This is a genomic window from Aeromonas tecta, from assembly GCF_000820185.1.
GTDB classification, from domain to species: Bacteria; Pseudomonadota; Gammaproteobacteria; order Enterobacterales; family Aeromonadaceae; genus Aeromonas; species Aeromonas tecta.
In genome coordinates this window covers 323-115,258 of sequence record NZ_CDCA01000022.1, presented here as the reverse complement: position 1 = coordinate 115,258, position 114,936 = coordinate 323, and the positions used below count along the sequence as shown (strand labels likewise).

Here is a 114,936-nt window from a genome sequence, read left to right as displayed (position 1 = left end):
GCGTGAACAGGATGATGCACAGTGGCCACAGATAGTTGATGAGGTTCGCCTCCAGCACGGGGGCGTGGCGAAAGCTCATAAACAGCAGCAGGTGGTAGAGCAGCAGGGCCGTGATGGTCACCAGCCAGGTGACGGGGCGGGCTCGCCACTGTCGCCAGAACGGCAGGGCGCCGGCGCCGCAGAAGAACAGCACCAGCCCCACCAGCACCAGCGGCGAGACGCTGGTGATGCGGGAGGTGAGCGCCGCCAGCGAGGCCCACAGCAAGATGGTCAGCAGCGCAAAACCGGTGGATTTGTCCCACCAGGAAACAGCAGACATCCAACACTCCTTTGCAGATGAATGAAAAAGAGGGCCAGTCTAGCAGACTGGCCCTTGGGCGGAAGTGGCTACCGACTTCCTATCGTCATGGTCAAGTTCGGCGAGACGAGCAGTGGCTCAGCGAGCGGCGGCGTCCGCCAGCTTGGACGAGTTCTGGATCACCTCACCCGCTTTCTCTACATCCCGGCCCATGCCGTGGATGGTGTTGCAACCCAGCAGCCAGAGACAGGCGCACAGCACCAGCAGGTTTCGACGCTTGTTCATAGATCCTCCTTGTGGCGCCTTGGCCAGTTTTCACATCTAGGGAGTTAGCCTGAGCAGGCGTCCCTCGCCTGAATCAGTCAGCAGGTAGAGGGCGCCGTCAGGCCCCTCTTTGACGGTGCGGATCCGCTCCCCCAAGTCGGTGAGCAGTCGCTCCTGCGACACTATCTTGTCCCCCTCGAGCTTGAGGCGCATCAGGGCCTGACCACGCAGGGCGCCGACCAACAGATCTCCCTGCCACCCCTTGAATAATTCACCCTGATAGAAGGTCATGCCGGAGGGGGCGATGGAGGGCACCCAGATCCAGAGCGGCGCCGTCATGCCGGGGGCACTCTGGCCCGTGCCAATCTTGCCGCCGCCATACTCCTCGCCGAAGGTGACCTTGGGCCAGCCGTAGTTGCGGCCAGGCAGGATGAGGTTCACCTCGTCGCCGCCCTGGGGGCCGTGTTCGTGGGTCCAGAATTGCTGACTGCCCGGGCGCAGGGCGGCCCCCTGCATGTTGCGATGACCCAGGCTCCAGATCTCGGGCAGGGCGCCCGCCCTCTTGACGAAGGGGTTGTCGGTGGGCACCCTGCCATCCCTGTGCAGGCGCACCGTCTTGCCGAGGTGGTTGTCGAGTGTCTGGGCCCGCTCCCGCTCGGTGTAGCGATCGCCGAGGGTGATGAAGAGGTAGTCATCCATCAACACCAGACGAGAGCCGAAGTGGGCGCCGCCAGCCACCTTGGGCTGCTGGCGAAACAGCAGTTGCCAGTCGACAAGCGCGTCTTTTTGCAATCGAGCGCGGGCCACTGCGGTGCCGGCACCCCCGTCACCGGGCTCGCTGTAGCTGAGATAGAGCCAGCCCGCCTCATCGAGGGCGAGATCCAGCAAGCCACCCTGGCCCGCATTCGCGATGGGAGGCAGGCCGGAGATCGGATGGCGCGCCCCTTGCGCATCGATGCGCAGCAGGCGGCCGGGGCGCTCGCTCACCAGCAGCTCGCCCCCCGGCAGGAAGGCCAGTCCCCAGGGATGGGCGAGATCGGTGGCGACCGGCGTAATGGTCAGTGCCCTGACCGGGGCTACCAGGCAGATCAGCAGCAAGGCAAGCAGTGGAACGCGTTGTGGAAACAAAGGGATACCTCCTCTCAAGATCCGATCCTGGCGCGGTCAAACTCATCATGGCTGAAGTGTAGAGGGAAACGGGATGAGGTCTTAAACGACAAAGCCCCTGCGCAGGCAGGGGCTTGTCAGATACGGCCTAGAACAGCTCGGGGATGAAGCGGAACGGGTGGTCGGTAGGTTTGACCTTGCCTATCTTGCGTTTGGGCAGCTTGACCGGCTCGACCGGCAGCTCCTCGTAGGGGATGTGGGCCAGCAGGTGGGAGATGATATTGAGCCGCACCTTCTTCTTGTCTTCCGAGTGGGCCACGAACCAGGGGGCCCAGGTGGTATCGGTTGCGGCGAACATGGCATCCCTGGCCTGGGTGTACTCATCCCAGCGATTGAAGGACTTGATGTCCATCGGCGACAGCTTCCAGATCTTGCGGCCGTCGTCGATCCTGTCCCGCAAGCGGCGCTCCTGCTCCTCCGGTGTCACCTCCAGCCAGTACTTCAGCAAGATGATGCCGGCATCGACCATGGACCACTCCATCTGCGGGGTGCTGGCCAGAAACTTGTCGCTCGCCTCCGGGGTGCAAAAGCCCATGATCCGCTCCACCCCGGCCCTGTTGTACCAGCTGCGATCGAAGATGACGATCTCGCCGGCGGCAGGCAGCAGGGGCACATAGCGCTGCATATAGAGCTGGCTCTTCTCCCGCTCGGTGGGAGCGGGCAGGGCCATGACCCTGAACACCCGAGGGCTGACCCGCTCTGTGATGGCCTTGATGACCCCCCCTTTGCCAGCGCCGTCACGGCCCTCGAACACGATGCAGACCTTGAGCCCCTTGTGCACCACCCATTGCTGCAACTTCACCAGCTCCACGTGCAGGCGGCGCAACTCCTTCTCGTACTCCTTGGTGCCAAGGGGTTTGACCTCTTGCACCGGCGCTGCTTGTTCAGCCTTGCTCTTCTTCTTGTTACCCATGATGTCCTTCTCTTGATGCGAGCCCATGAAGCATGGCCGTCGTCATCGACGACTCACTCCAAGAGTGTAACCAACTGATGGGCAGGTTACAGGCGGGGATCCCTGAGGTGAGATCGGGATCCAGAAAACACAATAATCCTCAATTGAGTTCGAGTTGGTGCTGCGGTGAAAGGCCCGGCCCATGGGAAAGAGGCGAGAGGGTGATGGTCTCCCTGAACCTGAGGGATTCATTGACCAGGAGCTACCGCCTTCATTCACCTGGGAATCATCTAGAACAGCCTCGTCAAAAGCGTTTCCTGATGGCAGAGAAACGGCATCAATTGAAAATCATCTTGCCTTAAAAATATACGAGGGTGCTGTTTGAGGCTTCTTATCTGATGCCAATGCAATCCAGCGTCATAAAGGGTGTCATGTCTCGCTCACAGGATGGCCGGTTGGAACATTGTCAATCTGGCTGAACCATTAATTCGATATTAATTTTATCCATTCAGCCTTAATTCAATTAAGGATGGGTTCAGTTTTAATATAGTCGTTAATTCAGCGCTAATTCAGGTTTAATGGCTAGGGAACTGTCACTTTAATTACTTAATAGCAAAATGAGTCCTTGAAATGGGAGGTAAATAAAAGATTGTGTGAGCCGCGCAGCAAATAAATTGAAGGCTTATGTCATCACTGACGCCCTTTGCTATAGTCGGTCAGACTTAAGAGGAATGCCTCTCCACCATTTTCGATGAGTAGTGTGTTAATTTTTAAACATCGTGTTCTCTTTGCGCTATGGCATTGGGATGTATAGCCCTCTCTCTCGAGCGGTTGTAAAGCTGTTGTGAATATCAGGCCAGGTGTTTTTTTCGGTAGATATTTATTTTTTTTCGCAATGCCAGACCGTTGAAGAGGGTGTCGAAATAGAAGAGGTATTACTTAAATGGTAAACAAAACATACCGATAGGTGCTTACTGTCCCATGTTGATAAGCACGCAACCATTATTGATGCCACTGTGCTCGGTCGCATCCAGGGTCTGGGTATTTTAAAGGAATCAATTGTATTCATTAAGGTCTCAGCTCGGTCAGCTTAAGATTTATAAGTAACTGTTATTACCTCGCAGCAATAAATTAACTGTTATTGCCAGGCCGCGGCGTACCTATTCATGGGCGATCACCAAGAACCAATGTCGAAGATATTTATATTTATGAACAAAGTGTGAATATGTTGATGGGATAAATATCGCTCGAAAGGCGATCGCCAATTAACAAGGCGCTGAAAAAAATTATTTAACAGAACGAAGGATTGCGTCTGGGATTAACCCTGGGCGACGCCCTGGCACTGCAACGCTAATAAAACGCTACAAAACCCAGCACAAAGATGTGCAGGGATTATCGGTCAGGGAAATGACTTCCTGAGGCATTGATTGTCTTCAGTGTCTCGCAATAAACACGTCATTAAAGGAAGAAAAATGAAAACCAAGTGGCTCCCGATTACTGCCGCCGTTATTGCTGCGCTATCCGCTCCGACCGCATTCGCTGCTGAAGCTGGTGGTTTCGACTATTACGGCTATTTCCGCTCCGGCATGGGCACAGGTGAAGGCGGCTCCATGCAAGATGCCGTGGGTGGCAGCTTCCAGAAGAACAAACTGGGTCGTCTGGGTAACGAATTTGATACCTATGCCGAGGTCGGTTTTGGCAAGGAGCTGAAAAGCGACGACACCAAGTCCGTCTATATCCAGACCATGTTCAATTTCTACGATGGTGATACCAACAGCAAGATGGATGACTCCAACTTCGGTTGGGAAAACATGAACATGCAACTGCGCAACTTCATGGGGATGGGGGAAACCTCCTGGGTCGGGATCCGCCAGTACAACAAAGGCTATGTGATCGACTCGAATGATTTCTTCTACTGGAACCAGACCAACGTCGGTGGTGGTATTGAAGGCATGCAACTGGGTCAGGGAAAGCTCTCTGTGGCGGCGCTGCACCGTGATATCGCCGATTCCTACAATAACAGCGATGGCGAGCGAATTGAGGACATGATCGACTCCAACCAACTGGAGTTGACCTATGACAGCTTGCCCGTCTGGAACGGCGCTACCCTGGCCATGGGCTACAAGTTCTTGAACGCGGATGCGACCGACGAGCAAACCGATGCCGATCTTGGCAACCATGACTACGCCGATGGTCATGCCCTGATGCTGGAGCTGAATCAGTCCCTGCTCGGGACCGGTTGGAACAAGACCACACTCCAGTACTATGTGGACGGCTCCGCCCTGCAAGGGGTCACCTTCGGTTCGGCCGACACCCTGAACGGCACTGTCGAGAGCGGTAACGGCTTCGCCATTCGCAACTACGGCATCATCCCGTTGGCTGCCGACTGGGATCTGAGCCACGCCATCAACTACGCCGAAGCGAACGACATCAAGCAGTGGAATGGCATTGAAGGTGACGCCAGTGCCTTCGCCGTGAGCGCCAAGGTCACCTATCACTGGACCGATATCACCCGCACCTATGTGGAAGCCGGTTACTTCGATGACGAGAAGACCGAGAACGGTGATGTGAGTTCCCGCAGTGGTTCCAAGACCACCATCGCCCAGGCCTTCTCCTTCGGCCGTGGTGAGCCGGAGCTGCGGGTCTTCGCCAGCTACCTCGATAGCGACAACAGCGACTGGGACAGCTCCCACGCCTTCGATAACGGCACCGCGGATGACACCTGGACCGTCGGCCTGCAAGCCAACGTCTGGTGGTAAGGGCGTAGGCAGGATCTTCGGCTGACATCTGTGCTCTGTTCAGCACAGGGCACTAAAAATGGCAGATAAACCGGAATAAAAAAGAAAGGGTTGGCATCATGATGATGCCAACCCTTTGTCTTGTATGGTGTTCCCGACTGGAGTCGAACCAGTGGCCTGTCCCTTAGGAGGGGACCGCTCTATCCAACTGAGCTACGGGAACCTTGTGGCGGGCATTATACAAGAAGCCGCCACCATTTAAACCCTTGATTCCTATTCCAATACGGCCAAGTCACCAATCTGGACGTTAAACGGCGAATATTTGTTCTGGCTGCTGATGATGGCGCCATCCTCGAATACCTGCACCACCTCGAACAGGCCATCGGCCGGGTTGCGCATCATGCGGGACTTGCCATAAGGGTCGACGAAGTCGGCGCTGTGCTGGACCCGGAACTGATCCCCGAGCTTGACGCCGTTGCGCCTTCCTAAGTTGATGTGGGGGCCGCGATCATGCTGACCCACGATGCGGGCGGTGACCGGAGCGCAGCTCAGTTGTGAGGTGATGTCCTGCGCCGCCTCCTGCAACTGGTAGTCCACCTCCTGACCGTAGCTTGACTGCCAGAACTGGCCGCTGTTGCTGCCGATCTGTTCCCGCTTGGAGAAGGTCCAGTTGGCGCGTCCCTGATACTCCTTGCGGCTGAGCAGGCTGCCGTTGATGCCGTCAAACAGATAGAGCTGCATGCGAAAGTTGCGGATGGGATCCCGGTACCAGCTGGTCAGCTGGTTGCCCTGGGGCTCGAGGGAGAGATCGTCGATGCTGCCGAGCACCAGATACTGGCTGTCGGTGCGAAGGCTCAGCGCCTTGATCTCCTCGAGGGCACTGCTGTCCCCTTGCTGCAGGTGGAGCGGGTCGATGCGCAGGTTCTCGTCCAGCCATTGGCGGGCGACTACCCCTTGCGGCGCCTTGGCCAGGGTTTCGAACAGATGGCGGGAGAGATCCGCCGGCATGTCATCGAGGGCGCCGGTGCTGGCCTGATCCGGATAGCGCATCCGTAAGCGGACCAGCGTCAAATCCTTGGCGTAGTGCTGGGTCTGGCAGATCTGGCGCTCGGCCTGAATGTCGGCCTGCAGCGTGATGTACATGCGGCCGTTGCGCACCTCTTCCCGCTTGAGCCGATACTGACGGATATCGCCACCGGAGCGGATCTGGATCTGCTCCGAGCGCAGGCTGCCATTTTCCAGGCGCTGGATGCTGGAGACGGCCGCGCCACTTGCCAGCAGCGCCTGGCGCAGCGCATCCCGGGTCGCCTGCTCGCGGGCATAGGCTTCATCGCCACCCAGGATGGCGGCGCTGCCCTGGGCCTCGATGATCTCGGCCCGGGCCGACAGACTTAGCAGCAGCAGGGTTAACGGCAGCACAACTTTCATAGTAAACACCTTGAATAAGTGGACCTCATCGAGCCAGCACCAGCAGATGGCCTGGGCCGGTGGCAGTCCTGAACACCGGTCGGGTTGTACCCGTGGTGCAAATAAAAGCAAGATCCATGCCTCATTCCCTGTGCCACGCAGAGCGGGCGCGGGATCCGCGCAGGGGATCCGGGATCCTGAGAGGCTTATCACGAGATCCAGGGTGATTCGCACCTCAAGTGTTGGCCGCCGCGACCGATAACAGAGTCAGGTGTAGATACAGGAAAGGTATCCATGAACAGATTTATCACGGCGTTGGCTATCACGCTGGCGCTGACCGGCTGTGGTACTGCCGACCCCATCAACCGGGATCAGGGAGATCCCAGGCAAGCGGCCAAGGGCATGGAGCTCAACTGGCTGGTGGCACGCATGACCGATCAGCTGATGGAGCGTAAGTCCCTCACCACCCTGAGCGAGCCCATTGCGGTCGCCTCTTTCGTCGATCTCGATACCCTCAAAGACACCAACTGGATGGGCCTGCAGATCGAAGAGAGCTTCATCTACGAGCTGAACCGGCGCGGGGAAGTGGTGGTGGACTTCAAGACCACCGGCAGCATCCAGGTGACCCCCAGTGGCGACTTCGTGATGAGCCGCAACTACCGGGATCTCTCCGCCCGTCTGCCTATCTCGCGCATCCTGACCGGCACCTTCAGCCGCAACTCGCAGGGGATCCTGGTCAACGCCCGCATCATCGATCTGCGCACCAAGATGGTGGAGACCACGGCCCAGAGCCTGATCCCGCAACAATACCTGTCCGGCGCCAGCAACTCGTTTGGCCGGGCATCCGTCAACCGGGGTTACCTGATGCGGGGCGGCCAGAGCGCGTCCGGACATCTGGTCAACCTGACCCCCTGACAAGGAGTAATAGATGAAAATCCTACTGGGTTGCCTGATGGCAATGTTATTGACTGCCTGCAGCGGCAATCGGGTCGTTAACTACGATACGGCAACGAAGCCGGACGATTTTCCTGTGCTCAAAGCGGTCGGCTATGCGGTGATCGACATCCAGCCGGGGCCCTCCCAGTCGGAGAAGATGCTGCAAGCTATTCGTGCCTCCAAGATGGATGCCTACCGCGAGCTGGCGGAGCAGCTCAATGGCCAGCAGGTGAGCGGGCGCAGCAGCTACAAGGACCTGACCCAGACCGCCAACACATTGGATGTCTCGGTGGCCGGCATGGTGCGCGGTGCCCGGGTGGTGGCGACCTATCCCCGTGGCAACACCTATGCAACCGAGATGGAGCTCGATACCCGCTCGCTTTATAACCTCAACCAGCTGATGGCGGGCCAGTTCTAGGGGCAGTCGGCACCAGTGTGAACAAGGCGAGCCAGGGGCTCGCCTTTTTGTTGTCCGGGATCCGGATCTGCCGGGTATAGCGGGGGGTTATCGCCCCATCAGGCTGGAAAAAGGGTCGTACCAGCGGCCCCGAGCGTATTAATAAGGTGAATGCTAGGTGCCTGTCGTTCAATTTGATTAAACGTGCTGTCGAGGGGCGGCTGTGGAGGAGGGGCACGGGCGGGTCAGGCAGAGAAAAAAAAGAGGCGAGCAGGTTGCTCGCCTCTTGCGGTCGGGACGGCTTATTTGCCCAGCAGCACCGGCGGCACCGTGGTCGGCTTGACGTCTTCGCTCGGGTAGCAGCCCAGCACCTTGACGTAGCGGGTGATCTTGGTGAGCTCCAGCAGGGCGGCCTGCATCTGCGGGGTCTGCAGATTGGCGGACACATCCAGGTAGAACATCTCCTCCCAGGGGTTGCCCTGCACCGGCCGGGATTCCAGCTTGGTCATGTTGATGTCGTGGCTGCGCAGCACCAGCAAAGCTTCCACCAGGGAGCCGGGGCGCTGGGAGGTGGACATGATGAGGGTGGTCTTGGCCGGGATCTGGGACGCCACGTCGATGGGCTTGCGGGCCACCACGATGAAGCGGCTGTAGTTCTCTTTCTGGTTCGCGAGCTGCTCGGCCAGCACGTCCAGCCCATAGAGCTCGCCGCCGGCGGCGCTGCCGATGGCGGCCGCGTCCGGACTGGCCAGCTCCTTGACCTTCATCATGGCGCTGGAGGACGAATCGCAGATCTCGTGGCGCGCCCCTTCCAGCTTGCTCAGGTAGTGGGAGCACTGCTGGAATACCTGGGGATGGGCGTAGAAGGTCTTGATGCGAGACAGCTCGGTCGGCACCGCGGTCAGGATGCAGTGCTCTATGGGGTAGGTCAGCTCACCGACGATGGAGAGGGTGGTGTGCTGCATCACGTCATACACCTCGTTGATGGAGCCCGAGCTGGTGTTCTCGATGGGCAGCACCCCGAAGGCGGCGCGACCCGATTCCACGGTATCCAGCACCTCGCGGAAGTTCTGGCAGTTCACCTCGATCACCTGATCCTTGTAGCGTGCCAGATACTTGCGGGCCGCCAGGCTCGAGTAAGAACCGCGCGGACCCAGGTAGGCGACGCTGGTCATGGGCTCCTGCTGCTCGGGGTTGAGCAGGCTCTGTAGATAGGCCTGCTGGGAGAGCACCGAGTCTTCGATGATGGTGTGGTAGATGCGGGTGATGTACTGGGCATCCAGGGCGAGGGGGCGCCCCTTCTGAATGAGGGCCACCAGCAGATCCTGCTCGCGCTGGGTGTCGCGAATGGGGCGCGGGTTGGCCTGCTTGGCACGGGCGACCTCGATGCTGAGGGTCTTGCGCTTGGCCAGCAGGGCGAGCAGCTCCTCATCCAACTGGGTAATGTCCTGTCTGATCTCGTCGAGCGTAGCCATTGTGGTTCCCTATCCAAGTATTCTGTGGTGGTGAATGCAAAAAAAAGCCTCCGCTAGGGGAGGCTCGATTCGTCTTTGTTTTCTGTTCATGCGACGACAGGGCCTTCCCTCATGTGGGCCGGATAAACGAGAAAACGAAGAAGAATGATGCGTGCATGGGTGTGTCCTTGAGGTAACGCCATAAGCATTAAGGGATTTAGGCGCTCGATGCAAGTAAAACTTGCCCGTGACCGGTGAAGGGGGCAGGGTATGGAGCAGGCAAGCGGGGCCGCATCAGAGCCGTATTGGCCCCTCCCTATCAGCGCAACAAGCAGTGCAACAAGCGCAATCAATGCAAGCGAGCAGGAGGCGAGAGATGGCGATTATCTTCGATCTGGGACGGGTGGTGGTGAGCTGGGATCCGGTGGCCATAGTGAGTTCCGTGATGGGGCCGGTGGATGCCGAGGTGCTGGCGGAGCGGCTGTTCAACCACCCGGACTGGCTGGAGGTGGACAGGGGAACTCTGTCATTGCACACCATGGCGCGCCAGGCCGAGGCACGCACCGGACTCATCGCGGCGCAAAACCTCGCCATCTTGCAGGCGGTGCCCGCTTCCTTGTTGCCGGATCCCGCCATGGTGACGTTGATCGAGGAACTGCACGGCGCCGGCCATACCCTCTATGCGCTCTCCAACATGGGCCATGCCAGCATCGACTGGCTGGAGCAGCATCAGCCGTTCTGGCGCTTCTTCAGCGGCAAGGTGGTGTCGGCGCGGGTGCGCATGATGAAGCCGGAGCCGGACATCTATCGCTACCTGCTGGTGTCGTTCGATCTCAAGGCCGAAGAATGCCTGTTTATCGATGACAGTCCGGCCAATGTGGCCGCCGCCGAGGCGCTCGGGCTGCGGGGTTTATTGTTTATCGACGCCAAGATGTGCCGCAATTACATGATTGAGCAGAAATTTTTACCAATCTGATGGCGGGCTGAACCGCTCATCCGTGGTGCTATTACTCAGCTAAAATGTATCTCACTTGAATCTAAAAAAAATAAAAAACGGTTTTATCCTTGTTCTTTAAGGGTCTATTCAGCTTTCTAACAACAAAATGGTATCCAATTCATCATCCGGAGTAGTCGTAATGGATGCCAATGTTGTCGTGCTGAATCAAGGATACGATCAGACCTTTCAAGCCAGGGAGCAACGGCTCATCGAGACCCTGGCCGGTTATGGTGAGCTGATCGTTTCCTTCTCCGGCCGGCTGGCATCTTGCTACAGCATGGACCTGTGCCGCGCCAGTGGTATCAAGGTGCGGGCCATCACCCTGGACAACCCGACCCTCAGTCGCCAGGCGGTGTCACGGGCCAAACGCTATTGCCGCCATTACGGCATCGAGCAGAAGGTCGTCAGAACCGACGAGCTCCTCATCTGCAGCTATCCTGGCCGCTCTGGCAAGGTGATCGATCCCATCCGCTATGTCTGCCAACTGACGGCGCTGGAGAGCAACTGGGATCATCAGCCCATACTGTTGCCCGCCTCTGCCGAGGAGCAGCAGTGCTACCTGCAGAGTTTTAACAGCCTGCCGTCCAATACGCTCTGGTGCTTCGCGGATCAGGGCATGACGGACCGGGATTTTCGCTACGGCTTTCACAAGCGGCGGCTCGATCTCTGGGGCAATGGTGGCAATGGCTGCCTGAGCAGCCGCTTCGCCGATCCGGGTTCACTGGATCGCGATAATCTGCGGATGGTGGACATGGCCGAGGAGATGCTGTGCGACATGGGGCTGGACGGGGTACAGGTCTTCTTCCACACCCTGGCGGACCGGGTCACCACCCTGGCGCGGGTGCGGGTGCCCCAGCGTTTGCGGGCGCGCGCCTTTGACATGCAGGCCAGCATCCTCAAGGCGCTCAAGAGCACCAATTTCGATCTGGTGACCCTGGACATGGTGACGGGGGAGGATCCCCAGGCCCTGGTTATCTAGGCGCCCCAGCGGCAGGACGTGAGGCGGGTCATAGGCAAGGGCCGCCCGACTCTTTATACTGACGCCCTTCGCTTCTCTATCGAGCCACTAGCCTATGAAACCCCTGTCCCGCTTGCTGATCGCCCTCTGCCTCTCCCCGCTGCTGGTGCAGGCCGCCCCTCTGACCCAGGTCACCCTGGCGGACGGGCGTCAGGTGCAGCTCAACGATGACTTCACCTGGGAGTATCTGCTGGTCAAGCCGGCGACCCCGGCCGAGGTCGCGACCGGGGCCGTGGTGGCGCCGGTGCTGACCGAGCAGGCGCTGACCAATCCGGACATGCTCTCCCAGGCAACCAAGGATGGCATCAACGTCAAACTCGAACTGGTGGAAGGGGATGATCCCCTGTTGCTGCATTTCAAGCTGAGCAACAGCGGCACGCGCAACGTGGTGCGGGTCAATGGCACCGTCACCCTGTTCAGCGAGCAGGGCGCCCAGCTTGGCAGCCAGGCCGTGCGCTTCTGGGCCGGCGAGAACCGCTTGCCGGAGTCCTATCTGCGCAAGGGGGAGCAGCGTCCCTCCCGCGCCATCGAGCTGGCGCGTCCCGCCGGCCTCAACAGCAAGCCGCTGGTGCGGGTGCAGATAGATGAGGTGGAATTTCGCTAAGGAGTTCGCTCATTTTCTGTTGGAACGCATTTTTATAGCGATATCGACCACCCAATGGGAACTGATGCCGATAAACGGCTGTCAGAGTGTCGACATCAGGCCAGGAAGGTCAGATCTCGGCGCCTGAACCGGGCCGGGACTGGGACGAAAAAGGGGGCCATTGGCTCCCTTTGTCCCTGGATTGTTGCTCCGGTAACCGTCTGCAATATTTGCTTACATCTGCAATGCTTTGGCAACAGCTTGCCGCTCGGCACCATCCCCTTTGCCCGTCACAATGACCCCATACCAGTTAGCGTCCTGCTAGCTCAACAAATGGAGTCAATCACATGCAAAAAGTCGCACTGTCCATCCTGGTTCTGGCCGGTCTCTCTTCCACCTCCGCCTTCGCACAGGATGCCTTCAGCTACGCCAAGGGCGCAGCGACCTGGGCGCACACCAAGTCCGATTACGTCGGTGGCAAGGACAGCAACAACCGTGATTTCGGCGGTCTGAGCCTGGATCTGTCCAAGAGCTTCGGCTCCAACTTCTACGGCCGTCTGGGCACCGAATACACCTCCCGCAACAGCGGCAACGACAGCCTGGGTACCACCAGCCTGGGGATGGGGGTGTTCACTCCCCTCAGCACCGGCCTGAACCTGTACGGTGAAACCGGCCTGATGGGTTACAGCATGGAGCGCGAGTTGGCCAACAACGTGAACAACTCCGGCTGGGACGACATCACCCGCAAGAGCAGCGGCAGCCTGTACGGCGAAGTGGGTCTGCGTTATGACCTCGGCAAGGTTGAGCTCTCCACCGGCTATCGCTACGCCAACATGACCGACGACATGCACGATTTCAAAGTGGGCGGCGCCTACAAGCTGACCCAGAGCCTGGCGCTGACCGCCGATTACACCTATCGCAAGTGGGACCTGCAACAGGGCTCCATCTCCAGCCTGGGTGTGAAATACAGCTTCTAATACTTCCTTCCTGTAGTGTCTTGGTTTTGCCCATGGTTTCGGCCATGGGCTTTCTTGTTTGTCCGCTTTTTTTCGCTCACCCCACCTTGTACAGCTTTACCTATCTTGTACAACTGCTATAACTGAACCAATAGTTATACGTGGAGTGCATCTATGTACAAGATCAAGGTGGGGATCAGTGCCTGTCTGCTCGGTCAGGCGGTCCGTTTCGATGGGGGTCACAAGCGCTCCAGCTTCTGCGAACGAGAGCTGGGTGCCCACTTTGACTATCATGCCGTCTGCCCCGAGATGGCCATTGGCCTGGGGGCGCCGCGGGCCGCCATCCGGCTGGTCAAGCGCCATGGTGAGATCCGCGCTCTGGCGAGCAACGGCAGTTTCGATGTCACCGAGCAACTGATCGCCTTCAGCGAGCAGCAGGCCGGGCGCCTCGATTTTCTCTCCGGTTACATCCTCTGCGCCAAGTCGCCGAGCTGCGGCATGGAGCGGGTGCGCATCTATGGCGCCAATAACGAGGGGAGCGCCAAGGAAGGCGTCGGTCTGTTCGCCCAGGCCCTGATGGCGGCCAACCCCCTGCTGCCGGTGGAAGAAGATGGTCGACTGTGCGATCCGGTGCTGCGGGAAAACTTCGTACTGCGGGTCTTTGCCTACCACGACTGGCAACAGTTGCTCGCCCGTGGCCTCAGTGCCGCCCGGCTCATCGCCTTTCACGCCCGCTACAAGTATCTGGTGCTCTCCCACGCCACCAGCCACTACCGGACCCTCGGCCGCCTGCTGGCGGATCTGGGACAAGGGCAGCTTGAGGAGACGGCGCAGCGCTATATCCAGGGGCTGATGACGGCCCTGACCCTGCGTGCCAACCGGCGCGGCCACACCAATGTGCTGATGCACCTGCAGGGCTACTTCAAGCGGGTGTTGACCCCCTCTCAGAAGCGGGAGCTGACCGAGACTATCGACAAGTACCGCCTCGGCATAGTGCCACTGCTGGTGCCCCTGACCCTGCTTCGCCACTACCTGTGCGAATTTCCCAATCCCTACCTGGCGCAACAGGTCTATCTTAATCCTCATCCGGAAACGCTCAGACTCAGGTATGGCCTGTGAGCTGCGGTGAGGCCGACGCTTCCGATGGCCGCGCAATCCGCGGCCAGCACCTATCGAACGGACTATCCATGCAAGACAAGATTGATGACACCGGGCTCTACCCCATTCGCGACGTCTCTCGCCTGACCGGGGTCAATGCCGTGACCCTGCGCGCCTGGCAGCGCCGCTATGGGCTGGTGCAGCCCGCCCGCACCGACAAGGGCCACCGCCTCTACAGCGAGCAGGACATCCGCCAGATAGGCGAGATCCTGAGCTGGCTCGAGCGCGGGGTCAGCATAGGTCAGGTCAAGGGGCTGCTGAGCGAACCCCAGCCCCAGCTGCCCAGCGACCACTGGCAGCAAACCCTGGAGCAGCTCTGCCAGGCGGTGCTCGCTTTTAATCGGCGCAAGGCCGAGTCCATGCTGCAGGATTTGCTCACCAGCTATCCGTTTGAACTGGTGCGCGGCCGGGTGCTGCAGCCGTTGCTGGATCAACTGCTCGGCCTGTGGCGTGAGCGCCCCGATGGTGAACTGCTGCAGGGGTTCTGGCTGAGTTGGCTGCAGGCCCATTTCGGCCGTCATCTCATCGAGCAAGAGAAGGGGGTCCCCGTCTGTCTGGCGAGCTGGGGTCAGGTCGGCCCGCTCGATCTGCACTGGTACGCCTATGAGTTGATCAACCTGGGCCACGAGGTGCATCTGCTCGGCGCTTGCGATCCCAGGGGGGCGGCCCTGCTGGCCGGGCGGGTGCCCGAGCGCTGGCTGGTGCTCTTGGGGGCGGGTCTGGGCAAGCAGGAGCTGGCCAGCCACTGGCCCGAGGGAACCCGCTTGTTCGGGCCCCTTGGCACCCTCTATGACGATACCTGGCTGGCGCAGCAGGCCTGGTCACCGAGCCTGCCGAGCGGATCTGGCGAGACATCACGTACCGATGCTGCGTCAGCGGATGGGGAGACGCAGGCATGAGGCTGGTCTGGTTTCGAAACGATCTGCGGCTGGCCGATAACCCGGCCCTGCGCCACGCCTGCGCCATGGCTGGCGATAACAGCGGCGGTGAAAAGGAGGAGGTAGCCGCCCTCTTTATCATCAGCCCAGCGCAGTGGCGAGCGCACAAGATGGCCCCCATCCGCCAGCGTTTCTTGCTGGCTCAGGTCGATGAGCTGGGCAAAGCGCTGGCGGCGCTTGGCATTCCCTTGCACCTGCTGCGGGTAGAGCGTTTTGCCGAGGTGCCGGTCGAGATCTGCGCCCTGGCGAGTCGGCTCGGGGTGCGCCAGCTCTACGCCAATCAGGCCATCGAGCTCGACGAGCAGCGCCGGGATCTGGCGGTGAGTCAGGCTTTGCAGGGGCAGGGAGTCCAGAGTCACTGGTTCAACGGCTGCTGCGTGCTGCCGCCGGGGCGGGTGCTGACCGGCTCCAAGGAGATGTTCAAGGTGTTCACCCCCTTCAGCCGCGCCTGGTTGAAGGCGCTGGAGGAGGATGGCTTCGTCATCCATCGCGCCCCGGCGCCGTTGGGAGCTCCCTTGCCCTGGACGCTGTTCGCCGAGACAGGACTGGCCGAGGCCGGGCTGGTCGAGGAGAGGGGGCGAGAGGCCGAGGAGGCAAAGCGTTGGCCAGTGGGGGAGGCAGAGGCACAGCGCCGCTTGCACGCCTTCCTGGAGGAGGCCGTGCTCGACTATGGCCAGACCCGGGACTTCCCGGCTCTGGCCGGCACCTCCGTTATCTCCCCCTATCTGGCGGCGGGGATCATCAGCCCGCGCCAGTGCGTGGCGGCGCTGCAGCAGAAGCTCGGCTACCGGCCCCAGTCCAAGGCGCAACCCGGCTTCGTCTGGCTCAATGAGATCATCTGGCGCGAGTTTTATCGCCACCTGCTGATGCTGGTGCCGAGCCTCTCCATGAACCTGCCGTTCAAGGCCGAGACCAAGTCTCTGCCCTGGGGCTGGGATCCGGCGGCGCTCTCGGCCTGGTGCGAGGGGCGGACCGGCTATCCCATCGTCGATGCGGCCATGCGCTGCCTCAATGCCACCGGCTGGATGCACAACCGGCTGCGGATGATAGTGGCGAGCTTCCTGACCAAGGATCTGCACCTGCACTGGCGGCTCGGGGAGGATTACTTCATGAGCCAGCTGGTGGATGGGGATCTCGCCGCCAACAACGGCGGCTGGCAGTGGGCGGCAGGCACCGGCGCCGATGCGGCCCCTTATTTTCGGGTGTTCAACCCCACTACTCAGGGTCAGCGTTTTGATCCCGATGGCAGCTTTATCCGTATCTGGGTGACAGAGCTCAAGGATGTGCCGACCGCCTTGCTGCATCAGCCTCACGAGTGGCTGGTACAGCAGGGTAGAGGGGATTATCCGGCTCCCATGGTGGATCATGCCGTTGCACGGATAAGAGCCATCGAGATGTTCCGGGAATTGGAGAGAAAGTAGGATGAACGAACCGCTGGCCCATTTCATCGTTCTCTATCTGCAGCTTGACAGGCAACAGTTGCACCGGCTGCCGGAGATCTATGCGGAGCAGGTGATCTTCATCGATCCGGCCCACCGCATAGAGGGGCTGGCGGCGCTCACCCGTTATTTCGCCTCTCTCTATCAGCGGCTGGATTACTGCCGTTTCGAGATAGTGAGCCAGCAAGAGCAGGGCAACGAGGCCTGGCTGAGCTGGGTCATGACCTTCGCCCATCCCAGGGTCGCAGGGGGCCAACCGGTGCGAGTCGAGGGCGCTACCCGGTTGCAATTCGATGCCTGGGGCAAGGTGTGCCTGCACCGGGATTACTTCGATCTCGGCGCCATGCTGTACGAGCAGCTGCCCCTGCTGGGGCGCGTCATCCGCGCCATTCGCGCAAGGTTGGGCGCATGAGCGGGCGCGTGCTCATCACCGGGGCCAGCTCTGGCCTCGGCCGCGAGCTGGCCCTTGGCTACCAGCAGGCGGGCTGGCAGGTGTGGGGCTGCGGCCGTGACGAGGCCCGTCTGGCCGAGCTTGCGGCCGCCGGGGTCAATCCGCTGCGTTTCGATGGCCGCGATGGTGACGCCACCGCCGCAGCGACCGTCGGCTTGCCGCCGCTGGATCTGCTGATCCTCAATGCGGGGGGCTGTGAATACATCAAGTATGCCCACCAGTTCGATGGCGCCCTGTTTGCCCGGATCATCGACACCAACCTGGTGGCTACCGGCCATGCGCTCGCCGCCTTCCTGCCTTTGCTCGGCAAGGGTTCTCGGCTGGCCATAGTCAGCTCGGCGGTGAGCTGGCTGCCACTACCACAGGCAGAGGCTTATGGGGCCTCCAAGGCGGCGCTCGACTATCTGGCGGCCAGCCTGCGCCTCGACTTGAGAGGGGCCGGCATAGGGGTGACCCTGATCCGGCCCGGCTTTATCGATACTCCGCTGACAGCCCGCAACCGCTTCGCCATGCCCTGCCTGCTGCCCGCCGACAGGGCGGCCCGTCTCATCATGAAGGGGCTGACGGCTGGTCGGCAGCAGATCCATTTCCCGTTTCGTTTCATATTGTTATTGCGCCTGCTTGGGGCGCTTCCTGTGGGCCTCTGGCTGCGCCTGGCCCGCCATCTCACTTAGCAAGGATGCCAAGTATGAAGAGAAGGATTGCTATCGTCGGTTCAGGGATCTCCGGCTTGACTGCTGGCTATCTGCTGCATCAGCACCATGAGATCCAGTTGTTTGAAGCCGCTCCCGTGCTGGGAGGGCACACCGCCACCGTCGATATCAGCCAGGATGGCGATACCCATGCCATCGACACAGGGTTCATCGTGTTCAACGACAGAACCTATCCCAACTTCCTGAAACTGCTGGTAAAAATTGGGGTAGCCCGCCAAGCCACCGAGATGAGCTTCTCGGTCAAGAGTGCGGGGCTTGAGTACAACGGCCACTCCCTGACCAGTCTGTTTGCCCAGCGCAGCAACCTGCTGCGCCCCCGTTTTTACCGCTTCATCGCCGAGATCCTGCGCTTCAACCGGCTGGCTCGCCGCTGGTTGGCCACATCCCAGACGAAGGATGCCGAGCCGACCCTGGGCGCCTTCTTGCAACAGGGAGCCTTTAGCGACTACTTCGCCCGCCACTACATTCTGCCCATGGGGGCGGCCATCTGGTCATCGACCCTGGCGGACATGCGCGCCTTTCCCCTAGGCTTCTTTCTTCGCTTCTTCGACCATCATGGTCTGCTCAGCGTCACCAATCGTCCCCAGTGGTATGTGATCCCGGGGGGATCGCGCGAATACATAGCCCCGCTCACCGCCGGCTGGCAGCCGCAGATCCGTCTGGCCTGCCCGGTGCAGGGGATCCGGCGGGTGTCCGATGGCGTACTGCTCCAGAGTCCCCGGGGTGAGGAGCAGTTCGATGAGGTGATCCTCGCCTGCCACAGCGATCAGGCGCTGGCCCTGTTGGCCGATGCCAGTGTGCAGGAGCAGCAGATCCTCGGGGATATCGCCTATCAGGCCAACGAGGTCTGGCTGCACACCGATGTGGCTGCCTTGCCCAAGCGGCGCCAGGCCTGGGCCAGCTGGAACTATCAACTCGATGACGACGAGCAGGCCAGACCCCTGGTGACCTACAGCATGAATATCCTGCAGGGGCTTGAGTCTGGCCGCGAGTTTTGCGTCAGTCTCAACCCTGTCGGCAAGCTGGATGAGCACAAGGTGCTGCGCCGTTTCGTCTACCATCATCCGGTGTTCAACCAGGGGGCGCTGGCGGCGCAGGGGCAGAGGGGGGAGATCTGCGGGCGGCAGCATACCCACTTCTGCGGCGCCTACTGGTACAACGGTTTTCACGAGGATGGGGTGCGCAGCGCCCTGGATGTGGCCCGCCGTTTCGGAGCTGAGCTATGAGCGCCGCCCTCATCAGCGGCCTCTGGCAAGGTGCCGTGCGCCATCGCCGCTTCGCCCCCCGACCCCATGCTTTTTCTTACTCGCTGTTCATGCTGGGGCTGGATCTGGATGAACTGCCCGGCTTGCAACTGGGCCCTTGGCTCGGGGTCGAACGCGCCGGTCTGCTCTCGTTTCGTCGCACCGATTATCTGCGGGGCACGACGGGCTCCCTCAAGCAGGCGGTGTGGGATAAGGTGGCGGCCCTCGGCGGGGAGGCGGGTTCCGATAGGGTGCTGCTGCTCGGCAATGTGCGCTGCCTCGGCTTCTACTTCAGCCCGGTCAACTTCTACTTCTGCTATCAGGGCAGCGAGGCCCGTTATCTACTGGCGGAGGTCTCCAACACCCCCTGGAACGAGCGTCACTACTACCTGCTGGACTTGGCGGCGCTAGTGCCCCATGACAAAGATTTCCACGTCTCGCCCTTCATGGCGCTGGCCATGCGCTATCACTGGCGCATTCGCCCGCCGAGGGAAGAGACCCTTATTCACATCGAGAGCCATCCCCAGAGCGGCGACCCCAAGTTGTTCGACGCCACCCTGGCGCTGGCCCGCTCACCCCTGTCCCGCCAGGGGCTCTGTGCGCTGTTGCTGCGCTGGCCCTGGATGACCCTGCGGGTGCTGCTTGGCATCTATTGGCAGGCGTTGAGGCTGTTTATCAAGCGGATCCCCCTGTTCACTCACCCGGAGACTCACTAATGGAACTGGTGCAATCCACAACCCCGATTTCTTCGTTTGATCGCCTCGCTCGCCAGCTGGTGATCACCTTGCTTGGCCACCTGCAGCACGGCCAGCTGTCATTGCGTGACGGGGAGGCAACCCTGACCTTCGGGATGGCGGACTCGGATCTGCAGGCCGAGGTAAGGGTGCTGGATCCTGCCTTCTACCGGCGCCTGCTATTGGGCGGCAGCATAGCGGCGGGAGAGACCTGGGTAGAGGGGCTCTGGACCAGTCAGGATCCGGTCACCCTGGTGCGGCTGCTGGCCCGCAACATGGCGCTGCTCGACCGACTGGAGCGGCGCTTTGGCTGGCTCAGTCTGCCGCTCAACAAGCTGCGTCACTGGAGCAGCCGCAATACCCTGACCGGCTCGCGGGTCAACATAGCGGCGCACTACGACCTCGGCAACCGGCTCTATCAGGGTTTTCTCGACAGCCACATGCAGTACTCCAGCGCCATCTACCCGACGGCGGATGCCACTTTGGAAGAGGGGCAGCAGGCCAAACTCAGAACCATCTGCGAGCGATTGGCGCTGGGGCCGGATGATCATCTGCTGGAGATCGGCACCGGCTGGGGCGGGCTGGCCATCTACGCCGCCCGTCACTATGGCTGCCGGGTGACCACCACCACCATCTCCCAGGCCCAGCACGACCATGCCCGCGACTGGATTGTGGCGGCGGGGCTAGAGGATCGCATCACCCTGTTGCTGGAGGATTATCGCAAGCTGGAGGGACGCTACGACAAGTTGGTCTCCATCGAGATGATAGAGGCAGTGGGTCATGCTTTTTTGCCGGACTATTTCAGACAGTTGTCTCGCCTACTCAAACCCGGTGGCCGTTTGCTGATCCAGGCCATCACCATCGCCGATCAGCGCCACGCCCAGTATGTGCGCAGCGTGGATTTCATTCAGCGTTACATCTTCCCCGGCGGCTGTCTGCCGAGCGTCTCCCAGCTGGCGGGCTTGCTGGCCCGGGAGACCGACATGCAGCTGGTGAGACTGCATGATCACGGCCATCACTACGCCCGCACCCTGGCCCACTGGTGTGAACGCTTCCTGGCGCTGGCCCCCGAACTGCCGAGGCTGGGCTACAGCCAGGACTTCATCCGGCTGTGGCACTTCTACTTTGCCTATTGCGAGGGGGGATTTTGGGAGCGAGCCATCAGCCTGGTGCAGCTGGAGGCCGCGAAACCTGGCCCGGATGGCTGGCAGGGGGATCTGCCAGTAAGCAGTCACTGACCATGTGGCCCTTGGCCCAGCTGCTGGGGTTCAACCTCTACTGGTGGCTGGCGGTGGCATGGCAGCAATCGGTGCCATTAATATTGTTACTGGGCCTGCATTTGCTCTGCTCGCCGGATGCTCGCGGGGATCTGCGGTTATGGCCGCTGGCCCTGGCCGGTTGCCTGCTCGATGGCCTGCTGTGGCAACTCGGGTTGTTCGAGTTTTCCCATGGCTTTCCCCTTTGGTTGGGGCTGCTGTGGCTTGGATTTGCGATGACCCTGGGCCAGGGATTGCGCTGGTTGCTGCGCTTGCCTCGTTGGCAGCAGGGCGTGCTTGGCATGGTGGGAGGGGCGGCTTCCTATGTGGCGGGGGCCATCATGGGGGCAGTACACTTACCTTGGGGCATCGGGATCAGCGGCCTCGTGCTGGCGCTGATCTGGATGTGGTGGTTACCCCTACTGCTGTGGGTAATGGTCAAGCTGGAGGGTGAACCAAGATGAGCACCTTTTCGACCGATACTCTGCTGTTTTCGAAGTGGACCAGAGAGGATCAGCACACGCCGAGCGAGCATTTCTATCTGGTGGTTTCTTGCCTGCGAGACGGGCAGGGACAGCTGATCGGGGTGGTGATGCAGGACATCAACACCCTGCAGGAACAGGAGATGAACTGCCATGAACTGGAAGATCCCGCACGCTGGCACATGGGCTGGAACTAGTCTGCTGCTCGGGCTGTTGCTCTGGCCTTGGCTCGCCAGCGCACAAGCTCTGCCCTGGCAGCGGCTGCGCACCGTCGGCCAGGGAGAGATGCACTGGCTCTGGTTCAAACTCTACGATGCCACCCTCTATAGCCAGAGTGGCCAGTATCGCCCCGATCATTATCCGCAGGCGCTGATCCTCACCTATGCCAGATCCATTTCCCGCCAGGACTTGCTCACCGCGACCGGGCAGGAGTGGCAACGGCTGCAGGTTAGCAGCCCTGAGCAGCGTCAACGCTGGCTCAGACAACTGGCCAGCTTGTGGCCGGATGTGCAGCCCGGTGATCGGCTCGGTTTCTACGTGGATGCCGCAGGGCAGGGTCATTTCTGGTGGCGAGACAAGCCGCTGGGCACTGTGCCTGACCCTCAGTTCCCGGCCGCGTTTCTGGCCATCTGGCTGGCCGACAACAGCCGCGATCCCGCCCTCACCCGCCGCCTGCGTGGCCAACCCTGATACCGGAGTCCCTCATGCCTCTCTACCGCACATGGCGTATTCTGCTGCTGTGGCCACTGCTGCTGCTGGCAGCTTGTGGCGCCAGCATCGATGACTATAGAGGGCAGGGCCCGAACTTGGATCTCGCCCGTTTCTTCAATGGCAAGCTCATGGCTCACGGCCTGGTGACCGACCGTAGCGGCGAAGTGACCAGTCGCTTTCGAGTCGAGATGCAGGGACGCTGGCAGGGTGGCAAGGGGGAGCTGTTCGAGCAGTTTTATTTCGACGACGGCCGCCGGCAGACCCGCACCTGGTTTTTGAACAAGGGGGCGGATGGGCACTGGCGCGGTACCGCCTCGGATGTGGTGGGGGAGGCGGTGGGCAAGACGGCAGGCTTTGCCCTCAACTGGCGCTATCAACTCGATCTGGCCCTGCCGGACGGGGAGGTAGTGCGGGTCAGTTTCGATGACTGGATGTATCTGCTGGATGAAGATCGCCTGATCAATCGTGCCGAGATCAGCAAGTTCGGTATTCACCTGGGGGAGGTGATCCTCTATATCGAGCGGCTTGAGCGATGAAAGCATGTGCTTTTCCCACTGACGATAGTCATTCACTATCAATTGCCAAGGCAATAACTATTGTCCTTTGAGTCTGTGCGGGGATATTCTAGCCCTGTTCCCAATATTCTTTCCCACCTGGAGGTGAATGATGAAAAGCCCTATTGGTCTTGATACCGTTCAATCACAAGCCCTGGCCGCCGAGCTGAACAAGTTGCTGGCCAGCTACCAGATCCTCTACATGAACGTCCGTGGCTTCCACTGGAATATTCGCGGCAACCAGTTCTTCGAACTGCATCTGAAGTTCGAGGAGATCTACAACGATCTGCTGCTCAAAGTCGATGCCCTGGCCGAGCGTATCCTCACTCTGGATGGCGTCCCCATGCACAGTTTCAGCGACTATCTGAAGGTCTCCGCCATCCCCGAGCAGAAAGGTCTGCACGATGGCCGTGCCTGCGTCGAATCCCTGCTGGAAAGCTTCCGCGAGCTGCTGGTGGCCCAGCGCCGCATCTTGGGGCAAGCCGCCGAGGCCGGTGATGAAGGCACCGCATCCATCCTGTCTGACTATGTCCAGCAGCAGGAAAAACTGGTCTGGATGCTGCGCGCCTACCTGGCGTAACCGCCTCGGCCGTTCCCTCTGTCCCTGAACTGTCTCTTCCTTATCCATCTTGTTGCCGCCCTTTCGGGCGGCTTTTTTGTTTTTGATCTGCATCAATGAATACTTAATTGGTAAATTGAATGCCTATTAAGTTCTGATGGAGGGGAATAGAATCGCCACAAAACAAGCAACTGAAATGTCCAATTAGGAGAGGCATGATGTTTTGTGTGCAATGTGAACAGACAATTCGTACCCCGGCAGGCAATGGCTGCGCCTATGCACAAGGTATGTGCGGCAAGACGGCCGAGACCTCGGATCTGCAGGATGTGCTGATCTATGCGCTGCAGGGGCTCAGCGCCTGGGCGCTGGCCGCCCGCGAGCACGGCATCGTCGATGACGAGATCGACGCCTTCGTGCCCAAGGCCTTCTTCGCCACCCTGACCAACGTCAACTTCGACTCCGCCCGCATCGTTGCCTACGTCAACCAGGCGCTGGCCTATCGCCAGCAACTGGCGGCCACACTGGCTCCCCTGGCGGTGCAGGTGAGCGAGCTGCCCGCCGCGGCCCATTTCGAGCCGGGTGCCGATCTGCTGGAACAGCTGGCCCACGCGCCACAAACCGCGGTCAATCGCGGTAAGAGTGAGGTCAACGAAGACATTATGGGGCTGCGTCTGCTCTGCCTCTACGGCCTCAAGGGCGCCGCCGCCTACATGGAACACGCCCGAGTGTTGGATCAGCAAGACAGCGAGGTCGCCGCCGAGTTCCACCGCATCATGAGCTGGCTCAGCACAGATCCGAGCGATCTGGATCCGCTGTTCAAGTGCGCCATGGAAATTGGCATGCTGAATTTCAAGATCATGGAAATGCTTGATCGCGGCGAGACCAGCGCCTTTGGCCACCCCGAGCCGACCCAGGTCCGGGTCACTCCCATCCCGGGCAAGTGCATCCTGGTCTCCGGCCACGACATGGTGGATCTCAAGCTCATCCTGGAGCAGACCGTTGGCACTGGCATCAACGTCTACACCCACGGCGAGATGCTGCCGGCGATGGCCTATCCCTTCTTCAAACAGTACCCGCACCTGGTGGGCAACTACGGCTCCGCCTGGCAGAACCAGCAGAAGGAGTTTGCGAACTTCCCCGGCGCCGTGGTGATGACCTCCAATTGCATCATTGACCCGAACGTGGGCAACTACTCGGATCGCATCTTTACTCGCTCCATCGTCGGCTGGCCGGGCGTGACCCACCTGGAAGGGGAAGACTTCTCCGCCGTGGTAGCCAAGGCTCAGGCGCTGGAAGGTTTCAAGCACACCGAGCTCGAGCACTTCATCACCATCGGCTTTGCCCGCAATGCCTTGATGCAAGCCGCCCCCGCGGTGATCGACAAGGTCAAGGCCGGCGAGATCAGCCACTTCTTCCTGGTGGGCGGTTGTGATGGCGACAAGGCCGAGCGCGCCTACTTCACCGAGTTTGCCAAGGCCGCCCCCCAAGACAGCCTGCTGCTCACCCTGGGCTGTGGCAAATACAAGTTCAACAAGCTCGATTTTGGCGACATCGGCGGCATTCCCCGTCTGCTGGACGTGGGTCAGTGCAACGACGCCTACTCCGCCATCCAGCTGGCGCTGGCGCTGTCCGAGGCGTTCGAGTGTGGCGTCAACGATCTGCCGCTGACCCTGGTGCTCTCCTGGTTCGAGCAAAAAGCCATCGTGATCCTGCTCACCTTGCTGGCGCTCGGTGTGAAGGACATCCGCACCGGCCCGACCGCCCCCGCCTTCCTGACCCCGGCCCTGCTCAAGGTGCTGGAGGAGCAGTTCGGTCTGAAAGGCACCACCACGGCCGAGGCCGATCTGGCCGAGATCCTGGCGGCCTGATGGATTGTGCAGCCAGTCCGGTCTCAAGGGGCCGGACTGGGCGGCGCAGCCTGACTGCCTGATGTGAAGCAAATGTTGTAAGCCTTTGGCGAGCCGATTGGCTCGCTTTTTTTTCGAACCCGCTGTTGTTGAATGTATAAGAGGAGCCTTGCGATGACCTCCACCTCTCTTACCCTGCGTTGCATCGGCCGCCGCGCCGAGACCCATGATGTGGTGAGCTGGCAGTTTGCCGCCGTCGATGGGGGCTTGCCCGCCGTGTTGGCGGGCCAGTGCATCACCCTGCATACCGAGATAGACGGTCAGCCACTGTGCCGTGCCTATACGCTCTCTTCCAGCCCGCAGGATCCCTGCTGGCAAGTCACCATCAAGGATGTGGGGCTGGTGTCCCATCATCTGCACCAGAGCCTGCAGTTGGGGGACGAGATCCGCGCCGATGGCCCCTTCGGCGAGTTCAACCTGAGTGCGCTGCCGTGCGAGCGGCCACTGCTGCTCAGCGCCGGCTCCGGTATCACCCCCATGTGGGCCATGCTGCGGGACGAGCTCGACAAGCGGCCAGATGCGGACATTCGCTTCATTCACAGCGCCCGCTCGCCGGAGGACGTGATCTTCGCCACCGAGCTGGCCGCCCTGGCCGAGGCTCACGCCGGTGTGCGCCATGCGCTGATCTTGGAGCAAGCCCCCGAGGCCCATCCCTGGGTCGGGCGCCTCAGTGCTGACATGCTCACAGAGTTGGCGCCGGATTTTCTGAGCCGCCATGTCTACCTGTGTGGCCCCACGCCTTATATGGCGGCGGTGAGCGCCATGCTGGCTGCACTCGGCTTGCCCGCCAAACAGTTGCATCAAGAATCGTTCGGCTTGGCCGAGACGGCGCCAGTTGTGGCCACTGGCGACCACTTCTGGCTGACCCTGAAAAAGAGCGGCAAGAAGGTGAAGATCTTGCCGGGGCAGACCCTGCTGGCCGCGCTGGAGGGCGCTGGCGAGACCATGGCGGCCGCTTGCCGGGCCGGGGTGTGCGGCGCCTGCCGTTGTACCACCCAGGGGGAGATCGAGCGCCAGAGTCTGATGACCTTGAGCCCGCAGGATCTCGAGAACGGGGTGGCGCTGGCCTGCTCCTGTACCGCCAGGGGGGACATCAGCCTCGACTATTGATGGCTCCATTAGCAGCCCAACCTTTTCCTGTTCGGGTGGTGCGGGTACACTCTGCCCCAGTTTCAGCAGAACACGGGATTAGACATGACAATATTGGTCACAGGCGGCGCCGGTTATATCGGCTCTCATACTCTGGTCGAGCTGCTCAATGCGGGGCAGCAGCTGGTGGTGCTGGATAATCTTTCCAACGCATCCCCCGAGTCTCTCAAGCGGGTCGAGCGGATCACCGGCAAGGCCGTCACCTTCGTCGAGGGGGATATTCTCGACAGAGCCTGCTTGCAAGCGCTGTTTGCCGAGCACCGGATTGAATCGGTGATCCACTTCGCCGGCCTCAAGGCGGTAGGGGAGTCCAGCCAGATCCCGCTCACCTACTACCAGAACAACGTGACCGGCACCCTGGTGTTGTGCGAGGAGATGGCGAAAGCCGGGGTGTTCCGGCTGGTATTCAGTTCCTCCGCCACCGTCTATGGCGACCCGGCCTCGGTACCGCTGCGGGAGGATTTTCCCACCGGCGCCACCAACCCCTATGGTCGCTCCAAGCTGATGGTGGAAGAGATCCTGCGCGACCTTTCCAAGTCCGACCCACGCTGGGCCATCGTGCTGCTGCGCTACTTCAACCCGGTCGGCGCTCATGAGAGCGGCCTCATCGGCGAGGATCCCAACGGTATCCCCAACAACCTGCTGCCTTACATCAGTCAGGTCGGGGTGGGCAAACTCAAGGAGTTGGGGGTGTTCGGCGATGACTACCCGACGCCGGACGGCACCGGGGTGCGCGATTACATTCATGTGGTGGATCTCGCCATCGGCCATCTCAAGGCGCTGGCCCGCATCAAAAGCGACACCGGCGTGTTCACCTATAACCTCGGCACCGGTCAGGGTTACTCGGTGCTGGAGATGATCCGTGCGTTCGAGGCGGCAAGCGGTCGCCCTATCCCGTATCAAATCAAACCCCGCCGCCCCGGCGACATCGCCGAGTGCTGGGCCGAGCCGACCCTGGCCCGCGACGAGCTGGGCTGGCAGGCGGCGCGAGGGTTGGAGCAGATGATGATCGACACCTGGCGCTGGCAAAGCCAGAACCCGAACGGTTATCAGGCCTAAGCGGGCAGATCACAGATAGTAAAACGCCCCGATAGTTTGCCGGCAGCGTTTCGCCAAGGTTGATCAGACCAGAGGGTGGAAGCCTGAATTCGGTTAAGAGGATTGAGGCCCACATAGCAAAACGCCCCGACATAGCGGGGCGTTTTTTTATGGGCGGCGGGCTGGCTTATTGAATGCTCTTGCCCGCGCGCACGTCCTTGATGATGGCCTGCAGGCTGGCGAGATCGCGCGGGGCGCCGCGCAGGATCTGGTCACCGATGATGAAGGCCGGGGTACCTGAGATGCTCATGGCTTCAGCCAGGGCGCGGTTGGTACCGAGGTTTTTGTCGATGCTGCCATCCTTGATCTTGGCCTCGACCTTGCTCCAGTCTACGCCGGCAGCCTTGGCGACTTCTTTCACCTGGGCTTCGTCGGATAGCGGACCCTGGTGGGCATACAGCTTGTCGTGGAAGGCCTGGTACTTGTCAGGCTGACCGAGCTGCACCGCCAGTGCAGCACGGGCGGCGTAGTAGGAGGTCTCGCTCAGGATCGGGAACTGCTTGTAGATGTAGCGAATGTCCTTGTCTTCCCCGAGCAGCTGCTTGATGAGCGGGTGAGCGCGCTTGCAGTAGCCACAGTTGTAATCGAAGAATTCGACCACGGTCAGGCTGCCCTTGGGATTGCCGATTTCGGGATCCTGATTGGCGTAAAGCTGCTTGGCATGGGCCTCGATCAGCGACTTGTCGTTGGCGGACTGCTGGCTCTCTTGCTTGGCACGCAGGGCATTGGACATCTCGACCAATATTTCCGGATTCTTGACCAGATAGTCGCGCACGATCTGCTCGACATCCGTTTTGGTCAGCTCACTCGCCTGCACCGGCGATGCAAGCAGGGTCGCGCCAGTCAAGGCTGCGATCAGGGCATGTTTGATTCTCATAAGTCCATCTTGCTGGGAATATCGTGGTGGCCACTATAGTGGGTGAGTCTGTTTTCAAGTCAAGTTATCCGGTTGAAAAAGCGCGGCTTATGCCCGGTTCAGGGTTTTTTTGCGTGATTTTGCCGAATAAATCGGCAAACGGTTTGTAGGGGGATTTACAAGCCGGGGAGCGATGGGTAGTATTCGGCGCACTGCTGCGGAGGGGTGGCAGAGCGGCTGAATGCACCGGTCTTGAAAACCGGCGATGGGCGACCATCCGTGGGTTCAAATCCCACCTCCTCCGCCATTCATTTAGAGCCCATCTCATTGATTGAGATGGGCTTTTTCATATCTGCAATTTATGCGGGCAGCCGCGGGCGCTGATGCCGTTCGGTGGGGCATGCTTGCTTTAGCGATGCGCACCCTGGCTGGCCCTCGTGTTTCCTACTCTGCCTTCTCCTTGCCCTGTCTGACGATCTGCTTTGGCGAGAAGCCAAACAGCTTTCGAAACGCCGTGATGAAGTTCGCCGCATGATGGTAACCCGCATGCTCGGCAGCCTCTTGCAGTGACATGCTGCGCTCCTCCAGCCTGACCTTTACCTCCTGCAATTTTCGCTCACGCAAATAGCGCTGCAGACTCATGCCCAGCTCCTTCTTGGCCGCCCGCTGCAGGGTGGAGACACTCATGCCAAGCGTATCTGCGATGTCGGCCAGGGCCATCTCGTCCACCTTTTCATCCATTAGCAGCATCTTCAGGCGGGTCGGCTGTTCGTTGTGGCGCTGGCTGGAGACGAAGGCGATCTGCTGGATGTTGACCATCAGGCTCTCCCAGACGGTGAGGGCGAACGCCTCCCGCATCAGCATCTCGGGGGCATTCTGGCTGCTGGTGAGGTTCAGGGCCTCCGCTATCTGGCCAAGGTGCGGGGGCAGGGTCCAGTCGAAGCGGCTCAGATGATGGCTGAAGATCCGCTCGAATGAACCGCGATGCTTGCCGGCCATCTGCCGCTCGAGCCAGGGCAGGCAGAGGGAGAGGACGATGCTGCGACTGCGAATATTTGCCTTGGCGGCCCCCTGCACCAGGTCGGGCTCGGTATAGAGGATGGCAGTGGCGATGATGGGATCGGACTTGTGGAAGCGACAACCCCGCAGGCGGTGGGTGGCGCCATAGGTCATCAGCGCCTTGCTCTCGAGCGGAATGGCGATGATGAGCTGGGGCGGCAGCTCGCGCTGGGTCGAGAAGTCCGCCTTGTGGACTATGTCCTTGTTATGAAACAGGATGCCGTCCTGGATCATCAGGTTTTCCACCCTGCCGACAAACAGGCCGCGTTTGCGAACCGCCGTATCTCTTACCACTGCGCCACTCATGTTCACTTTGACCATATCGAAGAGTTAAATGACCAGACCGCAAAACTACTGCGGAAACTTGGATGCTATATTAGCCCCCTAAAAATCAAATGAAAATCATTATCATCTATGTTCGGGGGTCACTCTCACTATGGTCGTCTTTAAGGATAAAGCGCCAAGCCCACTGGCTTTGGCCGTCTCTGCCGCTCTGGCGGTTACCGTTGTTTCCCCGGTCTGGGCACAAACAGCGAACATAACGCCGGATGAAACCGTCGTCGTCTATGGCAACCCGCTCTACGGGATGGCGCCGTCGGAGGATACGGGGGGTTACAGCGTCGATGCGGCCACGGTCGGGACCAAGACCCCGGCGGCCCTCAAAGACATTCCCCAGTCGATCACAGTGCTGACCAACGACTACATCGAGGAGCGCAACTTCGTCGCGGTGGACGACTTGGCGAAATACACCCCGGGCCTGCGCACCATGGTCAACGACAGCGGTCGCTCCTCCATCTTCTCCCGCGGTTACGAGTACGACGAGGTGAACCTCAACGGCCTGCCCTCGCCGATGCAGAGCAAGTTCGGCACTCTGCCATCCCTGGCCGCCGTGGATCGGGTGGAGATCATGCGCGGCCCCTCCGGCCTGTTCAACAGCACCAGCGAGTTGGGTGGCGTCATCAACATGGTGCTCAAGCGCCCGACCGACGCCTTCAAGGGCTCGGTCACCGCCCGCTACGGCAGCTGGGACAGGCACTATCTGGAAGCGGATCTGGGTGGGGCGCTCAACGAAGAGGGCTCCCTGCGTGGCCGCGCCGTGGTGGCCAATGCCGACATCAAGAACCAGGTCGATTACAACAACAACGACAACGGTACCTATTACGGCACCCTGGAGTTCGATCTCTCGGATCGCACCCTGCTGTCGGTTTATGCCCTGCACCAGACCAAGGACATACTGCCCACCAACGGGCTGCCGGCCTATAAAGATGGCACCATGCTCGACATCGGCCGCAGCACCTACCTGGGGTCGGATGAAGACTTCTTCGACGCCGACACCACGGACGTGGGCGCCAGCCTCCAACATGCCTTCGCCAACGGCGGGGTCGCGCAGCTCTCGGCCCGCTACATGGATCACGACATGCAGCTGGAGCAGACCTTCACCAACGGCCCGGTGGACGCGGCGGGGAATACCGGGCTGATGTTCAATGGCCAGGCGAACCAGCAGAAAAACATGGCGTTTGATGCCAACTACAGTCAGATGTTTGGTCTGCTGGGACACAAGAGCGAGTTCGTGCTGGGCTCCGACTACAAGCGCTATGAGTCCGACATCCAGACCTACACCAACCGCAACATCGGCAAGATCAACGTCTTCAACTTCGATCCGACCACGGTCGCCAAGCCGACCTACAGCTACACCAAGAATGACCACGAGGAGCAGTCCGAGCTCGGTCTCTACGGCAAGGTGACCTGGCGCCTGCTGGAGCCCCTTGCGGTGATCACCGGTGCTCGCGTCTCCTGGTACGATCTGGACACCGTCAACACCACCCTGAGCTCGGGGGCACAGAGCAGCGAGTCCGGCGAGTTCAACGGCAAGTTCACCCCCTATGCCGGGGCCGTCTATGACCTGACCGACGAGCATGCGCTCTACGCCAGCTACTCCCAGGTGTTCAAGCCGCAGACCAGCCAGGATGAGAGCGGCAACATGCTCAAGCCGCGGGAAGGCAGCCAGTGGGAGACCGGCATCAAGTCCGCCCTGCTGGACGGCCAGCTCAATACCCGGGCGACCGCCTATCTGATGAAGGACAGTAATATCGCCGCCCAGGCCTATGACGATCAGGGTATCGCCATCACCAACACCTACTGGGCGACCGGCAAGGTGGACACCCAGGGGGTGGAGCTGGAGGCGACCGGTTACCTCAGCCAGAACTGGATGGTGATGACGGGTTATACCTTCACCGACATCGAGGAGAAATCCGGCGATCACAACCCGAAATTCGATGCGATCCCGCGTCACTCCCTGTCACTGTGGACCGACTACCATGTGGCGGACTGGGTACAGGGGCTGCACCTAGGGGCGGGGATGACGGCGGTCAGCGACTACTCCTTCAACCAGAAGGGGGTAGAGACCCATCAGGGGGGCTATGCCTTGTTTGATGCGGCGGTGCGCTACGACATCAACGACAAGATGCAGGCGACCCTGAACGTCTACAACATCTTCGATCGCGAGTACTTCTATCGGGTCGGCTCGACCAGCACCTTCAACATGTATGGCGAACCGGCCAACCTGATGGCCGGTTTCACCTACAAGCTGTAACGATCGACGGCAACAGGGCCCGCCGGCCCTGTTGCTGTTTCCCGTGCCATCCATACAAGGCGCCAGCGGCGCATTCCCGCCGCCAGGCTGTGACTCACCCTATGAACAGACTCATCGCGATACTACTCACCATGCTCAGTCTCTCTTCTGCCCAGGCAGACCTGCTCCACTACGCTGAGGGCTTCAGCCATCACTCGGCCCTGCTCAATGAAACCCGGCAATACAGCGTCTATCTGCCGGATGACTATGCACAGAAGCCGAGCCAGCGCTTTCCCGTACTCTATCTCCTGGACGGGGAGAAGTTCCTGCTGGAAGTGGCCGGCATCACCCAGGCGCTGCGGGCCGGGCTCAATCCGGCGATCCCGTCCCTCATCATAGTGGCGGTGCACAATACCGATCGGATGCGGGACTACACCCCGAGCCACACCATGGCGCTGCCCAACGGGGTGCCGGCGGGGGCCGGCTATGCCAAGACCGGGGGCGGCCCTGTCTTCATGCAGTATCTGACGAAAGAGCTGCGCCCCCTCATAGAGGGCCGCTATCGCACCGCCTCACCGGCCCTACTGGTGGGCCACTCCCTCGGGGGCTTGCTGACCCTGGACGCGGTGGCAAGAGACGCAGGCCAGTTTCAGGGCTATCTCTCGGTCGATGCCAGCCTCTGGTTTGACTACCCCCACAACTACCAGCGCATCGAGCGGGCCCTGACCCAGCCTCTCAAGCACGCCTCCTCCCTGTTTATCGCGGTGGCCAACAACCCCTACACCCCGGGCTTCGGGCGCTCCGAGTTTCATCGGGATCACCTGCGCCAGTTTGCCCAGAGCGTGACGGCGGGGCCCGGTCAGAACCTTCATGTCACCCATCGTTACTATGAGGAGGAGGATCACCACAGCGTCTACCACCTGGCGGTCTATCAGGGGCTGCAGTGGCTGTTTCAGGGTTACCGGCTGGACTTGACCCCGGGTGTCTTCAACCGGCAGGAGGTCATAGGGCGCTACGATACCCTGAACCGCCAGCTCGGCAGTGCGCTCAAACCGGAGCGGGAGAATCTGACGGATATCAGGGACAAAGCCACCCGCTGGCCCCAGATGCAGATCGCCCCGGCCGAGGCTGACGCCCTGCTTAAGCACTATTACGGCGACAACAAATAGTACGGCTAGTACATCGGCCAATGGCTCGCTGGCCGATCGCAAACCAGTGGCGGCGCCCGCTTTTCAGATGGGTGCCGCCATTGTCTCTTCGCTCTGTCCCGCTCGGGCAAGACGTTACTCGCATCGACAGGCCCTGGTGACGACTCATCATAGTGCCGACCTCGTGCCGACCTCTGGCCCAGCGACGCCCTCTTTTCCCCTGTCAGGAGAGGCGCTTCCTCTTGGTGAGACGTTATCCGTTTTATTATTCGCCAGATGAATGACCAATAGAAATCCATCCACCAGATGAATAAAGCTGAGCCTCCATGCCGGTGTGTCGGCTCTTGTGGCGCAACCAGCGGCCAACATCAACCGCTGCCGGCCACAGGGTGAGTGTGCTGATGGGTAGGTTTGTGGGTTGCCGTTGTCTGGATCGAGTGGCGCGGCCGAGTGGTTGGCGACTTGCCCGAGAGTGTGCCATTCATGCCGCATGAGCTAGTCAAATATGCTAAGTAAGCCAGATTTTTCATGCTAAAGGCATGGTTTCTGGAGTTTTTATTTACTAAATATATTAATAATTAGGCCTCCGACCCTTTTTATGGGATGGTTAGGTCTGGTTTCGAGTGGTTCCGCCCATTCATTTATAGGGCCCAGGTGACTCGAGTCACTGGGTCTTTTTGTTTTTTGTAGCCAGGCTGTTGCGACATGTTAACGGCTGGTTCAGCGCCCATTGGGGTTGTGGTTGAACAATATGGCTACCGTTTTCAAGCAAGATCGTGACATGGATACAACTGACGCATTAGACCTCATCTCCCAGTTCGATCGGGCCAGCGATGAACGCACCATAGTGGCGTTGTTGCGTAAATTAACGGAGCAAATGGGCTTCGATCATTTTCGTCTGGCCCTTATTTTTCCCAATACCATACAGCGACCGGATGTCACCATCTTCAATGGCTGCCCGCCTGCCTGGGTGGACGCTTACAGCAAGGCAAACTTCTTTGCCATCGATCCAGTGGTGTTGCGGGGCATGGTGCAGAGTACGCCCATCCTGTGGGCGGATCTGATGGGCGAGGGGGCGTGCGACGAGCAGAGCCTGGCGGTCATGACGCTGGCGCAGGAGGCGGGGCTGCGCGATGGCATCACCTTCCCCTGGCATGGTGCAAACGGTCATGTTGGATTGCTGTCCCTGATCACGCGCGAGCCGAGAACAGGATCAGAGTGGCTGGCCGTCGTTCCCTCGCTGACCTGGTTATCCATGCACATCTTCGAAGCCGTGGCGCGGGTCTGCCTGGTGGGATTGTCTCCCCACGATGCCCTGAGCCTGCGTGAGCTGGAGGTGTGCCGCTGGGCGGCAGAGGGCAAGCAGACCAGCGACATCGCCCAGATCCTGGGGATCACCCCGCGCACCGTGACGTTTCATCTGAACAATGTGGTCACCAAGCTGGGGGCGAGCAGCAAGTGCCAGGCCATTTCCTGGGCGCTCAAGCAGGGGGTCGTCAGGTTGAATGTGGAGCTGGCATCGGTGGCCAATGTCGACGAGTTGCAGTGATTTAGTCCATTCGGCGCAACAGATGGCGTGACATGCAATATATTGCACTGGTTGGGCAATGTTCGGTGGTGTAAAAATTTGCAGGGCACAAGCTTTTGCGTTGCCATGCCGACTGATGAACGGTGAGAAACTCTAACACATTGAAATTATTGAATTAAAAAGAGTGGCATGGTCACTGCTAATGGTTCGGTCGAGTGTCATTACCGTTTAACCAATCAGGAGCATACTCATGCCAACTCCATGTTATATCAGCATCGAAGGTAAAACCCAGGGCAACATCACCGCCGGTGCCTTCACCTCCGACTCCGTCGGCAACATCTTCGTGCAGGGCCACGAAGACGAGATGCTGGTACAAGAGTTCCAACACATCGTCACAGTGCCGACCGATCCGCAATCCGGTCAACCCGCTGGTCAGCGTGTCCACAAGCCGTTCAAATTCACCGTCGCGCTGAACAAAGCCGTGCCGCTGATGTACAACTCCCTGGCCTCCGGCGAAATGCTGCCGAAAGTGACCCTGAAGTGGTACCGCACTTCCGTGGAAGGCAAGCAGGAGCATTTCTTCAGCACAGTGCTGACCGATGCCACCATCGTCGACATCGACTGCCAGATGCCCCACTGCCAGGATCCGGCGAAGTCTGACTTCACTCAGCTGATCCAGGTCTCCCTGGCCTATCGCAAGATTGACTGGGAACACACCGTTGCCGGTACCTCAGGTGCCGATGACTGGCGCGCGCCCATCGAGTCATAAGCCTCGGTGTTATCAAGCTATTCCTTGTAGTGCATTTCTGGGCCTGACTGCCACTGTCGGTGACAGCCAGGCTTGTGCAAGCTTTCTCCAACCTGCCTGTTTGGGCCGGTTGGAGCTTTTGTGCTTTGCCATCTGGCCGCGGGCCGGATGGCAAAGCACAACAGAGGCCAGTCGTGATCTGTCCCTCCATGGCATTCGGCTTGGGCAGCGGGCAGGCAGGATAAGGAGCCACTGATGGCAGACAGCACAGGATTACAATTTACCGTCAAGGTGGGGGCCCTGCCCGAGAGCACCTTAGTGGTGGCCGAATTTGCGCTGGAGGAGGCGCTAAACGGCCCCTTCCAGTTGAGGCTGGAACTCGCCAGCGCTCAGCCGGACGTCGACTTTGGCGCCGTGCTGGACCAGCCCTGTGAGCTCTTGGTGTGGTACGAGGGCGATCTGCAGCGGCGGGTGTGCGGAGTGGTGAGCGACGTTGCGCAAGGAGACAGCGGCTTTCGCCGTACCCGTTACCAGCTCCTGGTACAGCCGGCGCTGTGGCGGCTCTCTTTGCGCCAAAATTCGCGTATCTTCCAGGCCCAGAAGCCGGACGAAATCCTCTCCATCCTGTTGCAAGAGCACGGCATCACCGACTATGCCTTCGCGCTCAAAAACGAGCATGCCCAGCGGGAATACTGCGTTCAGTATCGGGAGACGGACTTAGATTTCGTGAACCGCCTAGCCGCCGAAGAGGGGCTGTTCTATTTCCATGAGTTCGAGGCTGGCAAACATCGTATCGTCTTTGCCGATGATGCCGCGGCCCTGACCGCCGGCCCTGAGCTCTTCTTCAACCTCGGTAACCGCTCGCTGGAGCAGGGCCCCTATGTGCGCCAGTTCCACTACCGCGAAGCGGTGCGAACGTCGGATGTGGAGCTCAAAGACTACAGCTTCAAGACCCCGGCCTATGGCCTCTCTCACAAAAAGCTCGGTGCCGAACTCGAACATCAGCGAGATACCTACCAGCACTTCGACTCCCCGGGCCGCTACAAGCTGGACCCGAGTGGCAAGGCCTTTGCCCAGCACCGGCTCGACGCCCTGCGCAATGATGCCGTCACCGGCCAGGGTAAGTCCAACTGTGCGGCCCTGCTGCCGGGCCAATATTTCTCCCTCACCGAACACCCGAACGGCAGCCTCAATGCCGATTGGCAAATCGTGCGCATCAGCCACACTGGCTCGCAGCCCCAGGCGCTGGAAGAGGAGGGGGGCAGCGGCCCCACCGTCTATCACAACGAATTCGGGGTGGTCAAAGCGAGCACCAGTTGGCGCGCGCGCATTGGCAGTCCGGAAGCACCTCACAAGCCCATGGTGGACGGCCCGCAAATCGCCACCGTAGTGGGGCCAGAAGGGGAAGAGATCTACTGCGACGAGCACGGCCGGGTGAAGCTGCAATTTCCCTGGGATCGCTATGGCTCGAGTAACGACCAGAGCTCCTGCTGGGTGCGGGTGAGCCAGGGCTGGGCCGGTGGTCAGTACGGCATGATGACCATCCCGCGTATCGGCCACGAGGTGATCGTGAGCTTCCTCGAAGGTGACCCGGATCAGCCGATCATCACCGGCCGTACCTATCACGCTACCAATCGGCCCCCTTATGAGCTGCCAGCCAACAAGACCCGCACCGTGCTGCGTACCGAAACCCATCAGGGGGAGGGCTTCAACGAGTTGAGCTTCGAAGATCAGGCGGGCAAGGAAGAGATCTATATCCACGGTCAGAAAGACCTGAACCTGCTGATTGAGGACGATGCGGCCTGGCACATCAAGCACGACGAGCACCGGGACATCGACAATGAGCGGGTGACCCGCATCAAGGCCAATGACCACCTCACCGTGAACGGCGAGAAGCGGGATCACATCAAGGGCGACTATTCGCTCACCGTGGATGCCTCCATGCACCAGAAGCTGGGGCAGTCCCTGCTGGTGGAGGCCGGTAGCGAAGTTCACCACAAGGCGGGCATGAAGATAGTGATGGAGGCGGGCTCAGAGCTGACCCTGAAAGTGGGGAGCAGCTTCGTCAAGATAGACCCAAGCGGCGTCACCCTCAGCGGCGGCTCCATCAAGATAAATTCGGGCGGCAGCCCGGGATCAGGCTCCGGCTGGGCGGGGCAAATGCCGCTCCAACCCGGCGAGGTGGAAGTGGTGGCGCCGCCTCCCCCGATGGAGCCTGCGCGTCAAATCGCGACGCTCAAATCGGCTGAGCCGGTTTGCGAGATCTGTGAGCAGCTGGCGGCGCAAGAGGGAACGGGGGGATGATCTCTGCCCAAAATGGCGCCTTCCCCGACATAGAGTTGTCCGAAGGGGAGCAACTCTATCTGATGCTGGACGGTGCCCGTATTGACGGGGTGGAGCGCGTGTTGTTCGAGCAAGTTGAGACCCCGGCCTATCAGCCCCTCTATCTCTATTCCCCTTGGGACAGTCTGCGGGAAGTAAGCCCCTGCCTGGTCTGCGTGACCCCAATTCTGTTGGAATGGTTCATACAAAACCGTGAGTCGTCATGGGGTTACCTGTTATCGTCTCGGCTTCCATTGCTCCCCATGGCTGAGAAACTTCGCTCTCTGATCGAAGCGGAAAGCCCCTATGCCAGCCGGATACTGCTCAAACTGGCGATGCCCGAAACCATGTGGCGTCTGTTCATGGATGATGAGCCCTGGCTGTGGCAGGGTGTGGGTCAGGTATGGATCCCCATGCGGAGAGGAAGTGAGTACCTCTGGTGGCACAAGAAGGCCAAACCCGAGCTGGATAACCCTGTTGGTACAAGATTCAGGCTTTCTGATCCCCAATGGGAGCATTTGGGTGAGGTGAGTTGGCTGCATGTTTTGGATGGGATCCGAGAGCATATGCTCACCTGGTTCCCTGACCGTTGGCAGGAGCAGGCCGAGCCGGATCTCTGGTTGGCCCATTGGGCAGAGCAAGCCTACGGTATGGGGTTTGAAAGTGAGCGAGATCTGCTGTTGTTCTTCAATGTGCTCGGCTATCTCGGTAGTCATTGGTATGACGAAGAGGAACATCCAGGGCTCAAGACACTGATCACCCAGGCGTCGGCACAGACACCGTCACAACGCATTGAACAAGCCGCCGAGCTGGCTGAAACATTGAGTAAGAAGGATCGAGACGCATGAGTTCGCCCAATCAAGCCGCCCAGTGTGCAAGTACGACCAATGGCAAGAGCCCGGCAGGGGTTTGTCCACTTAAAAACAAGAAGATAGCCATAGTGCCGCTACGCTATGCCATCGATGAGCCTTCCTCTCCACCCAAGCCGCAACCTCATCCATTGCCAGCTGGTGCTGGCTTCATTGCCCCTGTCAAATTCAAGTCTCATCACCATACCCTGCGTCAGCTGCGTGATGGCTGGCTCTATGCTTATGACGAAACAACCAAAGGTCTTGATGAGTATGAAGTGAAGGGGGCCGTTTTCATCAGTCAGAGCAAGGGGAGCAAGGGCCATCTGCTCTATCCGGCTACTCATACATTATCCCTCATATATTCTCCTCAGCGTTGGACGGGACGTATCAAGAAAGAGATGGAGAAAAATAGCGGCTTGCGCAGTGCTTGGATGCGACAAGTCAAACTGGGCAGCTTTGCCAGTACCATGAAGGCCCCCCATTGCGGCCTGCCCGATGTTCTCGACAAGGTTGCAGATCTGGGGCTGCCGAACAAGGGGTTTGCCCTATCCTGTACACCCCTTGCCAAACCAGCTGAAGAGGATCAGCAAGGGATCAAACTATTGGCACATAAACCTGCCGGCTCACCTACTGCCTACAAGGCGGGAATACCGGATCTCAAGAGTGCCATGGTGGTGGCGCTTAATGACTATCTTGCTGATCTTGCTGACCTCACCATGACGGTCAATATGTTACTGGGCAAGCGTGTGGATCTGCTGGGTAAGGACAAGCAGAGCAGAGAGGCAAACAGCCATAAATTGATGATGGCTGAGGTAACGCGCAGTCTGGCCCGAGTCCGCCTGGATGAAAAGGACTTGCCCGCTTCTGTCAGGGGCAATGTGGCCAAGACCCAAGCATTTGAAGATGCGCTGGATGACTATCTGGGTGATCGCTATCTTGCCGACACGGAGAGCATGAGCCCGGAGCCTGGGGTTATCAACTTCAACTCCCCCATGGCGAGACAGGCCGATGCGAAGCTGAAAATCCTGCGGGAACAATATGGTTTCAATCCCTCTCAAAAGCAGGTCAATCAATGGAAAGAACGAGCCGCGTTTCAGGATGAAGTTGATTGGAACGGCCTAAATGCCTTTATCAAGCAGTATCAGGTGCCACTCAATGAGCTGGAGCAGGCGTTGACTTTGGCTCATGAGGACCTGTTCAATGGTATGACCCGCCTCAAGGCTGATCCGTTGCCCTTTGGTCTGGACAATAGAACAGACAAGGGACAAGCCTATCTGCAGGTCCTGTTTGCCGAGGCTGGGCAGGCGCTCTCTCTCAGTTGCAGTACTGAAGCTCGGAAGAAAGCTCTGGAAAAACTGCTTGATAAAAAGGTAAGTGACAACTTGCTGGCGCTAGCCCCCTATGGTTTTGATGCCGTGTTGCACAAGGGGTTGAGCGAGCAGACGGTGGACAATACCTTGCTCAGTACCTCGTCTGGCGACATGACGGCGCTGTCTGGTCGAACAGCAGATCTGGAGACATTGTTGGGAGAGGACAGGCTCAAGCAAAAACCTTGGTTCCAGACTGTCGAAGCTGTGATAGACGCAATGAAAGCGGCGGGAAAATCCATAGCCAAGGGGGCTCACGCTCAAATCATGGCAGCCATTTTGCCCCACGCCTGGAAGAACAGCCCGCTAGGTAACCTGAGACTGGTACTGCTGGAGTCACTGCTTGGAGATAAACCGCTAGTGGTTAATCACGACTATCGGATGCTCCACAGCAGCTTCCTACAACGGGTCAGGGCCATTACCAAGGAGATGTCGGCCATCAGCTCACCACCACCCGGACGTAGTACCACGGTGCGGGCCATCAATGGTCAGCTAAAAAACCTGCAACTGCGGCTGGATACTCTGATAGCCAGCGAAATGCCCTTGTTGGTCAAACTGAAAGGCGATCTCTACCAGCAGCAGGCCAGACAATATATCGGCGACTATCTGGCGAACGTGCGCAGCGGAGTGAACCTACGCATCACCGCTATGAATGAAAGAGTTCCCAACTTGGCGACCTTTGGGGGGTTGGTGGCCCTGCTCAACCTCTGGAACCTGACTGTGATCATTGGTGGGGCGGCACAAAATGCCAAGTCGATCGGCCAGTCACGAGCCAATATGCAACTGGGCTCGGCTTTTGCCTGGACGGGTAATGCTATAGCTGCGCTTTACCAAGGGGCTGCGTGGGGAGAACTTAAAAAATTACAGGCGGGAGAAAAACCCCTTACATCCATATCTATTAAAAATGCAAAAATCGGTGAACATGCCGCAGTGGCACAATCGTTCTCTTTGCGAATGTTGGCTTTTTCAAGCCTTGGAATGGTTGCCGCAGGGCTAGAAGCTTGGGATAGCGCCTTGGCAAGTCAGGATCCTTTAATCAGTGAGATAGAAAAGTCGTTATTGGTTGCTAAAACTATTGTGCTGGGAGGGCAGGCTGTAATATTTGGTGCTCAAATATTCATGACTCTTGGAAGCATGGGGGGGGCAAGCGTGACGATTGGTGCGGTGTTGGCCCCTTGGATGGCTGTTAGCCTATTTGTGTTGGGCATTGCCTATTTGTTACTGACAATACTACTTAATATTTTTAAGAGATCAGATCTGGAGAAATGGTTGCTGCAATCTACTTGGGGCAAGCAACCTGCCAACTGGTCTGCAGAAGATGAGTTGGCTCGATTCGAGCTGCTGGTCAATAAACCAGGTGCCAGTTTGAGTGTTGTACGCTCGTCCCCCCAGGGCTGGATGGACACTGGCCTCCCTCAGTGGCAGTTGCAACTTTCTCTGCCGGCTCATTTACGCGATCAAACCATAGGGTTGAACATCATTGGTCAGCCTCTTGCTCGCGCTGGTCAGATGGTGCCGGTACGCTCCAAAGAGGATCTAGCGCGTTATCAGGCAGCTATGCAGCCCAAGACGCTGGAGACACAACGCGGGCGCTGGGATGAGTTGGTTTATACCCTGCCGCTTGGTGTCAGTACTAATACTGCCATCAAGCTGGAGTTGGGTTATCTGAATGGCATGAGACAACGAGAATTCATTTTCAAGGGTAGTAGTAACAGTAGCGGCCTCATCGCATTGGAGACAAGCTCAGGCGAGTTGGGAGCCATGCCTGCACTTATGGTCGGCAAGCAAGGGAACAAATAATGGACAAGGCGAACGAGGTCATAGAGGTGAGCGAGCAAGAGACCACCTTCCATCTGTTACCGCAGGAGGAGCAGCAACGTATTCTCGATTCCAATCAAAAAAGGGTGCGTGAAGCTCCGATACTACATGAATGGAACATTAGGGTAAAAACACCCCATACTTGGTTTATTATATCAATACCAATAGGGATTTTGATCTTTATTGGGGCCTGGTTGGTGTCGGGTGGTAATATGATATCTCTAGGTTGGGGGTTGATTTTTATGGGGGGCGGGCTGTCCCTTTATTTTCGTTATTTAGTAATGGCTGATAAAGATTATCATTACCGCCTTACAACCGAGGGGCTTATCGCTATTTATCAGGATTCCATCCCTGAAATAGCTTATAAAATAGTCCGCGGCTTGGCTTGGTTGGGTGTACTTGTATGTGTTATGGCTGCAGCCGTATTAGGACCACTAGCCTTGGCTGGTGCTGGCGGCATGGCACTTTTTGCAATTTTCTTTACTGATTTCAAAAATGAAAAAAACATAGAATATACTTTATTCAATAAAGATAAAGTTAATGTGATTAAGGTAGTCAGTGATGCTACCTTTGTTCAATTCGAAACAGTACCATTTGGTTACTCTGGGTTTGCAAATTTTTACTGTCATAAAAGCGATTTGAAAAACATATTGTCATCTTTGCTGTCAATATTAAATTGTCGAGAATACAGAGAGTTTAAAACAGTTTTATCATTAAATATGGCCCCTCACAGCTCTCTGGATGTCGGCGTACCAAGAAGGCTAGATTAGCTTATTCAGTAATAATCAAGATGGCGCTGTTTATTGGTAGAATCCTTCATTTTTGGGTTGTTAATGAATAGGTTTAGGGGACGTTGGATTATGGCTTGCTCGACTCGCACCTAATGGAAGCTACAGCTCCCACTACTGGCTCATTTGTGTGGACAGGCCATAAGGTTGAAGGTGAGCCGTGAACCTTTGGCCAAAGCTGGTCAGTTGGTGCCTGTGTATGCCAAAGAAGATATTGAGTACAGCTTGGCAGCCATACTGCCCAAGGTGATGGAACACGTTGTGCGGCCGTGATATGCCCTTGGTACCAGTATCTCTTCCTCTACAACATTCACATTGCCATCCTGTTCTGCATGATGGTGATTCGAAGTTGGCCGGGGAGCAGCCCAATCAGATGCTGCAGGCTTTTCTGGCGGGGATGGAGGCGGGTGGCGAGGCTGATACGGGTGGTAAGTGGCTCGGTGGCGATGGGGTGATAGCTGACGCCGTGGGGGTGCAGCTCGCTCACCGAGCGCGGGATGATGGCGACCCCGAAACCGGCCTGCACCATACCGACGGTGGAGATTACCTGCGGGCTCTGGCTGCCGAGGCGGGGGCTGAAGCCAGCCCGCTGGCAGCGCTGGGTGATGGCGTCGTGCAGTCCGGGCCCGAGCTCTCGGGGGAACAGGATAAAGGGATCCTGCGCCAGCGCCTCGATGGGGATGGCGCCACTGTCGGCCAGCGGATGATGCGGGGGGAGGGCGATCAGCATCTCCTCCTCCTCGATCAGGTGGTGGGCCAGCGCCGAACTACTGCTGCAGGGTAGGCGCAGGATGGCGGCATCCAGATCCTCGCTCACCAGATCGCGCACCAGGTTGGGCATGCTGTTCTCGATGGGGTGCAGGCTGATATCCGGCCAGGCCTGGCGAAAGTCGTGAATGAGTTGCAGCACGCTCGGGTGCAGCACGGTGGAGCCGGCAAAGCCGAGGCGCAGCGAGCCCAGCTGGCCGCGAGCAATGCGCCTGGCCTTCTGCATGGCCTGCTCGGTCTGCGCCAGTATCCCCTTGGCATCCTGATAGAGGCTCAGCCCAGCCTCGGTCAGCTCCACACTGCGGGTCAGCCGGTGAAACAGCGGCGTGCCCACTTCCTGTTCGAATTTGCGGATCTGCTGGCTGAGCGGAGGTTGGGCCATGCCCAGCGCCTCGGCGGCGCGGGTAAAGCTTTGTTTATCTGCCACGGCTACCAGGTAGCGCAGGTAACGGAATTCCATATCTGGTACGTCTCGAAGCTGATGGGTTTGAATATTGGTATCAAACCGTGACATTGGTCACTATTGAATCCTGATTTTTCAACCTAACAGGATTAGAGGTGAAATCCAAATGGAAACTAATTCGTCATGTGACTGCGCCATTGAGATAAGCCAGCAGTTTGCTCGCTGGCAGGCTCGCCAGGGGGGCGGCGAGGTCTACCAGAGCTCCCTGATGAGTGCCCTGCTGGCGGGGGTTTACGAGGGGGAGACCACCATGGCCGACCTGCTGCGCCACGGTGACTTCGGCCTCGGGACCTTCAATCGGCTCGAAGGCGAGCTGATTGCCTTCGATCGCCAGATCCATCAGCTCAAGGCTGACGGCTCGGCCCGCCCGGCCAGGGCCGAGCAGAAGACCCCGTTTGCGGTGATGACCCACTTTCGCCCCTGCCTGCAGCGCCGCTTCGATCACCCCCTGAGCCGCGAGGAGATCCACCTGTGGGTGGATCGGTTGGTGGGCACCGACAATGTCTTCGTCGCCTTTCGGCTCGACGGCCTGTTCGAACAGGCGCAGGTGCGCACCGTTCCCTGTCAGAGCCCCCCCTACAAGCCCATGCTGGAGGCCATCGAAGCCCAGCCGCTGTTCTCGTTCAACCAACGGCGCGGCACCCTGGTGGGCTTTCGTTGCCCGCCCTTCGTGCAGGGGATCAACGTGGCTGGCTATCACGAGCACTTCATCACCGAGGATCGCCGGGGTGGCGGCCACATCCTCGACTACGCCATGGGCCACGGCCAGCTGCAGTTGTCGGTGGTGCAACATCTCAACATCGAGTTGCCTCGCAATCCGGCCTTTCAGCAGGCCGACCTCAATCCCGCCGATCTGGACCGCGCCATCCGCGCCGCCGAAGGCTGAGCCCTTCGCTTAACAAGGAGTGACATCATGGAAAATCAACACTGGGCCTGTGGGGCCGAACTGGTGGTGCGCCATCTGGAGGCGCAGGGGGTCAAGCAGATATTCGGCATTCCCGGGGCCAAGATCGACAGGGTATTCGATGCGCTGGAGGACTCCCCCATCGAAACCATAGTGGTGCGTCACGAAGCTAATGCCGCCTTCATGGCCGCCGCCGTCGGCCGGCTCACCGGCAAAGCCGGGGTGGCGCTGGTGACCTCGGGGCCGGGTTGCGCCAACCTCATCACGGGTCTTGCCACCGCCACCTCGGAAGGGGATGCCATGGTGGCGCTGGGCGGGGCCGTGCGGCGGGCAGATGGCCTCAAGCTGACGCACCAGAGCCTGGATACCGTCAGCCTGTGCCGGCCGGTTACTAAGTTCAGCGCTCAGGTGGGCACCGGCTCCGTTCTCTCCGAGGTGATGGCCAACGCCTTTCGCAGCGCCGAGCTGGGACGGCCCGGAGCGGCCTTTGTCAGCCTGCCGATGGACATCATCAACGAGCCGGCCGATGGCGCCATTCTGGTACCCTACGCCATCCCCGAGCCGGGGGCGGCCGACGAGCGCGGCATCGATCGGGCGCTGAGCCTGCTGGCGCGGGCTCGCAAGCCGGTGGTGCTGCTCGGTCTGCTGGCCAGCCGACCGGAGAACTCCCTCGCGGTGCGCGCTTTCCTCGACAAGAGCCGACTGCCGGTGACGGGCACTTATCAGGCGGCCGGGGTGGTGGATATCCACCATTTCAATGACTTTGCCGGGCGGGTGGGGCTGTTCAATAACCAGCCGGGGGACAAGCTGCTGCAGGATGCGGATTTGGTGGTCTGCATCGGCTACAGCCCCATCGAATACGACCCCGTACTGTGGAACGGCACCGGCGAGCGCCAACTGCTGCACATTGATGCGCTGCCGGCGGAGATCGACAGCAGCTATTGCCCGGCGGTGGAGCTGGTGGGCTCCATCAGCGCCAACCTGGCGCGGCTGACCCGGATGCTGCACCAGCCGCTGGCGCGGGATCCGGCCATTACCGCACTGCTTGGCGAGATCTGCGCCCAGCGCCATCAGCTCGCCGAGCATGCCGGCCGGTTGGGAGGCACTCCCATCCATCCTCTGCGCATCGTCAAGGAGCTGCAGGACATCATAGGGCGGGACATGACACTGTGCGTGGACATGGGCAGCTTCCACATCTGGATTGCCCGCTACCTCTACAGCTTCCGGGCCCGCCAGGTGCTCATCTCCAACGGCCAGCAAACCATGGGGGTGGCGCTGCCCTGGGCCATCGGGGCCGCCATGGTACGACCAGGGGAAAAGATCATCTCTGTGTCCGGCGATGGCAGTTTCATGCAGTCGAGCATGGAGCTGGAGACCGCGGTGCGGCTCAAGTCCAACATAGTGCACATCATCTGGGTCGATAACGGTTACAACATGGTGGCGATGCAGGAGGAGAAAAAGTACTGCCGCAGCTCCGGGGTGAGCTTCGGCCCCATCAACTTCAAGGCCTATGCCGAATCATTCGGGGCTGCCGGGTTTGCCGTCACCTGCGCCGAGGATCTGCGATCCACCCTGCGCGCCGTCATGGAGGTGAGCGGACCGGCGGTGGTGGCCATCCCGGTGGATTACAGCGATAACCACCTGCTGATGGAGCAGCTCAGACCTGAAATGCTGAGTTGAGTCGATTTTGAACCGGCATGCTGCGAGCGGCCCGCCCCAAAGCAGAACGCCCCTTGCCGGGTGTTCTGTCATTACGAGAGGGGAGGGTTGTTCTCTAGGGCGTGAGCGAGGTGGGCATTACCATAGGGCCGACTACCGCCTGGGTGGCCTTATCACCGCGCAGTACCCGTACTATCTCGAGGGCGAACTCGATGGCGCTGCCGGGGCCCTGGCTGGTGATAAGGCGGTGAGCCTCGTCTCTCACCACCCGCTCCGTGCTGAGTTGAGCGGAGGGGAGCTGGGCCTGAAAGCCCGGATGGCAGGTAACGATGGCATTTCCCAGCAGGTGGTGGTGTTGCAACACCACTGCGGGGGCGGCACAGATGGCAGCCCGCCAGCGGCCAAGTAGCGCTTGCTCCTTGAGCAGGTCGATGGCGAGCGGGGTGTCGCGGATCGCCTCGCTGCCGGGCAGGCCGCCCGGCACGACGATGGCTTCGAAGTCACGGCTACCGAGCTCGTCGATATGGCAGTCGGCAACGATCTGCACCCCGCGGGAGGCGCGGATCTGGCGCTGCCCCGCAGGGCAGCAGGAGGCGAGCACCACCTCGATGGCGGCGCGCACCAAGGTGTCGACGATGGCGACGGTCTCGATCTCTTCCGAGCCCGGGGCAACCAATACCAATACGGTCATACTGGACTCCTTAATTGCCCGCGATCTCGCCGGGTCTATTGTTTCTCTTTGATGGCCTGATAGAGGCCCTGATTGACCGGCACCGCGATGCCGTGCTGGGCCGCTTTGGCGAGCAGGAAGCCGGTAATGGCCTCGATCTCTGTCTCGCGCCCCAGTTCCAGATCCTGATACATGGAAGAGTAATTGTCGGCAGTCATTTCCACCACCATCATCACCCTGCGCAGCAGCTCCTCCTGGTTGGTGGTCTGGCCCTCGGCCTGCATCACGTCCGCCACTTCCACGCAGATCTGTTGCAGGGCATCGGCAAAACGGGGGCCGGCCAGCTCGCCATTCTTGAGCTTATACAGCGCCGTCAGCGGATTGATGGCACAGTTGATGGCGAGTTTCTGCCATTGACGGCTCAGGATCTGCTCATCCCAGCCGGCTTGACCGAGGGCAGTGGCGAGTTCCTCTGCCAGGGCGGAGTGAGCCTTGGCGGCCTCGTTGACCGGGCCGAGCCAGGTCTCGCCCTTGCCGGTATGACGAAACACGAAGTGGCCGCTTTGCATGGCGCCGTGGCTGGTGACGCCGGCGATCACCGGGTTGTTCGGGAACATCTGCACCACCTGTTCGGCGATACCCATGCCATTGTGCAGCAGCACTATGGGCACTCCCGCCGCCAAGGTGCCCGCCAGCGGGGTCAGGGCCGAGATGACCTGGCCAGCCTTGGTCATCACCAGCAGCCGTTTGATCTGACCGGGTTGGCTGACGAAGCCGCGCTCGATGGCGATCAGCTGGGTATGGCCTTCCAGCGAGGTGAAATCAATGCCGGGATGCAGGGTCGAGCGGTGTCTGTCACGCAGCAAGACGCGGGTCGATTGGCCGCTCAGGGTCAGCAGGGAGGCAAACACGCCACCCAGGGCGCCACAGCCCAGCAGTGTCCATTGGGGGGAGGAAGGCTGTCGGCTGGTTTTCAGGTTGTTATCGCGTAATCCGCTTGGCATGGAGAGGCTCAATCAGGGTAAGGGTCGCATTCCTAACAACCGCCTACCGGGGATAGTGGAGGTGTCGCGTGGCGGACACTAACGGGTCTCGCCATTCCTGTGCGCAGGGGATTCTAGCAGAGCAACCCCATTGAAATCAGCAAATTTGCCGGTTTTCTGGTAGATTTGCCCCCCTATAAAGCACAACTTGAGGAGCCCGGCTATGCCGTCATTCGATATTGTCTCTGAAGTCAAAATGAACGAGGTGTTGAACGCCGTCGATAACGCCAATCGTGAACTGGCGACCCGTTTCGATTTTCGTGGTGTTGAAGCCAGCTTCGAATTGAACAAAGAAGAAGTCAAGCTGGAGGCCGATGCCGATTTCCAGCTCAAGCAGATGGTCGAGATCCTGCGCGGAGCCCTGCTCAAGCGCAACATCGAAGGCAATTCCATTGACGTGGGTGACAGCGTCCACTCCGGCAAGCGCTTCCATCTGAACGTCAAGTTCAAGCAGGGGATCGAGAAAGAGATCGCCAAGAAGCTGGTGAAGCTGATCAAGGATTCCAAGATCAAGGTGCAGGTTGCCATCCAGGGCGACGAAGTGCGCGTCACCGGCAAGAAGCGTGACGATCTGCAGGAGGCCATGGCGCTGGTGCGCGGGGCCGAGCTGGGTCAGCCGATGCAGTTCCAGAACTTCCGCGACTGATAATGGATGGGGAGGGCATGACCCTTCCCGTTTGCTTCAGGCGCGCCATAAAAAAACCGGAGCAGCTGCTCCGGTTTTTTGTGTCCGCGATACGAGTTCGATTAGAACTTGTAGGTAACGGAGAAGTAGTGGCTGAAGCCAGAGCTCTTCCATGGAGTACCGTCAAACGCGGTAGAACCATCTTTGGTGCCGTAGGCATCCATGAAGTACTTCAGGCCGTAACCGACGGCGTAGCGGTCGGAGTGCCAGTAGATACCGTGGAAGGTAGCCAATGCATCGCTGGCACGGTCAGCACGCTCATGGGTATCCATGTCGAAGGTGTAGTCCAGGTAACCTTGATAGGAGACGAAGCTACCGTTGCCGAAGGTGTAGAAAGGTTTGAACCAGTTCATGGAGAACTGATAGCCGTTCCAGGAGTTCTCTTCTTCACGGAAGAACTCATTCTCGTTGGAGTAACGAGCATACAGGTTCATGCCAACCTTGCCGAACCAAGGCACCTGTACGTCAGCACCCAGACCGATTTGGTTTTCCATCTGGCCATCGGCCATGTTATTCAGGTTGGCAATGTACAGCTCTTGTACTGGACCGAAGGAGAGGTCTTTACCGGTCAGTGCATCCAGAGACATACGCGGTGCAAACTTCATGAAGAGGTTTTGACCGTTGTGCTTGTCGCTGTGCTTGGTATCGAATACATCGAAGATGTCGATGTAACCATACAGATCAAAGATACCGGACCGACCGCCGAACTCCATTTCCAGGTAGGTGTCGTTGTAGTCATCCTGACCGGAAGTAAAGGGACGCTGGTCGATGGTATGCATCAGGTTGAACTGCATCCACTTGTAGTCGTTCTTATGGATGTCACCGCTGTAATCAGCAGCGAAAGCCGGAGTGGCGGATGCAGCCAGCAGACCGGCAGCGATCAGAGTCTTGGTAAATTTGGCCATTTTATTGGTCTCTTGTGTGTTTAGTTGAGGTTTTCCGTAGCCTGCCCACAAGGAGCGGGAGGGATTCTAGCCAAATAAATTCAACGGATAAACAAGAGCCAGGGAACTTTGTCAGGATCTGTGAGTCTAATCACCCCCTAAATGGCGCAAACGCTTGCTATTTGTTCGCTTGTTGTGACAAATGCTTTCCTCGTTTGGATACCATGATGATCAGCACCATCACAGGGATGCCGAGCAGGCTGGTCGCGACGAAGAAGCGACTGTAGCCAAACAGCTCGACGAAGTGACCGGAAAAGCCGGCAAGCAACTTGGGCAACAGCAACATGATGGAGCTGAACAGCGCATATTGGGTGGCCGAGAAGGCAACATTGGTCAGGCTCGACAGATAGGTCACGAAGGCCGCCGTGGCGATCCCGGCGCTGAGGTTGTCGAGCGAGATGATCAGGGTCAGCAGCTCCAGGTTGTGGCCGACTTCGTTGAGCAGGGCGAACAGCAGATTGGTGCTGGCGGTGAGCACGGCGCCGAGAAACAGGATGCGCAGGGTACCAAAGCGCATCACCAGCACGCCCCCAAGGGCCGCCCCCACCAGCGTCATGATGACGCCATACACCTTGGTGATGGTGGCCACTTCCGTCTTGCTGAACTGCAAGTCCACATAGAAGCTGTTGGACATCACCCCCATTACCACGTCCGAGATCCGGTAACAGGCGATGAGCCCGAGGATCAGCAGCGCCGAGCCGCCGTAGCGACGGAAGAAATCGGCAAACGGGCACCAAATTGCCTCATAGACCCAGGCGCCGAGCCCCGCCAGCGGACGCGGCCAGCCACGATTGAGCAGCAGTTCCTTGCGCTCGGCTTGCTGTGCATTCTGACGATTCACGTCGATATCCGGCTCATGGCTGAGCAGGGTGGTGAGGACCCCAAGCGACATCAGCCCCGCCATCAGCAGATAGGTGAGTTGCCAGCCGCGGTAATCGTAGCCGCTGTTGCTGCCGAGCCAGGCCGCCAGCGCCAGGGCGCCGGCACCCGCCATGATCATCGCCAGCCGATAACCCGTCATGTAGGAGGCCGCCATGGCCGCCTGCAAGCGTTCCGGCGCCGACTCGATGCGATAGGCATCGATGACGATATCCTGGGTGGCCGAGGCAAACGCCACCAGCAGCGCAAACAGGGCGAGCTGGGCAAGCTGGGTCTTGGGATCGCAATAGGCCATGCCCACCAGTGAGAGGGCGATCAGCACCTGAGAAAGCAGCATCCAGCTGCGACGTCGTCCCAGCAGGCGAGAGAGCAGCGGCAGCGGCATCCTGTCGACCAGCGGTGACCACATCCATTTAAAACCATAAGCCAGGGCGACCCAGCTCATGTAACCGATATCGGTCAGGCTGACGCCGGCTTCGCGCAGCCAGAACGAGAGGGTGCCAAACACCAGCAACAAGGGCAGGCCGGAGGAGAAACCCATGGCAAACAGGGTGAGCACCCGCGCCTCCAGATAGACGGCGAGGGAGTCGCGCCAGCTGGTTGTGCGACGTGGGGGGCGGAGAGTGTTCAAATGCCTGACTCCTCTGGGAAAAGGGAGTCATTTTGTCAGGTTAAAGGGGGATAGCCAAGGCAAGCAGTATCGACGTTGGCCGGAAGCAGGGAGATTGGTCAAGGCAGGGGCGAGCGAATGGCGCTCTGGCGCACGGGCGTTGACCGCGCTTGCGCAGGCAGCGCTGGTCGGTGCCAGGCGAGGAGTGAGTGCTTATCCCATTGCTGTACTTGAGCCAGAGCTTCGGCTTATCGGCCGCTTAAGGTCGCAATGTGAGGAGATGGGGAAGGCGTTCTTGCCGGAGACGAGCAGCCAGCGTTAATGGCTCCGCTGTGGGCGGGATGTGCGTCAGACGAAAAGTGACATGCCGCTAAGCCAGCGGGAGAGGATGAGGGGGATGCCTGAGGGGGCTGTTGATGGATCACCGGCAGCGTCTTCCCGGACCTATTTCGTTATGGAATAGGCCCGGGAACTGGACTGCGCTGCCGGTGACTCGGGAGCGTCGCGATGCGCGGCTCGCCCTGTTACTTGTCCGCCAGCAGGATCACTTTTTTCAAGATGACGGGGCTGGTCGGCACGTCGTTGGCACGCAGGATCGAGCTGTAGCCGGTCTGTACCTGAGCCAGCTTGTCCAGCACCTCCATGCCCTCTACGACCTGGCCAAACACGGTATAACCGGCGCCTGCGTTGGCATTGAGGTTATCGTTGTCCGCCAGGTTGAAATAGAACTGGCGGGTGGCGCTGTCCACCGCCTGGGTGCGTGCCATGGCGATGCTGCCGCGCTTGTTGGGCAGGCCACCCTTGGACTCATTTACCACGGGATCGAAGGTCGGCAGTTGCTGGAACTGCTGGTTGTAGCCGCCGCCTTGTACCACGAAGTTCTGGATCACGCGATGGAACAGGCTGCCGTCATAACTGCCATCGGCCACGTAACGCAGGAAGTTCTTCACCGTCTGTGGTGCCTGCTTCGGCGCCAGCTCGATCACGATGTTGCCGTGGTTGGTCTCCATGCGAACCTTGGGACCCGCAAATGCCAGCGGGGCGATCAGCATGGCCAGTAACCAGAATTTTTTCATTTATATCTCCTCACTCAGCTCGGTTGACCCTTGAGATAACCACGCAGCGCCTCGTCGGCCATGATCTGTTGCAGCAAGCTGCCCAACTGCTGGTTCAGGATGGACTCCAGCTCGGCCATGCTCGGCTCACCCGGCTCTTCCTTGCTGGACGACATGTTGAACTGCTTGGTCAGCTTGTTGCCCTGGAAGTCGGCGATGACCTGCAGGCTGACCTTGGACTTGGTGACGTAGGTGAAGGTTTTTTCTTCCACATGAATCGCGGCGCTGGAGATGGCCAGGGTCAGGTTGGTGGTGCCACTGTTGCCCACTTCCAGCCCCTGGCTGCGCAACCCTTGCGCCAGTTTCTCGGCCAGCAAGTTGTTGAGCGGCTGTTCGCTGTTGACCAGCACGGGCGCCTTTTCTTTCTTCTTGATGGAGAAGACATAGGCGGCTTCGCGCTTGTCCACCCCTTCCATGGTGATCCGGTTGCCGGAGTAGTACTGCTGGTTGGAGGGGATGACTTGCGGGTTGAGCAGGGCGGTCTCCGGCCAATGAGTAGCACAACCACCCAAAATCAGGGCAGCTAGCAGCAAGATTGACTTTTTCATCATGGGTTTCCTTTGGCGTTTGATGGCGTTTAGCGTTTGATGGCTTTCAAAATAACGAATTTGCTGTTCGACGCAACCACTTGTGCGTTGGCAAACAAGCGCTTGAGTTTGTTGTGATAGTCCAGATGACGGTTGCCAACTATCCAGAGTTCCCCCCCCTGAGGCAACACCCGGTGTGCATCGCTGAACATCTGCCAGGCGATATGATCGGTGATGGCCTGCAATTGATGGAAGGGGGGATTGCAGAGGATCCGATCCGCCGAACCGACCTCGACGCCATCGAGACAGTTGTTGACCATGAAGTGGGCGCGGGGCAGGGCACCCGGCAGATTGTGCTCGACGTTCAGCCGCGCCGAGGCGACCGCCATATAGGATTCGTCGATGAAGGTCACCTCCACCTCGCTATCTCGTGCCAGCAAGGCCAGCCCCAGCACACCGTTGCCGCAGCCGAGATCGATTACCTTGCGCGCGCTGTGGATGGGCAAATTGTCCAGCATGAAACGGGCGCCGATATCCAGGCTGGTGCGCGAAAACACATTGGCGTGGTTGTGGATGAGCATGCCACTGCCTTCCAGCGGCCAGGTGGTCGGGAAGGGGTTGGCCAGCGCCTGGCGCTCGGCCCCGTCCTCGACGGTGCAGTGGATGAGGCGTGCCTTCTTCCAGGCCAGCGAGGTCTGGGTTGGCCCCAGGTATTTTTCAAACAGCTTGAGGGTCGAGCTGTGAATGTCTTTCGCCTTGCCGGCGGCCAGGATACGGGTGGCCGGGGTGACCACCTGGCGCAGCGCCAGCAGTTGCTGCTCGAGCAGCGCCTGGTATTTGGAGACCTTGATCACCACCAGCGCGGGGGCGGAGGGCAATGGTGCCAGTGCGTCCTGCAGCGTGATGTGGCCGGGATCCAGCTCGTTCTCGGCCAGATTGGCCAGGGTGGCGCGCTCGCTGATGTAAGAGTCGCTCACGCAGACCGGGGCATGGCCGTGCAGATAGGCGGCCAGGGCGCCGAAGCCATCGTTCATGATGATGACGGGGCCCGCTGGGGCCAGCGCTGACTCGGCGAGCTGGTTGATCAGGTACTCGTCTGCCGCATCCCAGGCCTGCAGGGGATCCTGGCTCTGCCGTGGGTAACGATACAGGGTCAGACGACAATGGGCCGTGTCGAGAAGGGTCTGCATAAAAGAGAGTCCAAGGTGGTGCATTGATAAGACAACTGCCCACAGGGCGCTGCCTGCAGGTAGTTAAAGTGGCGCTATTCTAGCGGGGGTGGAGAATTTCACCAGTCCGGCGAGATGAGCTGTTGCCTCCCGATTTCCCGTTAGCCTGATGTAACAGGGAGGCAACCCTGGCTACAATGGCCGGACATCCATTCAGGGAGTCTTTACCGTGAGCATGCAACAACAGATCGAGGCCAAATTGGCCGCCGCCTTGTCCCCCAGCCACCTTGAGGTGATCAACGAGAGCTACATGCACCGGGTGGCACCGGGCTCGGAGAGCCACTTCAAGGTCATAGTGGTGAGCGAGGCGTTTGCGGGGCAGCGCCTGCTGGGGCGCCATCGTCAGGTCAACGGCATTTTGGCACAGGAGCTGGCAGGTGCCATTCATGCATTGGCACTGCATACCTATACCGAAGCTGAATGGCAACAGCGGGAACAGGCCCCCAAAACGCCGAGTTGCGTCAGTAAACCCCCGCTCGTCTGACTAATTTGACCTTCTGATTACCTAATCTTCGACTAATTAACAATTTTGTCACGAAAGCGTCAGGTTTCGGGATCGTCCTCCTGGGCAGGGCGGGGGATAATAGGGATTACTTTTTCTAATCATCAGCCGCCTTGCACAAAACTACCTCTAATTAAGTATCAAAACAAAAAATCCTTTAAAACCACGGCTTGCAAGGGTGCTAGCGAAATATTCATTGAAGCTTAATTTTGTGATGGCGCGGGAATATTCCCCATTTGGCGTGGCAGATATATGGTCGAAAGTGGTAAACTCAGTCGCTTTTGAATGAACCTGTATGTTGCTGATTTGTTTGTTTTATCGACAATTTGTCGCGATGTTGACGGGCTCATTCAACAACTCGTCGGGAGCTTTTCCCGGCGCTAACCTGTCTTCCCTTAACGGTAGTGCAAGTGAGTATGATTACAATTAAAAGAGGACTGGACATCCCCGTGCTGGGTGCTCCGGAGCAAGTAATCTACGATGGCCCGGCCATCACCCGTGTTGCTACACTCGGCGAAGAGTTCGTGGGGATGCGCCCTACTATGTTCGTCAAAGTAGGTGATCGCGTCATTAAAGGTCAGGAGCTCTTCGAAGATAAGAAGAATCCGGGCGTTAAATTCACGGCCCCTGCCACCGGTGTAGTTTCTGAGATCAACCGTGGTGCCAAGCGTGTTCTGCAATCTGTCGTCATCGATCTCGATGGCTCCGACGAGCAGGTGACCTTTGAACACTTTGCGTCTGCCGAGCTCGCACAGCTCGAGCGCAGCAAGGTGCAAGAGATCCTGGTCGCGTCAGGTCAGTGGACCGCTCTGCGTACCCGTCCATTTAGCAAGGTGCCGGCCGTGGGTTCTACTCCGCGTGCCATCTTCGTCACCGCCATGGACACCAACCCGCTCGCCGCCAACAGCGACCTCGTCATCAAGGAACAGTCTCAGGCTTTCCTCGACGGTCTGGCCGTGCTGAGCCGCCTGACCGATGGCACCGTCCACGTCTGTAAGGGCGAAGCCAGTCTGCCGCACTCCTCCCTGGCGCAAGTCAAGGAAGCCGTGTTCGTCGGCCCGCACCCCGCCGGTCTGCCGGGCACCCACATCCACTTCCTGGACCCGGTCGGTGCCAAGAAAGTGCAGTGGCACATCAACTATCAGGATGTGATCGCCTACGGCAAGCTGTTCACCACGGGTCAGATCTTCACCGACAAGGTGATCTCCCTGGCCGGCCCGAACGTGGTCAAGCCGCGTCTGCTGCGCACCCGCATGGGCGCCTGCATCAGCCAGCTGACCAACAACGAGCTGCGCGCCGATGAAAACCGTGTCATCTCCGGTTCCATCCTGAGTGGTTCCAAGGCCGAAGGTGTGCATGACTACCTGGGCCGTTACCACAATCAGGTGAGCGTGCTGGGCGAAGGGCGTGAGAAAGAGTTCCTTGGCTGGGTCAACCCCAGTGCCAACAAGTTCTCCATCACCCGTACCACCCTCTCTCACCTGATGAAGGGCAAACTCATCAACTTCACTACCACCACCAACGGTAGTGATCGCTCCATGGTGCCTATCGGCAACTATGAGCGCGTGATGCCGCTCGACATCCTGCCGACCCTGCTGCTGCGGGATCTGGTCTCCGGCGATAGCGACAGCGCACAAACGCTGGGCTGCCTGGAGCTGGATGAGGAAGATTTGGCGCTTTGTACCTTCGTCTGCCCTGGCAAGACCGAGTATGGCCCGATCTTGCGTGAGTGCCTGACCAAGATAGAACTGGAAGGTTAAGCGATGAGTTTCAAGCAACTTCTTGAAAATATGGAACATCACTTCGAACCGGGCGGCAAGTACTCCAAGTACTATGCCCTGTTTGAAGCGGCGTACACCCTGTTTTATACCCCTGGGTCTGTGACCCGCAATGCTGCCCACGTCCGTGATGCGATCGATCTGAAGCGCATGATGATCATGGTGTGGCTGGCCGTGTTCCCGGCCATGTTCTGGGGCATGTTCAACGTCGGTAATCAGTCCATCGCCGCCATTGCCCATCTGGGCACTGCGGCCGGTGCCGATACCTGGCAATACACCATCGCTACCCTGCTCGGTGCCTCGCTGGATCCTGCCGTGGCAGGCATCGGCAGCAAGATGCTGATCGGTGCGGCTCACTTCCTGCCCATCTACCTGACCGTGTTCCTGGTCGGTGGTTTCTGGGAAGTGCTGTTCGCCATGGTGCGCAAGCACGAGATCAACGAAGGCTTCTTCGTGACCTCCATCCTGTTCGCGCTGATCGTGCCGCCCGAGCTGCCCCTGTGGCAAGCCGCGCTGGGCATCACCTTTGGTGTGGTGATGGCCAAGGAAGTGTTCGGTGGTACCGGCAAGAACTTCCTGAACCCGGCCCTTGCTGGTCGTGCGTTCCTGTTCTTCGCCTACCCTGGCCAGATCTCCGGCGATGCCGTCTGGGTGGCCGTTGACGGCTTCTCCGGCGCAACTGCTCTGAGCCAGTGGGCCCAAGGCGGCCAGATGGCGCTGATCAACGGTGCGACCGGCCAGACCATCAGCTGGATGGATGCTTTCCTGGGCAACCTGCCAGGTTCCATCGGTGAAGTCTCCACCCTGATGATCCTCATCGGTGCGGCCATGATCGTCTACATGCGTATCGCCTCCTGGCGCATCATCGCCGGTGTGATGATCGGCATGGTGGCCACCTCACTGCTGTTCAACGTCATCGGTTCCGATACCAACCCCATGTTCAACATGCCGTGGCACTGGCATCTGGTGCTGGGCGGCTTCGCCTTTGGTATGGCATTCATGGCGACCGATCCGGTCTCCGCCGCCTTTACCAACAAGGGCAAGTGGTGGTACGGCGCCCTCATCGGCGTCATGGTAGTGCTGATCCGGGTAGTGAACCCCGCGTTCCCGGAAGGCATGATGTTGGCCATTCTGTTTGCCAACCTGTTTGCCCCCTTGTTTGACCATTTCGTGGCGCAGGCGAACATCAAGCGGAGGATCGCACGTGGCGTTTAATAAAGACTCTACTATCGGCACCCTTACCGTCGTAACCGGTCTGTGTCTGGTCTGTTCCATCGTGGTCTCCGTGGCCGCCGTGGGTCTGCGTCCGGCTCAGCTGGAAAACAAGGCGCTGGACAAGCAAAGCAACATCCTGGCCGTGGCCGGTGTCGATGTCAGCAGCGTAGCCAAGCGAGATCTGGCCCAGCTGTATGGCGACAAGATCGAAGCCCGTCTGGTCGATCTCACTACCGGTGAGTTCGTTGACGGCGATGCCGACAACTTCGATACGAAGTTGGCAGCAAAAGATCCTGCCAAGAACATTCGTCTGGCCCCGGCCGACGACAAGGCGGGTCTGCGTCAGATCTCCAAGCTGGTCCCCGTGTTCTTCGCCAAAGACGCGCAAGGCAAGGTCGACAACATCATCCTGCCGGTCTACGGCCAGGGTCTGTGGTCCACCATGTACGCCTTCGTGGCGGTCGCGGCCGATGGTCAAACCATCAAGGGCATCACCTACTATGATCACGGCGAAACGCCGGGTCTGGGTGGCGAGATCGAGAATCCGGCATGGCGTGAACTGTTCATCGGCAAGAAGCTGTTCGATCAAGACGGTAAGCCTGCTCTGCGGGTGATCAAGGGTCATGCTCCGGCTGGTTCCGAACATGACATCGATGGCCTGTCCGGCGCGACCCTGACTGGTAATGGCGTACAGCACACCTTCGACTTCTGGATGGGACCCAAGGGCTTTGGCCCCTTCCTGGCCAAGGTTCGTGCAGGAGAAATCAACAATGGCTGACAAGAGCGAAATGAAAAAATTGCTGTTGACGCCAGTGCTCGGCAACAACCCCATCGCCTTGCAGGTGCTGGGTGTCTGTTCCGCGCTGGCCGTTACCAGCCAGATGAAGACCGCGTTCGTGATGACGCTGGCCGTTACCGCGGTCACCGCCTTCTCCAACCTGTTCATCTCCCTGATCCGCAACCAGATCCCGAACAGCGTGCGGATCATCGCCCAGATGGCGGTGATTGCGTCCCTGGTTATCGTGGTTGACCAGGTGCTCAAGGCCTATGCCTATGACATCTCCAAGCAACTGTCGGTATTCGTGGGCCTGATCATCACCAACTGTATCGTGATGGGGCGTGCCGAAGCCTATGCCATGAAGAGCGCCCCGCTGCCCTCTTTCCTGGACGGTATCGGTAACGGCCTGGGCTATGGTGCCGTGTTGCTGGTGGTGGCCACGGTGCGTGAGATCCTGGGCTCCGGCACCTGGTTCGGTATCGAGCTGCTGCCGCTGGTGAACAATGGTGGCTGGTATGTGCCTAACGGCCTGCTGCTGCTGCCGCCGAGTGCATTCTTCATCATTGGTCTGATCATCTGGGGCGTGCGCACCAAGGATCCCAAGCAGGTGGAGGCAAAGGATTAAGGTATGGAACACTATCTGAGTCTGTTGATTCGTTCGATCTTCATCGAAAACCTGGCGCTCTCCTTCTTCCTGGGGATGTGTACCTTCCTGGCGGTGTCCAAGAAGGTCAAGACGGCCATGGGTCTGGGTATCGCCGTCATTGTGGTGCAGACCGTTGCCGTTCCGGCCAACAACTTGATCTACAACTACGTCCTGAAAGATGGCGCCCTGGTGTCCGGCCTGGACCTGAGCTTCCTGAGCTTCATCACCTTCATCGGGGTGATCGCGGCGCTGGTGCAGATCCTGGAGATGGCGCTGGACAAGTATTTCCCTGCGCTCTACAACGCCCTGGGTATCTTCCTGCCGCTCATCACCGTGAACTGCGCCATCTTCGGTGGCGTCTCCTTCATGGTGCAGCGTGACTACAACTTCGTGGAGTCTGTGGTCTATGGGGTTGGCTCGGGTGCCGGTTGGATGCTGGCCATCGTGGCGATGGCGGGGATCCGCGAGAAGATGAAGTACTCCGATGTTCCCGAAGGCCTGCGTGGCCTCGGCATCACCTTCATCACCGCGGGTCTGATGGCGCTGGGCTTCATGTCCTTCTCTGGTATTTCCCTGTAATCGGAAAGGAAATATAGATGGAAATTATTCTGGGTGTGGTCATGTTCACCGTGATCCTGCTGGCCCTGGTAGCAGTTATTCTGTTCGCCAAGTCCAAGCTGGTGACCGCCGGTGACGTGACAATCAGCATCAATGGCGACCCGGCCAAGGCTGTCACCAGCCCGGCGGGTGGCAAGCTGCTCGGCGTGTTGGCCGGCAGCGGCATCTTCGTCTCCTCCGCCTGTGGCGGCGGTGGCTCCTGTGGTCAGTGCAAGGTGCGGGTGAAAGCCGGCGGCGGCGATATCCTGCCGACCGAGCTCGATCACATCAGCAAGGGCGAAGCCCGTCATGGCGAGCGTCTGGCCTGTCAGGTCACGGTGCGTGGCGACATGGACATCGAGCTGCCGGAAGAGATCTTCGGGGTGAAGAAGTGGGACTGTACCGTCATCTCCAATGACAACAAGGCCACCTTCATCAAGGAACTCAAGCTGCAGATCCCGGACGGCGAGAGCGTGCCGTTCCGCGCCGGTGGTTATATCCAGATCGAAGCCCCTGCACACCACGTGCAGTACAAAAACTTCGATATTCCAGAGGAATATCGCGGTGATTGGGATCGCTTCAAGATCTTCGAGCTGGAGTCCAAGGTCAATGAGCCGATCATTCGTGCTTATTCCATGGCCAACTATCCGGAAGAGTTCGGCATCATCATGCTGAACGTGCGGATCGCGACCCCGCCGCCGAGCAACTGGACTGCGCCTCCCGGCCAGATGTCCTCCTACATCTTCAGCCTCAAGGCTGGCGACAAGGTGACTATCTCCGGTCCGTTCGGTGAGTTCTTCGCCAAAGACACCGACGCCGAAATGGTGTTCATCGGTGGTGGTGCGGGCATGGCGCCGATGCGTTCCCACATCTTCGATCAGCTGCGCCGGCTCAAGACCAAGCGCAAGATGAGCTTCTGGTACGGTGCCCGTTCCAAGCGCGAGATGTTCTATGTCGAAGATTTCGACATGCTGGCCGCCGAGAACGACAACTTCCAGTGGCACGTCGCCCTGTCGGATCCGCAACCGGAAGACAACTGGGATGGCTATACTGGCTTCATCCACAACGTCTTGTTCGAGAACTACCTCAAGAACCATGAGGCACCGGAAGATTGCGAGTTCTACATGTGCGGGCCTCCCGTCATGAACGCTGCCGTCATCAACATGCTGAAAAACCTCGGCGTTGAAGACGAAAACATCCTGTTGGATGACTTTGGTGGTTAATCCATGCACAGTGTTGTAAAGACCTGGCTAGCCTTCGGGCTAGCCTTCGGGCTAGCCTTCGGGCTAGCCTTTTTCATGACTGGGTGCGGTCAGGAAACGGTCCAATCCAAACCGGAGATCCACATCACCGGTAGCACCATGGGTACCTATTACTCCATCAAGGTGGCGGATGGCAGCGTCAAGGACGCGGCCAAGCTGCAGGCCGAAGTCGATGTCTTGCTGGAGCGGGTCAACGATCAGATGTCGACCTACAGGCCCGATTCCGAACTGTCTCGCTTCAACCAGCACAAGGACAACACCCCTGTGGTGGTCTCCCGTGATACCGCGAGGGTGGTGACCGAGGCCATTCACATTGGCCGCGAGAGCCGCGGCGCACTGGATGTGACCGTGGGTCCGCTGGTCAATCTGTGGGGCTTTGGCCCGGATGCCAAGCCGACCAAGGTACCGTCAGACGAATTGATCAACCAGACCCGCCAGAAGACAGGGCTGGGCAACCTGCACGTGATCGCCTCCGCCGATGCGGACACGCTGCAAAAAGACATCTCGGATCTCTATGTGGATCTGTCCGCCATCGCCAAGGGCTTTGGGGTGGACAAGGTGGCCGAGTACCTGGAATCCCTGGGTTCGCGCAACTATCTGGTGGAGATCGGGGGTGAGCTGCGCATCAATGGCGTCAACGGCAAGGGTCACCCCTGGCGCGTCGCCATCGAGAAGCCGACCGCCAATGCCGGCTCGGTGCAGGAGGTGATCCTGCCGGGGGACAACGGCGTCGCCACCTCGGGTGAGTACCGCAACTACTTCGAGATGGATGGCAAGCGCTTCTCCCACACCATAGATCCGGTGACGGGCAAGCCCATCGCCCATCGCATGGTGTCGGTGACCGTGATCCACCCGTCCTGCATGACCGCAGACGGGCTGGCGACGGTGTTCATGGTGCTGGGGCCACAGAAGAGCCTGGCCTACGCCAAGGAGCGGGGCATCGCTATCTTCATCATCACCAAGACGGATGATGGCTTCGAAGAGGCTTACTCGGATGCCTTCAAGCCATTTTTAGTGAAAAAGTAAGGGGTAATGACATGCAGATTTTTCTGATCACCTTCGGGGTATTTCTGGCGGTGGTGATGGCCATGGCCATCGGCTACATCTTCCAGAAGAAGACCATCTCCGGCTCCTGTGGCGGGCTCGGTACCATAGGGATCGAAAAGGAGTGTGATTGCCCTGAGCCCTGCGATAACCGTAAGAAGAAGATGGCCAAGGCCGAGGCCCGTCGCAAGATGCTGGAAGAACACCGCATCATCTAACGCTGCGTTATCATCACGGATGTCTGATGCAAGCGAGCCGACCCATGTGTTGAATCAAGGGTCGGCTCGCTTTTTTCATGGCCCTCAGTAGTCGTATTGCTGGCAGGATTTTTTGCGAAATTCGAGCTTCCAGCGGGCCAACTCCTCCTTGGTGTTCAGCTCGTCGCCCTTCTCGATGGCTTTCTCCAGCACCTCGATGCGTTTGAACAGCCAGCTGCATTCGGCGGTCGGGTGATCCTTGGTCATGGCCGTTAACGGCAGCAGGCAGAGCCCTAGCCAGGTTGCTTTCATTGTTCCTCCTCTTTGAGTCTCATAGGGATGGCGCCTTAGCAGTCTATATGCCGCCCGCGCCCCCGTGACTGGCAGAAATAGCAGGGCTGGGGTAGCATGGGATCATTGCCTGTTTATTTATACAGTGATATGCGCAAGATCATTCACATCGACATGGACTGCTTCTTCGCCGCGGTGGAGATGCGCGACAACCCTGCCCTGAAGGAGGTGCCGCTGGCCATCGGCGGCTCCTCCGATCGGCGCGGTGTCATCTCCACCTGCAACTATGTGGCGCGCCGTTTCGGGGTGCGCTCCGCCATGCCGAGCGGCCTGGCCATGAAGCTCTGTCCGCCGCTGGTGCTGTTGCCGGGGCGAATGGCGGTCTACAAGAATGTCTCCCGTCAGCTGCGCGCCATCTTCCTGCGCTACACCAAACTGGTGGAGCCGCTCTCTCTCGACGAAGCCTACCTGGATGTCACCGACAGCCCCCATTGTGGTGGCAGTGCGACCCTGATGGCGGCCGAGATCCGCGCCGCGATCAAAGCCGAGCTGGGGCTGACTGCCTCGGCCGGGGTGGCGCCGAACAAGTTTCTGGCCAAGCTCGCCTCCGAGCAGCGCAAGCCCGACGGCCTGTTCGTGATAAGGCCGCAGGAGGTGGATGAGTTCGTCTGTCAGCTGCCCCTTGGCAAACTGCCCGGTATCGGCCGCAAGACCGCCGATCGGCTGGAGTCCCAGGGGCTTTACTCCTGCGAAGACGCCAGAGCCATGAGCAGCGAGGAGCTGGTCGCCCGCTTTGGCAAGTTGGGGGAGATGCTGACCGGCCGTATCTGGGGCCATGACGATCAGCCGGTGCAGGCCCACAGGGTGCGCAAGAGCGTCGGGGTGGAGACCACTCTCAGCAGCGACGTGTTGGACGAGGATGCCTGCTGGGCGGTGCTGAGCCGGCTCATCCCTGAGCTGGAGCTGCGCTTTGCCAAGGCGTGCCCCGCCGAGATGCTGATGGGGCAGGGGATCAAGCTCAAATTCGCCGATTTTCAGCAGACCACCGTCTACCGCAAGGGCAGCTATCAGGCCGCCCGCTTCCACGATCTGCTGCACGAAGGGCTACAACGGGCTCAAGGAAAACCCATTCGCCTGCTCGGTCTGGTGGTGGGACTGCCGAGTGCCGGCGAGATCAATCAACTCAGCCTGGATCTGAGCTGATTTAGTTAAGTTTCTGTTTCCAAATCCGATACAGTGGTTACATCTGTAGACGTTAGGAAATCATGCATGAGTTCTCTTTCTGTTCAGGGACGGATCACCCTGATCGCCGGTTGTTGCCTGTTGGCCAGTGCCGCCGCACTGGTCGCGTCATCCCTCTTCAACGCGGCCCGTATGCAGGAGCAGGTGCTCACTTCCACCACCCTGGAGGCGCAGCACGCGGCAGAAAACTGGATGCAAGCCATGGGCGCCACTCAGGCCGCCAGGGTGACCAGCTACCTCGACGAGGCCTATTTCCGTGCCACTCTGCTGGCGGAGAGTATTCTGTTCCAGCGCAAGAATGCAGCGGATAATTTCGTCCATTCCGAGGCATTACGTGGCGCCGTCAACCAGCAGCTGCAAGATGCGGCAGAATCCTCTGCCAACTTGCTCGGGGTCTATGCGGTGTTCGAGCCCAATCAGCTCGATGGCGAGGACGGCAACTATCAGGGTTCGACCGCCCTCGGCGCCAACGACAAGGGACGTTTCTCCAGCTACTGGGCCAGGGTCGATGGCAAGGTGTCGCTGGAGGTGATGAACGAAGCCATGCTGGCGAACAAGAGCCCGACCGCCAACGGCGGGGTGGAGAACTTCTGGTATAGCTGCAGCATTCAGAGTCGCGCCCTCTGCCTGCTCGAGCCCTACCTCGACGAGGTGGGCAGCCAGCAGGTGCTGATGACCTCGGTGACCGCGCCCCTGCTGGAGCAGGGAAACCTGCTCGGCATGGTAGGGGTCGATATCTCGCTGACCACCCTGCAGAGCCTGGTGGAGGAGATGGACAAGACCCTCTATGACGGTCAGGGCAAGGTGCTGCTGCTCAGCCACGAGGGCCGGGTGGCCGGGGTGGAAGGGTTCAAGGTGCAGTTGGGCAATACCCTGGGCCAGCAGGAACAGGGGTTGGTGTCGGATCTGAACGGCTGGCTCGCCAAGGGGGATCTGGTGACGCGCTGGAGCCCGGATGGCGCCCTGCTGCAGACCTTCGTGCCGGTGCGTATGCGCGGCACGGATCGCAAGTGGGGCATCTATATCGAGCTGCCTCGCGCCGTGGTGCTCGCTTCTGCCTTGCAACTGCAGGGGGATCTCGAGAGTCAGTCCGATCGCAGCGTGGCCGCACAGCTGCTCATCGGCGGCGTCATTTCACTGCTGGCGTTGCTCTGCATCTGGCTGATGGCGCAGCGTATCGTAGCGCCGATCCGCACCGTCGTGGCCCGTCTCAAGGATATCGCCAGCGGTGAGGGAGACCTGACCCAGCGCATCCACTTGCAGCGAGACGACGAGATAGGTGAGCTGGCCAAGTGGTTCAACAACTTCCTGGACAAGCTGCAGACCACCATCAGTCAGGTGATCGACACCGTGGCCGGTACCAGAGCCAGCGCGACGCAGGCGGCGCAGGGCGCAGAGCGCACCAGTGCCGGCATGCAGGCCCAGTATCAGGAGGTTGACCTGGTCGCGACCGCGTTCGAGGAGCTGAGCGCCACCGCCTTGCAGGTGGCGGGTAACGCCAGCTCGGCGGTGAACGCGGCCAATCAGGCCGATACCGCGGCCCAGGAGGGCAAGGCGGTGGTCGCCGATACCCAGCAGGCCATGTCCAGGCTGATGACGGTGATAAGCGATGCCAAGCCGGTGGTGGAGCGCCTCGCGGCCAACAGCGACAACATCAACGACATCCTCGCCGTCATTCAGGGCATCGCCGAGCAGACCAATCTGCTGGCGCTCAATGCTGCCATCGAGGCGGCGCGCGCCGGCGAGCAGGGCCGCGGTTTTGCGGTGGTGGCCGACGAGGTGCGTAATCTGGCGGGGCGTACCCAGAATGCCATCGTCGAGATCCAGAATCTGATCAACCAGCTGCAGTCGGGCACCGAGGCGGTGGTCAAGGCGATCATGACCGGCCACAGTCAGGCGGATGTGACACTCACCAAGGTGGAGCTGTCGGTCAGCGTGCTGGAGCAGATTATCCATGCGGTGGCCACCATCCATCAGATGAACGAGCAGATTGCCCGGGCGGCGCAGGAGCAGAGCGGGGTGGCGGACGAGATCAATCGCAACGTCAGCAACATCCGCGATGTGAGCCACACCATCCGAGCCGAGGCGGCCACTTCGGCCGATAACGGGCGTGAGTTGTCGCAACTGGCGGACAAACAGCAGCAACTGGTGGGGCAGTTCAAGGTATAGGGATAAGAAAAAAGGCGCCATCCAACCGGAGGCGCCAAACACATTCAGATGACAGACTGGGTTAAATCGGTCCGATTTAAGCCCTTCTTCCCGCAGAGGAAGAAACACAACACCACAATCTTTGTCGGCCCACTCACAAAAACCACATGTAAACCAACATGGAAGAGAAAGTGTGAGCCATATGACAACGGATTGCGTGGCGAATTATGTTTATTCACTGGTCGGCCCGCAACCGACAATTTATAATGCGCACCATTAGAAAAACTCATCGTCGGCCCATTCCATGTCTCGTCGTTTACCCCCGCTCAATGCACTGAAAGCGTTTGAAGCCGCGGCTCGTCATCTCAGCTTTACCCGAGCTGCGGAAGAGCTGTTCGTGACGCAAGCCGCCATCAGCCACCAGATCAAGGCGCTGGAAGAGTATCTCGGCATCAAGCTGTTTCGCCGCAAGAACCGCTCCTTGCTGTTGACCGAGGAGGGGCAGAGCTACTTCCTGGACATCAAGGACATCTTTGCCTCCATCTCGGAAGCGACCGACAAGCTGCTGGCCCGCAGCGCGAAAGGGGCGCTCACCGTCAGCCTGCAGCCGAGCTTCGCCATCCAGTGGCTGGTGCCACGGCTGGTGAAGTTCAGCGAACGCCATCCGGACATCGATGTTCGGATCAAGGCGGTGGACATGGACGAGGGATCGCTGACCGACGATGTGGACGTGGCCATCTATTACGGCCGCGGCAGTTGGCCTGGTTTGCGCTCCGACAAGTTGCACACCGAGTACCTGATCCCGGTCTGCGCGCCGCTGCTGCTGAGCGGCCCCAAGCCGCTGCGCACGCCGGAGGACCTGACCCGACACACGCTGCTGCACGACACCTCTCGTCGCGACTGGAAGGCCTGGTTCCGCCAGCTCGACATCGATGCGCCCAACGTCAATCAGGGCCCCATCTTCAGTCACTCCACCATGGTGATCCAGGCGGCGATCCACGGTCAGGGGGTGGCGCTTGGCCACAGCGTGCTGGCCCAGCCCGAGATCGAGGCGGGGCGTCTCATCTGCCCGTTCGAGCAGGTGCTGGTCAGCAAGAACGCCTTCTACCTGGTGTGCCAGGAGCAGCAGTCCGAGCAGGGCAAGATAGTGGCCTTCCGTGACTGGATGCTGGAGTTGGTGGAGCAGGAAGAGGCTCGTCGCCGGGCACGGCTCGCCGATGCTTGATGTGATTAGAGAGGGGGCGAGCGATGCCCCCGCACGTGTCTTGCTGGCGCACGGCGCTGGCGCCGGCATGGATCACGCATTTCTGACCCGGCTCTCGGCCTTGCTGGCGGGGCCGGATATCGAGGTGATCCGCTTCAACTTCCCCTACATGAGCAAGCGCGCGCTGGATGGCAAGCGCAGGCCGCCAGACCGGCAACCGGTGTTGCTCGCCCATTGGCGCGAGATGGCACAGGCGTTTGCCCATTCCGGGCTGTTTCTGGCGGGCAAGTCCATGGGGGGGCGCATGGCCGCCGAGCTCTATCAGGACGGAGGGGACGAGATGAATGCTGCAGGATTGCTCATTCTCGGGTATCCTTTCCACCCCCCGGCCAAACCCGACAGCTGGCGGGGCGAGGTGCTCAAACAAATAAAGACGCCGACCCTGTTGTTGCAGGGGGAGCGCGATACCTTCGGCAGCCGCGCCGAACTGGCCGATTTCCCCTTCTCACCCGCTGTATCGGTCCACTGGCTGACCGATGGTGACCATGGCTTCAAACCGAGAAAGGCGAGCGGTGTGAGCGAGCAGGAGAACCTGCAACAGGCGGCGGATCAGATAAGGCGCTTTATCGGCGCGGCGCTGGCCAAGCGTTGAGCGCGGCGAGAGACAAGGAGACTGGGATGCATATCCATCGACATTGGCTGGTGCTGGCCGGCCTGTTTGGCCTGACGGCCACCATGTTGGGAGCCTATGGTGCTCACGGCCTGGCGGCAACCGGCGTCACGCCTGAGCAATTAGCCGCGTTCAACACCGCGGTACAATATCAATTTTTTCACGCATTGGCCCTGCTGATACTGGGTTGGTGCGGTGTGCGCGGCAAGGTCATCACCTTTGCCGGCACTGCGTTTGTGCTGGGGATCCTGGGATTCTCAGGCAGTATTTATGCCATGGTGCTGCTTGGCAGCAAGGGGCTGGGGCTCATCACTCCGGCCGGTGGCCTCTGTTTTATGTTGGGATGGGCGGCTCTGATATGGGCTGGCTGTCGTCTTGGAGGAAAGAATGAATAATCTGCTGCTTTATTGCCGCCCCGGTTTTGAGAAAGAGGCGGCGGCAGAGATCACCGAACGTGCCAGTAACATGCAGTGTTACGGTTTCGCCCGGGTCAAGGACGACAGCGGCTATGTGATTTTCGAGTTGTATGACGAAGAGCAGGCCGATCTGCTGGCCCGCAAGCTGCCGTTTAAGGAGCTTATCTTCATCCGGCAGATGCTGGTGGTGACCCATGAACTGAAAGATCTGGATTTGTCCGATCGGATCTCGCCCATCATCGAGGCGGCTGCCGGCTATACCATCTGTGGCGATCTGCGGGTCGAAACCGCCGACACCAACGAAGCGAAAGAGCTGTCGGCCTTCTGCCGCAAGTTCACCGTGCCCCTGCGTCAGGCGCTGCGCAACAACGAGTTGCTGACCAAGAAGGAGACGCCGAACCGTCCGGTGTTCCACGCCTTCTTCATGGCCAACGATCACCTGCTGATCGGTTACTCCTATTCGTTCAACAACTCCGAATTCCACATGGGCATTCCGCGTCTGCGTTGCCCAGCGGACGCGCCAAGCCGCTCCAGCCTCAAGCTGGAAGAGGCCTTCTATGTGTTCGTGCCGAAGGAAGAGTGGGACACAAGGTTGACCTCCGGTATGAAGGCCGTCGATCTGGGCGCCTGCCCGGGCGGCTGGACCTATCAGCTGGTGCGCCGCGGCATGATGGTCACCGCCGTGGACAACGGCACCATGGCCCCGTCCCTGATGGAGACGGGCCAGGTCAAGCACCTGCGCGATGATGGCTTCGTCTGGCGTCCTAGCAAGAAGAACATCTACTGGCTGGTGTGCGACATGGTGGAGAAACCGGCGCGAGTCACACACATGATCGCCGACTGGTTCCGCGAGAATGACTGCCAGGAGGCCATGTTCAACCTCAAGCTGCCGATGAAGAAGCGCTACGCCGAGGCGGTGCACAACATCGAGGTGCTGCGTGGCATGCTCAAGGAGATCGACAATGCGTTCGTGATCCAGGCCAAGCAGCTCTATCACGATCGCGAAGAGATCACGGTGCACGTGTACAACAAATTCTGGGTCTCCAAGCTGGAGCCCAAGGTGTAACAGAGGGAGTCATCCCGTTGCACTCAAACAAAACCGGACGGGTTAACCCAGTCCGGTTTTTTTCATTTCAGGAGGCTTAGAAGCGGTAGTCGAAGGTGACCTTGGACTCGTCATCCGTGACCTTGAGTTCTACCTGTAGGGGAATGGTTCTGTCGGTCGGGTTGAACTGCATCTTGACCCCGTCCCCTCTCAGCTTGATGGCGGTATTGATGCCACCGGCGTTGAACTTGATCCTGGGCTTGTGTTTCTCGAAGGAGAGGCTGACGCTCTTCTCGGCGGTCAGATTCAGTCTCTGGTAGGGGGTGACTTGCTGGTTGCCATTGCTGTCGGTCATGATGTCCATGCCGAAGGATAATTGTTTGGGCGCTTTGAGCAGGTCGTTGGTGTCGATATTGGACTGCCAGACCTGCTTGGCTGGTTGCACATTCTGGGGTGGCGGGGTCAGCCAGGCGTTATCGATGGGTCTGTCTAATGCCATTGCAGCGCTGCTGAAAATCAGCAAGATAAACGTAGCACGCATAGTGGATCTCCTTATCCTCCCTTTGAACATAGTAGTCATCTGACGAGGGGGGTAGGGGGATCCGGTATAAAACAAAGGGAGCCGAGGCTCCCTTTTTAAATCATATAGTTAGCAGCAATTACAGACGGTCTATGATGGCCTGGGTAAATTCGCTGGTGGAGGCTGAGCCCCCCAGATCCCGCGTCACCCGATCACCGGACTCGATGGTCGCTCGCACTGCTTCGCGAATGCGTTCGGCCTTGTCCTGCATTCCCAGGTATTCCAGCATCTGGATGGAGGCGAGGATCACCGAGGTGGGGTTGGCGATGTTCTTGCCGGCGATATCCGGTGCCGAGCCGTGCACCGCCTCGAAGATGGCCGCGCTTTCGCCGATGTTGGCGCCAGGTGCCATGCCCAGCCCGCCGACCAGACCGGCGCAGAGATCCGAGAGGATGTCGCCAAACAGGTTGGTGGTGACCATCACATCGAAGCGCTCCGGGTACATCACCAGGTTCATGCAGGCGGCGTCGACGATCATCTCTTCGTTCTGGATATCCGGATAACGGGCCGCCACTTCACGTGCCACTTCCAGGAACAGGCCGGAGGTGGATTTGAGGATGTTGGCCTTATGGATGATGGTGACCTTCTTGCGCCCTTCCTGGCGGGCCAGTTCGAAGGCGAAGGTGACGATGCGCTCGGCGCCATCGCGGGTGATGATGCTCATCGCCTCGGCGCTCTGGTTGTCGCTGCTGCGCTTCTGGCCAGCCCCAGAGTACATGCCCTCGGTATTCTCGCGCACCGTAATGATGTCGATGTTGTCGTAGCGACTCTTGGTGCCCTTGAAGGAGATGACCGGGCGCACGTTGGCGTAGAGGTTGAACTTCTTGCGCAGGGAGACGTTGATGGAGGTGAAACCGCCACCGACCGGGGTGGTGAGCGGACCCTTCAGGCTGACCTTGTTCTTCTCGATGAGGTCCAGCGTGCTTTGCGGCAGCAGCTCACCGTGTTTCTCCAGTGCGACCAGGCCGGCATCGGCATAGTCGTAGTCAAAATCACAGCCGACGTGCTTGAGGATCTGGATGGCAGATTCGATGATGCTGGGGCCTATGCCGTCGCCCGGAATAACGGTAATTTTTCTTTTTGACATGAGAGGTATCCACTTCTAGGGAACAGAGGGGGAGGATTCGGCGGTTTTATACCATTTTTGCACCACTTTCTCCATGTTTCTTTACATTTATCCCACTTATGTCAACAGGGAACGGCCTCATCCGGTGGGTTGTGCTACCGGTCTGGCCTTAGCCATCGACTTGGGGCGGGTAGCGTATCTCCCGCAGGTTGAAACCGAGCGGAATATCGCGCTGCAGCCGCACCAGTCGTTGCGCCAGCAGCGCCTCGTCCTGATGCTGGCGCAGCTTGAGCAGAGGCTTGCCGGCCTCTTCCTGCTGGCAGGCATCGAGCAGGGCGGCCAGGCTGCCATGCTGGTGCAACAGCGCCGTGGCTGTTTTGGGGCCTATGCCTGGCACCCCCTTGATGTTGGAGCCGCCGATGCCGGTCAGGGCCCAGAAGTCCACCAGCTGCTCCGGGGTCACGCCATATTGCTGCTGGACGAAGGCCGTATCCAGCCAGCGTTTATTGAAATAGTCGCGGACCTGGATCTGTGGGCAGAGGAGCTGACAAAAACCCTTGTCTGTCGAGATGATGGTGGCCTGGTGCCCACGCTGGGCCACCCCATTGGCCAAGGTGGCAATAAGATCGTCCGCCTCGTCAGTCTGGGAGAGCAGGGCATCCACGCCGCACTCCCAAAACGCATCCTGCAGCTCGGCCAGCCCTTCGCGCAGCTCGTCCGGCATGGGCGTGCGCCCCTCCTTGTAGGCCGGATAGAGCTCCTTGCGCCAACTGTGCACTTCACCGTCAAACACCGCGATGACATGGGTCGGCTCGCTGCTGGCCAGCAGCTTCCTAGTGGTGTTGATGAGATTGGCGCGGGTGGCAATCAGCGCCTGCGCTGGACTCAGTGCCTGCTGGGCCTGAACGGCGTGCAGGCGGCGGATGAGGTTAAGGGCATCGATGATGAGCAGCTGTGGCCTGAGGTTTGACATGGGGGGCTCTTGGCAGTCGGGACCGCCCATTGTAACAAGCGTCGGGGGTCATGCTAACCCCAAATACACCCTGTGTAGGGTTATCGCCAAACCGTCAATAGGGATGGGACCATGCCGACGGGTACTCGCAGCGGCTTACTAAACAAAAAAAGGAGGCTCAAGAGCCTCCTTTTTGCAACTGCAGTACGTGGCTACGCTTTACTTCACGATTTCGTAGCAGGGAATGTATTGGCTGCCTGGCAGCTTCATCCGTTGCTGCCTGACGAAGCTCTCCAGCAGCCTGTCCATCAGGTGCATCAGCTCCTTGTCGCCGTGCAGCTTGAAGGGACCCTTCTTCTCTATAGCGCGAATGCCCCCTTCCTTGACGTTGCCCGCAACTATGCCGGAGAAGGCGCGTCGCAGGTTGGCGGCCAGCAACTGGGGCGGCTGGTTGCGGTGCAGATCCAGGCTGGCCATGCTGGCGTGATCCGGCTCGAACGGCAGCTGGAACTCCGGCTCAATTCGCAAAGACCAGTTGAAGGAGTAGGCATCGCCGACCGACTTGCGATACTCGCGGATCTTCGGCATGGCTTCTTTCATGACCCGCGCCACTTCCGGTGCATTGCCGATGATGATGCGATAGAGACTGGTAGCCGGCTCCCCCAGGGTGGCCTTGACGAAGTCGTCGATGGCGCGGAAGTAGTCGGCGCTCTCCTTGGGCCCGGTCAACACGATGGGGATGGGTTGGCGCTCGTTGGCCGGGTGCATCATGATGCCGAGCAGATAGAGCAGCTCCTCGGCGGTGCCGACCCCGCCCGGGAAGATGATGATGCCGTGGCCCAGACGCACGAAGGCTTCCAGCCGTTTCTCGATGTCCGGCAGGATCACCAGCTCGTTGACGATGGGGTTGGGCGGCTCGGCGGCGATGATGGACGGTTCAGTGAGGCCTATGTAGCGGCCGGTGCGGACGCGCTGCTTGGCGTGGCCGACGGCGGCGCCCTTCATAGGCCCCTCCATGGCGCCTGGCCCGCAACCGGTGCAGATGTTGAGTTCCCTCAAGCCAAGCTCACTGCCCACCGAACGGGTGTACTGGTATTCCACCTCGTTGATGGAGTGGCCACCCCAGCAAACCACCAGATTGGGATCGGCGCCGGGCAGGATCGCCTTGGCATTGCGCAAGATGGCGAACACCAGGTTGGAGATGTGGGTCGCGTTGGTCAGATTGACCCGGCTATTTGACTCCAGCTGGGCCGAGACATAGAGGATGTCGCGCAGCACGGAGAACAGGTGCTCCTGAATGCCGCGAATGATCTCGCCATCGACGAAGGCATGCTCGGGGGCATTGAACAGCTCGAGCTTGACCCCGCGCTCACGCCGGATCACATGAATGTCGAACGACTTGAAGCGCTCCAGTATCTCCTTGGAGCTATCGGTATGGCTGCCGGAGTTGAGCACCGCCAGCGAGCAGTTGCGAAACAGTTGATAGATGTCGCTGGAGGCGGTCTGTTTGAGGCGATCCACCTCGAGTTGTGACAGCAAGTCCATGCTGCCGACAGGATTGATGTGCGTAATCATAAGTTCCCCTTCACTCGTCTTGTTATCGTTGTGCTTTCCCTGGGGAGAAAACGGGATGCCGTGACATCCCTCGATTTCGATAGTAGAGGCAAGCGGTGGGGCAGGGGAATAGGGCAAGAGTGCGTTTGCGCGTTTTTTATGCAGCCATCAGGCCGGGTTCAGGCCAGATTGACCTGATCCCGTCCGGAATGCTTGGAGCTGTACAACGCCTTGTCGGCCCGCTCGAACGCATCCGTGGTGTGATCTCCTTCGCGAAACAGGGTGGCACCGATGGAGATGGTGATCTCGACCCTGGCATCCCGGAACCGGAACGGGATGCTCTTGATGGTCTGACGCAGGTTCTCCAGCGGCTTCTGGTACTTGTCCGGGTTGATGTTGGGCAACAGCACCACGAACTCTTCCCCCCCGAAGCGGGCGATGAAGTCGGTGTCACGCAAAGCACTCTGCAGCGCCTTGGCAACCACTTTCAACGCCTTGTCACCGGCCATGTGGCCGTAGTTGTCGTTGATGTTCTTGAAGTGATCGATGTCGATGATGGCCAGGCACAGGGGCGTCTGGTAGCGCAGCCAACGCTTGTATTCGAGCTCGAGTCGCTCGTCGAGGGCGGCCCGGTTGTGAACCTGGGTCAAGCTGTCGAGGAACAGCTTGTGCTTTTGAATGGTAAGCCGCTTCTTGTATTCGGCGGTCTCCTCCTTCATCAGCCGCAGCTTGGCCTCCATGTTGGAGAGGTGGGTGAGCAGGTGACGCTCACGACCGGCCATGGTGTCCCGCTCTTGCTGCAGACGGCGAATCGCATCCAGGTGACCACTGATGGCTCCCTTGAGCGCCTGCGGGGAGTCATGTCTGGTCAGGGTGTGGTCGATGGCCACGAGCTCCCGCTCTAGTGCCTGGCCGCTGAGCTGAGTTGCATTTTGCAGCGCCCGCCCCTCGTCCAGGGATTCGGTAAAGTTGAAATGGACGGCGGAGAGGCTCTCGTTGAGGCTGCTGAGGAAGGCCTGGGAGGATTTGCGCTCTTCCCGGGTGCCCTCGATGATGAGCTCGATGATCTGCAGGCAGATCTCGGCCAGCAGCGGCGGCGTGATGCCATTGAGCAGCTGGCGACGAATGTCGGCCAGGCTCTCGCCGACGGCGCCGGCGAAGTCGAGCTCGGTAATGAGCCGCTGCAACTCGTCGGCAATCTGGGCGTGTGCCTTCACATCGAATGGCGCCGTGGGCTCTGGCGTGGCCAGCTCGGTCACGTTGCTTTGGGCGGGGGCCGGTGTGAGCAGCGGCTGAGTCGGCAGCAGCTGGATCTTGATGGCCTGCTGGTAGAACTCCAGCAAGCGGATCACCTTCTTCTGATGATCGCCGATGCCATAGCCTTCCGGGCTTGCCAGAAACTCCTTCAACGAGCGACGGGTATCTTCCGGGAAGCCTTTGAGGGTCTTGAGCTGCTTGCTGCCAAGGTCGATGGCGGCCCGAGTCAGACTGATGGACTCTTCCAGCGCGTTGCCATGTTGCTGCAACAGCTTCTCGATGGCAGCCAAATCGCCGTCGAGGGACGAAAGCGGGGGATTGCCATCGAGTTTTTGCTTGAGTTTGGCGAGCCGACTGTCCAGTTCACGATCGTGACCACGGCAAGCTTGCATCAGTTTGCCGACAAACTGGATGCTACGAGTGCGTTCGGCGTCGGAGAAGCTGGCCATGCCATCTAGCTCCTGCTGTTTCTGCTGGAGGGATTCCCTGAGTCTTGCCAGTTGTCCTGTTACGGCAGCGATGTCATTCATTGTTCAGGTCGCCCTGTTGTCATTATCGTTTTTGTGTCGTCCAGCAACAGTTAGCCAATGAAAGACCCCGTTGAGTACCTTTTTTTTACGGATTGTCGGGCACTTTCGTCCGTGAGAGTGCAAGCCAATTAACCCATTGCTTTTCATGAGAAGAATTTACTTTTACCAGCCCCTTGTCAATTGCCATCAAGCAGCATTGCCACACATCGCCATTAAAAAATGCGGCCTGCTGGCAATCGATGGCCGCCAGCTCCAACCAGACACTTTGGCGATGTTTTTCACTGAGTTGCATGGCCCCTGACAGTGCGAGATAGCAGAGGTCGAACAGACCGTGGTGGTCGAGCGCCGTTGCCGCCTTTGGCAGGAAGGGGTGGCTGACGATACCGAGGCTGATGTTTCTGTCCAGCGGATAGTCGCAGGGGAAGGCGGCCAGGGTATCGAGCAGCTCTTGCGCCAGCTCATGCAACTGGGCGACGTGGCGTTGTGGCACCACATAGAGCAGATGACCCTCGCGCAAGTCGTAGATCCGGCCATCTTGCGGGGTCAGCTGGTTGATGTAGGTGCCAAAGGCCTGCTCTATCTCGCGGCTGACCTGATAGCCGTGTTGTTCCAGATTGTTGACCAAAAAAGGCACTCGAAACAGCAGGTAGTGCAACTTGTCGTCAAACTCGCTGGAGGGGCTCTCGCTTAAGTACCAGCGCTCGGATTTTTGCTGGCGCTTGGCCATCTCTCGTGGCCAGCGATTCATCAGCCGTTGCCAGTTGGCCAGGCCGCTGCGTGGCTCGATGAGCAAGGCTTCTTTGAGCTGCTTGGCGCTCAGGCGGGCGACCCGCAGCTTGAGCCAGAGCGTGAAGAACAGATAGATGAACAGCGCCAGCAGCAAACCGGTGCTGACGCTGGACCAGAGATAGCGCTCCTGCTGATGCTGGCTGATATCGAGTTTCTGCTCCAACTCCTTGACCTGCTGCACCCGCTCCACCTGGGCATAGTTGTCACGAACCGCTTCCTGCTCCTGATCCAGCTGCTGTTGGCGAATCAGCTCGCTGCGCTGGTGGAAATTCTTGTAGCTGTCGAGGGCCTGCCTGAGATAGCCCTTCTGCTCGTAGGCGACGGAGAGCAGGCGGAAGATCTCGAACTGGCGCCGGATATCGCCAATGCGGTTGGCCAGGGTCAGGGCATTTTCCAGCTGTAGTATGGCGATGCCCGCCTCCTGCTGTTTGAGATGCAATTCCCCGAGCAGCAGCAAGGTGTCGATCAAGGATTCCTTGTCATCCCCCAGCTCATGGGACTGACGCGCCGCATTGAGGTAGTTGCGTGCCAGGGTCAGGTTACCGGTCTGCAGGTAGGTCTTGCCTATCTCGAATTTGAGGTGGGCGATGCGGGTGCGCCCGGTGCTCTCGTCCAGCAGGTCCAGCGCATTGAAGAAATAGACCAGCGCCATGTTCATCTCGCCCTGCTCGCGGTTGAGGCTGGCGAGCACGATCAGCGCATCGCTGAGCAGGGACGGGTTGCCGAGGGCGTGGAAGTAGTTGGCGGCCTCATTGGCATATTGCAACGCCTTCTGCGGCTCCTGCTCCTCCTGATAGAGGTTGACGACCTGATTAGACAGCAGACCGAGGAACAGCGGATCCTGCAAGCCCTTGGCCTGCTGCTGGGCATCGATGTATTCGCCAAGGGAGAGCTGGGGTTGCCCCAGCGCATGATAGAGATCGCCCCCCACGGCGCTGACCCAGGCCCGTGCCAAGGGATTCTTGGCCTGCTCGGCCCACTGGCGGGCATCGGCCAGCTGGCGCTTGGCCACATCGAACTGCTGCCCCTCTATGCTGGCGTTGACGTGCAACAGCCGGCTGTATACCTGCAACTGACTCTCTTTGAGCTCAGGGTTGGTCAGCTGTTTGTCCAGCTCGTCGAGCAGGATGGCGCTGGCGCCATGGGATTTCTCCTGCAGGTTGCGGCTGCGCACCTTGAGATAGAGGCCATGAGCCAGCAGTTCGGACTGCTGCTCCTTCTCGGCCATGGCAATGGCCTGATCGAGCGCTTCCTGCGCCATCTTGAACTGCCCCAACTGCTGCAGACACTCGCCTTTGAGCAGGTGGGCGCCGGTGGCCTGGGTGGCCGTGCCGTAGTTCAGGATCGGCTCACGGTAACCGTATTCCTGACGGTTACTGATGATTTGCTTGGGATTATTGGCTGTGCGTTCGAGGAAGGAAGAGGCAATCTGGACACATCTGGCGGGATCGGTCAGCACCAGGGTCTGGGCCTGCTGCAGATCGATAGACAATTGCTCCTTGGCCAGATCCAGATCCGGAGCCGCCATTGAGGACATCATCATTGCCAGAAAAAACAGTTGATTCATTGGATTAAGAACAGCACAGGGGTGCAGGCATGTTATCCAAGCCCCCCCTGTGCGTCCAGAGTTTACTGATGAATGGGGCACAGAGCTGGCTATCTAAGCCCTCTGTGCCCAATGCGTGCAGAGTCTACTGGTGCGTGAGGCCGGCTTGGGTGCCCAAGCTCGCTTTGCCCCGCGCCCGGATGTTATTGGCGGATAAGGCGCAGGTTGGCGGGCACCGCTTCCCAGTCACTGCGAAACGGGTTGATGTCCAGCCCACCGCGTCGGGTGTAGCGGGCATAGACGGTCAGCTCGCTTGGGCGGCAGAAGTGCTTGAGATCGATGAAGATCCGCTCGATGCACTGCTCGTGGAATTCGTTGTGCTGGCGGAACGAGATGAGATAGCGCAGCAGTTTCTCCCGATCGAGGCGCGGGCCGCGATAGTGGATCACCAGGGATCCCCAGTCCGGCTGGCTGGTGACCAGGCAGTTGGACTTGAGCAGGTGGCTGTGCAGCGTCTCTTCCACTATGTCGGTGCTTGCCGCGCCCTGCAGCAGGGTCTGGTCGAATTCGTAATGGTCGATCTCGATATCCTGCTCATCGATGCACTCTCCCGGCAGGGTGGCTATCTGATGGGGGGCCTGGCCGAGCGGGAACAGAGTGACAGTGACCTCGCTGCCGGCGCAGGCACTCAGATCCTTGACCAGCAGGGCTTGCACCGCCGCCAGCGAGTCGCAGCGGGTCTGGTTGAAGGAGTTGAGGTAGAGCTTGAATGACTTGGATTCGATAAGATTCGGGCTGGTGGCAGGCACTGAGACCTCGCCGACCGCGACCATGGGTTTTCCCTTGGCATTGAGCCAGGAGAGTTCATACAGGGTCCAGACGTCATAGCCCTGGAACGGCAGCGTCTCGCCCAGCCCCAGATCGTCACGGTTCAGGCTGCGTGGCACGGGTTGCAGCAGCTCGGGGCTGTATTGGCTGATGTAGGCCGACTGCTGGCCCAGGCTCAGGCCCTGCAGCGCGCTGGCGCCCGCGTATCTCTCTTGTTTGCTCATGCTTGTCTGCTCAGGTGTTTGATGGTGCAATAGCCCGATTTTGCGGCCATTTTGGCGGTTATTGTGAGGAATTTCGATGTCGGATCAAGTCTTGTCTGCCCTGAAGCAGTTTTTTTTGCGCTGGCAGCGTGATGGCGAGGCGAGGCGAGGCCTGCCGCTGTGCGAGTGGGAGGCGGATTGGCGCTCTCCCTGCGAACTCGATGCTCCCAAGGAGGGAAGAGTGGCCTGGCGTCCTGTGCAACGCAGCGAGCCGAGCGACTTCACCGCCATGGCCGAGGCGCTGGAGCTGAGCCTGCATCCCGCTGCCCTTGTCCTGTTCGGTCACTGGTTCAGTCGCCCTATTCCTTGCTCGTACAAGGGGCTTCGCATCGAACTCATCCTGCCGTGGAACGAGGCCGATCTGGACTTGCTCAAGGAGAACCTCATCGGCCACCTGCTGATGTTGCGCAAGCTCAAGCGTTCGCCGTCGCTGTTTATCGCCACCACCCGCAACGAGATGACGCTGATCTCGCTCGATAACGAGACCGGCCAAGTCTGGCTGGAATGGCTCGACTCCGGCCGCCGCCTGCCGCTGGCCCCCTCACTGCCCGATTTCCTTGGCAGGCTGGAGACCTTGCCTCACTAGACCTGGTGCTGCGCCAAGCACGAAGCGCCCAAGGTGGCCGGCATGGATTGATGCGGTCGACAAAAGAAGGGCCTTGCCATCCGGCAAGGCCCTTCTTTGTATCCGTCGTATTCTGCTGGCAAGCCCAGAGGCTTAATCCTTGAAATCCCAGGAGAGGTTGGATACCAGCCGGCAGGGATCGCACTTGAAATCGAAGATCTCGTGCAGCGGGGCCGCGAGTGCCCAGTCGCCACCACAGCCGGGGCAGGGGCGCGCCTGCTCCGCCGCCTTGCTCAGCCCGCCGACCCGATAGAGATAGTAGTAAGTCGGAATGCCGCTGAGGGCCTCCAGCCGCCTGACGAGATCGCTGCCACGGCGCTGCAGGCGACTGCCCACCTCGCCAATCTCGTGCAGCACCGCGTGCTCGGCGATGGAGCCGTTCATCTGCAACTGATCGCAGGCCTCCCAATCTTCCTGCCACTTGATGATCTGTTTGTGGTCGCCGTTGGCGATGGCGGGCAGGCGGTAGAGCGGAATGGGGGCGAAATGCTCGCCGCAGCGCAGCGGCGAACAGCTGTGCAGGAAGCTGGTGTAGAGCAGCATCCAGCTTGGCCGCTCACCGCTATGACCACAGGGATCCGTGCTGTCGGAGAGCAGATCCATCCCTAGCAGGTGCAGCTTGGGGGCGAGCAGACCCGCCTGGTGCAGGCCCTGCTCGGCCAGCGCGACCTGCTCGCTCTGGTTGTCTGGGTGCAGGCTGTCTTGCTCGGGGCAGACCACCCGGGTGACGAAATGGCCATCCTGCATGCTGGTGGGAAACTCCCGCCCCAGGATCTGGCCCTGATAGCGCAGCATGTCGAGGTAGTTGACGATGGCCGGCTCGGCCTCGCCAAGGGAGGTGTCACGGTAGCATTCAAAGCAAAGTTCGAGGATATACATGGCGGCGCGTCAGTCTGGTTGGCGCTTGAGCAGCAGGTCGGTCAGGCGATCGACCTTCTGCTCGAGCCGATGGAGTTGCTCACTCAACTGCTGCAGGCTGACGACCTCCGTTGGATTTGCCGGGACCACTGCTGTGGTGGCGGGCGCGGGTTCGGCCGGGTGGGGCTGCTGCTTCCACTGGCTCAACACCTTGAGCAGCTCGGCCATGGGCACGGGTTGACTGAGGCGGGCCTTGACCATGGCGGTGGAGGGGGTGATCCCCTTGGCGCTCAGTTCGTTGGCGATGCGGATGATCTCTTGGGCGGACATCTGGTTTCTCACTGCGACCTGAATGGCGGCCGTCTTGCTGCAGGCGGATGGGAGCTGAGAGCTTAATCAAAGCCTGGCCGTCAGGAAAGCGGAGTGAAGGGGGATGGTTCATTTTGTTGGGGGCGGGTTCACATCAGGGGGGCGTAATCGGTTACTTGGGCCGAGCCTCATCAGAGCCTGCCAGCAGGGCGTGGGGAGGAAATGGCCGGGTCAGTTTGCCCGGCGCAGCATCACATCCAGTTGGTCGATGGCATCCGACCAGTCGGAATCGTTCCAGAGTGCATCGCGCAGGAAGCTGGCCTGGGAGGGACTCCAGAAGTTGGCCTCGGGCAACAGAGTCTGGTTGTTCAGACGGTGCTCGCGAATGAAACGGTGCAGGCTTACTTCGTCATTGGCCAGCCCCAACTGGGCGAACAGGGCGGGCATGTCGTGGGTCAGCAATTCCATCTCGGCTCTCCTTTTAAGGGCGATTGTCGAGAATTATAGCCAGCCTCGTCGTCATTGCGCCGCGAACCCGGCTAGGAGGGCAGGCGATGCGCCGGCAGTTCGATACCGGCGACATGGAAGCCCTGCATGCAGAGCTGGCCCTGATAGTGGCTCTCGCCGTCGCTGGAAAACTCAAACTGGTAATAGGTGAGCAGCCGCAGCGGCTTGTGTCCCAGCGCCCTGTGGGTGCGTGCCAGTGACAGCAGTTGCAGATCGTGATGCTGGCAGTAGCGTCGCATGTATTGCCAGGCCACTTCCGCCTGGCGACGCTGTTGCCAGAAGGCCCAGCCGACGAGGATCAGCAGCAAGATTCCAAGCATTTCTCCCATCAACGGGTTCCTTCTGTGATGTATGAACGGGGAGCGATCCGCACGCCTGCGATGCGGATCGCGCCAATCGACAGTGGCTATGCCGAGGCGAACAACCGACCTATGGCCTGACCGAGGGCATCGCTGCGCTCGGGGTCACGCAATCTGGCCAGCATATCATCCCGCAGGGCCGGCAGGGTCACCAGCTCGGCAAACACCTGATTGAAGAACTGGGTCGGTTGCAGCGCCAACTGCTCCAGAAACAGGCTGAGTAGTTCGGGTGCCTTCAGATCGGGCCAGAGACGGCCGGCGATGGCGAGCAGCAGCGCAGGGCTTGGCTGGGTTTGCAGCAGGGTCAGCAGCTTGTTGCTGCGCAGGCTGTTGCCTGGGCAGGAGGCCAGTGCCCGGCACAGGTAGGCCAGGGTCTCGGCGTTGGGCTCGCTGCACTCTTGCTCCTTGCCGATGCGCTCAAGCAGCGCCCCTTGAACTGCCGGAGGCAGGGGGGCGTTTTCCAGACTCTGGCACAGGGCATAGAGCGGCGCCTGGGGCAGTTTCGGCAGTGCCTTGCACACCAGCGCCAGGTTGCGCTCGTCTTGCAGCCGCTCCGCCAGATCGGCGAAGCCTTGCAGCCCCAGCGTCTGCCAGCCTTCATCCCCTGGCGCCGCCAGATAGTGACAGAGGGCGTCATAGTAGGCAGACGGTGCCTGCTCCAGCTGGCGGGCCAGCTTGGCGTGCAGGCTGGCCATCTTGGCTTCGGCCGGGCGGAAGGTGTAGGGATTGTCAGCCAGCCGCTCGGCCTTCTCTTCATCCAGCTCGCCGGTGAGCTTATAGCCCAGCGTTTCTATCACCTGATCCATGAAGTGCTTGGGGCCGGCGCCAATGAGCAGGCCGCGCTCATCAAGCGCAAACTTGAGGAACCAGAGGTAGTGCCTGGATTCGGCAGGCTGGAAGAAGTGCACACCGAGCCAGGCGTGTTGCTGCAGCGGCCAGGGATAGGGCTCCTGCTGCTGTTCGATGCGGGCGAAGAGATCGCTCGCCAGTGGGCGCACCTGGCGCCCCATGTCGAACAGCTGGAATTGGGTATCAGCCTGGGTCAGGAATTCGGTCAAGGTATTGATGTCAGACATGAGAGGGTCCGGCTAAAGGTGTTGTCGGCGATTATAAGGAGGCGGCATCAGATAGCCAATGCTGGTGTGCGAGGGGCTGGCCGTGATGGCAGCCGCCGGGGGGGCGGTGTATAGTAGCGCCCCTTTTTGATGAGCGCGGCCATTGCCTCTCTGCCATGCAGGGGGAGGGCCGCTAACGTGGTGATGAGGAAGAGAGCGAGATGAATCAATATTTGCTGGTAGCCAACCTGTTGGGTGAACTCACCGCCGAGTTGCAACGCCTCGATCGCTGGCAAGCCGATCATCCGGGGGCAGAGGCGCTGGCGAGCGAGCTGCCATTTTGCGTCGACACCCTGAGTTTTGATCAATGGTTGCAGTTCGTGCTGATCCCGCGCATGGAGCAGCTGGTGATGTTACAGGCGCCGCTGCCAACCAGCGTCTCTCTCTACCCCATGGCGAGTGAAGTCTACAAAGAAGAGCTGGCCGAGGTGGCAAATCTGCTGCGCCTGATCGGCCGTTTCGATCTGCTGCTGTCCGGCAAGATAGTGGAGCAGTGATGCGGGTTTCTTCCTCTCTGAGCCAGATGACGGCGCGGACCGACGCTATGGAACGCCTTGTGCGTCTCAACCACCGCAATAATATGCTGATAATGGCTAGTTCAGTGGTGCAATCATGACGCTAACCCTGCTTTATCAGGATGACTGGCTGGTGGCGGTCAACAAGCCGTCCGGTCTGCTGGTGCACCGCAGCTGGCTGGACAAGGCCGAGACCCGCTTCGCCATGCAGATGACCCGGGATCTCATCGGGGGTCGCCACGTCTATCCGGTACACCGGCTCGACAGGCCCACCTCCGGGGTGCTGCTGTTTGCATTGGATCCGGCTGTCGCCCGCACCCTGACCGAGGCCTTTGCCGCGCGGCGGGTGCACAAGGAGTACCTGGCGCTGGTGCGCGGCTGGGCGCCGGAGCAGGGGCTCATCGACTATCCGCTCAAAGAGCAGCTGGACAAGATCGCCGATGCCATGAGCAGACCCGATCGCCCCGCGCAGGATGCCGTCACCGCGTTTCGCCGCCTGCACCAGGTCGAGCTGCCCCATGCGGTGTCCAAGCAGCATGCCACCAGTCGCTACAGCCTGGTGCGGCTCTTTCCCAAGACGGGCCGCAAGCATCAACTGCGCCGCCATCTGGAACACCTGTTCCACCCCATCGTCGGCGACACTACCCATGGTGATGGCCGTCATAACCGCTTCTTTCGCGAGCACTACGGTTGCGAGCGATTGTTGCTGGTGGCCCATAAGTTGAGCTTCGAGCACCCGGTGCTCAAGGTACCGATGCGCATTCAGGCGCCGCTCGGGCCTGAGGTGTTGGCGCTGTTCGCCAAGCTCGGCTGGCCCGCCAGCGAGAGTGATTACGCGCTCTAGCCATCTTCCCGATCTGTTGCCTCTGACTTGGCTGTGGCATGCTGTAGCCACGCCAGTCAGAGGAACAGGTTATGGATCAGAGAGATATCTCGCTAACAAACGTGTGGACCCCACTTCTTTCGAAAGGTGAGTGCCAGGATCATTGGTTGCATCCGGCCCTTGGCACTGCTCAGAGGAGTCGCTGATGGCGGAGATAGATATCCTGGTCGGCACCGTATATGGCTCGGCCATGCTGGTGGCCGAGACCCTGAGCGAGCACCTGCAAGCCCGTGGACATCTGTGCCGGGTCTATGACGAAGCCGAGTTGGAAGACATCGACTCGTCCCGCTTCCTGCTGCTGATCACCGCGACCACCGGGCAGGGTGACATCCCCCCCAATCTGCAAGCCTTTGCCAGCGCGCTGACCGACAGAGCACCCTATATGAAAGGCTGGCGTTATGCCCTCATCGCCATGGGGGACAGCAGTTATGAGCACTTCTGCGGGGCGGGTCGCCAGTTGGATGCGCTGTTGCAGGAGCTGGCGGCCGAGCCGCTGGTTCCCCATCTGGAGATAGACGCCACGCTGGAAGATGAACCCGAAGTGGCGGCCATGGCCTGGTTGAAAAGCTGGGAAAATAAACTGTAATTCGCTTGCCCCCACATTCTAATTTTGTCCCCCATCGGCTTGCCGCTGGGGGACAATTATTTTGGGGCTCACTTGATCTTCTCCTCAAATATATCCTGCACTTTGTCAGGTTATTTTCTTCACTGGAACTGTGCTTGAAAAGCCATTATTCATCAGAACAGCGACAAATCAGAAAATTAAAAGTTCCGCATTGAAAGCGATTTCAGTCATGTTTTCGTCATGGAATTGAATCATCGCAACTTATTCCTCGACGCGAATTAATATTTGAAAGCGTTTTCTTGGGTGTTCTATTGCGCATTTTGTCACTTTAGTTGGGTTTATATTGCGATCAATGCCGTTCCAGCACTGTGAATTCGCCCGTCAGGATGACGATGGGTGATTTGTCGCCGTTTTGTGAATCAGCTCATGTTTGTCACGAAATTGGCTACTTATAATCGACTCCGGTTATCGCTGAATAGTTTTTCGGTGATAAGAACTTGAATAAACAGGCTCATACTCCCAGCGGGAATAAGGAAAATGAAAATGAAAGCAAAGTGGCTCCCGATTGCAGCAGCAGTAACCGCTGCCCTGGCTTCCCAAGCCGCCTTCGCCGTTGATTTCCACGGCTACTTCCGTTCAGGTGTTGGTGTTTCCGGTGACGGCGACATGGTTAAATACAACGTCAACAAGGTTGGCCGTCTGGGTAACGAAAACGATACCTATGGCGAAGTGCAATTGGGTCAGGAAGTTTTCAACAAGGACGGCAAAACTTTCTACGTAGATTCCATGTTTGCCATGTCTTCCAACGGTTCCAATGACTGGGAAGGGACTGGTACCGTCTGTAACTTCGACGCCAAACAGTGCAGCGGCGACTCCGACTTCGCACTGCGTCAGTTCAACGTACAAGCCAAGGGTCTGCTGGGCTTTGCACCGGAAGCTACCCTGTGGGCTGGTAAGCGTTACTACCAACGTCACGACATCCACATTTCCGACTTCTACTACTGGAACATCTCCGGTGCCGGCGCCGGTATCGAAGGCATCCAGGCCGGTCCTGGCAAGATCTCCTTCGCCTGGGTTCGCAACGACCGCAGCGCTGCTGACGTATTCGGTCAGTACACCCAAACCAGCCCGGGCGTATACCAGAAAAACGAAGATCTGAACGTCAACACCCTGGATCTGCGCTATGCAGGTATCCCGCTGTGGCAAGACGGCTCCCTGGAAGTGGGTATTGACTACGCACTGGTCAATGAAACCGACGCCCAGAAAGATCTGAAAAACGACAACATGAAAGACGGCGTCATGCTGACCGCCGAACTGACCCAAGGCATCTTCGGTGGCTTCAACAAGACCGTGCTGCAGTACGGTACCGAAGGCTACTCCAAGACCATGGCCTTCTACGGTGACGGCTCCTGGTACGGTGCAGAAGCTAAAGACGGGGCCGATGGCTACCGTATCATCAACTGGGGCGTCATCCCGATGGGGAACTCCTGGGAGATGGGCCACCAGTTGGTCTACGGGGTAGGCAACGAGATGTGGGATGGCAACGACAAGACCGAGACTTTCTCTGCCGTTGTTCGCCCGATGTACAAGTGGGATGACTTCAACAAGACCATCTTCGAAGGCGGTGTGTTCAAGGACAAGACCAGCTACACCAACGGTGCAGCGTCAGACAAGGACGGCGGTTACAAGCTGACCCTGGCTCAGGCCTGGTCTGCCGGCTCCAGCTTCTGGGCCCGTCCGGAAATCCGTGTGTTCGCTTCTTACCTGGCTAACACCGAGGACAAGGAAGTGTTCGAAGGCAACACTTCCAAAGATACCTATCAGGTTGGTGTGCAAGCGGAAGCTTGGTGGTAAGCACTATCTTCAGTTAAGTTAGTCACTGCCCCCTTTTGGGGGCAGTTTTGTTTCACAGGATTTGGCAACCGGGTTATGGAGATAAGAAGAATGAAACTGGTAAAGATGTCTATCGCGGCCGTGGTTACCGCGCTGTTGGCCGGTTGTTCCGGTAGCATGGTGGTACCTGTACAGGAGCATGCCTCCATCCTGAGCAATGCCGATCAAGCCAAGCAGGCGCTCTCTCAAGCCACTAGCTGCTGCAAGGGCTTCAACGAATTCAACTATGTTTCTCTGCCGGAAGGCGACACGCTGTTGGCCATCGATGGCAAGCAGCCCAGTTATCAGTTTGACGAAGGCATGAGCTACTTTGCCGCCTATCGTCTGCCGACCAATACCGGCAATCTGGCCATCACCCTGGCGTCCCAGGTGAGCAAGACGGTCATGGTTCCCAAGGTGATTATGCTGGACGCCCAGTTCAAGGTAACCCGCGTGCTGGGTGAATCGGCCTTTACTTACCAGCCGGCCTATCTGCTCGACAATGACCGAATTGAAGGCAAGCTGTACGTCGATCGCAGCATGCCAGGCAACCCGGCCACCGAAACCTATATGGTGGTCTACGCCCCGACCGATGAGCTGGCGGGTAGTACCACCATCTTGCACCCGGCCAAGGCCTTTGCCCGCGCGAACAACACCGTCGTGCCGGACATCAAGGATCCCGTCATTCCGCATTCTCCCTGGGGCCTGGTACAAATCAAGGTCACCGATACGGCCAAGGGGCAGGGTCTTGAGGCGGTATTCAAACCCGAGTACTCGGATAAGGTAGCGATGAGTCAGGCCAAGCCTGCCACTGCTGCGGTGGCGGCTACCGCTGCAACAGCCACGACGGCAGCCGTGGTGGCGGCCCCCAGCAAGCCGGTACCCGCCATGTTGAGCGAGACCGAAAGCTTCTATAACAGCCAGATCGAGAAGGCTGTGAAGGCGGGCGATATCGACAAGGCGATGCAATTGGTGGGTGAAGCAGAGCGTGCCGGTTCGACCAAGGCAAAATCCGTCTTTATTGACGCGGTGAAACGGTCACAGAAAAACTAAATAGCCGTATTTAACCAGACTAATATTTATTTGAGGCCTCCTTGTTGGAGGCCTTTTTAATCGGTAGACTAGATCATAGAAAATAGCAATGCGTTACACTCTGTTACTTTGAGTTTCCTTTGGTATTAATTGGATGCCCTAAAATACAATGCGAAACAGCACTTCATGTTTATCCGTAATACTATAAAGATGTGGAATAATATTCCGAATTTCTGCTGATTTCCCCCTCCTAATTATCTTGTGATCTCTCCTCCAAATTCATTATTCCCTTCGGCCAGATGGAAGAAATTCCGATATCGCTGAGTTATATTTATCTGGTCAAAATAAACAAACCCGGTCGAATTCAGTACAAGGTCAGATGACGAAGGCTGCCATCTATAAATTGACTGGATCGTGTACGGAAAAAAATCCATCCAGGAGCGCACACATGTTAAAAAATGCATTCTCTAATCTGCAGAAGGTCGGTAAGGCGCTAATGCTGCCCGTATCGGTCCTGCCCGTTGCAGGTATTCTGCTGGGGGTGGGTGCTGCCCACTTCAGCTGGTTGCCGGAAATTGTCTCCCAATTGATGGAGCAAGCCGGTGGTTCCGTCTTTGGTCAGATGGCGCTGCTGTTCGCCGTGGGCGTCGCCCTTGGCTTCACCAATAACGACGGTGTATCCGGTCTGTCAGCCATCGTTGGCTACGGCATCATGGTCGCCACCCTGAAGGTGATGGCACCTGTGATGGGCGTCGAAAGCATCGATACCGGTGTCTTGGGGGGTATCCTCGCCGGTGGTGTGGCTGCCTGGGCGTTCAACCGCTTCTACAAGATCCAGTTGCCTGAGTATCTGGGCTTCTTCGCCGGCAAACGTGCCGTTCCCATCATTACCGGTTTCGTTTCCATCGGTCTGGGCGTCATCCTGTCCGTTATCTGGCCGCCGGTAGGGGGTGCCATCGGTGCTTTCTCCGATTGGGCTGCCAACCAGAACCCGGTCCTGGCCTTCGGTATCTACGGCGTGGTTGAACGCTCCCTGATCCCGTTCGGTCTGCACCACATCTGGAACGTACCGTTCTTCTATCAGGCGGGTACCTGTGTCAACGGTGCCGGTGAAACCGTACACGGCATCATGACCTGCTTCCTGACTGCTAACGACGCGACTCGCGCCGCTGGCAACGGCTTCGGTCAACTGGCCGGTGGCTACCTGTTCAAGATGTTCGGTCTGCCTGCTGCGGCCTTTGCCATCGCGCACTCCGCCAAGCCGGAAAACCGTGCCAAGATCGTTGGTATCATGGCCTCCGCTGCCCTGACCTCCTTCCTGACCGGTATCACCGAGCCAATCGAATTCTCCTTCCTGTTCGTGGCGCCGGTACTGTACGCAATCCACGCCCTGCTGGCTGGCCTGGCTTATGTGCTGACCAACTCCCTGGGGATCGTACACGGTCACACCTTCTCCAACGGCTTCATCGACTTCGTGGTGCAATCACCCCGTGCCGATCACATGCTGCTGCTGGTGGGTCTGGGTCTGGTCTACGCCGTCCTCTACTACGTGGTCTTCACCGTGGTCATCCGTGCCATGAACCTGAAAACCCCGGGTCGTGAAGACGAAGCGGCTGAAGAAACTGTCAGCCAGAGCAAAGACGAAATGTCTGCGGCCCTGGTCAGCGCCTTCGGTGGCAAAGAGAACATCGCTTCTCTGGATGCCTGCATCACCCGTCTGCGGGTCGGTGTGAAGGACGTGGCCAAGGTTGACCAGGCTGGTCTGAAGAAGCTGGGCGCTGCCGGTGTGGTGGTTGCTGGCTCCGGTGTTCAGGCCATCTTCGGTACCAAGTCCGACAACCTGAAAACCGAAATGGACATCTGGATGAAGAGCAACTAATGGTTGCCTGACATCGAGAGTTCCGAAGAGGGAGGCGCAAGCCTCCCTTTTTGTTGGGCGCGATTTAGTTGGGGGCTAGTGGGCCTATGCACGAGTGGTGGAAGGCAAGCCCGCCATGGATATCGGCTGGACATGGGCCGGACAGCGCCTAATAGCTTAACTTGAGTGGATGAATAGACTACTTTGGTTAACTGTGGTGGTTGTTTTCACTGCTTTTAGATCTAAAAAAGGCGCCCTGTGGCGCCTTTTTGCAATGGGGTAGGGGTTACAGCTTCTCCAGATCCCGCTCTATCTCGCTTATCTTGTTTTGCACCACTTTTTCCAGGTGGCGCAGGTCACGCAATATCTTCTGCTTGATGTCCGGGTCTGCCTGCAGGTGCACGCCCTGAGTCAGGCTGTCCAGCTCATCTACCACGTACTTGAGGTTGGCGTTGATCTCGGTGACATCCTTGTACTCATGGGTCCCCGAATCGATCAGTATGGTCTTGCGCTGGCGCGGATACTTGAACTTGACACTCTTGGCAAAGAACTCGCCCTTCTGCTTCTTGAAGTAGATCTTGAGGATGTCGTGATTGGCCTCCTGGCGCAGGGTGTAGCTGTCCACTGAGGTGGGCTCCTGGATCCCCAGGCTCTTCAGATTCTCGTACATCGGGCTTCCTTGGTTTGAAACGATCCTGACCCCTCCATCTTAACCGAGTCGGTGTGGCTTGCCTGTGACAGGGGCGCCAAAACAAAAAAGGCGCCATCAGGCGCCCATTTTAGTCGGCTGTATCAGCCACGCATTACTCGTCGATGGAACGCAGCAGGGCGTTGATACCGACCTTGGCGCGGGTCTTGGCATCCACCTTCTTGACGATCACGGCGGCGTACAGGCTGTACTTGCCGCACTTGGAGGGCAGGGAGCCGGAAACCACCACAGAGCCCGCCGGCACGCGGCCGTAATGGATCTCGCCGGTTTCGCGATCATAGATGCGGGTGGACTGGCCGATGAAGACGCCCATGGAGATGACGGAGCCTTCTTCGACGATCACGCCTTCAACCACTTCGGAACGCGCACCGATGAAGCAGTTGTCTTCGATGATGGTCGGGTTGGCCTGCAGCGGCTCCAGTACGCCACCGATGCCGACGCCGCCGGAGAGGTGCACGTTCTTGCCGATCTGGGCGCAAGAGCCGACGGTGGCCCAGGTATCGACCATGGTGCCTTCATCGACGAAGGCGCCGATGTTGACGTAGGAGGGCATCAGCACGGTGTTGGGGGCAATGAAGGAGCCTTTGCGGGCGGTTGCCGGCGGCACCACGCGCACACCGGCAGCCTTGAACTGATCTGCTGTGTAGTCGGAGAACTTGAGGGGAACCTTGTCGTAGTACTGGGCATCGTCGCCCTTGATGATGCCGTTGTCATTGATGCGGAAGTAGAGCAGTACCGCCTTCTTCAGCCACTGGTGCACCACCCACTCGCCGGCGATCTTCTCGGCGACCCGGGCCTTGCCGGAGTCCAGCAGCTCGATGGCCTCCAGGATGGCGGTCTTGGTGGCGGCATCGACGGAGCCGGGAGTGATGGAATCACGGCGTTCGAAGGCCGCTTCGATGATCTGTTGCAACTCGGTCATGACAGGTTTCCTTTAAAAAATTCCGTTTGTTGTATCACACTTTTCCAATTGTTTTTAAGGGCCCGGGCCGATTTCTTCGGAAGAATGGCGGCTTATTATGCTTTTACTGCTCAAGCGCTTGTTCTGATTGATAAATCAGAACGAAAAATGGCGCCCAGTGAGGCCGCCTCCAGACCGATCTGCTGCCTCATCATCGCCGGGTTCCTGAGGATTGAGCTGATTGACCAGCCGCTCCTCCAGCGCCTGCTGCTCGGCCAGGGTCAGGGGCTCACCGGCGAGCGTGGTGAGGCTGAAGAAATCCTCTACCCGCTCGCCGATGGTGGTGATCTTGGCGGCATGGAGCGACAACCCGCATTGTTGGAACACGGCACCGATGCGGGCCAGCAGACCTGGGGTATCGAGCGCCGTCAGCTCCAGCAGGGTGTGGCGACCCTCTCCCTTGTGGGGCAGGAACACCACCCGGGTTGGCACGCTGAATTGGCGGTGGCGCCGCGACAGCGGCTTGTTGCGCAGCACCAGCTTGCCCGGCTCCTGCAGCGCCCGCTCCAGCGCCTTCTTGATGGTGGCGGTGCGGTTCGGGCTGATGGGCTCGCCATTGGGCTCCAGCACGATGAAGGTATCCAGTACGTAGTCGCTGCGCGAATTCATGATCTGGGCGTCGTGGATGTTGAGGTTCTTCTGATCCAGCGCCGAGGCCACGGTGGCGAACAGGTTCGGCGTATCGCGGCAGTAGATGAACACCTCGCTGCCACCGCGGGCGGGGTGCTTGCCGATGATCACCAGCGGGGCCGGGTTGTCGCCATGCTCGATGATCTTGCGGCAATGCCAGGCGATCTGCTCCGGGTTGTGGCGCAGGAAGTAATCGGCCTTGAAGTCGCTCCACAGGGCATTGATCTTCTCCTCAGGCACGTCCCGCTGCCCCAGCAGCTGTCTGGCCTGGCGCTGGTTCTCGCGGATCTTGAGCCGCATGTCCGGCGGATTCTCCAGCCCCTGGCGCAGCGCTTTTTGGGTGACGAAGTAGAGCTCGCGCAGCAGGGTGCCCTTCCAGTCGTTCCAGAGGGTGTCGTTGGTGGCGCAGATGTCGGCCACCGTCAGGCAATAGAGCAAGTCGAGGTGCAGCTCGTCACGCACCTTCTGGGCAAAATCGGTCACCACGTCCGGATCGTAGATGTCCCGTCGTTGGGCGGTGACCGACATCAGCAGGTGGTGGCGCACCAGCCAGGCCACCAGTCGGCTCTCGTAGCGATCCAGTCCGTGCAGCTGGCAGAACTCCAGCGCATCGACGGCGCCGAGTTCGGAGTGATCCCCCCGTCGGCCCTTGGCGATGTCGTGGAACAGGGCGGCGATGCTGAGCAGCTCCGGCTTGCGCAGCTGGGTGAACACCTCATGGCAGAGCGGGTGGGTCTGGCGGCTGGCCGGATTGGCAAAACGATGAATGTTCTTGAGCAACCGGTGGGTGTGCTCATCCACCGTGTAGGCATGGAACATGTCGAACTGCATCTGGCCGACGATGAGGTTCCACTGGGGCAGGTAGGCCGCCAGGATCCCGTATTTGTGCATCAGCGTGAGCGGCTGGCCGATGCCATTGGGGTGGCGCAGCAGCGCCATGAACAGTCGGCGACACTCGGGCAGGTCCTGCAACCAGCAGTTGAGGGTACGCCGCGCCTCACGCAGCTGGCGCAAGGTGGCGGAGTGGATGCCGGCGATGTCGGGGTGCTGGGCTATCTGGTAGAACAGCCGCAAGATGGCGGCGGGATCGCGGCCAAACAACTCGGGATCCACCGCATCGATGAGCCGACCACGCAGTTGGAACTCGGGACAGAGGCGGCGCACGTCCATGGCGGTGTTGCCGAGAATCGCCTCGTCAAACAGTTGCAGCAGCATCTCGTTGAGCTCGGCCACTCGCCGCACCGTCTGGTAGAAGCGCTTCATCATCTGCTCGACCGGGCCGTTGCCTTCTCCCTCGAACCCCAGCATCTGGGCCACGGTGCGCTGGCGGTCGAACAGCAGGCGGTTGTCGCCCTTGTTGATGGCCATGTGCAGCGCGAAGCGCACCTTCCACAGGAAGTTCTGGCAGTCCAGCAGCTCGCGATACTCGGCCCGGTTAAGAAAGCCGTGGCTGGTCATCTCATAGAGGGTGGTGGCGCCGAAGTGGCGCCGGGCGACCCAGGCCAGGGTCTGGATATCGCGCAGGCCGCCCGGGTTGCTCTTGAGATCGGGTTCCAGCTTGTAGGCGGTGCCGAGGAACTGCTGATGGCGCTGGCGCTGCTCCTCGCGTTTGGCACGAAAGAACTCTTCACTTGGCCAGAAATGCTGGGGATGGGTGGCGGCCTGCAGTTGCTCGAATCCGGCCAAACGACCGGTGATGTAGCGCGCCTCGATGAGGTTGGTGGCGACCGTGATGTCGGCCCGGCCCTGCTCGATGCACTCACTCACGTTGCGCACCGATTGCCCCACTTCCAGCTTGAGATCCCACAGCAGGGTGATGAACTCGCCGATGCGCAGCCCCAGCACCTCGTCCAGCTCGTCACCTTCATAGAGGATGAGCAGGTCGATGTCGGAATGGGGGTGCAATTCGCCGCGGCCATAGCCGCCCACCGCGATCAGGGTGAGGGTTGTCTTGTCGAAGCCAAATTTGTGCCACAGCCGGGTCAGCAGCGCATCCATGTACTCGGAGCGGGTCGCCACCAGTTCGATGATGTTGTCACCGGCATCGAAGCGCTCGTGCAGCCAGACAAGGAAGCGGCTCAGGTACTCTTTGCAGTTCTCGCGGGTGAGTTGATCATCGGGCAACAGGTGGGGGGAAAGCAGGCTGGCGTCCATGGCATCTCGCACGCAGAGCGCCCGGTTGGGCGGCTTGATAAAAACAAAACCCCGGTGCCAGTTTTGATGTGGCGCCGGGGCTTGATGTTAACCGTGTCTGATGAAACGCTCGATGGCGTCATCGGGGCGCAGGGTCAGCACCTCGCAGCCATCGTCGGTCACCAGCAGGGTGTGCTCCCACTGGGCAGAGTCGCCGCCATCCTTGGTGGTCACGGTCCAGCCATCCTTCGGATTGACACGGCAGTGATATTTCTTGCTGTTGACCATGGGCTCGATGGTGAAGCACATGCCGGGCTTGAGCTCCTGCTTGCCGCCGTTGCGGTAGTGCAGGATCTGCGGCTCTTCATGGAACTCGGCGCCGATGCCGTGACCGCAATAATCGCGTACCACGGAGAAGCCGGCCTGCTCGACGATGGGCTGGATCACGGCGCCAATCTCGGTGATGCACATGCCGGGACGCACCCGCTTGATGGCTGCGTACAGGCTATCCTGGGCCACCTTGCACAGCTGACGGCGCAGCGGGGTGGTCTGGCCGACGATGAACATGGCAGAGGTGTCGCCGTGGTAGCCGTCTTTGATGACGGTGATGTCCAAGTTGATGATGTCCCCTTCCCGCAGCTTCTTGTGGTTCGGGATGCCGTGGCAGATCACATCATTGACCGAGGTGCAGATTGACTTGGGAAAACCGTGATAGTTCAGCGGCGCAGGCACGGCCTGCTGCACGTTGACGATGTAGTCGTGGCACAGGGTGTTCAGCTCGTCGGTGGTGACACCGGCGTTGACATGGGGGGCGATCATGACCAGCACATCGGCAGCCAGCTGGCCGGCAATGCGCATCTTTTCAATCTCTTCCGGTGTCTTGATTTTAATGGACATGGGATCTCTCTTGGGGCCTGACTTCTCATCTTGCGATGACCAACAAATCAGGTAATGAAAAATAGATGCGTTTGCAATCAGGGCAAAATTTTATCCCCAACCCCTGTTTACTTCCAGTGTGATTGTCATCACAACGTCAAATCTCGTGCCCAGCATCGGTCATGGGGATCCATTTTTAGCGCGCTGGCGGATGGTGTCCAGACCAAAGTTATGGTATAAAGCGCGCCGGAATGGGGAACTTGTGTCCGCATTTCATCACCCTTACTCAATAACACACACACATCGACACCTGTACCGGGGTGCCCCTTTGGGGTCGGTTACATGGGATGTGTGGAGGCCTAACCCCAATACAGAGGTATAAAATGGCTAAAGTTTCTATGCGCGACATGCTGCAAGCCGGCGTTCACTTCGGTCACCAGACTCGTTACTGGAACCCGAAAATGAAGTCCTACATCTTCGGCGCCCGCAGCAAGGTTCACATCATCAACTTGGAAAAAACCGTTCCGATGTTTGACGATGCCATGAACTTCATCAGCTCCGTTGCTGCCAAGAAAGGCAAGGTACTGTTCGTTGGTACCAAGCGTGCCGCGTCTGAAGCCGTAAAAGATGCCGCCATTCGTTGCGACCAGTTCTATGTTAACCACCGCTGGCTGGGCGGCATGCTGACCAACTGGAAAACCGTTCGTCAGTCCATCAAGCGCCTGAAAGATCTGGAAACCCAGAGCCAAGACGGTACCTTCGAAAAGCTGACCAAGAAAGAGGCGCTGATGCGTACTCGCGAAATGGAAAAGCTGGAGAAGAGCCTGGGTGGTATCAAGAACATGGGCGGCCTGCCTGACGTTCTGTTCGTTGTCGATGCCGACCACGAGCACATTGCTATCAAAGAAGCCAATAACCTGGGTATCCCGGTCGTTTCCATCGTTGATACCAACTCCAACCCGGACGGCGTTGACTATGTCATCCCGGGTAACGACGATGCTATCCGTGCTGTCAACCTGTACCTGAATGCTGCTGCTGACACCGTACTGGAAGCTCGCGCTCAGGACATCGTTGTTCAAGCCGAACAAGATGGCTTCGTTGAAGCTGAGTAATTGATAAGGACTGAAAAGCCCTTATTAACCAAGCTGATGTAATTGGTTAGCAGGGGCCCTTGTGGCCCCTGTTTCTTGTCAAATCAAGACCGAGGATACTGAACATGGCTAACGTTACTGCCGCCCTGGTAAAAGAACTGCGCGAGCGCACCGCCGCTGGCATGATGGATTGCAAAAAAGCACTGGAAGAAGCTGCTGGTGATATCGAGCTGGCAATCGAAAACATGCGCAAATCCGGTCAGGCCAAAGCCGCCAAGAAAGCTGGCCGTATCGCCGCTGAAGGCGTGATCTTTGCCCGTACCGAAGGCAACATTGCCGCCATGATCGAGCTGAACAGCGAAACCGACTTCGTTGCCAAAGATGCCAGCTTCATGGCCATGGGCCAGAAGATCGCCGACATCGCCGCGACCCAGAAAATTGCTGACGTTGACGCCCTGAAAGCGGCCGACTTCGGTAACGGTGAGTCCATCGAGCTGACCATCACCAACCTGATCGCCAAGATCGGTGAGAACATGAACCTGCGTCGCGTGATGCTGGTTGAAGGTGACAACCTGGGTACCTACGTACACGGTTCCCGTATCGGTGTTATCACCAAGCTGATCGGTGGTACTGCCGAGCTGGCCAAAGATTTGGCCATGCACGTTGCTGCCAACAGCCCGCAGTTCGTCAAGCCGGAAGACGTGTCCGCTGAAGTCGTTGCCAAAGAGCGCGAAATTCAGATCGACATCGCCATCAACTCTGGCAAGCCGAAAGACATCGCGGAGAAGATGGTTGAAGGTCGCATGAAGAAGTTCACCGGTGAGGTTTCCCTGACTGGTCAGCCGTTCGTGAAAGATCCTTCCATGACCGTTGCCGAGCTGCTGAAGAAAGAAGGCGCTGACGTTGTTTCCTTCACCCGTTTCGAAGTGGGCGAAGGCATCGAGAAGCAAGAGACCGATTTCGCGGCTGAAGTAGCTGCCCAAATCGCGGCCGCTCAGAAGGCTTAATCGAACCGGTTTTTCCGTTTCTCCAGACCGCGACTTATGTCGCGGTCTTTATATGACCAGGAATCAGTGACATGAGTACCAATCCCAAGCCTGCATACAGACGTGTTCTTCTGAAGTTGAGTGGTGAAGCCCTGCAAGGATCCGAGGGTTTTGGCATTGATCCAGCGGTGCTGGAACGGATGGCCCAAGAGATCAAAGAGCTGGTTGAGCTGGGTGTTCAGGTCGGTCTGGTCATCGGTGGCGGCAACCTGTTCCGTGGTGCCGGTCTTGCCAAGGCGGGGATGAACCGCGTGGTGGGTGACCACATGGGCATGCTGGCGACCGTCATGAACGGCCTGGCCATGCGTGATGCCCTGCATCGTGCTTATGTGAATGCCCGCCTGATGTCTGCCATTTCCCTGCAAGGTGTCTGCGACTCCTATAGCTGGGCCGAGGCCATCAGCCAGCTGCGCGCCGGCAAGGTGGTGATCTTCTCTGCCGGTACCGGCAACCCCTTCTTCACCACCGACTCTGCAGCCTGCCTGCGCGGCATCGAGATCGAAGCCGATGTGGTACTGAAAGCCACCAAGGTCGATGGCGTATTCAACGAGGATCCGGTTAAGAATCCGGACGCCGTGCTGTATCATGAGCTCAGCTACAACGAAGTGCTTGAAAAAGAGCTCAAGGTGATGGATCTTGCAGCCTTCACTCTGGCCCGTGACCACGATCTGCCGATCCGGGTGTTCAACATGAACAAACCGGGTGCGCTGCGTCGGGTTGTCATGGGTGAGCCGGAAGGCACCCTGATCCACCACATCAGCAAATAAGATATCAGCAAGCCGCAAGGCGCTCTTATCCATTACGTCAGTAAATAAGTCAGAAGCGGACCTGCTCAGGGTTCGCTCGTCAAAAGGAAAACCACTGTGATCAACGAGATTAAAAACGACGCCAAGGACCGCATGGCCAAGAGCGTAGAGTCGCTCAAGACCCAGATGTCCAAGATCCGTACCGGTCGCGCTCACCCGAGCCTGCTCGACGGTATCCAGGTGGAGTATTACGGTGCAGCCACTCCTCTGAAACAGTTGGCTAACGTAGTGGCAGAAGATGCCCGCACCCTGTCCATCTCCATCTTCGATCGCTCCATGATCCAGGCGGTGGAAAAAGCCATCCTGACCTCGGATCTGGGCCTGAATCCGTCCAGCAACGGTCAGACTCTGCGCGTGCCCTTGCCGCCGTTGACCGAAGAGCGTCGTCGCGATCTGACCAAGATCGTCCGTGCCGAAGCGGAAGGCGCCCGGGTTGCCGTGCGTAACATCCGTCGCGATGCCAACGCCGACTTCAAAGCGCTGCTCAAAGACAAAGAGATCTCCGAAGACGACGACCGTCGTGGCCAGGAAGAGATCCAGAAGCTTACCGACGCCTTCATCAAGCTGGTCGATGACGCCCTGGCTGCGAAGGAAAAGGAGCTAATGGAAATCTAAGCCTCCGACAGGTATATTACGAGCGCCGTGTAGTGCCCCTGCACGGCGCTTTTGTCTTTGTGGGAGAAATGAATGTCGCTTTTGGCAGCGCTAGGCGATAGCGCCAGCTCGTCCTTGCCTCGTCACGTCGCCATCATCATGGATGGCAACGGTCGCTGGGCTCAGAACCGTGGCAAGATGCGGGTCTTTGGCCACAAGGCAGGCGTGAAGTCTGTGCGTGAGGCCGTGACCTTTGCCGCCCGTGCCAGGCTGGAGGCGCTGACGTTATTTGCTTTTTCAAGCGAGAACTGGCGCCGCCCGGAAGGGGAGGTCAATGCCCTGATGGAACTGTTTCTGACGGTGCTGGGCCGCGAGGTGAAGAAGTTGCACAGCAACGGGATTCGGCTCAAGGTGATCGGTGATACCGCCCGTTTCAGTGAACGGCTGCAGGCCAAGATTGCCAAGGCCGAGGCGCTGACCGCCGATAATCAGGGGCTGACGCTCAACATCGCTGCCAACTATGGTGGCCAGTGGGATATCGCTCAGGCGGCCCGCAAGCTGGCCCGCGCCGTGGCGGCCGGTGAGCTGGATGCCGATGCCATCGATGAGACGGCGCTGGCGCAGCAGGTCTGCATGGCCGATCTGCCGCCGGTGGATCTGTTGATCCGGACCGGTGGCGATCATCGCATCAGCAATTTTGTGCTATGGCAGCTCGCCTATGCCGAGCTCTATTTTACCCCGGTATTGTGGCCCGATTTCAACGAGGCCGAGTTCAGTGAGGCGGTTGCCTCTTTCGTTGCCCGCGAGCGTCGCTTCGGGTGTACGGGTGAACAGATACGGGAATTGATCGCCGAGCACCAGACCGGCTAAACCCCGCTCCCAAGAGAGAGGTTTCTTTTGCTAAAACAACGAATTATTACTGCATTACTGTTAGTGCCCATGGTATTGGGAGCACTGTTTTTCCTGCCGTTGAAATTCTTTGCCCTGCTGGCAGCGCTGGTTTATCTGCTGGCCAGCCGTGAGTGGAGCGCCTTCGTCTCTGCCCAGCCGCAACAATGGTTGCCGCTGGTGTTTTGCCTGTTGCTCGGTGCCAGTCTGTTCTGGGTGCCGGTCGAGCAACTCTGGACTCCGCACCTGCATCCGTTGCTGATGGGGGTGCTCTGGACCGCGGTCAGTTGGTGGTTGCTGGGGCTGTTGCTGGTCCTGCGCTATCCCCAGAGTGCCAAACTCTGGAAAAACTCCATCTGGCTCAAATCTCTGTTTGGCCTGGTGACCCTGGTGCCCTTCTTCTGGTCACTGGTGGCGATCCGCGGTTACAACTTCTATCACGATCCCCTGATGGGGGCCTGGGTCCTGCTGTTCGTCATGGGCTTGGTCTGGGCGGCAGATTCTGGCGCGTATTTTTTCGGCAAGGCCTTTGGCAAACACAAGCTGGCACCGGCCGTCAGCCCGGGTAAAACCATTGAAGGCATGCTGGGTGGCCTCTTTACCGCCAGCCTGCTGGCCAGCGGCGTGACTTGGTTCATGGGCTTCGTGCCCGCCAAGATGGCGGTGGTGCTGCTGTGCTCCCTGCTGGCCGTGCTGGCCTCCGTGCTCGGCGATCTCACCGAAAGCATGTTCAAGCGGGAAGCAGGCATCAAGGATTCCGGTACCCTACTGCCGGGTCATGGCGGCATTCTCGATCGCATCGACAGCCTGACGGCGGCCCTGCCGGTCTTCTTGCTCAGCTATCTGTTACTCAGTCAGGAGTTTTGATGCATAACCTGGTGATCCTGGGAGCCTCTGGCTCCATCGGTCAGAGCACCCTCAAGGTACTGCGGCAGAATCCGGGCCGTTGGCAGCTGTTGGCGCTGACGGCTGCCCGCAGCGTGGATCCCATGCTGCGTGATTGTCTCGAATTTTCCCCCCGTTTCGCCGTGATGGTGGATGAGATTGCAGCCGGCGAGCTGGCCGGGCGGCTCAAGGCCCACGGCAGTGTGACCCGCGTGCTGTCCGGCCAGGCGGCTTTGTGCGATGTGGCGGCTCATCCCGAGGCCCACAGCGTGATGGCTGCCATCGTCGGCGCCGCAGGGCTGGCGCCTACCATGGCAGCCGTGCGTGCTGGCAAGCGGATCCTGCTGGCCAACAAGGAGGCCTTGGTGATGTCAGGGGCCTTCTTTATGGAGGCGGTGCGCCATCACGGTGCCGAGCTGCTGCCCATAGACAGCGAACACAACGCCATCTTCCAGTGTCTGCCCGAGGCCATCCAGCGTCAACCCGGTTTCTGCGATCTTGCCGGGGCGGGTATCAGCAAAATCCTGCTGACCGGTTCGGGCGGCCCGTTCCGCTACACCGATATCGACGCACTGGCCAAGGTGACTCCGGCCCAGGCGGTCGCCCACCCCAACTGGTCCATGGGGGCCAAGATCTCGGTGGACTCTGCCACCATGATCAACAAGGGGCTCGAATACATAGAGGCGCGCTGGCTGTTCAATGCCCAGCCCGAGCAGATCCAGGTGGTGATCCATCCCCAGTCGGTCATCCACTCCATGGTGCAGTATAAGGATGGCTCCGTACTGGCCCAGCTCGGCAACCCAGACATGTGTACTCCCATCGCCCATGCCCTAGCCTATCCGGGCAGGATTGAGTCCGGCGTGGAACCTTTGGATTTCTTCAGTGTCGGAGAGTTCAGCTTTATCCGTCCTGACTACGAACGCTATCCCAACCTGGCGCTGGCCATGGCCGCCTGCCAACAGGGACAGGCAGCGACCACGGCGCTCAATGCCGCCAATGAAGAGAGCGTCGCGGCTTTTCTTGCAGAGCGGATCGGATTTATGGATATTGCCAGAGTCAATGAATCCATCATGGCGGCCCTGGGCAGTGCTGCGGTGGGATCGCTCGACGATCTGATTGCGCTGGATGGCTCGGCCCGTGTCCGTGCCCGGCAACTGATAGAGGAACTTGCTCGATGAACGCACTGTGGTGGTCAAAGGCCGCTCTCTACGCCCTCGGGTATGATGCCGAGGTACTGCGCTGATGGGCGGACTGTTGTGGAATATTGGCGCCTTCATCGTCGCCCTCGGGCTACTGGTGGCGGTACATGAGTTCGGTCACTTCTGGGTGGCGCGTCGCTGCGGCGTCAAGGTCGAGCGTTTCTCCATTGGCTTTGGCAAGGCGATTTGGCGCCGCGTCGGCAAGGACGGCACCGAGTATGTGCTGGCGCTGATCCCGCTGGGTGGCTACGTCAAGATGCTGGACGGCCGGGTCGATGAGCTCCAGCCTGGCGACGAGCGCCACGCGTTCAATCACAAGAGTGTCTGGGCGCGAATGGCGATCGTTGCCGCCGGTCCCATGGCCAACTTCGTGTTCGCCCTGTTCGCCTTCTGGCTGATGTTCATGATTGGCGTCCCCAGCGTCAAGCCGGTGATCAGTGAAGTGCGTCCGGCCTCCATCGTGGCCGAGGCGGGCGTCCTGCCGGGCATGGAGATCGTCGGGGTCGGCGATGAGGCGACCGGTGACTGGGAAGCGGTCACTTACGCCCTCATCAGCCACCTTGGCGATGATTCGGTCCAGCTCAAGCTGAAGGCGACCGATACCAGCTACGCCGTCGACAAGACCCTCGAACTGAAGGGCTGGAAGTTCGATCCGGATAAAGAGTCACCCATCGGCAGCCTGGGGATAGTGCCGCTCGGTGGCAAGGTACTGCCCGTGGTGGCGGCTATCGTCCCTAAAAGCGCAAGTGAAAAAGCAGGCCTGCAGTTGGGCGATCGCATCAAGCGGGTAGGGGATCATGAGATCACCGAATGGACTCAATTCGTCGAGCAGGTACAGCAGTCGCCGGAGCAGCCGCTGCAGGTGATGGTGGAGCGGGGGGGCAATGAATTGACCCTGACTCTGCTACCGGATGCGAAAAAAATCCGCGGTCAGCTGGTCGGTTTTGTCGGCCTGTCGCCGCAACTGGTTCCATTACCGGATGAGTATCGAGTTCTGTTACAGTATGGGCCTTTGCAAGCCCTGTGGCATGGCGCCCAGAAGACTTGGAGCCTGATCACGCTGACCTTTGACATGATAGGCAAGCTGATAGGTGGCATCGTCTCGCTGGATAATCTGAGCGGCCCCATCTCCATTGCCAAAGGCGCCGGCAGCAGCGCCGATTACGGATTGGTCTATTTCCTCGGGTTCCTGGCGCTGATCAGTGTCAATCTGGGGATCATCAACCTGTTTCCCCTGCCGGTGCTGGATGGGGGCCATTTGGTCTACTTCCTCATCGAGGCAGTCACCGGCAAGCCGGTACCAGAAAAAATTCAGGAAGTTGGGTTCAGGATAGGCGCCGCCATTCTGATGTTACTGATGGGCATTGCGCTGTTTAATGATTTCGCTCGCCTCTGAGGCTAGAGCATCAACAAGGACACATAAGAACAAAATGGCTGTTAAAAAAGCATTGGTGTTGAGTTGCCTGCTGGGAGCCAGCTTCCTGGCTCAGGCGGCCCCTGCCTCTTTTGTGGTGCAAGACATTCAGGTCGAGGGTCTGCAGCGGGTGACCCTGGGCGCCGCCCTGTTGAATCTGCCGGTCCGGGTCGGTGACTCCGTCGACTCGGTGGCCCTGGCCAACGCCATCAAGCGGCTCTATGCCTCGGGTAACTTCGAGGACGTCAAAGTCTATCGTGACGGCCAGGTGCTGCAAGTCGTGGTGAAGGAGCGCCCGACCATCTCCAGCATCGAGTTCTCCGGTAACAAGGACATCAAGGAAGAGCAGCTGACCCAGAGCCTGGAATCCTCCGGCATCCGGGTTGGCGATCCCCTCGATCGCACCGTGCTGAGCTCCCTCGAGAAGGGGCTGGAAGATTTCTACTACGGCGTGGGCAAGTACTCCGCCAAGGTCAAGGCCATCGTCACCCCGCTGCCTCGCAACCGGGTTGATCTGAAGTTCACCTTCGTGGAAGGGGAAGCGGCCAAGATCCAGCAGATCAACATCGTCGGCAACCAGGTGTTCCCGGAAGAGAAACTGCTGGCCCAGCTCTCCCTCAAGGACGATGTGCCCTGGTGGAACTTCACCGGCGATCAGCGCTATCAGAAGCAGAAGCTGGCGGGTGACATCGAAGTGCTGCGCTCCTACTACATGGACCGTGGTTACATCCGCTTCGCCCAGGAGTCCACCCAGGTCTCCATGACCCCCGACAAGAAAGGGGTCTACGTCACGCTGAACATCAAGGAAGGGGACCAGTACAAGGTCTCAGGCGTCCAGATCAAGGGCGATCTCATCGATCGCGGCAGCGAGATGAAGGGGCTGATCCCCATCGAGGCAGGCAGTGTGTATTCCGCCAGCCAGGTGACTCACACCGAAGAGGTGCTGTCCAAGTTTCTCGGCCGTTACGGCTACGCCTACCCGAAAGTAGTCACCTTCCCTCAGGTCAACGACAAGACCAAGGAAGTGGAGCTGATCGTCAACGTCGAGCCGGGCCCCCGTGTCTACGTGCGCAACATCAACTTCAGCGGCAACGTCACCACCAAGGACGAAGTGCTGCGTCGCGAGATGCGTCAGATGGAAGGCACCTGGCTCTCCTCCGACAACGTCGAACAGTCCAAGACCCGTCTCAACCGCCTCGGCTTCTTCGAAACTGCGGAAGTGGACACCAAGCGGGTGCCGGGCAGCGATGACCAGGTCGATCTGGACTTCAAGGTCAAGGAGCAACCGGCAGGTTCCATCAACGCCGGTATCGGCTACGGTACCGAATCGGGTCTGAGCCTGCAGGCGGGCCTGCAGCAAGACAACTTCATGGGTACCGGCAAGAAGATCGGTATCAACGCCAGCACCAACGACTACTCGAAGAACATCGATCTTAGCTATAACGATCCCTACTTCACCGTCGACGGTGTCAGCATGGGTGGCCGACTCTACTACAACAAGTTCAGTGCGGCAGACGCCAACATCGTCGACTACGAGAACACCACCATCGGCTTCCGCCTCTCCAGTGGTTTCCCGGTCAACGAGAACAACCGTCTCGACTTCAGCCTTGGTTACGAGAACAACAAGCTGTCCCAACCCAACCCCTATGTGCAGGTGGATGAGTTCTGGAAGGTGTATCAGGCCAACCTGGACGGTGAGAACCGCATGGTGTTCAACACCGTCGACGTCACCGCTGGATGGACCCGCTCTACCCTCAACAAGGGCCAGTTCCCGACCGCGGGTGATCGTCAGCGTGTCAACGCCAAGGTGACGGTGCCGGGCATGGATCTGCAGTACTTCAAGCTCAACGCTGAAGACGCACATTATTTCCCGTTTGATGCGGATCACGAGTGGGTCATGCTGGCCAAGGCCCGTGCCTCCTACGGTAACGGCTACGGCACCAACGGCGACTACGATCATGTGCTGCCGTTCTTCGAGAACTACTATGCCGGTGGCTTCGACACCCTGCGTGGCTTCAAGAGCAACACCGTCGGTCCGAAGGCGCTCTACTACTACAACCTGGGCGGCAACGACGTCATCCAGGGTACCGACAGCTCGGTCGGGGGCAACGCCCTGGCGGTCGCCTCCCTAGAGATGATAGTGCCGACGCCTTTCGCGTCCGAAGGTTATCAGCCTCAGCTGCGGACCAGCTTCTTCATCGATGCCGGTACCGTGTGGGACACCACCTTCAACTATGACCAGTACAAGAACCGCTGCTTCAGTGGTTGTAACTACCTGATGGATTACTCGGACCCCAGCAATATCCGGATGTCCGCCGGTCTGTCACTGCAGTGGCTGTCGCCCATGGGCCCGCTGGTCTTCGTGCTGGCACAACCGCTCAAGAAGTATGAAGGGGATGACACCGAAGTCTTCTCGTTCAACATCGGCCGTACTTTCTAAGCGCGGACGCTCCCCCACTCCGGTGGGGGTATTTAATGATGGGACGCGCAGCGTGCGTGCCTCACCAGGTAACAAGCCGATCCCCGGGATCGCTTGCATAATCAGGTAAATCAGGTAGCCCTCGACCGAGGGACCAAGGAGTAAGTGTGAATAAAGCGTTGAAAGTAGCTGGTTTGAGTTTTGCACTGATGGCTGCCGGTATGGGCTCTGCCTGGGCTGAAACCAAGATTGCCGTGGTCGACATGAGCGAAGTCTTCCAAAAGCTGCCCCAGCGTGACGCCGTGGCCAAAAAGCTGAAAGGCGAGTTCGAGCCGCGCATGCGCGAACTGCAGAAGCTCGAGTCCGATGGTCAGAAACTGGTCGAGAAGTTCAAGAAGGATGAAGCCTTCATGAGCGCCGAGCAGAAGAAGCAGAACCAGGAGAAGCTGGCTAAGCTGCAGATGGAGTTCAACCAGAAGCGTCAGGCCTTCGAGCAAGACAACGGTCGCCGTCAGTCCGAAGAGCGCAACAAGATCCTGACCAAGGTTCAGGCTGCTATCGACTCCATCGCCAAGAGCAATGGCTACGATCTGGTGCTGGAGCGTAATGCTGCTCCCTATGCCGCCAGCAAGCTGGACATCTCTTCCCAGGTTATTTCTCAGGTAAGCAAGAGCAACTAATTGATGGCATTCACTCTCGCACAGCTGGCCCAGCAACTGGGGGCCCAGGTCCATGGCGATGGGACCCAGGAAATCCGCAAGGTAGCGACACTGGAAAAGGCCGGGGAGGGTGATATTGCCTTCCTGTCCAATAAAAAATACCGGCATTATCTGGAGCAGAGCAAGGCCACGGCCGTGCTCATCACAGAGGCGGATTTGCCATTTTGTCCCACCAATGCCCTGGTGCTCAAAGACCCCTATGTGGGGTTTGCCCGGGTAGCCCAACTGCTGGACACGACCCCGCAGCCGGCCACGGATATCCATCCGAGCGCCGTCATCGCGGTGGACGTGCAATTGGGCGAGAGAGTCGCCATTGGTGCCAACGCAGTCATCGAGTCCGGCGTCGTGCTGGGCGATGACGTGCGCATTGGCCCCGGCTGTTTCGTTGGCAAGAATACCCGGCTGGGAGCGCGCTCCCGGTTGTGGGCCAACGTCACCCTCTATCACAACGTGACCCTGGGCACAGATTGTCTGGTACAAGCCGGCACTGTGATCGGGGCCGACGGTTTCGGTTATGCCAATGAGCGTGGTGAGTGGATCAAGATCCCCCAGCTCGGTGGCGTAACCATCGGCAATCGAGTCGAGATTGGTGCCTGTACCACCATAGACCGGGGGGCGCTGGAAGATACCAGCATCGCGGATAACGTCATCATCGACAACCAGTGCCAGATCGCGCACAACGTCGAGATTGGCTACGGCACCGCCGTAGCAGGCTCGACCGTGATGGCCGGTAGTCTCAAGGTTGGCAAGTACTGTATCATTGGCGGTGCCTCCGTCTTTAACGGGCACATGGAGATCTGCGACCAGGCCACCGTTACCGGTATGGCCATGGTGATGCGACCCATTACCGAACCCGGTATTTACTCTTCTGGTATCCCCCTGCAGACCAATAAAGAGTGGCGCAAGACCGCCGCGCGGGTGATGCGTATCGAAGAGATGCACAAGCGGTTGAGCCGACTTGAGAAAAAGCTGGATCAAGAATAATCACGATTGGTATAGGGTACTGTTTTGACTACTGAAAAGAAGAGCCTGGGCATCCAGGAAATCATGGATCTGCTGCCTCACCGTTATCCGTTCCTGATGGTGGACAAGGTCGAGAGCTACGAGATCAGCGATGAGCGCAAGACCTTGCGTGCCATCAAGAACGTCTCGTTCAACGAGCCGATCTTTCAAGGCCACTTCCCAGCCAAGCCGGTGTTCCCTGGCGTGCTGATCCTGGAGGCCATGGCCCAGGCGACCGGCATCCTGGCCTTTACCATGGTGGGCAAACCGTCCCCCAACGAACTCTATTACTTTGCTTCAATCGACAACGCTCGCTTCAAGCGTCCGGTTGGCCCTGGCGATCAGCTGGTGCTGGACGTGGTGTTCCTGAAAGAGCGTCGCGGTATTGCCAAGTTCACCGGTGTTGCTACCGTTGATGGTGACGTGGTCTGTACCGCCGAACTGATGTGCGCAAAACGCGAGGTGTAACCGTGATCGACCAGACTGCCATCATTCACGATACGGCCATCGTCCATGAGTCTGCGGTGATCGGCAAAGGGGTGGAAATCGGCCCCTTCTCCGTCATTGGAGCCGAGGTGGAAATCGGCGACAACACCTGGGTGAGCTCCCATGTGTTGATCAAGGGCCCGACCAAGATCGGTCGCGGCAACAAGATCTTCCAGCACACCTCCATCGGTGAGGATTGCCAGGACAAGAAATACGCCGGTGAGCGCACCTTCCTCGAGATCGGTGACAACAACGTGTTTCGCGAGAACTGCACCGTGCACCGTGGTACCACTCAGGATCAGGCCCTGACCAAGGTGGGCAGCGGTAACCTGTTCATGGTCAACGTGCACGTGGCCCATGACTGCATCATCGGTGACAACTGCATCTTCGCCAACAACGCGACCCTGGCGGGTCACGTGGTGATCGGTGACTTCGTGATCTTCGGTGGCCTCTCCGCCATTCACCAGTTCGGCCGGGTCGGCTCCCACGCCTTCGTCGGTGGCTGCGCCGCCCTGAACAAGGACGTGCCGCCTTACGTCATGGCTGCCGGCAACTACGCCAAGCCGTTCGGGGTCAACTCCGAGGGACTGCGTCGTCGTGGCTACAGCCCGGAAGCGATTTCTGCTGTAAAACGTGCCTACAAAGAAATTTTCCGCTCCGGCAAGACCATCGAAGAGGTACTTCCCGTACTGACCGAGATGGCCGCCAGCGAGCCGGCCGTTCAGCTCTATGTCGATTTCCTCAAAGACAATGAGCGCGGGATCATTCGTGCCTGATCCCATCCGCATCGGCATCGTCGCCGGAGAGACCTCCGGCGACATCCTGGCTGCCGGTCTGGTGCGCGAGCTCAAGGCGCGCTATCCCGATGCCCAGTTTGAGGGCATCGCCGGACCGCGCATGCAGGCGCTTGGCGTCAAGGCGCTGTTCGAGATGGAAGAGCTTTCCGTCATGGGCATCAGCGAGGTGCTCGGTCGTCTGCCCCGCATCCTGCAGGTGCGCCGCGAGCTGCTGCGCCACTTCATTGCCAATCCCCCCGATATCTTCATCGGCGTGGATGCACCGGATTTCAATATCGGGGTGGAGCTGAAACTGCGCCGCACCGGTATCAAGACGGTTCACTATGTCAGCCCCTCGGTCTGGGCCTGGCGTCAGAGCCGCATTCACAAGATCAAGGCCGCCACCGACATGGTGCTCGCCTTCCTGCCGTTCGAGAAAGCCTTCTACGACCGTTTCGACGCCCCTTGCCGCTTCGTGGGTCACACCATGGCCGATGCCATTCCGCTCGAACCTGATCAGGCTGCGGTGCGTCAGGCGCTTGGCATAGACCCTAGCCGGCGCTGGCTGGCGGTGCTGCCGGGCAGTCGCAGTGCCGAGGTCGGTTTCATGTCTCCGGTGTTTCTCGAGGCGTGCAAGCACCTGACGGTGCACTGCCCGGATCTCGGCTTCATCGTGCCGCTGGTCAACGAGCAACGGCGCGAGCAGTTCATGGCCATCAAGGAAGAGGTGGCGCCGGATCTCGACATGGTGCTGCTGGAAGGGCAGGGCCGCGAGGCCATGATCGCCGCCGACGTGGTGATGCTCGCCTCCGGCACCGCTGCGCTCGAAGCCATGCTGGTGAAAAAACCCATGGTGGTGGGCTACAAACTCAAGCCGTTCAGTTATTGGCTGGCCCAGTGGCTGGTGAAGACGGATTATGTCTCCCTGCCCAACCTGCTGGCGGATCAGATGCTGGTGCCCGAACTCATCCAACATGAGTGCACCCCCTGCAATCTGGTGGAGGAGGTGAGCAAGTTGCTGGATCATGACAACAGTGAGCTCATCGCCACCTTCACTCGGTTGCACAAAAAGATTCGCTGCAATGCCGATGTGCAGGCCGCCGAGGCGGTGGCCGAGCTGCTGGGCAGATAGATTGGCGGTAACAGACGCCCCAGGCGTGATGTTGTGCTGACACTGGCCCTGCGGGGCCGGTTTTGATTCAAGGCGTTGATATGCAAATCGATATTCCACAAGACAAGCTGGTAGCCGGAGTTGACGAGGTGGGCCGTGGCCCGCTGGTGGGTGACGTGGTCACCGCCGCGGTGATCCTGGATCCGGCCAACCCCATCATGGGCCTCGCCGACTCCAAGAAGCTCTCCGAGAAGAAACGGCTCGCGCTGTTTGACGAGATCAAGGCCAAGGCCCTGGCCTGGGCCATAGGCCGCGCCACGCCCGAGGAGATCGACGAGCTCAACATCTTGCACGCCACCATGCTGGCGATGCAGCGCGCGGTGGTGGGGCTGGCCATGACGCCCGAGCTGGTGTTTATCGATGGCAACCGCTGCCCGGCTCTGCCGATGGAGGCTCGCGCCGTGGTCAAGGGCGACAGTCTGGTGGCCGCCATCAGCGCCGCCTCCATCCTCGCCAAGGTGACCCGTGACGCCGAGATGACTGAGCTGGACAGCCGTCACCCCGCCTACGGCTTTGCCCGCCACAAGGGCTATCCGACCGCGGAGCACCTCGCCATCCTGGCCGAGCGTGGCCCCCTGCCGGAATATCGCAAAAGCTTCAAACCGGTGCGCCGGGCGTTGGGGATCGAATAGCCATGGCCGAACCTCGTTTCATCCACCTGCGGGTCCACTCCGACTTCTCCATGGTCGATGGCTTGCAGAAGATTGGCCCCATCGTTGGCGCGGCGGCGGCCAACGACATGCCGGCGCTGGCGCTGACCGATCAGATGAACATGTGCGGCCTGGTGCGCTTCTATGGCGCGGCCCACGGCAAGGGCATCAAACCCATCGTCGGGGCCGACTTCTGGGTGCAGAGCGATGAGCTCGGTGACGAGCAGTTCCACCTCACCCTGCTGGCCATGGACAACGAGGGCTACCAGAACATCACCCTGCTCATCTCCCGTGGTTATCAGCGCGGGCATGTGCAGGGTCGCCCGGTCATCGACAAGGGCTGGCTCGCCGAACATGCCAAGGGGGTGATAGTGCTCTCCGGTGGGCGAGAAGGGGATGTGGGCAAGTTCCTGCTCAAGGGCAATCGGCAGATGATGGAGCAGAGCCTCGCCTTCTACCAGACCCACTTCCCCGATGCCTACTACCTCGAGTTGCTACGCACCGGCCGGCCCGATGAAGAGGCCTACCTGCACATGGCGGTGGCCATCGCCACCGAGTTCGCGTTGCCGGTGGTGGCCACCAACGAGGTGGTGTTCCTCAATGCCGGCGATTTTGACGCCCACGAGATCCGGGTCGCCATTCATGATGGTTATACCCTGATGGACAAGCGTCGCCCGCGCCGCTACAGCCCGCAGCAGTACCTGCGCAGCCAGGAGGAAATGGTCGAGCTGTTCGCCGACATCCCCGAGGCGCTGGAGAACTCGGTGGAGATCGCCAAGCGCTGCAACGTGACGGTGCGCCTCGGCGAATACTTCCTGCCGAACTTCCCGACCGGTGACATGAGCACCGAAGACTTCCTGGTGATGAAATCTCGGGAAGGTCTTGAGGATCGCCTCGCGTTCCTGTTCCCGGACCCAGAGGTGCGCACCGCCAGGCGCGGCGAGTATGACGAGCGGCTCGAGATCGAGCTGAAAGTGATCAACCAGATGGGCTTCCCGGGTTACTTCCTCATCGTGATGGAGTTTATCCAGTGGTCCAAGGACAACGGCATCCCCGTTGGCCCTGGTCGGGGCTCGGGCGCCGGCTCGCTGGTCGCTTATGCCCTCAAGATCACCGATCTGGATCCCCTCGAATACGATCTGCTGTTCGAACGCTTCCTGAACCCGGAGCGGGTCTCCATGCCCGACTTCGACGTCGACTTTTGCATGGACCGACGGGACGAGGTGATCGATCACGTCTCCGAGATGTACGGCCGGGAGGCAGTGTCGCAAATCATCACCTTCGGCAGCATGGCGGCCAAGGCGGTGGTGCGGGACGTGGGCCGGGTGCTGGGCCATGCCTATGGCTTTGTGGATCGCATCTCCAAGCTGATCCCGCCGGATCCGGGCATGACCCTGGCCAAGGCATTCGAGGCCGAGCCCAAGCTGCCGGAGCTCTATGAGCAGGACGAGGAGGTCAAGGATCTCATCGACATGGCGCGCCGACTGGAAGGGGTGGTGCGCAACGCCGGTAAACACGCCGGTGGTGTGGTCATAGCGCCGACCAAGATCACCGACTTCGCACCGCTCTATTGCGATGATTCCGGTAATAACCCGGTCACCCAGTTCGACAAGAACGACGTGGAATACGCGGGCCTGGTGAAGTTCGACTTCCTGGGGCTGCGCACCCTCACCATCATCGACTGGGCGCTCGGCATGATCAACCCGCGGCTGGCCAAAGAGGGCAAGCCGCCGGTCGACATCGCTGCCATCCCGCTGGATGACAAGAAGTCGTTCGCCCTGTTGCAGCGCTTCGAGACCACGGCGGTGTTCCAGCTCGAATCCCGCGGCATGAAGGATCTGATCAAGCGGCTCAAGCCCGACTGCTTCGAAGACATGATCGCCTTGGTGGCCTTGTTCCGCCCGGGCCCGCTGCAGTCCGGCATGGTGGATAACTTCATCGAGCGTAAGCACGGTAAAGAGGCTATCTCCTACCCAGATGAGAAGTGGCAGCACGAGAGCCTCAAACCCATACTGGAGCCCACCTACGGCATCATCCTCTACCAAGAGCAGGTGATGCAGATAGCCCAGGTGCTGGCGGGTTATACCCTGGGCGGCGCGGATATGCTGCGCCGGGCCATGGGCAAGAAGAACCCGGCCGAGATGGCCAAGCAGCGCTCTGGCTTCGAGGAAGGGGCGGTCAAGAACGGGGTCGACGGCGAGCTGGCGATCAAGATCTTCGATCTGGTGGAGAAGTTTGCGGGCTACGGCTTCAACAAGTCTCACTCCGCCGCCTATGCGCTGGTCTCCTACCAGACGCTGTGGCTCAAGACCCACTTCCCGGCGGAATTCATGGCGGCGGTCATGACCGCCGACATGGACAACACCGACAAGATAGTGACGCTAGTGGACGAGTGCCAGCGCATGGGGCTCACCGTGATACCGCCGGACGTGAACACCGGCCGCTACCGCTTCAGCGTTAACGAAGACGGCCACATCGTCTACGGCATAGGCGCTGTGAAGGGGGTCGGTGAGGGTCCCATCGATGCCATCCTGGCGGCGCGTGACAGCGACGGCCTGTTCCGCGACTTGTTCGACTTCTGCAACCGAGTCGACATCAAGAAGATCAACAAGCGGGTGATGGAGAAGCTCATCTACTCCGGCGCCATGGACCGCCTCGGCCCGCATCGCGCGGCCCTGATGGCGACCCTGGAGGAGGCGATGCGCGCCGCCGAGCAGCACGCCAAGGCGCAGGCGGTAGGTCAGGTCGATATGTTCGGGGTGCTCACCGAGGAGATAGACGACGTCAAGAAGGCGTTCGCCAACGTGCCGCACTGGCCTGACAAGATCTGGCTGGAAGGGGAGCGCGAGACGCTCGGCCTTTACCTCACCGGCCACCCGATCAACCAGTACAGCAGCGAGTTGCGTCGCTATACCTCGGGTCGGCTGTGCGATCTGCATCCCACCTCCCGCGACACTGTGACCACGGCGGCGGGGCTGGTGATCGCGGCGCGCAGCATGGTGACCAAGCGCGGCAACAAGATGGGGATCTTCACCCTGGACGACAAATCTGGTCGGCTGGATGTGACTCTGTTCAGTGAAGCGCTGGAAAAATATGAAGAATTGATGCAAAAAGACCGTATTTTGGTGGTTTCTGGACAGGTCAGCTTTGATGACTTCTCCGGTGGCCTTAAAATGTCGGCCCGCGAATTGCTGGATATCAACGATGCGAGGGAGCGTTTTGCCAGGGCAATCCGTATTTCCCTCGATGAACAACGCATTGATGAGCGCTTTTTCCCGCGTTTATGCGAGATTTTGGAACCCGCCCGTGCCGGAGTCTGTCCGGTTCAGGTAAACTATCGTCGGCCCGGCTCCCGGGCGCGATTGACGCTCGGTACCGAGTGGCGGGTGACGCCCACCGATCAACTGATAGATGACTTGCGAGTCCTGCTTGGACGAGAGCGGGTTGAATTGGTTTTTGATTAGAGGATCTATTGTCCCTATGAGTCTTTTTCTGGATTTTGAACAGCCGATCGCCGAATTGCAGGCGCAGATCGATGAACTTCGCCATGTGAGCGAGCATAACAATGCCGTGGATCTCAGCGAAGATATCCGTCGGCTGGAGAAGAAAAACGAAGAGCTGACCAAGAAGATCTTCGGCGATCTGGGGGCCTGGCAGGTATCCCAGATGGCGCGTCATCCTCAGCGTCCCTACACCCTCGACTACATCGGGCAGATCTTCACCGATTTTGACGAGCTGGCTGGCGATCGCGCCTACGCCGATGACAAGGCCATCGTCGGCGGCATCGCCCGTCTCGACGGCGAGCCGGTGATGATCATCGGCCATCAGAAGGGCCGTGAGACCAAGGAGAAGATCAAGCGCAACTTCGGCATGCCGCGCCCGGAAGGGTACCGCAAGGCCTTGCGCCTGATGGAGATGGCCGAGCGCTTCAAGATGCCGATCATCACCTTCATCGACACCCCGGGCGCCTACCCGGGCGTGGGTGCCGAGGAGCGTGGCCAGTCCGAGGCCATCGCCCGCAACCTGAAAGTCATGGCCGGTCTGACCGTGCCGGTGGTCTGCACCGTGATCGGTGAAGGCGGATCCGGCGGCGCCCTGGCCATCGGCGTCGGCGATCGCGTCAACATGCTGCAGTACTCCACCTATTCCGTCATCTCGCCGGAAGGTTGCGCCTCCATCCTGTGGAAGAGCGCCGACAAGGCACCGGTCGCGGCGGATGCCATGGGCATCACCGCCCAGCGCCTGAAGGAGCTGAAACTCATCGACGCCATCGTCGAGGAGCCGCTCGGTGGCGCTCACCGCAACGTGGAGCTGATGGCCAAGCGCCTCAAGGATCGCATCAAGCAGGATCTGGACGCCTTGCGTCCGCTCGACGGCGAGCAACTGCTGGAGCTGCGCTACCAGCGCCTGCTGGGTTACGGCTACTGCTAACCCCGAGCTTCATCCCGAACGGATACCAGAAGGCCCTCGCACCGCGAGGGCCTTCTTTTTTGGCGAAGCACTGTTGGCGGAACACTGCTCAGATGTATACCCGCAGGCCGCCGCGTTGCCAAAAACCCCCCTGTGGGATCAACTCAACGACGATTAGTGACCAAAAAAAGTGGGATCCCGCTCTCATCTTGCTTACAGTGCCCCCCTCCGCTCGATCCGATTGGAGTGCCTGCAAGGATGCGCTTCAGAGATAAATTGGATGGCCTGGCCCACAGGCATGTTCACTGTTTCGGCGGTTCCGTTTTTTGCAGCACCCTGCCTCGTTCAGCCTCTCCCTGAAGTCATGTCACTCTCATCGAGCATTGCCCCCATCTTGCAGCGAGTGAATCATGAGCGAATCTGTTTTTGAGATCCATGACTGGACCCTGAGGGTTGACGACAACATGCTGTGTCGCCCCGACCGGGAGGTCTACCTTGAGCCCAGGCTGGTCAATCTGCTGCGCTTTCTGGCGAGCAATGCCGGTACCGTGTTCGGGCGTGACTCCCTCATCAATGCGGTGTGGGACGGGGCCGAAGTCACCGATCAGGTGGTCACCCAATCCATCTTCGAACTGCGCAAGATCCTCAAAGATGGTCGCAATGATGCGGCCGACTACATCGCCACCGTACCCAAGCGCGGCTATAAGCTGGTGGCACCGGTGCGGCCGCTACAAGTGGTTTCGGTGCTGATGGCCGATGCCCAGCCCGGCGCCACGCTCAACGCGACCCTCTCAGACCCGAGCCCCCCGGCGGCAGAGAACGAGACCATCCAGGGCGGGGCGCCCTTCCCGGCCGGGCCGCTGACCCGGGCCATCTCGGCCCGCGCCCAGGACGGGCGCAGCCGCTGGAAGATGGTGGGCTTTGATATCTTCGTGGTCATCATCCTGGTTTCCATCGTCAGCCTGCTCAGCGTGCAGCACGCCAGCCCCCAGATCCACTCCATGCTGGATCCCAACCTGCTGGTGTTTCGTTTTCACTCCGGCATGGACGGTGACAACGAGAACGTGCGCCTCGCCGATGGCATTACCCGCGCCCTGATGGGGGAGGTGGCGGCCGCCAC

Annotated in this window: 107 protein-coding genes, 2 tRNA genes and 1 other annotated feature (1 of these 110 running past the window's edge); of the genes, 75 read left to right on the top strand and 34 right to left on the bottom strand. The window is 59.4% G+C overall.

Annotated features, from left to right (window positions below; all coding sequences use genetic code 11):
- The 4 genes from BN1137_RS07625 to ppk2 form a co-directional block, all read right to left on the bottom strand.
- Window positions 1–319 carry the 5' end (the start) of a DMT family transporter gene (locus BN1137_RS07625; RefSeq protein ID WP_050718026.1) on the bottom strand. 572 nt of this gene lie to the left of the window's left edge, so 319 of the gene's 891 nt are visible here — the first part of the coding sequence; the start codon lies at window positions 317–319; its stop codon lies off the left edge, out of view.
- A gap of 117 nt (window positions 320–436) precedes the next feature.
- Window positions 437–583 (bottom strand): entericidin A/B family lipoprotein, encoded by a 147-nt coding sequence (locus BN1137_RS21870; protein ID WP_083443400.1) that lies wholly within the window; start codon window positions 581–583, stop codon window positions 437–439.
- A 36-nt stretch (window positions 584–619) separates the two neighbouring features.
- Window positions 620–1,690: a PQQ-dependent sugar dehydrogenase gene (locus BN1137_RS07620; RefSeq protein ID WP_157433671.1), complete on the bottom strand. Its 1,071-nt coding sequence runs from the start codon at window positions 1,688–1,690 to the stop codon at window positions 620–622.
- Between the two features lie 127 nt (window positions 1,691–1,817).
- Window positions 1,818–2,642: a polyphosphate kinase 2 gene (gene ppk2 / locus BN1137_RS07615; protein WP_050718177.1), complete on the bottom strand. Its 825-nt coding sequence runs from the start codon at window positions 2,640–2,642 to the stop codon at window positions 1,818–1,820.
- Window positions 2,643–4,093: 1,451 nt separating this feature from the next.
- Between ppk2 and BN1137_RS07610 the strand changes: the two genes are divergently transcribed.
- Window positions 4,094–5,380, top strand: a complete 1,287-nt coding sequence (locus tag BN1137_RS07610) for a carbohydrate porin (RefSeq protein WP_050718025.1) — start codon at window positions 4,094–4,096, stop codon at window positions 5,378–5,380.
- Between the two features lie 125 nt (window positions 5,381–5,505).
- Here the strand turns inward: BN1137_RS07610 and BN1137_RS07605 are convergent.
- Window positions 5,506–5,582 (bottom strand) — tRNA-Arg (locus tag BN1137_RS07605).
- 50 nt (window positions 5,583–5,632) lie between these two features.
- Window positions 5,633–6,787, bottom strand: coding sequence for a flagellar assembly protein FlgT (locus BN1137_RS07600; protein ID WP_050718024.1), 1,155 nt, complete (start codon window positions 6,785–6,787; stop codon window positions 5,633–5,635).
- A 273-nt stretch (window positions 6,788–7,060) separates the two neighbouring features.
- Here BN1137_RS07600 and BN1137_RS07595 point away from each other — a divergent pair, with 273 nt between their 5' ends.
- Both BN1137_RS07595 and BN1137_RS07590 read left to right on the top strand, forming a co-directional pair.
- Window positions 7,061–7,681 carry a FlgO family outer membrane protein gene (locus tag BN1137_RS07595; RefSeq protein ID WP_050718023.1) on the top strand — a complete coding sequence of 207 codons (621 nt, stop codon included), beginning with the start codon at window positions 7,061–7,063 and terminating at the stop codon, window positions 7,679–7,681.
- Between the two features lie 13 nt (window positions 7,682–7,694).
- Window positions 7,695–8,120, top strand: a complete 426-nt coding sequence (locus BN1137_RS07590) for an LPP20 family lipoprotein (protein ID WP_050718022.1) — start codon at window positions 7,695–7,697, stop codon at window positions 8,118–8,120.
- Between the two features lie 281 nt (window positions 8,121–8,401).
- On the opposite strand, the gene pheA is transcribed toward BN1137_RS07590, so the two are convergent.
- Window positions 8,402–9,574, bottom strand: a complete 1,173-nt coding sequence (gene pheA, locus BN1137_RS07585) for a prephenate dehydratase (protein ID WP_050718021.1) — start codon at window positions 9,572–9,574, stop codon at window positions 8,402–8,404.
- A gap of 38 nt (window positions 9,575–9,612) precedes the next feature.
- Window positions 9,613–9,735 (bottom strand) — a sequence feature (Phe leader region).
- A 194-nt stretch (window positions 9,736–9,929) separates the two neighbouring features.
- Between pheA and BN1137_RS07580 the strand changes: the two genes are divergently transcribed.
- The 20 genes from BN1137_RS07580 to galE all read left to right on the top strand — a co-directional run bounded on the left by BN1137_RS07580 (window position 9,930) and on the right by galE (window position 27,461).
- Window positions 9,930–10,529, top strand: coding sequence for an HAD family hydrolase (locus BN1137_RS07580; RefSeq protein WP_050718020.1), 600 nt, complete (start codon window positions 9,930–9,932; stop codon window positions 10,527–10,529).
- A 127-nt stretch (window positions 10,530–10,656) separates the two neighbouring features.
- Window positions 10,657–11,529 (top strand): adenine nucleotide alpha-hydrolase family protein, encoded by an 873-nt coding sequence (locus tag BN1137_RS07575; protein ID WP_083443399.1) that lies wholly within the window; start codon window positions 10,657–10,659, stop codon window positions 11,527–11,529.
- Window positions 11,530–11,623: 94 nt separating this feature from the next.
- The gene (locus BN1137_RS07570) at window positions 11,624–12,172 is read left to right on the top strand and encodes a DUF3157 family protein (protein WP_050718018.1); all 549 of its coding nucleotides are present in this window, start codon (window positions 11,624–11,626) and stop codon (window positions 12,170–12,172) included.
- A gap of 326 nt (window positions 12,173–12,498) precedes the next feature.
- Entirely contained in the window at window positions 12,499–13,128 is a 630-nt protein-coding gene (locus BN1137_RS07565) for an outer membrane beta-barrel protein (protein ID WP_050718017.1), read from the top strand.
- Between the two features lie 153 nt (window positions 13,129–13,281).
- On the top strand, window positions 13,282–14,226 hold the full coding sequence (locus tag BN1137_RS07560) for a YbgA family protein (RefSeq protein WP_050718016.1): 945 nt from the start codon (window positions 13,282–13,284) through the stop codon (window positions 14,224–14,226).
- Window positions 14,227–14,294: 68 nt separating this feature from the next.
- Window positions 14,295–15,164 carry a MerR family transcriptional regulator gene (locus BN1137_RS07555; RefSeq protein WP_050718015.1) on the top strand — a complete coding sequence of 290 codons (870 nt, stop codon included), beginning with the start codon at window positions 14,295–14,297 and terminating at the stop codon, window positions 15,162–15,164.
- On the top strand, window positions 15,161–16,624 hold the full coding sequence (phrB, locus tag BN1137_RS07550; protein WP_050718014.1) for a deoxyribodipyrimidine photo-lyase: 1,464 nt from the start codon (window positions 15,161–15,163) through the stop codon (window positions 16,622–16,624). Before BN1137_RS07555 ends, phrB begins: the two co-directional genes overlap by 4 nt.
- Window position 16,625: 1 nt before the next feature.
- Entirely contained in the window at window positions 16,626–17,054 is a 429-nt protein-coding gene (locus BN1137_RS07545) for a nuclear transport factor 2 family protein (RefSeq protein ID WP_050718013.1), read from the top strand.
- Window positions 17,051–17,767: an SDR family NAD(P)-dependent oxidoreductase gene (locus BN1137_RS07540; protein ID WP_050718012.1), complete on the top strand. Its 717-nt coding sequence runs from the start codon at window positions 17,051–17,053 to the stop codon at window positions 17,765–17,767. The genes BN1137_RS07545 and BN1137_RS07540 overlap by 4 nt, the downstream gene beginning before the upstream one ends.
- Window positions 17,768–17,781: 14 nt before the next feature.
- On the top strand, window positions 17,782–19,032 hold the full coding sequence (locus BN1137_RS07535; RefSeq protein ID WP_050718011.1) for an NAD(P)/FAD-dependent oxidoreductase: 1,251 nt from the start codon (window positions 17,782–17,784) through the stop codon (window positions 19,030–19,032).
- The gene (locus BN1137_RS07530) at window positions 19,029–19,766 is read left to right on the top strand and encodes a DUF1365 domain-containing protein (protein ID WP_050718010.1); all 738 of its coding nucleotides are present in this window, start codon (window positions 19,029–19,031) and stop codon (window positions 19,764–19,766) included. Before BN1137_RS07535 ends, BN1137_RS07530 begins: the two co-directional genes overlap by 4 nt.
- Window positions 19,766–21,022 carry an SAM-dependent methyltransferase gene (locus BN1137_RS07525; protein WP_050718009.1) on the top strand — a complete coding sequence of 419 codons (1,257 nt, stop codon included), beginning with the start codon at window positions 19,766–19,768 and terminating at the stop codon, window positions 21,020–21,022. Before BN1137_RS07530 ends, BN1137_RS07525 begins: the two co-directional genes overlap by 1 nt.
- 2 nt (window positions 21,023–21,024) lie before the next feature.
- Window positions 21,025–21,504 (top strand): DUF2878 domain-containing protein, encoded by a 480-nt coding sequence (locus BN1137_RS07520; protein ID WP_050718008.1) that lies wholly within the window; start codon window positions 21,025–21,027, stop codon window positions 21,502–21,504.
- Entirely contained in the window at window positions 21,501–21,719 is a 219-nt protein-coding gene (locus BN1137_RS07515) for a TIGR02450 family Trp-rich protein (RefSeq protein WP_050718007.1), read from the top strand. The genes BN1137_RS07520 and BN1137_RS07515 overlap by 4 nt, the downstream gene beginning before the upstream one ends.
- Window positions 21,676–22,212, top strand: a complete 537-nt coding sequence (locus BN1137_RS07510; RefSeq protein ID WP_050718006.1) for a chalcone isomerase family protein — start codon at window positions 21,676–21,678, stop codon at window positions 22,210–22,212. The genes BN1137_RS07515 and BN1137_RS07510 overlap by 44 nt, the downstream gene beginning before the upstream one ends.
- Before the next feature lie 14 nt (window positions 22,213–22,226).
- A complete protein-coding gene (locus BN1137_RS07505) occupies window positions 22,227–22,769 on the top strand; it encodes a DUF3833 domain-containing protein (RefSeq protein WP_050718005.1) in 543 nt (180 codons plus the stop codon).
- A gap of 130 nt (window positions 22,770–22,899) precedes the next feature.
- On the top strand, window positions 22,900–23,367 hold the full coding sequence (locus BN1137_RS07500) for a Dps family protein (RefSeq protein ID WP_021140949.1): 468 nt from the start codon (window positions 22,900–22,902) through the stop codon (window positions 23,365–23,367).
- 197 nt (window positions 23,368–23,564) lie between these two features.
- A complete protein-coding gene (gene hcp / locus BN1137_RS07495; RefSeq protein WP_050718004.1) occupies window positions 23,565–25,214 on the top strand; it encodes a hydroxylamine reductase in 1,650 nt (549 codons plus the stop codon).
- 153 nt (window positions 25,215–25,367) lie between these two features.
- On the top strand, window positions 25,368–26,363 hold the full coding sequence (locus tag BN1137_RS07490; RefSeq protein WP_050718003.1) for an FAD-binding oxidoreductase: 996 nt from the start codon (window positions 25,368–25,370) through the stop codon (window positions 26,361–26,363).
- 84 nt (window positions 26,364–26,447) lie between these two features.
- Window positions 26,448–27,461 (top strand): UDP-glucose 4-epimerase GalE, encoded by a 1,014-nt coding sequence (gene galE, locus BN1137_RS07485; protein ID WP_050718002.1) that lies wholly within the window; start codon window positions 26,448–26,450, stop codon window positions 27,459–27,461.
- Between the two features lie 166 nt (window positions 27,462–27,627).
- Here the strand turns inward: galE and BN1137_RS07480 are convergent, their stop codons facing one another.
- Window positions 27,628–28,377 (bottom strand): DsbA family protein, encoded by a 750-nt coding sequence (locus BN1137_RS07480; RefSeq protein ID WP_050718001.1) that lies wholly within the window; start codon window positions 28,375–28,377, stop codon window positions 27,628–27,630.
- A gap of 198 nt (window positions 28,378–28,575) precedes the next feature.
- Between BN1137_RS07480 and BN1137_RS07475 the strand changes: the two genes are divergently transcribed.
- Window positions 28,576–28,663, top strand: a tRNA-Ser gene (locus BN1137_RS07475).
- A gap of 137 nt (window positions 28,664–28,800) precedes the next feature.
- On the opposite strand, the gene BN1137_RS07470 is transcribed toward BN1137_RS07475, so the two are convergent.
- Entirely contained in the window at window positions 28,801–29,709 is a 909-nt protein-coding gene (locus BN1137_RS07470; RefSeq protein ID WP_198150610.1) for a helix-turn-helix transcriptional regulator, read from the bottom strand.
- 142 nt (window positions 29,710–29,851) lie between these two features.
- Between BN1137_RS07470 and BN1137_RS07465 the strand changes: the two genes are divergently transcribed.
- The 8 genes from BN1137_RS07465 to BN1137_RS07425 all read left to right on the top strand — a co-directional run bounded on the left by BN1137_RS07465 (window position 29,852) and on the right by BN1137_RS07425 (window position 42,539).
- Window positions 29,852–32,008 carry a TonB-dependent siderophore receptor gene (locus BN1137_RS07465; RefSeq protein WP_050717999.1) on the top strand — a complete coding sequence of 719 codons (2,157 nt, stop codon included), beginning with the start codon at window positions 29,852–29,854 and terminating at the stop codon, window positions 32,006–32,008.
- 101 nt (window positions 32,009–32,109) lie between these two features.
- Window positions 32,110–33,156 (top strand): alpha/beta hydrolase, encoded by a 1,047-nt coding sequence (locus BN1137_RS07460; protein WP_050717998.1) that lies wholly within the window; start codon window positions 32,110–32,112, stop codon window positions 33,154–33,156.
- A gap of 760 nt (window positions 33,157–33,916) precedes the next feature.
- A complete protein-coding gene (locus BN1137_RS07455; protein ID WP_050717997.1) occupies window positions 33,917–34,684 on the top strand; it encodes a LuxR family transcriptional regulator in 768 nt (255 codons plus the stop codon).
- 229 nt (window positions 34,685–34,913) lie between these two features.
- Complete coding sequence (hcp1, locus tag BN1137_RS07450) at window positions 34,914–35,432, top strand: type VI secretion system effector Hcp1 (RefSeq protein WP_050717996.1); 519 nt, start codon at window positions 34,914–34,916, stop codon at window positions 35,430–35,432.
- A gap of 234 nt (window positions 35,433–35,666) precedes the next feature.
- Entirely contained in the window at window positions 35,667–37,715 is a 2,049-nt protein-coding gene (locus BN1137_RS07445) for a type VI secretion system Vgr family protein (protein ID WP_050717995.1), read from the top strand.
- Complete coding sequence (locus BN1137_RS07440; RefSeq protein ID WP_050717994.1) at window positions 37,712–38,581, top strand: DUF4123 domain-containing protein; 870 nt, start codon at window positions 37,712–37,714, stop codon at window positions 38,579–38,581. The genes BN1137_RS07445 and BN1137_RS07440 overlap by 4 nt, the downstream gene beginning before the upstream one ends.
- Window positions 38,578–41,751, top strand: coding sequence for a T6SS effector BTH_I2691 family protein (locus tag BN1137_RS07430; protein ID WP_157433670.1), 3,174 nt, complete (start codon window positions 38,578–38,580; stop codon window positions 41,749–41,751). The genes BN1137_RS07440 and BN1137_RS07430 overlap by 4 nt, the downstream gene beginning before the upstream one ends.
- Complete coding sequence (locus BN1137_RS07425) at window positions 41,751–42,539, top strand: hypothetical protein (RefSeq protein WP_050717991.1); 789 nt, start codon at window positions 41,751–41,753, stop codon at window positions 42,537–42,539. The genes BN1137_RS07430 and BN1137_RS07425 overlap by 1 nt, the downstream gene beginning before the upstream one ends.
- Window positions 42,540–42,867: 328 nt before the next feature.
- Here BN1137_RS07425 and BN1137_RS07420 read toward each other — a convergent pair whose 3' ends face one another.
- Complete coding sequence (locus BN1137_RS07420; RefSeq protein WP_050717990.1) at window positions 42,868–43,785, bottom strand: LysR family transcriptional regulator; 918 nt, start codon at window positions 43,783–43,785, stop codon at window positions 42,868–42,870.
- A gap of 109 nt (window positions 43,786–43,894) precedes the next feature.
- Between BN1137_RS07420 and budA the strand changes: the two genes are divergently transcribed.
- Window positions 43,895–44,674: an acetolactate decarboxylase gene (budA, locus tag BN1137_RS07415; RefSeq protein ID WP_050717989.1), complete on the top strand. Its 780-nt coding sequence runs from the start codon at window positions 43,895–43,897 to the stop codon at window positions 44,672–44,674.
- Window positions 44,675–44,701: 27 nt separating this feature from the next.
- Complete coding sequence (gene alsS, locus BN1137_RS07410) at window positions 44,702–46,372, top strand: acetolactate synthase AlsS (protein WP_050717988.1); 1,671 nt, start codon at window positions 44,702–44,704, stop codon at window positions 46,370–46,372.
- A gap of 94 nt (window positions 46,373–46,466) precedes the next feature.
- Here alsS and BN1137_RS07405 read toward each other — a convergent pair whose 3' ends face one another.
- Complete coding sequence (locus tag BN1137_RS07405) at window positions 46,467–47,042, bottom strand: DJ-1 family glyoxalase III (RefSeq protein WP_050717987.1); 576 nt, start codon at window positions 47,040–47,042, stop codon at window positions 46,467–46,469.
- Between the two features lie 35 nt (window positions 47,043–47,077).
- Window positions 47,078–48,025, bottom strand: coding sequence for a ketopantoate reductase family protein (locus BN1137_RS07400; protein ID WP_050717986.1), 948 nt, complete (start codon window positions 48,023–48,025; stop codon window positions 47,078–47,080).
- A 202-nt stretch (window positions 48,026–48,227) separates the two neighbouring features.
- On the opposite strand from BN1137_RS07400, the gene BN1137_RS07395 reads away from it, so the two are divergent.
- Entirely contained in the window at window positions 48,228–48,710 is a 483-nt protein-coding gene (locus BN1137_RS07395) for a YajQ family cyclic di-GMP-binding protein (protein ID WP_033132093.1), read from the top strand.
- A 101-nt stretch (window positions 48,711–48,811) separates the two neighbouring features.
- Here BN1137_RS07395 and BN1137_RS07390 read toward each other — a convergent pair whose 3' ends face one another.
- The 5 genes from BN1137_RS07390 to BN1137_RS07370 all read right to left on the bottom strand — a co-directional run bounded on the left by BN1137_RS07390 (window position 48,812) and on the right by BN1137_RS07370 (window position 54,014).
- Window positions 48,812–49,654 (bottom strand): nucleoside-specific channel-forming Tsx family protein, encoded by an 843-nt coding sequence (locus BN1137_RS07390; protein WP_050717985.1) that lies wholly within the window; start codon window positions 49,652–49,654, stop codon window positions 48,812–48,814.
- Window positions 49,655–49,811: 157 nt separating this feature from the next.
- Complete coding sequence (locus BN1137_RS07385) at window positions 49,812–51,203, bottom strand: AmpG family muropeptide MFS transporter (protein WP_050717984.1); 1,392 nt, start codon at window positions 51,201–51,203, stop codon at window positions 49,812–49,814.
- A gap of 503 nt (window positions 51,204–51,706) precedes the next feature.
- The gene (locus tag BN1137_RS07380) at window positions 51,707–52,258 is read right to left on the bottom strand and encodes a peptidylprolyl isomerase (RefSeq protein ID WP_050717983.1); all 552 of its coding nucleotides are present in this window, start codon (window positions 52,256–52,258) and stop codon (window positions 51,707–51,709) included.
- 14 nt (window positions 52,259–52,272) lie between these two features.
- Window positions 52,273–52,845: a YajG family lipoprotein gene (locus tag BN1137_RS07375; RefSeq protein WP_050717982.1), complete on the bottom strand. Its 573-nt coding sequence runs from the start codon at window positions 52,843–52,845 to the stop codon at window positions 52,273–52,275.
- A gap of 29 nt (window positions 52,846–52,874) precedes the next feature.
- The gene (locus tag BN1137_RS07370; protein WP_050717981.1) at window positions 52,875–54,014 is read right to left on the bottom strand and encodes a methyltransferase; all 1,140 of its coding nucleotides are present in this window, start codon (window positions 54,012–54,014) and stop codon (window positions 52,875–52,877) included.
- 214 nt (window positions 54,015–54,228) lie between these two features.
- Between BN1137_RS07370 and BN1137_RS07365 the strand changes: the two genes are divergently transcribed.
- The 9 genes from BN1137_RS07365 (at window position 54,229) to nqrM (ending at window position 62,093) form a co-directional block, all read left to right on the top strand.
- Entirely contained in the window at window positions 54,229–54,537 is a 309-nt protein-coding gene (locus tag BN1137_RS07365; RefSeq protein ID WP_050717980.1) for a BolA family protein, read from the top strand.
- Window positions 54,538–54,971: 434 nt separating this feature from the next.
- Complete coding sequence (locus tag BN1137_RS22375) at window positions 54,972–56,315, top strand: Na(+)-translocating NADH-quinone reductase subunit A (protein WP_050717979.1); 1,344 nt, start codon at window positions 54,972–54,974, stop codon at window positions 56,313–56,315.
- Window positions 56,316–56,318: 3 nt separating this feature from the next.
- Entirely contained in the window at window positions 56,319–57,548 is a 1,230-nt protein-coding gene (locus BN1137_RS22370) for an NADH:ubiquinone reductase (Na(+)-transporting) subunit B (protein ID WP_050717978.1), read from the top strand.
- Window positions 57,538–58,326 carry a Na(+)-translocating NADH-quinone reductase subunit C gene (locus tag BN1137_RS07350; protein ID WP_050717977.1) on the top strand — a complete coding sequence of 263 codons (789 nt, stop codon included), beginning with the start codon at window positions 57,538–57,540 and terminating at the stop codon, window positions 58,324–58,326. The genes BN1137_RS22370 and BN1137_RS07350 overlap by 11 nt, the downstream gene beginning before the upstream one ends.
- Window positions 58,319–58,951: an NADH:ubiquinone reductase (Na(+)-transporting) subunit D gene (locus BN1137_RS07345; protein ID WP_005330711.1), complete on the top strand. Its 633-nt coding sequence runs from the start codon at window positions 58,319–58,321 to the stop codon at window positions 58,949–58,951. The genes BN1137_RS07350 and BN1137_RS07345 overlap by 8 nt, the downstream gene beginning before the upstream one ends.
- Before the next feature lie 3 nt (window positions 58,952–58,954).
- Window positions 58,955–59,551 (top strand): NADH:ubiquinone reductase (Na(+)-transporting) subunit E, encoded by a 597-nt coding sequence (nqrE, locus tag BN1137_RS07340; RefSeq protein WP_005330713.1) that lies wholly within the window; start codon window positions 58,955–58,957, stop codon window positions 59,549–59,551.
- Between the two features lie 17 nt (window positions 59,552–59,568).
- Window positions 59,569–60,792, top strand: a complete 1,224-nt coding sequence (gene nqrF, locus BN1137_RS07335; RefSeq protein WP_050717976.1) for an NADH:ubiquinone reductase (Na(+)-transporting) subunit F — start codon at window positions 59,569–59,571, stop codon at window positions 60,790–60,792.
- A 3-nt stretch (window positions 60,793–60,795) separates the two neighbouring features.
- Window positions 60,796–61,857 carry an FAD:protein FMN transferase gene (locus BN1137_RS07330; protein WP_050717975.1) on the top strand — a complete coding sequence of 354 codons (1,062 nt, stop codon included), beginning with the start codon at window positions 60,796–60,798 and terminating at the stop codon, window positions 61,855–61,857.
- Between the two features lie 11 nt (window positions 61,858–61,868).
- Window positions 61,869–62,093 (top strand): (Na+)-NQR maturation NqrM, encoded by a 225-nt coding sequence (nqrM, locus tag BN1137_RS07325; RefSeq protein WP_050717974.1) that lies wholly within the window; start codon window positions 61,869–61,871, stop codon window positions 62,091–62,093.
- Window positions 62,094–62,177: 84 nt separating this feature from the next.
- On the opposite strand, the gene BN1137_RS07320 is transcribed toward nqrM, so the two are convergent.
- Window positions 62,178–62,384 carry a hypothetical protein gene (locus tag BN1137_RS07320; RefSeq protein ID WP_050717973.1) on the bottom strand — a complete coding sequence of 69 codons (207 nt, stop codon included), beginning with the start codon at window positions 62,382–62,384 and terminating at the stop codon, window positions 62,178–62,180.
- Between the two features lie 129 nt (window positions 62,385–62,513).
- Between BN1137_RS07320 and dinB the strand changes: the two genes are divergently transcribed.
- The 6 genes from dinB (at window position 62,514) to rlmM (ending at window position 69,109) form a co-directional block, all read left to right on the top strand.
- Window positions 62,514–63,566: a DNA polymerase IV gene (dinB, locus tag BN1137_RS07315; protein WP_050717972.1), complete on the top strand. Its 1,053-nt coding sequence runs from the start codon at window positions 62,514–62,516 to the stop codon at window positions 63,564–63,566.
- Window positions 63,567–63,632: 66 nt separating this feature from the next.
- Complete coding sequence (locus BN1137_RS07310; RefSeq protein ID WP_050717971.1) at window positions 63,633–65,774, top strand: methyl-accepting chemotaxis protein; 2,142 nt, start codon at window positions 63,633–63,635, stop codon at window positions 65,772–65,774.
- A gap of 283 nt (window positions 65,775–66,057) precedes the next feature.
- Window positions 66,058–66,978: a transcriptional regulator GcvA gene (locus tag BN1137_RS07305; RefSeq protein WP_050717970.1), complete on the top strand. Its 921-nt coding sequence runs from the start codon at window positions 66,058–66,060 to the stop codon at window positions 66,976–66,978.
- Window positions 66,971–67,609 carry an alpha/beta family hydrolase gene (locus BN1137_RS07300; protein WP_050717969.1) on the top strand — a complete coding sequence of 213 codons (639 nt, stop codon included), beginning with the start codon at window positions 66,971–66,973 and terminating at the stop codon, window positions 67,607–67,609. Before BN1137_RS07305 ends, BN1137_RS07300 begins: the two co-directional genes overlap by 8 nt.
- Window positions 67,610–67,635: 26 nt before the next feature.
- The gene (locus BN1137_RS07295) at window positions 67,636–68,022 is read left to right on the top strand and encodes a DUF423 domain-containing protein (protein ID WP_050717968.1); all 387 of its coding nucleotides are present in this window, start codon (window positions 67,636–67,638) and stop codon (window positions 68,020–68,022) included.
- On the top strand, window positions 68,015–69,109 hold the full coding sequence (rlmM, locus tag BN1137_RS07290; protein WP_050717967.1) for a 23S rRNA (cytidine(2498)-2'-O)-methyltransferase RlmM: 1,095 nt from the start codon (window positions 68,015–68,017) through the stop codon (window positions 69,107–69,109). Before BN1137_RS07295 ends, rlmM begins: the two co-directional genes overlap by 8 nt.
- Window positions 69,110–69,185: 76 nt before the next feature.
- Here rlmM and BN1137_RS07285 read toward each other — a convergent pair whose 3' ends face one another.
- From BN1137_RS07285 to queF, 7 genes are all read right to left on the bottom strand, one after another.
- A complete protein-coding gene (locus BN1137_RS07285) occupies window positions 69,186–69,629 on the bottom strand; it encodes a hypothetical protein (protein WP_050717966.1) in 444 nt (147 codons plus the stop codon).
- A 118-nt stretch (window positions 69,630–69,747) separates the two neighbouring features.
- Complete coding sequence (locus tag BN1137_RS07280) at window positions 69,748–70,755, bottom strand: isocitrate dehydrogenase (RefSeq protein ID WP_050717965.1); 1,008 nt, start codon at window positions 70,753–70,755, stop codon at window positions 69,748–69,750.
- 148 nt (window positions 70,756–70,903) lie between these two features.
- The gene (xni, locus tag BN1137_RS07275; protein WP_050717964.1) at window positions 70,904–71,707 is read right to left on the bottom strand and encodes a flap endonuclease Xni; all 804 of its coding nucleotides are present in this window, start codon (window positions 71,705–71,707) and stop codon (window positions 70,904–70,906) included.
- Between the two features lie 198 nt (window positions 71,708–71,905).
- Window positions 71,906–73,261, bottom strand: a complete 1,356-nt coding sequence (ppnN, locus tag BN1137_RS07270; protein ID WP_050717963.1) for a nucleotide 5'-monophosphate nucleosidase PpnN — start codon at window positions 73,259–73,261, stop codon at window positions 71,906–71,908.
- 158 nt (window positions 73,262–73,419) lie between these two features.
- Window positions 73,420–75,027, bottom strand: coding sequence for a GGDEF domain-containing protein (locus tag BN1137_RS07265; protein WP_050717962.1), 1,608 nt, complete (start codon window positions 75,025–75,027; stop codon window positions 73,420–73,422).
- A gap of 85 nt (window positions 75,028–75,112) precedes the next feature.
- Window positions 75,113–77,383 carry a hypothetical protein gene (locus BN1137_RS07260; protein WP_050717961.1) on the bottom strand — a complete coding sequence of 757 codons (2,271 nt, stop codon included), beginning with the start codon at window positions 77,381–77,383 and terminating at the stop codon, window positions 75,113–75,115.
- A gap of 182 nt (window positions 77,384–77,565) precedes the next feature.
- Entirely contained in the window at window positions 77,566–78,414 is an 849-nt protein-coding gene (gene queF, locus BN1137_RS07255) for an NADPH-dependent 7-cyano-7-deazaguanine reductase QueF (RefSeq protein ID WP_050717960.1), read from the bottom strand.
- Between the two features lie 76 nt (window positions 78,415–78,490).
- Here queF and syd point away from each other — a divergent pair, with 76 nt between their 5' ends.
- Complete coding sequence (gene syd, locus BN1137_RS07250; RefSeq protein ID WP_050717959.1) at window positions 78,491–79,039, top strand: SecY-interacting protein; 549 nt, start codon at window positions 78,491–78,493, stop codon at window positions 79,037–79,039.
- Window positions 79,040–79,171: 132 nt separating this feature from the next.
- Here the strand turns inward: syd and BN1137_RS07245 are convergent, their stop codons facing one another.
- The 5 genes from BN1137_RS07245 to BN1137_RS07225 all read right to left on the bottom strand — a co-directional run bounded on the left by BN1137_RS07245 (window position 79,172) and on the right by BN1137_RS07225 (window position 82,187).
- Window positions 79,172–79,957: a Zn-ribbon-containing protein gene (locus BN1137_RS07245; RefSeq protein ID WP_050717958.1), complete on the bottom strand. Its 786-nt coding sequence runs from the start codon at window positions 79,955–79,957 to the stop codon at window positions 79,172–79,174.
- 9 nt (window positions 79,958–79,966) lie between these two features.
- Window positions 79,967–80,266 carry a DNA-binding protein gene (locus tag BN1137_RS07240; protein WP_050717957.1) on the bottom strand — a complete coding sequence of 100 codons (300 nt, stop codon included), beginning with the start codon at window positions 80,264–80,266 and terminating at the stop codon, window positions 79,967–79,969.
- 210 nt (window positions 80,267–80,476) lie between these two features.
- The gene (locus tag BN1137_RS07235; RefSeq protein WP_050717956.1) at window positions 80,477–80,713 is read right to left on the bottom strand and encodes a DUF2789 domain-containing protein; all 237 of its coding nucleotides are present in this window, start codon (window positions 80,711–80,713) and stop codon (window positions 80,477–80,479) included.
- A 71-nt stretch (window positions 80,714–80,784) separates the two neighbouring features.
- Window positions 80,785–81,081 (bottom strand): DUF3301 domain-containing protein, encoded by a 297-nt coding sequence (locus BN1137_RS07230; RefSeq protein WP_050717955.1) that lies wholly within the window; start codon window positions 81,079–81,081, stop codon window positions 80,785–80,787.
- Window positions 81,082–81,158: 77 nt separating this feature from the next.
- Window positions 81,159–82,187 (bottom strand): DUF3549 family protein, encoded by a 1,029-nt coding sequence (locus BN1137_RS07225; RefSeq protein ID WP_050717954.1) that lies wholly within the window; start codon window positions 82,185–82,187, stop codon window positions 81,159–81,161.
- 200 nt (window positions 82,188–82,387) lie between these two features.
- On the opposite strand from BN1137_RS07225, the gene BN1137_RS07220 reads away from it, so the two are divergent.
- The 6 genes from BN1137_RS07220 (at window position 82,388) to ptsG (ending at window position 88,972) form a co-directional block, all read left to right on the top strand.
- Window positions 82,388–82,723, top strand: a complete 336-nt coding sequence (locus BN1137_RS07220; protein WP_050717953.1) for a YqcC family protein — start codon at window positions 82,388–82,390, stop codon at window positions 82,721–82,723.
- 115 nt (window positions 82,724–82,838) lie between these two features.
- On the top strand, window positions 82,839–83,585 hold the full coding sequence (gene truC / locus BN1137_RS07215; RefSeq protein ID WP_050717952.1) for a tRNA pseudouridine(65) synthase TruC: 747 nt from the start codon (window positions 82,839–82,841) through the stop codon (window positions 83,583–83,585).
- Window positions 83,586–83,769: 184 nt separating this feature from the next.
- On the top strand, window positions 83,770–84,210 hold the full coding sequence (locus BN1137_RS07210; protein ID WP_050717951.1) for a flavodoxin: 441 nt from the start codon (window positions 83,770–83,772) through the stop codon (window positions 84,208–84,210).
- 522 nt (window positions 84,211–84,732) lie between these two features.
- The gene (locus BN1137_RS07205) at window positions 84,733–86,043 is read left to right on the top strand and encodes a maltoporin (RefSeq protein WP_050717950.1); all 1,311 of its coding nucleotides are present in this window, start codon (window positions 84,733–84,735) and stop codon (window positions 86,041–86,043) included.
- Window positions 86,044–86,133: 90 nt separating this feature from the next.
- Window positions 86,134–87,114 (top strand): MalM family protein, encoded by a 981-nt coding sequence (locus BN1137_RS07200; RefSeq protein WP_050717949.1) that lies wholly within the window; start codon window positions 86,134–86,136, stop codon window positions 87,112–87,114.
- Window positions 87,115–87,541: 427 nt separating this feature from the next.
- The gene (ptsG, locus tag BN1137_RS07195) at window positions 87,542–88,972 is read left to right on the top strand and encodes a PTS glucose transporter subunit IIBC (protein ID WP_050717948.1); all 1,431 of its coding nucleotides are present in this window, start codon (window positions 87,542–87,544) and stop codon (window positions 88,970–88,972) included.
- Between the two features lie 265 nt (window positions 88,973–89,237).
- Here the strand turns inward: ptsG and BN1137_RS07190 are convergent, their stop codons facing one another.
- The 4 genes from BN1137_RS07190 to map all read right to left on the bottom strand — a co-directional run bounded on the left by BN1137_RS07190 (window position 89,238) and on the right by map (window position 94,281).
- The gene (locus BN1137_RS07190; RefSeq protein WP_050717947.1) at window positions 89,238–89,621 is read right to left on the bottom strand and encodes a DUF3461 family protein; all 384 of its coding nucleotides are present in this window, start codon (window positions 89,619–89,621) and stop codon (window positions 89,238–89,240) included.
- A gap of 133 nt (window positions 89,622–89,754) precedes the next feature.
- Window positions 89,755–90,582: a 2,3,4,5-tetrahydropyridine-2,6-dicarboxylate N-succinyltransferase gene (dapD, locus tag BN1137_RS07185; RefSeq protein WP_050717946.1), complete on the bottom strand. Its 828-nt coding sequence runs from the start codon at window positions 90,580–90,582 to the stop codon at window positions 89,755–89,757.
- A 135-nt stretch (window positions 90,583–90,717) separates the two neighbouring features.
- Complete coding sequence (glnD, locus tag BN1137_RS07180; protein WP_050717945.1) at window positions 90,718–93,405, bottom strand: bifunctional uridylyltransferase/uridylyl-removing protein GlnD; 2,688 nt, start codon at window positions 93,403–93,405, stop codon at window positions 90,718–90,720.
- 87 nt (window positions 93,406–93,492) lie between these two features.
- Window positions 93,493–94,281 (bottom strand): type I methionyl aminopeptidase, encoded by a 789-nt coding sequence (gene map / locus BN1137_RS07175; RefSeq protein WP_050717944.1) that lies wholly within the window; start codon window positions 94,279–94,281, stop codon window positions 93,493–93,495.
- 362 nt (window positions 94,282–94,643) lie between these two features.
- Here map and rpsB point away from each other — a divergent pair, with 362 nt between their 5' ends.
- The 18 genes from rpsB to BN1137_RS07085 all read left to right on the top strand — a co-directional run.
- Window positions 94,644–95,372, top strand: coding sequence for a 30S ribosomal protein S2 (rpsB, locus tag BN1137_RS07170; RefSeq protein ID WP_050717943.1), 729 nt, complete (start codon window positions 94,644–94,646; stop codon window positions 95,370–95,372).
- Between the two features lie 104 nt (window positions 95,373–95,476).
- Window positions 95,477–96,358 (top strand): translation elongation factor Ts, encoded by an 882-nt coding sequence (tsf, locus tag BN1137_RS07165; protein WP_042654065.1) that lies wholly within the window; start codon window positions 95,477–95,479, stop codon window positions 96,356–96,358.
- A 71-nt stretch (window positions 96,359–96,429) separates the two neighbouring features.
- Window positions 96,430–97,164 (top strand): UMP kinase, encoded by a 735-nt coding sequence (gene pyrH, locus BN1137_RS07160; protein WP_042639589.1) that lies wholly within the window; start codon window positions 96,430–96,432, stop codon window positions 97,162–97,164.
- Window positions 97,165–97,260: 96 nt separating this feature from the next.
- Complete coding sequence (gene frr / locus BN1137_RS07155) at window positions 97,261–97,818, top strand: ribosome recycling factor (protein WP_050717942.1); 558 nt, start codon at window positions 97,261–97,263, stop codon at window positions 97,816–97,818.
- A gap of 72 nt (window positions 97,819–97,890) precedes the next feature.
- Entirely contained in the window at window positions 97,891–98,667 is a 777-nt protein-coding gene (gene uppS, locus BN1137_RS07150) for a polyprenyl diphosphate synthase (protein ID WP_050717941.1), read from the top strand.
- A gap of 27 nt (window positions 98,668–98,694) precedes the next feature.
- Entirely contained in the window at window positions 98,695–99,552 is an 858-nt protein-coding gene (locus BN1137_RS07145; RefSeq protein WP_050717940.1) for a phosphatidate cytidylyltransferase, read from the top strand.
- On the top strand, window positions 99,552–100,748 hold the full coding sequence (ispC, locus tag BN1137_RS07140) for a 1-deoxy-D-xylulose-5-phosphate reductoisomerase (RefSeq protein ID WP_050717939.1): 1,197 nt from the start codon (window positions 99,552–99,554) through the stop codon (window positions 100,746–100,748). The genes BN1137_RS07145 and ispC overlap by 1 nt, the downstream gene beginning before the upstream one ends.
- Before the next feature lie 64 nt (window positions 100,749–100,812).
- Window positions 100,813–102,165, top strand: a complete 1,353-nt coding sequence (gene rseP, locus BN1137_RS07135) for a sigma E protease regulator RseP (protein WP_050717938.1) — start codon at window positions 100,813–100,815, stop codon at window positions 102,163–102,165.
- Between the two features lie 34 nt (window positions 102,166–102,199).
- Entirely contained in the window at window positions 102,200–104,623 is a 2,424-nt protein-coding gene (bamA, locus tag BN1137_RS07130; RefSeq protein ID WP_050717937.1) for an outer membrane protein assembly factor BamA, read from the top strand.
- 146 nt (window positions 104,624–104,769) lie between these two features.
- Window positions 104,770–105,282 carry an OmpH/Skp family outer membrane protein gene (locus BN1137_RS07125; RefSeq protein ID WP_050717936.1) on the top strand — a complete coding sequence of 171 codons (513 nt, stop codon included), beginning with the start codon at window positions 104,770–104,772 and terminating at the stop codon, window positions 105,280–105,282.
- A 3-nt stretch (window positions 105,283–105,285) separates the two neighbouring features.
- A complete protein-coding gene (gene lpxD, locus BN1137_RS07120; protein ID WP_050718176.1) occupies window positions 105,286–106,305 on the top strand; it encodes a UDP-3-O-(3-hydroxymyristoyl)glucosamine N-acyltransferase in 1,020 nt (339 codons plus the stop codon).
- A gap of 24 nt (window positions 106,306–106,329) precedes the next feature.
- Entirely contained in the window at window positions 106,330–106,791 is a 462-nt protein-coding gene (gene fabZ, locus BN1137_RS07115) for a 3-hydroxyacyl-ACP dehydratase FabZ (RefSeq protein WP_050717935.1), read from the top strand.
- Between the two features lie 2 nt (window positions 106,792–106,793).
- Window positions 106,794–107,585, top strand: a complete 792-nt coding sequence (gene lpxA, locus BN1137_RS07110; RefSeq protein WP_083443398.1) for an acyl-ACP--UDP-N-acetylglucosamine O-acyltransferase — start codon at window positions 106,794–106,796, stop codon at window positions 107,583–107,585.
- Window positions 107,578–108,717 (top strand): lipid-A-disaccharide synthase, encoded by a 1,140-nt coding sequence (gene lpxB / locus BN1137_RS07105; protein ID WP_050717934.1) that lies wholly within the window; start codon window positions 107,578–107,580, stop codon window positions 108,715–108,717. Before lpxA ends, lpxB begins: the two co-directional genes overlap by 8 nt.
- Window positions 108,718–108,797: 80 nt before the next feature.
- Window positions 108,798–109,388, top strand: a complete 591-nt coding sequence (gene rnhB, locus BN1137_RS07100) for a ribonuclease HII (RefSeq protein WP_050717933.1) — start codon at window positions 108,798–108,800, stop codon at window positions 109,386–109,388.
- Window positions 109,389–109,390: 2 nt separating this feature from the next.
- Window positions 109,391–112,870, top strand: coding sequence for a DNA polymerase III subunit alpha (gene dnaE, locus BN1137_RS07095; RefSeq protein WP_050717932.1), 3,480 nt, complete (start codon window positions 109,391–109,393; stop codon window positions 112,868–112,870).
- A 16-nt stretch (window positions 112,871–112,886) separates the two neighbouring features.
- The gene (accA, locus tag BN1137_RS07090) at window positions 112,887–113,837 is read left to right on the top strand and encodes an acetyl-CoA carboxylase carboxyl transferase subunit alpha (RefSeq protein ID WP_050717931.1); all 951 of its coding nucleotides are present in this window, start codon (window positions 112,887–112,889) and stop codon (window positions 113,835–113,837) included.
- 389 nt (window positions 113,838–114,226) lie between these two features.
- On the top strand, window positions 114,227–114,936 hold a 710-nt coding region (locus tag BN1137_RS07085; protein ID WP_198150613.1), incomplete at its 3' end, for a winged helix-turn-helix domain-containing protein.

Coding starts and splice junctions, on each gene's coding strand:
- BN1137_RS21870 (WP_083443400.1), bottom strand. CDS start 583: ATGAACAAGCGTCGAAACCTGCTGGTGCTGTGCGCCTGTCTCTGGCTG.
- ppk2 (WP_050718177.1), bottom strand. CDS start 2,642: ATGGGTAACAAGAAGAAGAGCAAGGCTGAACAAGCAGCGCCGGTGCAA.
- BN1137_RS07610 (WP_050718025.1), top strand. CDS start 4,094: ATGAAAACCAAGTGGCTCCCGATTACTGCCGCCGTTATTGCTGCGCTA.
- BN1137_RS07600 (WP_050718024.1), bottom strand. CDS start 6,787: ATGAAAGTTGTGCTGCCGTTAACCCTGCTGCTGCTAAGTCTGTCGGCC.
- BN1137_RS07595 (WP_050718023.1), top strand. CDS start 7,061: ATGAACAGATTTATCACGGCGTTGGCTATCACGCTGGCGCTGACCGGC.
- BN1137_RS07590 (WP_050718022.1), top strand. CDS start 7,695: ATGAAAATCCTACTGGGTTGCCTGATGGCAATGTTATTGACTGCCTGC.
- pheA (WP_050718021.1), bottom strand. CDS start 9,574: ATGGCTACGCTCGACGAGATCAGACAGGACATTACCCAGTTGGATGAG.
- BN1137_RS07580 (WP_050718020.1), top strand. CDS start 9,930: ATGGCGATTATCTTCGATCTGGGACGGGTGGTGGTGAGCTGGGATCCG.
- BN1137_RS07575 (WP_083443399.1), top strand. CDS start 10,657: ATGGTATCCAATTCATCATCCGGAGTAGTCGTAATGGATGCCAATGTT.
- BN1137_RS07570 (WP_050718018.1), top strand. CDS start 11,624: ATGAAACCCCTGTCCCGCTTGCTGATCGCCCTCTGCCTCTCCCCGCTG.
- BN1137_RS07565 (WP_050718017.1), top strand. CDS start 12,499: ATGCAAAAAGTCGCACTGTCCATCCTGGTTCTGGCCGGTCTCTCTTCC.
- BN1137_RS07560 (WP_050718016.1), top strand. CDS start 13,282: ATGTACAAGATCAAGGTGGGGATCAGTGCCTGTCTGCTCGGTCAGGCG.
- BN1137_RS07555 (WP_050718015.1), top strand. CDS start 14,295: ATGCAAGACAAGATTGATGACACCGGGCTCTACCCCATTCGCGACGTC.
- phrB (WP_050718014.1), top strand. CDS start 15,161: ATGAGGCTGGTCTGGTTTCGAAACGATCTGCGGCTGGCCGATAACCCG.
- BN1137_RS07545 (WP_050718013.1), top strand. CDS start 16,626: ATGAACGAACCGCTGGCCCATTTCATCGTTCTCTATCTGCAGCTTGAC.
- BN1137_RS07540 (WP_050718012.1), top strand. CDS start 17,051: ATGAGCGGGCGCGTGCTCATCACCGGGGCCAGCTCTGGCCTCGGCCGC.
- BN1137_RS07535 (WP_050718011.1), top strand. CDS start 17,782: ATGAAGAGAAGGATTGCTATCGTCGGTTCAGGGATCTCCGGCTTGACT.
- BN1137_RS07530 (WP_050718010.1), top strand. CDS start 19,029: ATGAGCGCCGCCCTCATCAGCGGCCTCTGGCAAGGTGCCGTGCGCCAT.
- BN1137_RS07525 (WP_050718009.1), top strand. CDS start 19,766: ATGGAACTGGTGCAATCCACAACCCCGATTTCTTCGTTTGATCGCCTC.
- BN1137_RS07520 (WP_050718008.1), top strand. CDS start 21,025: ATGTGGCCCTTGGCCCAGCTGCTGGGGTTCAACCTCTACTGGTGGCTG.
- BN1137_RS07515 (WP_050718007.1), top strand. CDS start 21,501: ATGAGCACCTTTTCGACCGATACTCTGCTGTTTTCGAAGTGGACCAGA.
- BN1137_RS07510 (WP_050718006.1), top strand. CDS start 21,676: ATGAACTGGAAGATCCCGCACGCTGGCACATGGGCTGGAACTAGTCTG.
- BN1137_RS07505 (WP_050718005.1), top strand. CDS start 22,227: ATGCCTCTCTACCGCACATGGCGTATTCTGCTGCTGTGGCCACTGCTG.
- BN1137_RS07500 (WP_021140949.1), top strand. CDS start 22,900: ATGAAAAGCCCTATTGGTCTTGATACCGTTCAATCACAAGCCCTGGCC.
- hcp (WP_050718004.1), top strand. CDS start 23,565: ATGTTTTGTGTGCAATGTGAACAGACAATTCGTACCCCGGCAGGCAAT.
- BN1137_RS07490 (WP_050718003.1), top strand. CDS start 25,368: ATGACCTCCACCTCTCTTACCCTGCGTTGCATCGGCCGCCGCGCCGAG.
- galE (WP_050718002.1), top strand. CDS start 26,448: ATGACAATATTGGTCACAGGCGGCGCCGGTTATATCGGCTCTCATACT.
- BN1137_RS07480 (WP_050718001.1), bottom strand. CDS start 28,377: ATGAGAATCAAACATGCCCTGATCGCAGCCTTGACTGGCGCGACCCTG.
- BN1137_RS07465 (WP_050717999.1), top strand. CDS start 29,852: ATGGTCGTCTTTAAGGATAAAGCGCCAAGCCCACTGGCTTTGGCCGTC.
- BN1137_RS07460 (WP_050717998.1), top strand. CDS start 32,110: ATGAACAGACTCATCGCGATACTACTCACCATGCTCAGTCTCTCTTCT.
- BN1137_RS07455 (WP_050717997.1), top strand. CDS start 33,917: ATGGATACAACTGACGCATTAGACCTCATCTCCCAGTTCGATCGGGCC.
- hcp1 (WP_050717996.1), top strand. CDS start 34,914: ATGCCAACTCCATGTTATATCAGCATCGAAGGTAAAACCCAGGGCAAC.
- BN1137_RS07445 (WP_050717995.1), top strand. CDS start 35,667: ATGGCAGACAGCACAGGATTACAATTTACCGTCAAGGTGGGGGCCCTG.
- BN1137_RS07440 (WP_050717994.1), top strand. CDS start 37,712: ATGATCTCTGCCCAAAATGGCGCCTTCCCCGACATAGAGTTGTCCGAA.
- BN1137_RS07430 (WP_157433670.1), top strand. CDS start 38,578: ATGAGTTCGCCCAATCAAGCCGCCCAGTGTGCAAGTACGACCAATGGC.
- BN1137_RS07425 (WP_050717991.1), top strand. CDS start 41,751: ATGGACAAGGCGAACGAGGTCATAGAGGTGAGCGAGCAAGAGACCACC.
- BN1137_RS07420 (WP_050717990.1), bottom strand. CDS start 43,785: ATGGAATTCCGTTACCTGCGCTACCTGGTAGCCGTGGCAGATAAACAA.
- budA (WP_050717989.1), top strand. CDS start 43,895: ATGGAAACTAATTCGTCATGTGACTGCGCCATTGAGATAAGCCAGCAG.
- alsS (WP_050717988.1), top strand. CDS start 44,702: ATGGAAAATCAACACTGGGCCTGTGGGGCCGAACTGGTGGTGCGCCAT.
- BN1137_RS07405 (WP_050717987.1), bottom strand. CDS start 47,042: ATGACCGTATTGGTATTGGTTGCCCCGGGCTCGGAAGAGATCGAGACC.
- BN1137_RS07400 (WP_050717986.1), bottom strand. CDS start 48,025: ATGCCAAGCGGATTACGCGATAACAACCTGAAAACCAGCCGACAGCCT.
- BN1137_RS07395 (WP_033132093.1), top strand. CDS start 48,228: ATGCCGTCATTCGATATTGTCTCTGAAGTCAAAATGAACGAGGTGTTG.
- BN1137_RS07390 (WP_050717985.1), bottom strand. CDS start 49,654: ATGGCCAAATTTACCAAGACTCTGATCGCTGCCGGTCTGCTGGCTGCA.
- BN1137_RS07380 (WP_050717983.1), bottom strand. CDS start 52,258: ATGAAAAAATTCTGGTTACTGGCCATGCTGATCGCCCCGCTGGCATTT.
- BN1137_RS07375 (WP_050717982.1), bottom strand. CDS start 52,845: ATGAAAAAGTCAATCTTGCTGCTAGCTGCCCTGATTTTGGGTGGTTGT.
- BN1137_RS07370 (WP_050717981.1), bottom strand. CDS start 54,014: ATGCAGACCCTTCTCGACACGGCCCATTGTCGTCTGACCCTGTATCGT.
- BN1137_RS07365 (WP_050717980.1), top strand. CDS start 54,229: ATGCAACAACAGATCGAGGCCAAATTGGCCGCCGCCTTGTCCCCCAGC.
- BN1137_RS22375 (WP_050717979.1), top strand. CDS start 54,972: ATGATTACAATTAAAAGAGGACTGGACATCCCCGTGCTGGGTGCTCCG.
- BN1137_RS22370 (WP_050717978.1), top strand. CDS start 56,319: ATGAGTTTCAAGCAACTTCTTGAAAATATGGAACATCACTTCGAACCG.
- BN1137_RS07345 (WP_005330711.1), top strand. CDS start 58,319: ATGGCTGACAAGAGCGAAATGAAAAAATTGCTGTTGACGCCAGTGCTC.
- nqrE (WP_005330713.1), top strand. CDS start 58,955: ATGGAACACTATCTGAGTCTGTTGATTCGTTCGATCTTCATCGAAAAC.
- nqrF (WP_050717976.1), top strand. CDS start 59,569: ATGGAAATTATTCTGGGTGTGGTCATGTTCACCGTGATCCTGCTGGCC.
- BN1137_RS07330 (WP_050717975.1), top strand. CDS start 60,796: ATGCACAGTGTTGTAAAGACCTGGCTAGCCTTCGGGCTAGCCTTCGGG.
- nqrM (WP_050717974.1), top strand. CDS start 61,869: ATGCAGATTTTTCTGATCACCTTCGGGGTATTTCTGGCGGTGGTGATG.
- BN1137_RS07320 (WP_050717973.1), bottom strand. CDS start 62,384: ATGAAAGCAACCTGGCTAGGGCTCTGCCTGCTGCCGTTAACGGCCATG.
- dinB (WP_050717972.1), top strand. CDS start 62,514: ATGCGCAAGATCATTCACATCGACATGGACTGCTTCTTCGCCGCGGTG.
- BN1137_RS07310 (WP_050717971.1), top strand. CDS start 63,633: ATGAGTTCTCTTTCTGTTCAGGGACGGATCACCCTGATCGCCGGTTGT.
- BN1137_RS07305 (WP_050717970.1), top strand. CDS start 66,058: ATGTCTCGTCGTTTACCCCCGCTCAATGCACTGAAAGCGTTTGAAGCC.
- BN1137_RS07300 (WP_050717969.1), top strand. CDS start 66,971: ATGCTTGATGTGATTAGAGAGGGGGCGAGCGATGCCCCCGCACGTGTC.
- BN1137_RS07295 (WP_050717968.1), top strand. CDS start 67,636: ATGCATATCCATCGACATTGGCTGGTGCTGGCCGGCCTGTTTGGCCTG.
- rlmM (WP_050717967.1), top strand. CDS start 68,015: ATGAATAATCTGCTGCTTTATTGCCGCCCCGGTTTTGAGAAAGAGGCG.
- BN1137_RS07285 (WP_050717966.1), bottom strand. CDS start 69,629: ATGCGTGCTACGTTTATCTTGCTGATTTTCAGCAGCGCTGCAATGGCA.
- BN1137_RS07280 (WP_050717965.1), bottom strand. CDS start 70,755: ATGTCAAAAAGAAAAATTACCGTTATTCCGGGCGACGGCATAGGCCCC.
- xni (WP_050717964.1), bottom strand. CDS start 71,707: ATGTCAAACCTCAGGCCACAGCTGCTCATCATCGATGCCCTTAACCTC.
- ppnN (WP_050717963.1), bottom strand. CDS start 73,261: ATGATTACGCACATCAATCCTGTCGGCAGCATGGACTTGCTGTCACAA.
- BN1137_RS07265 (WP_050717962.1), bottom strand. CDS start 75,027: ATGAATGACATCGCTGCCGTAACAGGACAACTGGCAAGACTCAGGGAA.
- BN1137_RS07260 (WP_050717961.1), bottom strand. CDS start 77,383: ATGAATCAACTGTTTTTTCTGGCAATGATGATGTCCTCAATGGCGGCT.
- queF (WP_050717960.1), bottom strand. CDS start 78,414: ATGAGCAAACAAGAGAGATACGCGGGCGCCAGCGCGCTGCAGGGCCTG.
- syd (WP_050717959.1), top strand. CDS start 78,491: ATGTCGGATCAAGTCTTGTCTGCCCTGAAGCAGTTTTTTTTGCGCTGG.
- BN1137_RS07245 (WP_050717958.1), bottom strand. CDS start 79,957: ATGTATATCCTCGAACTTTGCTTTGAATGCTACCGTGACACCTCCCTT.
- BN1137_RS07240 (WP_050717957.1), bottom strand. CDS start 80,266: ATGTCCGCCCAAGAGATCATCCGCATCGCCAACGAACTGAGCGCCAAG.
- BN1137_RS07235 (WP_050717956.1), bottom strand. CDS start 80,713: ATGGAATTGCTGACCCACGACATGCCCGCCCTGTTCGCCCAGTTGGGG.
- BN1137_RS07230 (WP_050717955.1), bottom strand. CDS start 81,081: ATGGGAGAAATGCTTGGAATCTTGCTGCTGATCCTCGTCGGCTGGGCC.
- BN1137_RS07225 (WP_050717954.1), bottom strand. CDS start 82,187: ATGTCTGACATCAATACCTTGACCGAATTCCTGACCCAGGCTGATACC.
- BN1137_RS07220 (WP_050717953.1), top strand. CDS start 82,388: ATGAATCAATATTTGCTGGTAGCCAACCTGTTGGGTGAACTCACCGCC.
- truC (WP_050717952.1), top strand. CDS start 82,839: ATGACGCTAACCCTGCTTTATCAGGATGACTGGCTGGTGGCGGTCAAC.
- BN1137_RS07210 (WP_050717951.1), top strand. CDS start 83,770: ATGGCGGAGATAGATATCCTGGTCGGCACCGTATATGGCTCGGCCATG.
- BN1137_RS07205 (WP_050717950.1), top strand. CDS start 84,733: ATGAAAGCAAAGTGGCTCCCGATTGCAGCAGCAGTAACCGCTGCCCTG.
- BN1137_RS07200 (WP_050717949.1), top strand. CDS start 86,134: ATGAAACTGGTAAAGATGTCTATCGCGGCCGTGGTTACCGCGCTGTTG.
- ptsG (WP_050717948.1), top strand. CDS start 87,542: ATGTTAAAAAATGCATTCTCTAATCTGCAGAAGGTCGGTAAGGCGCTA.
- BN1137_RS07190 (WP_050717947.1), bottom strand. CDS start 89,621: ATGTACGAGAATCTGAAGAGCCTGGGGATCCAGGAGCCCACCTCAGTG.
- dapD (WP_050717946.1), bottom strand. CDS start 90,582: ATGACCGAGTTGCAACAGATCATCGAAGCGGCCTTCGAACGCCGTGAT.
- glnD (WP_050717945.1), bottom strand. CDS start 93,405: ATGGACGCCAGCCTGCTTTCCCCCCACCTGTTGCCCGATGATCAACTC.
- map (WP_050717944.1), bottom strand. CDS start 94,281: ATGTCCATTAAAATCAAGACACCGGAAGAGATTGAAAAGATGCGCATT.
- rpsB (WP_050717943.1), top strand. CDS start 94,644: ATGGCTAAAGTTTCTATGCGCGACATGCTGCAAGCCGGCGTTCACTTC.
- tsf (WP_042654065.1), top strand. CDS start 95,477: ATGGCTAACGTTACTGCCGCCCTGGTAAAAGAACTGCGCGAGCGCACC.
- pyrH (WP_042639589.1), top strand. CDS start 96,430: ATGAGTACCAATCCCAAGCCTGCATACAGACGTGTTCTTCTGAAGTTG.
- uppS (WP_050717941.1), top strand. CDS start 97,891: ATGTCGCTTTTGGCAGCGCTAGGCGATAGCGCCAGCTCGTCCTTGCCT.
- ispC (WP_050717939.1), top strand. CDS start 99,552: ATGCATAACCTGGTGATCCTGGGAGCCTCTGGCTCCATCGGTCAGAGC.
- rseP (WP_050717938.1), top strand. CDS start 100,813: ATGGGCGGACTGTTGTGGAATATTGGCGCCTTCATCGTCGCCCTCGGG.
- bamA (WP_050717937.1), top strand. CDS start 102,200: ATGGCTGTTAAAAAAGCATTGGTGTTGAGTTGCCTGCTGGGAGCCAGC.
- lpxD (WP_050718176.1), top strand. CDS start 105,286: ATGGCATTCACTCTCGCACAGCTGGCCCAGCAACTGGGGGCCCAGGTC.
- rnhB (WP_050717933.1), top strand. CDS start 108,798: ATGCAAATCGATATTCCACAAGACAAGCTGGTAGCCGGAGTTGACGAG.
- dnaE (WP_050717932.1), top strand. CDS start 109,391: ATGGCCGAACCTCGTTTCATCCACCTGCGGGTCCACTCCGACTTCTCC.
- accA (WP_050717931.1), top strand. CDS start 112,887: ATGAGTCTTTTTCTGGATTTTGAACAGCCGATCGCCGAATTGCAGGCG.